Source organism: [Limnothrix rosea] IAM M-220, from assembly GCF_001904615.1.
GTDB lineage: Bacteria > Cyanobacteriota > Cyanobacteriia > Cyanobacteriales > MRBY01 > MRBY01.
The window spans coordinates 1-101,037 of sequence record NZ_MRBY01000011.1; the positions used below are offsets into that span (position 1 = coordinate 1).

Genomic DNA, 101,037 nt, shown 5'->3' on the forward strand with positions numbered 1-101,037 from the left:
TAGGGAGTTTATTTGTTTTTCTCCTCTCCTTCGCTATATTTATATCAGTCTTTTTTGTGACCGTAAAATTATTATGTCTGATTCTCTGTCTAAGGATTTAAGGGTTGCTGAATTGGAGTGTCGAATTGAGCATTTGCAGAGGGAGCAAGAAAATTTTAGACAGATTACAGATAGCATCAAAGAAGTATTTTTTTTGATAGATTCTGATACGGATAAAATCTTTTATGTTAGTCCGGCGTATGAAAAAGTTTGGGGAAGGAGCTGTGAAAGTTTATATTTGGAACCTCAATCGTGGTTGCTAGCTATACATCCTGATGATTGTTCCCGTGCGATGGGAACTTTAGAGACGCAGTTTAGAACTGGTGAAGAGTTTCAAGAAGAGTACAGGATTATTCGCCCTGATCAATCAATTTGTTGGGTTCGAGTGCAGGCTTTTCCTGTTAGAGATAATAACGATAAGGTATATCGTTTTGTTGGGATTGCAGAGGATATTACGCAAAGAAAAAAAACAGAAAAAAGTTTGCATAAAAGTGAGGAGCACTTTAAGTTGATTTTTGAGCAAGCTCCGATTGGTATCGCTGTCACTAATCTTAAGGGAGAATTTGAACAAGTTAATCCGGCTTTTTGTGAGATTTTGGAATATAAGTCATCTGAAATATTATCTAGTAGAATTTTTGATGTATTTCATGCTAATGACACTTCAGAAAGTGAGTTGCTTTTTGTGGAAAAGCTGTTTGAAAATAATGAATCGGAATTTCAAATTGAACTTCAATGTGAAACTAAAAATAATCGACAAATTGATGTCATTTTAAAAGCGGTTATTGTTTTTGATGAATTTGATGATCCGGTTAATTGTCAGTATCAACTTCTTGACATTACTGATCGAAAAAGTATGGAGAGACAGCTAATTCATGATGCTCTTCATGATCCGCTAACGCAGTTACCTAATCGTACTCTTTTTACTGATCGCTTGAAAGCGGCGATCGCCTGCAGTAAGAAATCACGGGATTATCAGTATGCTGTGCTTTTTCTTGATGTTGATAGATTTAAAATAATTAATGATAGTTTGGGTCATTTACTGGGTGATAAGTTGTTAATTGAGATTGCCCAAAGGTTACAAGAAGAGATAGGTGGAAAAAATACAATTGCTCGTTTTGGGGGGGATGAATTTACGGTTTTATTGGATAATATTTCTGATTTTAGTGTCGCGATTCAGGTTGCTAATAAGATACAACATAGACTCCGCGATTATTTTGATATTGATGGTAATCGTATATTTGTCAGTGCCAGTATTGGAATTACTTTATGTGATTATCAGAATGATAAGCCGGAAGATATTCTGCGGGATGCTGATGCCACTATGTATAAGGCGAAGGAGAAAGGACGAGCTTGTTATGAAGTTTTTGATAAGTCTTTGAGATTGGCTGCTTCAAATCGTCTTAAGTTGGAGACGGAACTGCGCTCTGGAATTTTTGAAAAACAATTTTGTCTGTTTTATCAACCGATTGTTAATTTGAGTGCTTCTAAGATTGAAGGTTTTGAAGCTTTATTGCGATGGAATCACCCCACGAAAGGTTTAATTGGTCCACATCTTTTGATTCCGGTTGCGGAGGAGACTGGTTTGATTTTGAGTTTAGGTGAAATGATTTTTGAGTTGGCGTTTAAGCAGTTAGCAAAATGGCAATGGCAAGGAAAGGATTTGACTGGTTTTAAGCTTAGTATTAATTTATCTGGTAAACAGTTGATGGCACCAGATCTAATTCCTATTATTAATCGTTTGTTGTCACGAATTAATGTTGATCCTCGGATGATTAAATTGGAAATTACTGAAAGTGTTCTTTTAGAAGAGGATTATGATGCGATTAGTGTTTTAAAGCATCTACGAAATTGTGGGTTTGGGATTAGTTTGGATGATTTTGGTACTGGTTATTCTTCTTTAAGTTATTTGCAACGGTTACCTATTGATACGCTGAAGATTGATCGGTCTTTTATTCAAAAAATTCAGAGGGATGAGGATAATAAAAATTTGGCCATTGTTCAGTCAATTATTACTTTGTCTCATGCGATTGGTTTGAGTGTGATTGCTGAGGGGGTAGAGACTAAGGAGCAGTTGGTGAAGTTGCAATCGCTGGGTTGTGAGTCTATTCAGGGTTATTTGTTCTCGCCTCCTGTGGATGAGGTTGCTGCATCTGATTTTTTAGGGAAACGTATAATCGATCTGTAGTTCTTGGGGCTACTCTGGCTAATGAATTTAGAGTCTAATATTTCTGGCGATTCTGCTTATTTTGAAAGGTTGCAGCGGTCTTGTGAATTACAGGATGGTCTAATGCTTACTTTTCTGTCGATGGTAACGAGGTCTTCGGGGAAGTTATTGTTGCGCTCGATGTTGCGTCAGACTTTAGAGGGGCTTGCGAAGTTGACGTTTGCTGAGGAGAGTAGTCTATTTTGGCTGGATGATCAGGGTTATGTGACGGAAAGTATTTTGGCGCGGGGTATTGCTATTCGGGAGCAGAAGGAAACGGTTGTTGGTCAGGTTTTAGAAGGTGGGTTGGCTGGTTGGGTTTATCGTCAGAGAAAAACTGGGGTTATTGAGAATACGGAAACGGATGAGCGTTGGCTTGAGTTGCCTTATCAACCTTATGTGGCGAAATCGATTCTTTGTGTGCCGATTATTCGGGGGACTCATTTGTTGGCGATCGCCACATTAATGCATTCGGAGATTGGTTTTTTTGATCTGGAGAAGGTTCAGTTGGTAGAGCTTTGCGCCGTGAAGTTGGGGATGGTTTTAGATCTGCTGCGTGTGCAGATTTCGTCAGCGCCGAAGGCAGTGCTTGATTCCAAGGCAACAAAGCTTGATATGGGTAGTCAGGAAGAGTTTAAAGGAATTAGTCAGTTTATTTTGTCGGAGGGGGGTAAGTTAATTTCGGCTGATCCGCGTTTGGCTGAGTTGTTTAATTATGAGCCGGACGAATTGGTTCAACTGGATTCATTTTTTAGTTTAGTGGCGGATACTCACCAAGATATTTTTGCGAAAAAGGTGGCGCAGTGTTTGGAAGGGGTGCAGTCTCAATTACTGGTGACATTTCGTGGGGTGACGAAAGAGGAGCGATCGTTAAAAGTTGAGTTTTATGGTTATCAAACTAGGTTGTTTGGCAAGGTTGTGATGGTATCGCGTGTCAGGGTGTTGTAAGTAGGGAACCGAGAATCATACCGGCTAATAAGATGAAGCCAATGGTGACATTTTGTTCGAACATTTGGCCGTATTTAAAGCGGGGTATATGGTTGCGTCGTAGTTGCCAGTATTGGTAAAACCAGAGGCCGACGGCGATCGCCCACGCAATTCCATAAATAGTCAGATTTAAATCTAAGTTGCGACCAAGAATGGCGAGACATATTGCTGTACCAGCAAAAAATAAACCCACTGCCTCAGGGGCAAATTTGCCAAAGAAAATGGCGCTGGAGTTGATGCCAATTTTGAGATCATCTTCTCGATCTGAGAGGGCGTAAATGGTGTCGAAGCCTAATGTCCAAAGTACTGTCGCGCCCCATAGTAACCACGTTGGCGTACTTAAATCTTTGGTAACCGCGCTCCAACTAATCAGTACTGCAAAACCCCAGGCGATCGCCAAAACCAATTGCGGCACAGGAAAAAAACGCTTAGCGAGGGGATAACAAACAATCACCGGAACAGCACCAACACAAAGCCAAAAACTTAAAGGATTTGTCCAAGGATTAAAATAAAAAGCCAAACCCGCCGCCGTCAGCATCGAAACAAAAGCCGTGGCAATCCCCACTTTGACCGTTAAAGCCTTAGCAGCAAGGGGGCGAACTTTCGTCCGTTCCACTTTGGGGTCAATATCACGATCCCACAAGTCATTAATCACGCAGCCCGCAGCACTGGTGGTGATGGCACCGAGAATAATCACGACAACAAGTAGGGGATCGGGTTGCGCATCGGCGGCTAAAAAAACAGCCCAGAGTGCCGGAATGATTAGAATAAGACGACCAGCAGGCTTATCCCACCGCAGCAGACGAATAATTTTTTGCCATGTCGGTTCTGTCGCCATAAAACTTAGCAGGAGAGATAGGTGAAAAGGGTCGAAAACATAGGTTAATCCCTAATAATAGAGATTAGCAACCTACTGTATGACAACCTATGGCGACTTCCACTTATCAACTCCGGGCAAATTCGCAGCAGTTTAAGAAATTTGCGCAGGGTGAGGACTGTACCTTGGCGGCAATTGATATTGGGACAAACTCGATTCATATGGTTATCGTCAAAATTCAGCCGAGCTTGCCTGCTTTTGAGATTATTGCCCGGGAAAAAGACATTGTACGGCTCGGTCACCGCGATCGCCATACAGGCAGATTAACCGATGAAGCAATGGAGCGTTCTTTAAAAGCCCTACGCCGTTGCCAAGCCCTGGCCAATAGTTTTCAGGTGGATTCATTAGTTGCTGTGGCTACCAGTGCCATGCGTGAAGCACCCAATGGTCGAGACTTTCTCCAGCGCATCAAAACAGAATTGAATTTAGATGTTGATTTAATTTCTGGTCAAGAAGAAGCTCGACGGATTTACCTTGGTGTCCTCTCCGCTGTTGATTTTAACCAGCAGCCCCATCTGCTTATTGACATCGGTGGTGGCTCTACGGAAATTAGTTTGGTGGAAACCCACGAAGCACGTTTTCTGAGTAGTACGAAAGTGGGGGCTGTCCGTTTAACCCAAGATTTTGTCTCTTCGGATCCCATTACAGACCGAGAATTTATTACTTTACAGGCCTATATTCGTGGCAGATTAGAGCGCCCCATTGAAGAATTACGGGAATATATTAAGCCGGGTGAAGCCGTCAAAATGATTGGTACTTCGGGCACAATTGAGACCCTAGCGGAAATGCTCGCAATGGCAGAACTTGGGTCAACGCCAAATCCATTGCATGGCTATTCCTTTACCTTGAAAAATTTGGATCGCCTCATTAAACAAATGCGGAAACTGGATTATGAGGAGCGGTCAGATTTGCCGGGCATGTCCGAAAAGCGTGCGGAAATTATTTTAGCTGGTGCGATTATCCTACGGGAGGCGATGGATTTGCTCGGTGTTTCAGAGATTATGCTTTGTGAGCGGGCGCTACGGGAAGGGGTTATCGTTGACTGGATGTTGTCCCATGGCTTTATTGAAAGTCGGTTGTCCTACCAAAGTTCGATTCGGGAACGGAGCATCATGGCGATCGCCAAAAAGTACCGTGTCAATATGGATTGTTGCCAGCGAACCGCAAAATTTTCGTTACAGATTTTTGATCAACTGCAAGGCGTTTTACACAATTGGGATACTGAAGCCCGGGAAATGCTGTGGGCTGCGGCTATCTTGCATAATTGTGGTCTGTACATCAGTCACTCCGCCCACCACAAACATTCTTACTATCTAATTCGACATGCTGAATTGCTGGGCTTTAACGAGACCCAAGTGGAAATTGTCGCCAATCTTGCCCGCTATCACCGTAAAAGTAAGCCTAAAAAGAAACATACAAATTATCAAAATCTTATTCACAAACGTCAACGGCAAATGGTGAGTGAGCTGAGTGCGATTATGCGTCTCGCGGTGGCATTAGATCGTCGGCAAATTGGGGCGATCGCCCATGTAGATTCCGTTTATGAGCCTGACCAAAAACATGTAACGTTAAAGTTAATCCCCACCCATAGTGATGACTCCTGTGAGCTGGAATTGTGGAGTTTACAGTACAAAAAAGCAATTTTTGAAGAAGAATTTGATGTGACCGTTAGTGCCACATTATTAATTTAAACCCACCATTTTCTACGGACTTTGTCATTAACCAAAAATAAATAAATATCAGGCGATCGCCATTTCGCTGGCGGCAAAGAACCCCTTGCTGTTAACCTTTAGGGAGATTTCGTCTGATTGAATACACTTTAAGAATAAAATTGTGGTTCTTAGTACTCCAGCATTAAATTTGAGCAACCAAGTATTTCCGACACAGCCCGCCGCTCAATGGCCCGGTTTGATTGAAGCCTATCGTCAATATCTGCCCGTTACCGAGAGCACACCAGTTGTGACGCTACTCGAAGGCAATACCCCCCTCATTCCCATTCCAAGTATTGCGGCGGAGATTGGGCGCGATGTTCAAGTTTATGCAAAATATGATGGTCTAAATCCGACCGGTAGCTTTAAAGACCGTGGCATGACCATGGCCATTACGAAAGCGAAGGAAGCTGGGGCGGAAGCGGTGATTTGCGCCAGTACGGGTAATACTTCCGCTGCTGCTGCTGCCTATGCTCGTCGTGCCGGATTGCGGGCTTTTGTCTTAATTCCCGATGGTTATGTTGCCCTAGGCAAATTAGCCCAAGCTCTTCTCTATGGCGCTGAGGTGATTGCCATTGAAGGGAATTTCGATGATGCCCTGACCATTGTGCGTCAAATGTCTGAAAATTACCCTGTGACCCTCGTAAATTCGGTTAATCCCTTCCGTTTACAGGGACAAAAAACAGCAGCTTTTGAAGTTGTCGATAATCTCGGTGATGCTCCTGATTGGCTCTGTATTCCGGTTGGTAACGCGGGGAATATCACTGCCTACTGGATGGGTTTTTGTGAATATCATGAGCTGAATAAAACAACAAAACTACCGAAGATGATGGGTTTCCAAGCATCTGGCGCTGCACCCTTTATCCAAGGTTCGCCTGTGAAGAATCCAGAAACCTTAGCGACAGCGATTCGTATTGGTAACCCGGTGAATTGGGATAAAGCTCAAGGGGTTCGGGCTGCCAGTCAAGGAGAATTTAACGCTGTAACGGACGAAGATATTGTCGAAGCTTACCGCAAGCTGGGGTCTAACGAAGGGATTTTTTGTGAGCCTGCGAGTGCGGCTTCTGTGGCTGGTTTGCTGAAGGTAAAGGATCAAGTGCCTGCTGGGGCAAAGGTTGTTTGTGTTTTGACGGGTAATGGTTTAAAGGATCCTGATTCGGCGATCGCCCATAGCCTTAGTAAAGGCAAAACAGGTATTCCTGCTGAGCTAGAAGCCGTTGCAAAATCCATGGGATTTTAATTCTTTTGCCTGCGGAAAATATTGATAAATCTCTCTCTGAAAATTTAACGTTGGAGGGGGATTTTCGTTATTATTGTGCCAACCTCTCTTTTCTTTGTTGTCCATGATGTACTGGTCTCGATTGTTGCGACGGTGTTCTGCTTTATCTTTGCTGGCGATCGCCACAGCGTTGCCCATTAATCCTGTACGGGCAGACTCAATCTTTGACCCCTACAAACAGACAATTCGCGAACAGATTCCCATTGGCTTGTCGTTACGCTTACCTGAGCAGATCTTGTTAAGCGCAGCCGAAGAACAAAGCATCGAAAATTTTACTGTGCGAGTCTTTGTCAGCCAAAATCCGAGCCGCCTCACCTTAAGTTTGCATTCCTGCACAGAAAGTAATCAACCCTGTTTGCTCGGTAGCTTTGTCACAGAAAACGCTAACAACCAAGCAGCACAGGCAGAACTAAACCGCCATCAAAACCAAGGTGCACGGCTGACCCTCAAAGATGGTCTTTTCGGTTATGTTGTCGATAGCGATCGCCCCCAAGCTGCTGACTCCTTTGCCACAATGATGTGGTCCCAAGACAACATGATCCATACCCTCAGTTTTCCCCAGAGTGAACGGCAAAACATGATGTATATGGCTGTATCCATGGCTAGATCCGACTCTATTTTCCGCCCATAAGCTAGAGCTTGTAATGCTTCACTTGACTGCCCTACACCTAGAGCAACTTCACCAGCACGCTTTAAAGTGTTATCCCGAAGAATGTTGTGGCTTATTATTAGGCAAGAGTTTAGGCGACTCAGCACAGGTGACTGAGATTTGGTTAACCCCAAATAGTTGGACTCCTGATTTTCTGGCATCCCCTCCCATAGAAAATAACCCTGACCCAGAAAATGTCGTCAGTGAAGCTTCTCGTCTAAATCATTTTGCGATCGCCCCCATAGAACTACTGCGAGCCCAAAAGTATGCTCGTTCTAAAGCATCAGATATCGTGGGCATTTACCATTCCCACCCCAATCATCCCGCCGTTCCCTCAGAATATGACCGCCGTATTGCTTGGTCTCAATATTCCTATCTCATCATGGCTGTGGTTGGCGATCAAATCACGAAAACCCGGAGCTGGAAATTGTCCGGCGATCGCCAGTTTCTTGAAGAGTTAGTGACGATTACCCATTAATCACCTATTTTTAAAACCAAATTTCTACAATAGAAAAAGCAATTCTAGTAATTCTTTTTAGGTTTGTCCTTCAGGTTGACGAGCATTTAGACTATGAGACCATCTCGGCTATTACGGCTTTTTATTCCATTAATCATCTTTTTTGGAAGCCGCATTGCACTAAATCAAAGTGAGCCATCCCAAACGCCCCAACAGCCCACACCACCGCCAGTCGTTTCCGCTCCCCAGCCCCCATCTCCCGTTGCCCGGGCTCCAAAACCTTCGACAGAGCAAATTGAAACAGAAATTCACGCACAAATTAATACCTACCGCCAAAGCCGTGGCTTAGAGCCCCTAACACTGGACTATCGTATTACCGAGGAGTCGCGAAAATTTAGTGCAAAAATGGCCTCTGGAGCCGCAGAATTTTCCCATGATGGATTTGATGAGCGGGCAGAAAATCTTGAAAAAAAAGCTTTAAAATACGCCACCGTGGGTGAAAATCTAGCACTGCTCCAAGGCTACGATGACCTCGCAACGACTGCCGTAGAAGGCTGGATTGACAGTCCCGGTCACCACGAAAATATTATTGGCGATTACGATTTGACCGGTATCGGCGTGGTTAAAAACGAAGAGGGTGTTTACTATTTCACACAGCTTTTCCTGAAGCGCCAGTGATTTTTGGGTAAATAAAACTACCTCTTTTCCCAAGTTTATATTTCCAAGTTTATAAATGTTGACTCCCCATTGTTTGGCGGCAGATAAGCAAGTTGAGTTTACGATTGTTGCTTTATTTCAACCCTGCCTAAAAAAGTCAGAAACTTGGTTGCAAAGTTTGTTGAGACAAGGTCATCGATGTAGAACCGAAGTGTTACTCGTCTTACCGCCCCTTGCTAATAGGGTGGACTATAAAAGATTGTGGCAACAGCTTTTGGAAGATTATCGAGAAGTGATTGTGCGATCGCCTTATTCTTTTGCTTACCAAAGAGCACCGGATCTGGATTATCCCATAGCCTTTAATCGAGCCTTGAATCAAGCTGTTTGTGTCGCTAATGGTGAATGGATTTATTTATCTCCCACCGATAATCAGCTAACAAAATCGGCTTTTTTCGAATTTACAGCAGTGCTGAAAGACTGTCCCGATGTGGCCTTGATTTCTGGGCGTTTTAATCGCTTAAAAGAGAATCAACAAGTATTAGAAAAATCGCCAATTTTAGAGCCGGAAGGAGTTGTTGCGAATACGTTTAAATATCATTTCCTCTATCAAAATCCTTTAAATTTTGGCTCAACAATCTTTCGAAAATATTTGTGGCAAAAAAGTGGCGGCATTAAACCTGAGTTAGCGCAATCTGCTTTGTGGGAGCTATTTCGACGACTATCCCATGGCTATTTTCGTTGGTACTATGTGCCACGTTGTATTTGTAATATTGACCTGAGTGAAGAGATTGGTCAGCTGTTTAACAATAAGGGGCAATTATCGCCTTCTTTTCTGCAAGTTATCGTCATAAAACATGCTTGTTATTCTTATCAAGAAATTCTCCGGGCACAGGAGGCGATCGCCCGCCAACTTTTTCAATATATTAATGATTGTTTTCAAGATGATCGCTATGCCCAAGGTTATCTAGTGATTGTTGAATTCTTGAAGTGTATTAATTTAGGTGATCGCCTCTGGCTAGAATATTTGCGTAAAATGGATCAAACACAAATCACCTACAAACAGGAAATATTTAATATTATTCAGCTCGTCAAACAACGATGTTTAGTCTAAAAATAAACTATTACTAAAAATAGAAAAAAATAAAATCCTACTCAAGAAACCGTTAAATCAATTTTGTCTGACGGTAAGGTGACTCCCGCTTCTGGCTCTGAAAATTCTGTTTTTACCGCCGATAACTCAAACCAAAAAGTCGTACCAATACCAACTTCGCTAATGAGGTGAATACGGCTGTTATGTTTATCAATAATATTTTTTACAATCGATAGACCTAAACCAGTTCCCTCAAGGGTATGAACGCGATTTTCAACCCTAAAGAAACGCTCAAAAATAGCCTCTTGGTCTTCTGGATCAATGCCAATGCCTGTATCAGAAATTTCAATTCTAATAGTTTCACTAGATGGTTCAAGGGTATAGGCATGGATAATCACTTTGCCCCCTGCCTTGGTGAATTTAAGGGAGTTACCGACTAAATTGGTGAGAACTTGCAACAGTAAATCGTAATGTCCTAAAACTTGGGGTAAATCAGGATCAACGTCATAGCTTAATTCGATTTCTTGATCCCGGGCGTTGAGTTGATAAGTACGCAAGGTTTGCTCAATCGGTTGCACAATATCAACGGCTTCTAAATTGTAAATACGGGAAGATTCGAGGCGAGATAAATCAAGGACATCATTGACTAAACGTGTGAGGCGATCCGTTTCGTGATTGGCTGTTTCTAGAAATTCTTGCTTTTCAGTTTCAGATAGGTCTTCGCCGTATTCGTGGAGGGTCTCAATGAAAGATTTGATATTAAATAAAGGGGTGCGTAGTTCGTGGGAGACGTTGCTAATGAACTGACTTTTGGCTTTGTTGAGTTCTGCTTCTTTGGTGATGTCTTGGACTGTCATGGCAATGCCTCGCACGTTGCCTTTTGTTTGGTCAATCACTTCGGTCAATAAAATCCGTACCGTTTTCGGATCAATGCCTGACCCTAAATCGTCGAGGGTTACTTTAAATTCGTTGCCTCGAATATTTTCGGAACCGTCTTGGGGAATGGCATGGTGCTCGATGGCGAAATCGGAATGGGGATCTTCCCCGGCGGCTAGTTGATAGAGGGGCTTGGTGATTTGAGTGGTAACGGATGCTGGCAAGTGGTGCAGGACAATCCCTTCGGCGATCGCCTGATCATCCCATTCGAAAATTCTTTTAGCAGTGGGGTTAACCAAAATAACCTTAAGACTCGTATCAAGGAGCACTGCACCGTCGGCGATCGTTGTGACGAGGGTTTCGAGCTTGGCTTTTTCTGACGTTAGTTCGTCAATATTCTGTTCTTGATAACTTTCGAGACGTTCTGCCATCTCGTTAAAATTCGTGATTAATTCACCTAATTCACCGCCGAAGGGAAGATCAATGCGCTGCTGAAAATTTCCCGTGGCAATATTTTTAACGCCGTCCAATAGCTCTTTAATCGGACGGGTAATGGTTAAAGCATTAAATACGCCTCCGAGGATGACCATCACCCAAATAAAGACAAAGACAGCAAGGGTGACATCGCGGGTGAGGTTTGAAGAGGCCACAACCGTGGCGTTTGGATTAATGCCGACCACCAAAATACCTAAGTACTCGTCATTTTGGTGCAGCGGTACAAAAACATCTGTAACTTCCCCATTGGGAGTCGTATGCTGTTTGGAGATTGGTCGATGGCTTGCCGGATCGTAACCTTCTGGCGGTGTGATACGGCGGGAAATGGTCAGGCTATTTTGAATTTCTGCCTCGGAATAGGGAATGCCATAGAAAATATCGCCATCGACATTGGCATAAATTAAGTAGCGGACACTTTCTGTGTTGTTATAAAACCGCCTTGTAAAGCCTGCTAGTTCGTTAACGTTCCCTGATGCGACTAGGGGTGAAACATTGGCTTCAAGGAGCAGCCCTAAATCACTCCCAAAACGAGTGTCATTAAGCTTGGCATCCTGCTGGATGGAGTTGACTGCCCAAAAGGTAAACCCGCTCATCAGCAGCGATACGGCAAGGGTTGCTGCCGCCATAAGTTTGGTCTGAAGGGTAAATTCTGACCACCAGCGGGAAATGATATCGCGGAGTTTGGTGATGAGGGTTAGCAAGGTACTTTTTAGAAAATGTTGTTATTTATATTAAATACAATGTAACGTTTTGTTGCAAACTATGCCTTTTTGAGGCGATGTCCGATATCCCGCCGATAGTATATACCGTCAAATTTGATGGATGGCATGGCATCGTAAACGTTGGCGATCGCCTCATCGAATGTTTTACCAAGGCAGGTGACACCAAGGACGCGTCCACCATTCGTTACAAGGGTTTCTCCTTCTAATTTTGTCCCAGCATGGAAGATTGTCGCCTTAAGACTTTCTGCTTCTTTTAAACCTGTGATGGCTTTGCCTTTGTCGTAGGGGCCAGGATAACCAGCCGAGGCCGCAACGACACAGACGGCACTACCGTCATACCACTGGAGCGGGGGCAGGTCATTGAGGGTTTGGTTGATACAAGCTAAGAGAACTTCATCGAGGGGGGTTTCAAGGAGGGGGAGGACAGCTTGGGTTTCTGGATCTCCAAAGCGACAGTTAAATTCGAGTACCTTGACAACCCCTTCAGGGCTAATCATTAAGCCCGCGTAAAGAATGCCGCGATAGTCAATGCTCCGGGCTTGGAGGGTTTTTAAGGTGGCCTCAAGTACTTCGGTTTGCACTTGTGCCATCACCTCAGGTGGTGCGAGGGGAGTCGGGGCGTAAACGCCCATGCCGCCAGTATTTTCGCCGGTATCTCCTTCGCCAATTTGTTTGTGGTCTTGGGAGGGTAGGAGAGGTCGGATGGTTTTGCCATCGCAGAGTGCTAGTACTGAAACTTCTTGGCCAAGGAGAAATTCTTCCACCACAAGGGTGTCATAGCCTTGTTCCCAAAGTTTATCGACGGCGGCGATCGCCTCCCCTAGACTGTCGGCTACGATCACCCCTTTACCGGCGGCAAGACTATCGGCCTTGACGACAATGGGAGCACCTTGTTTCTGGATATAATCTTTGGCTGCTTGGGGATCGGTGAATGTGCCCGATGCTGCGGTGGGAACACCTGCTTCATCCATCAGCGCCTTCGCCCAGGCCTTACTCGCTTCAATCATCGCCCCTGCTTTTTTCGGGCCAAAAACCGGAATCGAGCGCTCCGCGAGAAAATCAGCCAAGCCCATGGCGAGGGGAACCTCTGGCCCCACAACAACAAAATCAGCTTTGTGATCAGTACAGGCTTGCGCGATTCCGGTAAAATCATCGACGGCGATCGCCACATTTTGGCAATGCTTCAGCGTGGCAGTGCCGCCATTCCCCGGCGCACAAATAACCGTCTTTACGTTGGGTGACTGGAGAAGTTTCCAGGCGATCGCATGTTCTCTTCCACCACTACCTACCACTAATACATTCATTTTGAACCGATTACCTTTGTATCCAAAAATTGCCCAATCTATATTACCGAAGGACTTGCCTGATACCGTAGAATTACCATTGTAAGTAACGTAAAACGTGAATTTTAATTACAGTTCTTGACTTTGCTAAAAGCGACACATCATCCTTTTCGATGTTTTTTTGTATCGATAAAGCAACTTTTTGCATCAACTAGGTAGAGAGATTCCCGATGACCAAAGAAAATCAATGGAATTGTGGTGTTTTTTTTAGGCATCAAAACTGAGCCATGGACTGTTTCTGGCCTAGGAGCAAAGGCATAATTATTTTTCTGAGTCATCTCCTAGGATCGGGGTCGCAGTTTATGTCATGGTGATTCTTGGGAGCTTAACTTTTGCCCTGATATTTAACGAACTTGGCAAGATTTGAGAAGCGATCGCCGATCAAGACGGTAGCGAACTGCACCAATAGATTTATCCAAACAAAAATTATTTACAAGTTGAAATGTTTGATGATTCACGACTAGCTGCCGAAATTAGCCTAGATGACCTCATGGAAATCGTTAGCGACGATGTCGAAGTCCTAAAGGATGTCCTCAAGTCATTTCTGGAGGATGCTCCAAAACTACTTCAGGAGATGCAAAATGGTTTGCTGTCTCAAGATCTAGAGACAATTGAACGTAATGCCCATACACTCAAATCAAATAGTCGTCTTTTTCGGGCAAAAATCTTTGCTGAACAATGCCAAGCTTTGGAAGATAATGCGAGACAGTCGAATTGGTCATCTGTGACAGTTCAAGTGCCAAAACTTTGTCAAAATTTTCAAGTCATTGCACGGGTTCTGACGGCAAAATTAGAACAGCTGTAACTTTTGGGTTTACGGTGGCACATCATTCGGGCAATTTATAAATTGTTGTTGGGTATGGCTAAGTCACAAGGTTTGTTGCAAAAGCGATTTATTTCGGTCGGTCATCTTGGTTTGTGGTTTGTCTGTGGCCTAATGACACCCTATGTCAGTTTTGCCTATGAACCGCTGGGTCATCAGTCTGATTTGCAGCCGGAACGTCCCCCTGTTGATCTTGCAAAAGAACAGCTACGCATTGGCGATCGCCTATGGACTAGCGGAGATAAAGCAGCCGCCCGGCACTATTACCGCACAGCGAAACCCGCTTTTGATGAACAGACAACGGGAGAAATTCTTGAGCCCACCAGTGATGTAGCAGCCTTATCCCCCGGTGGACGGGTGTATTGGCGTAATGCCCAAGAAGGTTTAGAGCAAGGCCTAACACAAAAAACGCTCATTTCTTTAGACCTGCTAGTGGCCGAATCTCCCCATTTCATTCCCGGACGCATTGTTCAAATTCAACAACTGCTAGCAGCAGACAATGTCGAAGGGGCAACGGCAGCCCTCGGTAATGCATTAAGCGGCTATGGTCGTTCCACCGAGTTGATGACCTATGCCATTGAGTTTTATCACCAAACGGAACAATGGCTAGCGGCTTCCCTGGCGGCGCGTCAGTTTGCCCTGTTACATCCGGAACACCCCCAACAGGAAGAGTTTACGGCTCTCGCAGATGAGTATTGGGAAGAATATCAGTCAGATTTACGGGCAGAGATTCGCGGTAATACCTTTGCAAATTTCATTACTGGGGCGGTCGGTTTCGTCCTAACGGGGAGTCTTGTCGGCCCCATTACAGCCCTTGAGAGTTCTGTCCTGTTGCTCCAGGGGGAGGAAGCTGTTGGTAATCGGATTAGTGAAAATATTCAGGAGGTTGCGCCGATGCTTGAGGATGAGACGGTGCTAACCTATGTCCGAGAAATGGGCGATCGCCTCACGACTTTCGTGGGTCAAGATCGATTTAACTACGAATTTTATGTGATTCTCAATGAAGAACTTAACGCTTTTGCCCTACCCGGCGGCAAGATTTTCCTTTATGCTGGCGCGATCCTTGCGGCACGTTCCGAGGCTGAATTAGCAGGGTTATTGTCCCATGAGATCGCCCATGCGGCTTTATCCCATGGATTTCAGTTAGTCACAGAAGGTAATTTAACCGCAAATATTACAAGCACTTTACCCTTTGGGCGCATTGCTGGCAGCCTAATTGTTATGAACCATAGTCGCGAGATGGAGCGGCAAGCTGATGCCCTAGGCACACAAATTTTAGCCGCTAGTCCCTACGCTGCCGATGGTTTGTACAACTTAACGGTGACATTGGGTAATGACGAAGGGCGGGATGTGCCACCAACATGGCTATCCACTCATCCGGGCATTGAGGAGCGAGTCGAAAATATTAAAACTCAAATTGTGGGTCAAAATTATGACCGCTACACTTTTGAAGGAATCAGTCGCCATGAAGAAATTCAAGGAATTGTTCGGCAACTGATGGCGGCAGAGGAAACTAGACTCGCGGAAGACGCTACTGAACGGGAAAACGATTGATAATCACAATAATTTGACCGTGGGCGATCGCCGCGATATGTAGCCGAGACTTCCCAAAACTATCCCAACCAATAGGACTCAAACTTTATGGCCGACACAGCAATTATTCTGACCCAAAAAACAAACGATGCCAACGTCAATATCGACTTCACCTTAGCCTTGACTGCTGAGCAACGCGCCAAGCCGCGCCAACGTATCGAGTTAGCCGACGGTAAAGTGATCCATGTACAACTGTCTCGCAATGCCCATCTTCATGCCCAAGACTATTTGCAAACCGAAAAAAAAGACCTAACAGTTCAAGTGTTGGCTCAAGCCGAACCCGTGGTCACAGTCACATCAGGCGATCGCCTCGCCCTCCTCAAAGCCGCCTATCACCTCGGTAATCGCCATGTGCCCCTAGAGGTAAATCTTCACTACTTACGATTTGCGCCCGACCACGTCTTAGAAACGATGCTGCAAAACTTAGACGTTGAAATCAGCCACGAAGTCGTACCTTTTTTTCCAGAGCATGGCGCTTATGGCGGTCATCACCACTAAAGCCTTTTTTTCCGATAAAGCCAGATAACATAGCAGAAAGCAATTGATGCTGAGATTGTTTCCCCACCATGGGATCGCAAGTTTTATACTGATATATGGACTTGTTTTGAAGTAAGCCGAGCCAATGCCAACGGAAACAGAATTACCCCTCCCAGAAGATACAAAAAATCAATCCTCGGCAACAACGGCACAGACAATTGATGGTTTCATGCCAGTCCTTAAAAACCCTCGGTTTTTGGTGTTGTGGAGTGGTCAAATTTTTTCACAACTTGCCGATAAGATTTATCTCGTTTTAATGATCGCTTTGGTTGCCAGTAACTTTCAGGCAGTTGATCAAAGTATTAGCGGTTGGGTATCGGCGATTATGATCGCCTTTACCGTGCCGGCAATTTTATTCGGTTCCATTGCAGGTGTTTACGTAGATCGCTGGTCAAAGAAGCGAGTGTTGGTCATTTCAAATTTACTGCGGGGACTCTTTGTCCTGTGTGTGCCGCTATTTCTCTGGTTGGTAGAGGTGAAAAATGAAGTTTTTGGTCTACCCCTAGGCTTTTGGTTTTTATTGGGAATTACCTTTGTGGTGTCCACCCTTACTCAGTTTTTTGCGCCAGCGGAACAGGCTGTCTTACCACTGATTGTTAAAAATAAAAATTTATTGGCGGCAAATTCCCTCTACACCACCACCATGATGGTGTTGGTGATCGTTGGTTTTGCAGTGGGAGAACCGCTTTTGGGGCTGACCGATAAGTTGCTAATCGCCATTGGCTTAGATTGGTCGTTTGGCAAAGAATTATTGGTGGGGGGAGCCTACGGGATCGCTGGGCTCTTGCTTATTGCCCTCAAAACCGATGAAAAACTTGAAGATGTGCAGTTACAACAACCACATGTGTGGGCTGATATTAAAGAAGGTATTCGGTATCTCCAGAAAAATGAGCAGGTGCGTAATGCCCTGATTCAGCTCGTGATTTTGTTTAGTGTGTTTGCGGCGCTGGCTGTTTTAGCGGTGAGTCTTGCGGCTCAGATTCCGAGCTTAAAGGCAGAACAGTTTGGTTTTTTATTGGCTGCTGGTGGTGTGGGGATGGCGATTGGTGCTTTTTTCCTAGGCAACTGGGGTGAAAATTTGTCCTATCGACTGCTCAGTTTGTGGGGATCTTTCGGGATGGCGATCGCCCTGATTGCTCTCTCCTTTTCAACCTATAATCTCCCCTTGACATTGTTTAGCGTCGGCAGCTTAGGTATTTTTGCGGCTCTGATTGGTATTCCGATGCAGACCACTATTCAAGGGGAAACCCCCCCTGTAATGCGCGGTAAAGTATTCGGTTTGCAGAATAATGCTGTTAATATTGCTCTATCTCTGCCCCTCGCGCTTGCTGGTGTGGCAGAAACATTCTTTGGGTTGCAGCCTGTTTTACTCGGACTATCGGGGTTGGCGATCGCCGGCGGAATGATGAACTGGTATATTTCAGTCAAAACGTAAACAATCTCTGGATGCGTCTACATGCACATCGCTTGGCTTGGTAAAAAATCCCCCTTTTGTGGCAACGTCACCTATGGCAGAGAAATCACAAACCATCTCCTCGACCGGGGCTATCAAGTTAGTTTTTTGCATTTTGCCCAGCAGGAAGAATGTGATCAAAAATGGCGCGACTGTCCAGAAGTATTTTTACCATTCCTCTACAAATCCCAGATTTATACCATCCCAAGCCCTAAATCTAGCCATGTTTTAATGGGAGCGCTGCGGGAATTTCAGCCGGATTTGGTCCATGCCTCCTTGACTTTATCCCCCTTGGATTTTCGCTTACCAGATATTTGTCGCGAATTAAAAATTCCTTTAGTTGCCACATTTCACCCGCCCTTTGACAGCAAGCTCCGTAACCTAAAATCCAGCACCCAGTATCTAACCTACCAACTCTATGCCCCCTGCTTAGCAAATTACGATCAAGTCATCGTTTTTTCTGAAATCCAGAAGGATATGTTAGTTAAATTGGGAGTGCCTCCGGGAACTGTCAAAATAATTCCCAATGGCGTTGATCAAGTTAAATATTCTCCTGCCCATAGCTCTGTAGACCAAAACATTAGTGCTAAGCGGCTATTTGTTTACCAAGGGAGAATTGCGCCCGAAAAGAATGTTGAAGCCCTCCTAAAGGCATGGCGACTCGCCAAAATGGGTGACGATTGTAAGCTCCTCATTATCGGTGATGGCCCCTTAAAGTCCTCTTTAGAACTTCTGTATAACGAAGATTTAGGCATTGTTTGGCTCGGTTTTATTGGTGATGAAACACGACGAATCCAGATATTACAGTCCGCCGATGTGTTTGTTTTACCTTCCCTTGTGGAGGGCTTATCTTTGTCTCTACTAGAGGGGATGGCCTGCGGATTGGCTTGTGTTGCTACGGATGCCGGCGCTGATGGTGAGGTTTTAAATTATGGTGCTGGCATCGTTCTCGATACCCAGGGGGTAACAGGCCAACTTAAAACGTTATTACCTTTGCTACGGGATCAGCCGGAATTCGTAAAATTACTAGGCCGTAAGGCGAGGGAACGTGTGCTTGAACGATATACCTTGACCAATAATATTGCTCAACTGGAGGGACTCTACCGAGCCCTTTGTTCCCATGCTTCATTTGGGTTGCCGATTCAACCTAATTTACAGGCAAAAATGTCCTAGGACATTGCTATGTCATCACAGGGCGATCGCCACTTTTTCGGCAAATCATACATTAAAGCCAAAATAAGTTTAGGACGACAAAATTGAGAATTTGCGAAATTCTAGCGAAGTATAGTCGTGGTCAGCAAGATTGGTAGGGGTTTGAACCTTTCCATGACTGTTGCTTTGCCACGATTTCATTCCTATTAACTCGTTTTCACCGTTCCTGAAGTTGAACCAATAAACATGTTAAGCCCTTACAAAATAAGGCTTTAAAGCCGATCAAATGTCTTAAACTTATCGCCTTTGACTATAAACAAAACCGTTTGAAAAATTTCCGACTGTTGAACCCCAAGGTTTATGCACTAATCTTGCTCACCTTGGCTATAAAAAAGGGACTCAAACCCAATTGAATCCCCTAATCACTAATTTTTGACTTATCTAAGCCTAGAGAAATTACTCTTCTTCAGAAGTGGATTCCTCCTCGTCCTCAGCTTCAGGCTCTAGGGTACCAGCCGGAACAAACTCGATGTCAGATTGCTCTTGGAGCCAGTCGAGGGTTGCTTCCATAACAAGCTCTTCTGTAATGGCTTCCTTCAGGCGCTCTTCATCATATTCTTGTTCAAACTCAGCTTTCGCTTCCTCAAGACGAGTATTGAACTTTTCCTCGTCGGCTTCGATCTTTTCGACCTTCGCAATTTCTGTGAGGATTAAAGAATTACCGAGACGTTGCTCTGCTTCAGGGCGTGCATTTTCCCGTAGCTGCGGAATCATATCCTTTGTAAAAATACGATTAACGTCAATGCCCATGCGGCTAAATTCCATCATTTGCTGGGTTAATACAGCTGTGATTTCTTCATTGACGCTAACTTCGGGTAGATCTACCTCATTATTTTCACTGAGGAGCGTAAGCATTTGCTGGCGCACGCTATTTTTGGTTGTGATTTCCGCATTTTCTTTGAATTGCTCTTCGAGGCTGGCTTTCCAAGCATCGAGGGTTTCAAATTCTTCGTCTGTAATTTCAGAGGCGAACTCATCGTCTAATTCTGGGAGTTCCCGTTCTTTTAGCTCCTTGAGGGTGGCGGTAAAAGAAACTGCTTTGCCGGCCATTTCTTCATTGCCGTACTCTTCGGGGAAAGTAACAACAAATTTTTTGGTTTCTTCGGGCTTCATGCCAATGAAACCTTCGATAAAGCCGGGCACGAAACGACCCTCTTCCATTTCAATGGAAAAGTCTTCTGCTTGGGTTCCGGGGATAATGTCGCCTTCCTCTTCGCCAGCGTCGTTAACATAGCGGCCTTCGTAGTCGGCGATCGCCACATCTCCCATTTGTGCGCCACGGTCTTCTACAGGGACAAGAGTTGCTGCCTCAGTGCGCTTTTTCTCAATAAATTCTTCCAGCTGGGCAGGGTCATAATCCGTTTGCTCGGCTTTAAAGGACAAACCCTTATAGGTACCAAGGGTGACGCTAGCAGGAACGTCAACAGAAGCCTTAAAGGTGAAGGTGGAGCCGGGTGTGTAATTGGCGATGAGTTCTTCAAAAGAAGATGTCAGCTGGTAGTTTCCTAAAGCCTCAATTTTCTCTTGCTCAATTGCCGCCTTTAAACTCTCGTCAATGAGTTCTTCAAGCACCGTTGCTTTGATCCGACCCGAACCTAGACGTTGAATCAAAATTTGTTTGGGCACTTTTCCTTTACGGAAGCCCGGCAAATTTACGGTGCGGGCAAGCTTATTTACTGCGTTGTCATAAGCTTTCTGGGTTTTGTCAGCAGGGACTTCAATTTCTAACCCAATTTGACTGGCAGGAAGCTTTTCCTGAGTAACTTTCATCGATGTTTTAAGGCTCTAAATATATAAATTACAACTAGGTCAACTAGGCAAAAGGATGGCCAATCTCTCTTTATTGAGCAGGATTTGAACGCTCCGTGATATCCTAGTGGAGCAATCCGCATGTGCTATGTTTCCAAAGCAGTTTGGAACAGTTTTAAGCGTTTATCTGTCGGTTTGCCTTACTGATAATAGTATAGTTAGAGTCTTTGCGTATACCGTTTTGTCTTTGCTAAGCCGTTAGCCTGATTGAGTCCCAAATCGCGGCGATCGCCCCCTACGCAGCACTATGACAAGCAATTGAACATTTATATAAAGTTTTTTGTCCACCTACATTAAGTTCACATCTAATCGGAGGTTTCGTCGTTGTCAAAATCAGTAAATGTTGCCATTTTAGGGGCAACGGGGGCTGTCGGAGCTGAGCTGCTCCAGCTTCTTGAAGAACGTGATTTTCCAGTAAAGAATTTAAAATTACTTGCCTCGCCCCGTTCAGCTGGCAAAACCTTAAGGTTTAAGGGTGAAGATATTACGGTTGAGGTGGTTTCTGCTGAAGCTTTCCAAGGCGTTGATATTGTTTTGGCATCTGCGGGAGGGTCGACTTCTAAGGAATGGGCGGCGATCGCCGTTGCAGCTGGTGCTGTTGTTATCGACAATTCCAGTGCTTTTCGGATGGATCCCGAAGTGCCTTTGATTGTGCCAGAAATTAATCCAGAGGCAGCAAAAGACCACAAAGGTATCATTGCCAATCCCAACTGCACAACGATTTTGATGGGGGTCGCCATTTACCCATTACATAAGGTGCAGCCGATCAAGCGTATCGTTGTTTCCACATACCAATCCGCTAGTGGTGCTGGTGCTCGGGCGATGGCAGAGGTGAAGCAACAAACCGAAGCAATATTAGCTGGTGATGCGCCTAAAACTGAATCTTTCCCCTACCCCCTAGCATTCAATCTTTTCCCCCATAATTCTCCCCTCGACGATCAAGGTTATTGTCAAGAAGAGATGAAGATGGTGAACGAGACACGCAAGATTTTTGGAGAGCCCGACTTAAAGATTTCTGCAACTTGTGTGCGTGTTCCCGTACTACGGGCTCACTCAGAAGCGATTAATCTAGAGTTTGAAGCCAATTTTGAGCCTGCTGCTGCTAAAGAGGTTTTGGCGACAGCTCCCGGCGTGACAGTTGTGGAAGATTGGGAAAAGAATTATTTTCCAATGCCTATTGATGCGACGGGTAAAGATCCTGTACTTGTCGGTCGCATTCGTCGGGATATTTCTCAAGATCATGGCCTTGAATTATGGTTGTGTGGTGACCAAATTCGTAAAGGCGCAGCTCTTAATGCAGTGCAAATTGCTGAGTTGCTTTGTGAACAGGATCTTTTGCAATCGAACGCGGTTGCAACAGCGGTCTAAGTCCGTAAGATATTAGGTGTGTTGTGTCGATTCTTTTATGACAAATACAAGATTTGGTCGAGTAATCACCGCAATGGTGACACCCTTCACGGAAGAAGGTCAGGTAAATTATGCAATGGCAGAGAAACTTGCTGCTCATCTCATTGATCATGGGAGTGATGGTCTTGTCGTCTGCGGCACAACTGGTGAATCACCGACTTTGACTTGGGAAGAGGAACATGATCTGTTTCGGGCTGTTCAGAGTGCTGCTGCTGGTCGTGCGGTAGTGATTGCGGGGACTGGTTCTAACTCGACCAGTGAGGCGATCGCCGCCACAAAAAAGGCAGAAGCGCTAGGCTTAGATGGGTCATTACAGGTTGTTCCCTACTACAATAAGCCGCCCCAAGAAGGTCTTTATCACCACTATCGGGCGATCGCCGAAGCCTGCCCTGATATTCCATTGATGCTATATAACGTTCCTGGACGAACCAGCTGCAATCTTATTCCGGAAACAGTTGTTCGCCTAGCGGAAATTGACAACATCATTGCAATTAAAGAAGCCAGTGGTAACGTTGACCAAGCTGCCCAGATCCGCTGTGCCGTCGGTGACGACTTTGCCATCTATTCCGGTGACGATAGCCTAACAATGCCCCTAATGAGTGTGGGTGCTCAAGGCGTAGTTAGCGTTGCGAGTCACCTTGTGGGCGAACCCATGCAACAGATGATTCAAGCCTTTCTGGCCGGGAATAATCAAGAAGCGATTGACCTACACCTAAAGTTGTTCCCTTTATTTAAAGTCCTGTTTTGTGACACCAACCCATTACCTGTCAAAACAGCTTTAATTTTACAAGGCTGGAGTCTCGGTAGTTTTCGACCCCCTTTGTATCCCCTCGACCCCAACCGCACCAAGCAGCTAACCCAGGTGCTCAAAGATCTCACTTTGCTCTAGGCATTCACACCGATGTGAATCTAGACAAGTTTGACAACCAAATATTGCGATTTGACAGACCAGAGGGACACCCAGCTGGCTAGTCCCCCTTTTCGCATTACCCAGTTTTTTCCGTTTTTACTTCAACCTAGTTAGGAAATTTATGAATAATAACAAGCCCAAGCTCGTAGCCAAAAAAACAAATAATGCTTCCCAAATTAACAGCAGTGGCGAAGATTCCATTAAGATCATTCCCCTCGGTGGACTCCACGAAATTGGGAAAAATACTTGTATCTTCGAATATGACGACGAGATTGTCTTGCTTGATGCCGGACTTGCCTTTCCCACAGATGGAATGCATGGTGTAAATATCGTTTTGCCAGATACAACTTATCTTCGTGAAAATCGCCACAAGATTAAAGGCATGATCGTCACCCACGGTCATGAAGATCACATCGGTGGCATTGCCCATCACCTGAAGCAGTTTGATATTCCTGTGATTTATGGCCCTCGTTTAGCGATGTCTCTCCTCAGCGACAAGCTAGATGAAGCTGGGGTCAGCGATCGCACGAAGCTCAATAGTGTGATGCCCCGCGATATGGTGCGCATCGGTAAGAATTTTGTTGTGGAATATATTCGCAATACCCACTCCATTGCTGACAGTTTTACTGTGGCGATTCACACTCCTTTAGGTGTGATTATCCACACCGGTGACTTTAAAGTGGATTACACACCCGTCGATGGTGAGCATTTTGATTTTCAGCGTTTAGCTGAGCATGGCGAAAAAGGTGTGTTGTGTTTGTTGAGTGATTCGACAAATGCCGAGGTTCCCGGTCATACGCCTTCTGAAGCTTCTGTTAAACCGAATCTTGACCGTATTTTTGGTCAGGCCAAAGGTCGTCTACTCGTCACAACATTTGCTTCTTCGGTACACCGCGTCAATATTATTTTGCAACTGGCTGAAAAGCATAATCGCAAAGTGGCGATCGTTGGGCGCTCTATGCTGAACGTCATTTCCCACGCGCGAAACCTTGGCTATATCAAGTGTTTAGATAATCTATTTATTCCGCTACGCCAAGTTAAGAGTATGCGTGATGAAGATGTTCTAATTTTAAGTACTGGCTCTCAGGGTGAATCGTTGTCGGCAATGACTCGGATTTCCAAGGGTGAACATCGCCAAGTCAAAATTAAGGAAGGTGATACTGTCGTCTTCTCGGCAAACCCAATTCCCGGTAACACTATTGCTGTTGTGAATACCATTGACCGTCTGATGATGTTGGGCGCAAAGGTTGTGTATGGCAAGCGCGAAGGGATTCACGTCTCTGGTCACGGTTCTCAGGAAGAGCATAAGATGATGTTGGCATTGACGAAGCCAAAATTCTTTGTTCCATTCCACGGTGAACACCGTATGCTTGTTAAACATGCTCAGACAGCCCAATCAATGGGTGTGCCTGAAGAGAATATTGTCATTATCGACAATGGCGACATTGTAGAACTCACTGAAAATTCGATTGGTGTTGCGGGCAAGGTCGAATCTGGTATTGAATTGGTAGACCGTTCTGGCATCGTTCATGACAATGTTCTTCAAGATCGTCAACAACTCGCTGAGCAGGGTGTGATCACTGTTGCTGCGGCAATTACTAAGGATGGTACTTTGGTTGCGCCGCCTGAAATTCACATCCGTGGTGTTGTTACTTCTGCTAACAATAAGCTATTGCATCAACTCATTCAGAGAAATGTTGATAGTACAATTAGCGATCGCCTTGCGGAATATAAAGAAAATGGTAAGCGCTCTAAGGAAGAAATCGACTGGACAGATATTCGTATTGAAGTCGAGCAATCTCTGCAACGTCTTGCCCGCCGTGAACTGCAAAGCCAGCCACTGATTGTCTTTTTGATGCAGGTGAGCGAACAGGTTGGTACGCGGGCGCAGCGCCGTCGTCGCCGTCCTACTGCGGTTGCTGCTTCGTAGCACTCAGCTATTAAGCCGTCGGGTAAAACAACGTAAAAATTAGAAAGGAGGATGTAATATCCTCCTTTTTGCTGGGCGTTTATTGAGTTTTTATTAATTAACGTGAGTTTTGCTTAAGCATGCTCGGAAGTACGACGCGGTGAATGGGAGAGCGAGAGATCGGGAGATGTTTCTATGCAAACAATCCTACTAGCTTTCAAAAAATGCAAATTTTCGTTGCTTCCCCGTGTCTCTCCCTCTCCGTGTCTTTCCCTCTCCGCGTCTCTTTTTCTCTAGAGAATTTTGGCTACATTCTGATCCATAACTGACGTTAATTATGTTGGTTTTAGTTTTGGGCTGGCGTTGTGTCTGGTTCTACCCAAATGATACGTTTTTCTAGAATATCAACTTTTTCGCTGTGTTCGCGAATGAGGTCTGGGGATTCGTGGGCATCAAAATTTTGGCTGAAGTCTTCTCGTAGTTGATTGACTCGATATTCTGCTTCGGCGACTTCGGCGCGGATTTCACTAATTCTTTCTTGTTGGGAGAGGTGATGGGGTAAAAGATTGGCGATCGCCGTCACTGCAACACCAATGAGGACACAGTTAACCGTTGTTTGGAGACTCAGCTCAATGAGGACGGCACGGTTACGACGGGATTGTTGTACCTTGCGCTGCTGTCGCTGGCGCGTTTGGGAGGGGCGACGTACCTTACGACGAGGCTGAGGCGATAGCTGTGTTTGCCGTTGGGGTTGATAGGCGTGCATGAAAATTAGGGTTGATTATCAAAAGAAATTGGAAAAGTGAGTGAAATTTCCTGACTAGGACGGAGCGATAAAATTAATAGATTATTTTGTTGTTCTATTCCTGACAAAAGGCAGTTGACGGTGGTGCGTAGATCGAGATTTTAAGCTCAAGCTAACACGCAATTAGAGCTGACATTAGCAGAATCTTAGCATCCGACTCGAAAAATCACTGATCTTATTAATAAAATTCCCGCAAAATAGCCTAGGCTCTGCAATGGTACTCGCTAATCCAAGGGTTGACTTTGGAAAATTATGGAATAAGCATTAGTGGCATGTCATTAATAAGCTTCCGCATAACTATTGCCTGCATTAGCCAAGTTAAGGAATTTAGTGAGCTCTGGTTGGAAAATAAGTTTCACAGTCCCCGTCGGCCCGTTACGGTGCTTGGTGATAATCACCTCGGCAATATCGTGATCCGGTGAATCAGGATTGTAATAGCTGTCGCGATACAACATGATAATGAGGTCTGCGTCTTGCTCAATAGAGCCAGATTCCCTCAAGTCCGACATCATAGGACGTTTATTTGTGCGAGCTTCAACGCCACGACTAAGCTGGGATAATGCCAAAATTGGAACATTGAGTTCTCTGGCAAGACCTTTTAGGGCCCGTGTGATTTTTGAGATTTCTTGGACACGATTGTCGCCGCCGCCTTCCATAAGCTGGAGGTAGTCGAGCATAATTAAACCCAGTTTACCGCCCTGTTCCGCCTGTAGCTTCCTAGCTTGGGAGCGCATCTGTGCCACGGTTAAATTTGCGGTATCGTCAATGAATAGAGGGACGTTTGATAAGGATTCCACTGCATTAATTAATGGCTCCATGTCGGTTTGGGTAAGGCGGCCGGCACGTAAGCGGTTACTTTCAATTTGTGCTTCTCCTGCCAGTAGTCGTTGTACGAGCTGTTCCTTGGACATTTCTAGGCTAAAGATGGCGACGGGGAGCTTGTGGGTTGTGGCGACATTAACGGCGACATTGAGTGAAAAGCTTGTTTTTCCCATGGCTGGACGACCGGCAATAATCACGAGGTCAGAACGCTGGAAACCGCTGGTCATGGCATCAAGATCGTAAAAACCGCAGCTTAAGCCCGGCAGCGTAATTTCTTGGTGTAAATCCTCAATATTGTTAAAGGTTTCGACAATGGTTTCGGCGATCGGCGTTAAACCTTCTTGGGGGCGCTCTTGGGTGAGTTTGAAAATCTTTTGCTCGGATTCGTCGAGAACGTCTTCTAGGGGGGTGGTGGTGTCGTAGCCGAGATCAATAATTTCATTGCCTCCGCTAATGAGTTGGCGACGGATATATTTATCCATCACGAGCTGGGCATAACGGTCGATGTTTACGGCTGAGACTGTGCGGTCAACAAGACTTGCTAATTTTGCTGTGCCGCCTATTTTTTCAAATAGTTTTTGATCCTGTAGCCAGGAGGTAAGGCTGACTAAATCTGTCGGTTTACCTTGGGCATGGAGAATTAAGAGTCCTTTGTACAGATCGCGGTGGGCTTGGACGTAAAAGGCATTGGTGACTAGGATATCCACCACCCGTCCCATGGCTTCTGGATCTAACAAAATACCGCCCAGAATCGATTCTTCGGCATCAAGGTTTTGAGGTGGAATAGAACGGTTAGAAAATGTTGGCTTGTTATCTGCCATAGTCCAAGGGGTGGGGAATATCTTAGTTTAACTGTACTGTTCTCTTCTGTCCTGCGGTGGGGATTGGGAGAATTGCTGTGGCGTGGCAGGATAGGGCTAGTTTGTTGTCGGGAAGTTATGTTTAGCTATTTGAAAGGTCGGGCGATCGCCCTGCAAAAGAATTTACAGAATAGGACATTTTTAGTGCTGGAGGTGGGCGGTATTGGCTATGAAGTGCAAATTTCTAGTCGCTTTGCCCTTGAGATTAATCTCGCAGAAGAAAAGATATGTCAGGTGTTTATCCATTACCAACAGCGAGAAGATCAAGTCATTCTGTATGGTTTTGAGTCTTTTGCGGAACGGGATTTATTTCGACAGTTAATTGGTGTGAGCGGCATTGGGGCACAGTCGGCGATCGCCCTGCTGGATACCCTGACCTTACCGGAATTGGTGCAGGCAATTGTGAGCGAAAATCATAAACTTTTGGCTAAAGCGCCGGGTATCGGCAAAAAAACGGCAGAAAGATTAGCACTCGAACTTCGCACAAAATTAGCGCAATGGCGAGATCAAACAGGTTTGCCCCAAGCGGATGTAAACACGCCCCAGGCTGGAATCTATGAAGACCTCGAAATGACCCTTCTTGCCCTCGGTTATGATGACAGCGAAATTCGTCGCGCCATCGGAACTCTTTCTCAAGATTCTCTCTTGGCTCAAAACCCCAATGCTGATGAATGGATCCGACAGGCGATCGCCTTCCTCAGCCGTTAAAATTACGAGCCGTTTAAACAAAAAATCTTCTAGCAACTAAACCAGAAGATTTCCCAAAATATAAAAAACAAAATTTAGTTGATCGTGCGTACCTTGGGTTCACCGTCAATAATTTCGCCGACAAGAATGGTGTCCGCCACACCGACAAACAAACCATTCTCCAGAACACCGGGAATATTGTTGATTGCAATTTCTAAAGCAGCCGGATCTTTAATTGCTTCAAATTTGAGGTCAACAACTAAATTACCTTCGTCGGTGACGACAGGACCAGCTTTCTTCACGCCCATCCGCAACTCAGGCTTACCACCGAGCGCTTCTAGTTGACGCATGACAGGGGCGATCGCCATCGGAATCACTTCAACAGGCAACAAGAAAGTAGATCCCAAAACATCTACCATTTTGCCGCTATCGACGACCACAACAAATTTATTCGCGAGGGCATCCACAACCTTTTCGCGAGTGTGAGCCGCGCCGCCACCTTTGATCAAATTTTTGTTCGGGTCAACCTCATCCGCCCCGTCAATGGCGAGATCAATATGATCTACTGCATCAAGACTAGTGAGGGGAATACCGTACTGCTTCGATAAAACTTCAGCCTGAAAAGACGTGGGAATACCAACAATATTTTCAATCTCACCCGCTGCGAGGCGATCGCCAATAAATTGGATGGCATAAGCCGTTGTGGAACCCGTTCCTAGACCCACGATGGTATTAGACTCCACCATGGCAGCCGCTGCGCGACCGACCTCTTGTTTCATCACCTGAACCGCATCCATGATTTATTCCCTCCTTGCTACTATCAATCAAATAAAAATGGGTAAATACAGAAAATCCTGCCACAAAGAATGTAGCAGGAAAAATTCATCTAAAAAGCTTTAAACGTTTGTGGTTTGCTTTTGGAGCATATCCTTGAGCTTTTCGAGTTCGCTAGCCCAACGGGGGTCAGGCTGAGCAGAGTTAGAACCGCCACTGCTGTAAGTCATGGGCTTTTTGCCGCCACCACCACTACGCTTGCGCTTACCGCCTTTGCTGGGAGCTGCACTGGCGGTGCTGGGAGCATCTTCAGATTTGGAGCGGGGGAGTGCCTTTTCGATTTTGAGTTCGCTGTCCATGAAGGACTGACCATTGTACTTTTCGATAAAAGCATCTGCTTCTTCGTCAGTGGGAACAGTTACGAAGGCAAAGCCCCGGCACTTACCGGTTTTGCGATCTTTAATCACTTTGGTGCTAGCATTTTCGCCTGCGTCTGCGAAAAAGGTTGTGAGTGCGTCTTTTTCGACGACATCTTTGGGTAGGTTACCGACGTATAAACGAACAGACATAGAAAAACCTCCTAGGGGGTGGTGTGTTCAAGAAAAATCTGGGGTTTCGGTACATAGAAACGCTGAAAAGGGCGGTCAAAAGCTTGTTTGCTGCGATCGCCTTTGACTGTGCCTATAGTGTTTAACTGTAGAAATATTTGTCATTCAGTGTTGCTTATACCCTGAGTTGATTCAGAAGACTTACTACCTGGCTCTGCAAGCAACAGTTTCTTCCTTTTATCCATGCTGCGACACGGAAACTATGGTGCGGTAATGCTTATCGATAACATTACAAAATGTATCACACTACCGAGTGCAACATTATCAGCTAAAGGGATTAGAAATACAAGGGATTTAAGATTTTCTTTTGTTTATTTTTATGGATGTGCGCTAAACGGAGATGATTTGTGGAACGACTGCAATGGTCTTAAAAGCGACAATGGGTTTGTCTATAAGCCTTGTAAAACTGGGCTTTGGCAGAAAATCACAATCTGGAGATAAGTCAGGATCAGCTGAAAATAGATTATTTAAAACAACGGAGTGTGAAGGATCTATCAGAAAAGTCTATAGGATTTGATACAGTGGATTTCCAATTTTCCGTAAAGTGGAAGGTAATTTGTAGGAATTTGGGGAGTAAAGAGCAGAGCCATGGCAATGATTGTGCAGAAATACGGCGGAACTTCTGTCGGTTCAGTCGAACGAATTCAGGCGGTTGCTAAGCGCATTTATCAGCGGGCGCAGGCGGGTAATCGATTGGTCGTTGTGGTTTCTGCGATGGGGAAAACGACAGATACCTTGGTGCAGTTAGCGAATGAGATCAGTGCGAATCCGAGTCGCCGGGAAATGGATATGTTGCTTTCGACGGGGGAGCAGGTGTCGATTTCGCTCTTGAGTATGGCGTTACAGGAACTGGGTCAGCCTGCGGTGTCTTTAACGGGTGCTCAGGTGGGTATTGTGACTGAGGCAGAGCATAGTCGTGCTCGTATTCTTGAGATTAAAACGAATCGTCTCGAAAAGCATTTACGTCAAGGACAAGTAATTATTGTTGCTGGTTTTCAGGGGGTTAGTAATAGTACGGAGCTGGAAATTACGACCTTAGGGCGTGGTGGTTCGGATACGTCTGCGGTGGCGATCGCCGCGGCTTTAAAAGCGTCCTATTGCGAAATTTATACCGATGTGCCGGGGATTTTAACGACAGACCCGCGTATTGTGCCGGAAGCGCAATTGATGCCGGAGGTAACGTCTGATGAAATGCTGGAGTTGGCCAGTTTAGGGGCAAAGGTTTTACATCCCCGTGCGGTGGAAATTGCGAAAAATTATGGTGTTCCCCTTGTTGTGCGCTCAAGTTGGACTGAGGATCCGGGCACGAAAGTAACGTCGGCGGCGGTAGATGATCGCCCATTGGTGAATCTCGAAATTGCCAAGGCGGTTGATGGGGTGGAGTTTGATACGGATCAAGCCCGTATTGCCATGTTGCGTATCCCGGATCGTCCGGGTGTGGCGGCCAAGTTATTTGGTGAAATTGCCACTCATAATGTGGATGTGGATCTGATTATTCAATCGATTCACGACGGTAACAGCAACGATATTGCCTTTACGGTGACGGAAAAGGCGGCTAGCCAAGCCCAGTCTATTGCTGAGGCGATCGCCCCAACCCTATGTGAGGCGGATATTCAAAGCCTAGAAGATGTTTCTGTGATGACGGCTAACGACATTGCCAAAATTACAATTTCTGGGGCGGGTATGATCGGCCGTCCGGGGATTGCGGCAACCATGTTCCAGAGTTTGGCCGATGCGGGTATCAATATTGAAATGATTTCCACCTCTGAGGTGAAGGTGAGCTGCGTTATTCAGCAGACAGATTGTGATCGGGCGATCGCCACCCTGTGTGAAGTCTTTGACATTGCCTCATCCTCCATGGCCATGGCTCCAACCGCTTTAAACGCTGAACAACATCCACCTGTGCGGGGAGTGGCACTAGATCTCAAACAGGCTCAATTAGCCATTCGTCATGTGCCGGATGCGCCGGGGATGGCGGCTAAAATTTTTACCCTCCTCGCTCAGCAAAATATTAGTGTCGACATGATTATTCAGTCCCAACGCTGTCGTGTGAACAATGGCATTAACACTCGCGATATTGCCTGTACCGTTGCCCAGAGTGATGCTGAGGCCGCGCGTCTTGCCTTGAGCGGTATTGCTGAACAGCTTAATTTTGGGGAAATTGAAGTAAATCCGGCGATCGCCAAAGTGAGTATCGTTGGCTCTGGCATGATTGGTGCTCCCGGCATCGCAGCAAAATTTTTCCAAGCCCTTGCCGACGACCGAATCAATATCCAAATGATCACCACATCAGAAATCAAAATTAGTTGTGTTGTACCCGAAGAACAGGGAAAACAAGCCCTGAAATTAGTCCATGATGCGTTTAATTTAGCCGGTGCTGCCAAAGTTGAAGTGCCCGCCTAAACATCTTTAACGACCATCACTAGGACAACAAACATGATGGCGATCGCCGCCAAAATTATCAGTACATACCATTTGCTTCCCCAAAAAAGACAGCTGTGATTAGCCTAGCCAAACTTAGCACCTCAGGCCAAAATCTTGGGTGCTCAGCTTTGGCTAATTTAAAAGTTACCAAATATCAATAAATTCAATAAATATAAAAAGACCCACAAAATCTGTAGGTCTCTCAAAAAATCAAGTGCCGGGAGGCGGAATTGAACCGCCGACACGAGGATTTTCAGTCCTCTGCTCTACCAACTGAGCTATCCTGGCGTTTTGCGCACAAGTTCAAATATAGCAAAGCAAATATCGATTGGCAAGCCCTTTTTTTGATCTTTTTTTTCGATGCCCAATGGCACTATTGAGAATTTAATTGAGAACCCAATCACTACTGCTCAATGGCAATACGACCTTGGCGACCGAGACGAAAAACAAGGAAAGACAAAAGGTAAATAACATAAACGATCAAGCCCGTTGCCCCCAGAAAACCAAGGAAGCCGGGAGTCGAATTAGCATGCAACATCTGCTGATAACGACTAGGAGCTTCCAGCCAAACCTGACAATAGGCTCCTTGCCTTGTGGTCGCGGAAAAGGCACAAGTGATAAACGGTAAATTGACCAATGCTCCCAAGGCGCAGTAGACCGTCATTGCCCAACGCCAAGAGGTAAAAGCGAGCTTCAGCTTACTAGCTGGCTGGTCACGGATTTCTTCATTTAAATCAATCCAAAACCACAGGCTAATGGGGATGAGAATACGGGACAAAAGCCCTGTCAGATAACCGACCGACCAACTAGGAATCATCAAATACACTGTGATCATCAGTAAACTGGCAACTTTCCAGTAAATTCCGAGGAGGCGCTGCATGGATTCGACCTTGCTGACAAGGCTCCAAATCAAAAGCACGATGGGAATGATGACAGTGAAAATAACGGCAAGGCGATAATCCATCCAAGCCAACTGCCGAAATAAGGCTTCATCCATAGTTTTACAGGGTGTTGTAGGGTCGATTTTTAATTGTTTTAGTATACACAAACCAAAACAGCGGCACTCGCAAAAGTTACCACTGTTTAAAGGCTTGATCAGAAAATTCAAGTTATTAATGATTTAAGAACTTTATAATCTGATTAGTTAATGTGTCGTTGCTTTGGTACTGAATCGTAAAGGCCAAAGGGCGATCGCCTCAATACCAAATTGACATCCTCTCCCAGCCACCCTAGCGGGTATGCAGAGAGATTCCCTGGGTCGCCCCAAAGATTTCCTGTTTCACTGCCAGTTGGCCAGACACCGCTACCGATGCCCCCGCTACCTCGACTCCACAGGCATTTTCTATTTCCCGTTGCCCACGGGTACTCATGACTTGAGCAGCCGCCATATCACGAGGCTTAACTGACCCGCAGTTGGCTCTAGCTTGAATTCCCATGTCATATTAGGCCTGTCTACAGAATAAAAACATCGTGTAAACTGCTCACTGTGTTCACGCTTCGCTACACCACCAACCAAGCTTTCACCTATGGTCGAAGTACTGCGAAGTTCTTCTGATAAAATCAGTCTTCGTAAATACGGCACTCATCAGCATCTGGATTTGCATCACAGAACTTGTCGAGCTCACTCTTTTCTGGTTCCTGTTGGCGCTGGTGAGAAGCTTCTGCCTGAAGTTCTTCTACGGCATCCCAAGCTGCTGCACATTCAGCGGAGCTAGCATTAGTACTGCAAGCCTCACGTGCTGCATCGCGCTCTTTTTCAATTTTTTGTTGGATGTTAGTCATGAATCTTCTTTATTTATGTTTGCTATTTTAATTTAGTGCGTTTAGCTAGATACTGAGACCTTGTTTCGACTTTAATTACTTTAATGAATTATGAAAGAGAAACAACAGCATCAACTGAAGTGTAGGAGTAAGTCCATTTTGCCCTTAACATCTTGCAAATAGATCCATGTATCAGCAAGTCAGTAGAGCGTAAATTAACTTAGCTTTACTTTCCTACAAGTTCAATTGTACAGCAGGAATTCGGGAGTGATTGTTCCGTCGAGACTCGTGATCACCGTACCGAGAAAGACCTTGGAAATTTGGGCGAGAAATCCTGAAAACGAATATGTTTGAGTTTCGTATGATCTGGAGAATCTTGTAGTAGGATCTAGCTGCTCTGTTTGATGATTTCCCCGTACGCTATGAAGTTTGTTTGCAGCCAAAGCGATTTAAATAGTCAACTTTCTCTCGTGAGTCGGGCTGTTCCTTCACGTCCCACGCATCCAATTTTGGGGAATGTACTTTTAAAGGCGGATGTGGCTCACCATGAAATTCAGTTAACGGCTTTTGATTTGAGTTTGGGGATTCGTACTAGTTTTCCGGCTCAGGTGATTGAGGGGGGCACTTTAACGCTTCCTGCAAAATTGCTTAATGATATTGTGTCTCGTTTACCGGAGGGGGAGGTTTCCCTGAGTTGCCCCCAAGAGGCTTTAAGGGAAGGGGATGCCCTCGCAACTTTAACGGCTGCTGGGAGATTTCAAATTCGTGGCATGGGCGCGGAGGAATTTCCTGAGTTGCCGACTATTACGGAAGGGACAAAGTTGATGTTGCCGGCGATCGCCCTCAGTGAAGGTTTGCGGGGCGTTTTATTTGCTGCAAGTGCCGATGAAACAAAGCAAGTCTTAACGGGCGTACATTTGACCCACAAACAGGATTGTCTTGAATTTGCAGCCACTGACGGCCACCGTTTAGCTCTAGTAGAAACCAGTGACCAAGCGGAGCAAGAAGAAACAGAAGAAGGTAAATTACCTGCTCCAGAGCTAGAGGATTTTGCCCTAACCATTCCAGCGCGAGCACTGCGGGAACTTGAACGGATGCTCACGACTGCCAATGAATCTGATTTGGTGGCCTTACATTTAGACGAAGGTCAAGTAATTTTTGAGCTGAATGATCAGCGTTTAACAAGCCGTAAGCTAGAAGGGGCTTATCCGGCATACCATCAGCTCATTCCCCGTCAATTTAACCGTCAAGTCACTTTGGAGCGCCGTGGTTTGGTGAGTGCCATTGAGCGTGTTGCGGTGTTGGCTGATCAAAAAAATAATATTGTCAAATTTCGTCTAGATACTGAAAGCCAAAAGCTGCATTTATCTGTGGAAGCCCAAGATGTGGGTAGCGGTGATGTTGCCCTAAATGCTCAGGTGACTGGTGACAGCTTGGAAATTGCGTTTAATGTGAAATATTTGCTAGAGGGTCTTAAGGCCTTGCCTAGTAATGAAATTCAGATGCAACTGAACGAAAATAATCAGCCAGTCATTTTTACTCCCCTAGGGGCTATGCAGATGACTTATCTAATCATGCCTGTTCAAATTCGTAACTAACGTGAGTTTTGCTTAAGCATGCTCGGAAGTACGACGCGGTGAAGGGGAGAGCGAGAGATCGAGAGATGTTTCTATGCAAACAATCCTACTAGCTTTCAAAAAATGCAAATTTTCGTTGCTTCCCCGTGTCTCTCCGTGTCTCCTTTTCTCTAAAGAATTTTGGCTACATTCTTATCCATAACTGACGTTAACTCAGCTTTATTGATGTTGATCGTCGTTTTAAAAAGTGATGGGATCGCTCCAAAAACTTAAGTGCCTCTTTCAAAGGGGGGTTTAGGGGGAGTGAATATTTTGAACTCAAGGGAAAAGACCCTAAGCCGATGTTAATCAGGTTCTGGAAATGAAGCTGTTTCTAGGGGTTTATCTGAATTGTTTGGGTCGGCGGGAGCTGGTAATGGTGTTTGCTCTTGTTCTAGGTATTGATAAAATTGGCGACCAATTTGGTGAAGTAGTTCGCGGCCTTTTTCGGCATTGTAGGGGCGTTCTACGAAAATTGACGCAATGTAGCGTTTGCCGTTGGGCATGTCGACAATGCCTGCATCGCCAATAATAAAGCCAATATCTCCTGTCTTGTGGGCGATCGCCGCCCCTTGACCCAGGCTCTGGGGTAATAGTCGATTGTTGCTGGTTGCGCTCATGATTCGCATGAGGCGATCGCGGGAGCGAGTCGACAAAATATTGCCCTGATTAATTTTCGCTAAAAGAAAAGCCAGATCCCTTGCCGTGGTTTGATTTGTCCCTTCAAGATCCGGCAATAGCTCGTTAAGCTGCGTTTGCTTTAACCCCCAACGCTGAAACTTTAGATTGAGGGTCTCAAAACCGCCGAGCTGCTCAATAATCATATTGGTGGCCGTATTATCGCTGTTGATACTCATTTCAGAGGCCACAAACAAGGCAGAAAATTGTGTGCCATTGTCTTTATATTGCAGATTGCCGGAGCCGCCACCTTTGACATTTTCTGTAATCATCAGCTGTTCTTTGAGCTGAACTTCGCCTTGATCGACGGCTTCTAGAAACGCAACCAGCACTGGGATTTTAATCGTACTCGCGGCGGATACACTTCTTGAGGCAGCCACATCGAGATACTCTCCTGTATCTAAATCCACAAATAATAGTGTGGCATCTAACTCTGGATCGGCGGCGATCGCCGTTTGCACCGACTCCCGCATTGCAGTTAGGGGTGTCGTGAGGGGCAACGGATTTGGCGGCTCCTCGGATGCAAAGGATTCACTGCGCTGCTCCGTATCCTGCGTCACATTGATATAAGGGCGGGAATTTGAAATTGCTAATAATGTGCCAATAAACGCGCCGATACCAATACCGACAATGGCAAAGCGAATCGGGTACAAAATTGGTTTTGGCAGTTTGAGTCGTAGGCGACGAGCCTGACGGGAATTTTGTCCGCTCCTCGTAGTGGCAGGCCGCCTAGTTCTGCGGGTTGTTTTCTGAAGCTGGACTTTAGTGGCAGTTGACGCTGCTGTTTCTGCTTTTCTTGATTTTTTTCTGGGACGGAGATTATTGGTTTTCGGCGTAGCGCGACGACGGGAGGACAAAGATACAACTTTGCCGCCAGATTGGGGATTCTGGGACTGGGCAGAAATCTTTCTTTTTCGTTTAGAACGACGTGATTTCTCAGCCACTGGCTTCTCCTAATAATCTAAATCTGCAAAAAAACATTTTCTTATTATGCCTGATGTTTTGAGTATTAATGGCCACATTCGTGCCAAAGACACCGCTTCCACTCCCTCGGCTTGGGAGAAAAAGTCTTAAGAAAATCTTTAAAGCTCAATATAAACAGTCTTTTTTTTTTGAAAATCGTTGAATATAAAGGGGCTTTGCTAGTCGTTATCTTTCTTAAGATATAACAACAAAACTTACTGCCGGCTAATTTTCTTGCTCGCTTTATTGCCGAGTGTTGCAAAATCTCTGCATTGAAGGTTTGTCTTGATTGGTTGTTTTAATAAGCTGGTTTTGTGACCACCTGATGGGTTTTCCTTGCTATTTGGGCGTTTAGACAGTCTTTATTATCAGTTGCAGATGTCTGTTGTGCTGCTGATCGCGTCACGCACATTGTGAGATGGTGAAGTTCAATGAAAAATATAAATAAAATATTAAAGCGCCAGGCTGTTTGGTCAATCGCCCGAAATAGTTGTTAACAATGGTAAGAGTACTGAGTCTGTCATCCCTCTATGGACATAGCTGTTTGTTTTCTTTAGGGGGGATTTTAGGTGGCTATGAGGTTTGGTTTGTTTAGATCATTCCCATTCGGGGGGTTGCATTAGATGCAAAAAGTATTGTTATCGAATTTAGGGGATTGGCGATCGCCATTGCGCGAGAGTTTTTTTGCGCCTTTTAGTGCAGATGACCCGATGTCTGGTGGGCTGTTAGGTCTTCATGTTGTTGCAAATTTACTGACGGCGATCGCCTACTTTTCCATCCCGTTAATGCTCATTTATTTTGTCAGAAAGCGCCACGGTACCCCTTTCTCCCAAGTCTTCGTTTTATTTAGCGCCTTCATCATTGCCTGCGGTGTTGGGCATTTTCTTGATGTCCTGAAAATTTGGGCTCCCCTCTCTCAACTATCCGTCTTTGAACATGCCCTAACCGCCGCTGTTTCCTGCTACACAGCCATAGAACTATATTTTTTGTTGCCTCAGTTTTTAAGCCTAAAAACACCTCAAGAACTAGAGGAAGTCAACGAAAAATTGCAGCTAGAGATGCGTGAACGACAGAGCGCCGATAAAGTACTCAACGATATCGTTGAAGCCACAGCTCCTGTTACGGGTCAAGATTTTTTTCCTGCCCTTGTGGAAAAGTTGACCTTGGCTTTAAATGTCAAGCAAATCCAAATTGCTGAGATTCTGAACTCCCAAGACCCAGAGCTGTCAGAGACTCTGACCCTTGCTGCATGGTCTAACCCAGCCTTTGCCGAAGATGTGGCCACCATTAACGAAATAGACGATCCAGCCCAGCCCACAACCTCTTACTTGCGCGTACCAATCTTAGATCGCAACCAGCAAGCGATTGGCATATTAAGAGTGTTTCACTCTGAGCCGACGATTAATCGCGAACAGGCAACCAAAATTATCACCGTATTTGCGTCGCGTGCGGCTGCGGAAATTGAACGCAAGCGCGCCCTTGAAAAGCTCAACGAAGCTAACACCCAGTTGGCAAATCTCAATAGCCAACTTGAACAGAAAGTCACTGAACGCACAGAGACCCTAGAAACTGTCAATAGCTCACTCCAGGAGAAAATTAAACAAAGCCGCCTGACAGAACGGGCGTTAAGGGAAAGCGAAGATCGTTTTCGTAGTCTTTTGCTAAATATTCCGGGAGCTGTTTTTCGTTGTTTTCCTGACGAATACAGAACGATGGAATTTTTGAGTAACCGTATTGAAGACATTACTGGCTATGCTGCAACGGATTTTTTAAATAATCGTGTTCGCGCCTTTAATGAACTTGTTTATGCTGACGATTTACAGCAGCTTCAGGCCGTGGCGGCAAATCTTTCGGCAGCGAATGCGACTTACCAAGTTGAATATCGTTTGACTCGCTGTGATGGTCATCTAGCTTGGGTGTTTGAGCGAGGCACTGGGGTTTTTGATGCGAATGGTCAGATCCTCTACCTTGAGGGGGTCATGGTTGAAATTACCGAACGTAAGATTGCGCTTCAGTCTTTAGAGCAGGAACGCCGTCAACTGCGACAGCTGATTCAAAATATGCCTGTGGCAATGGCCATGTTTGATACTCAAATGCGCTACGTCGCATATAGTGATCAATGGTCGCAAGATTATGATCTTGGTGCGGCAGATCTGGTCGGGCGATCGCACTATGAGCTGTTTCCAGAGCTACCTGAGCAATATAAAAAAATTAACGAACGTGGTTTAGCGGGCGAGGTGATTAAATCTGACGAGGATATTTTCGTGCAGAGGGATGGGCAAGTTCGCTATCTCAAATGGGTATTACAGCCTTGGTATTACAGTCAGGATGAGGTTGGCGGTGTTGTTATTGTTTCTCAAGATATTAAGGATCTCGTCCTTGGCCGGGAAGCTGCCCTTGAAGCGTCGCGTCTGAAATCGAGTTTTTTGGCGAATATGAGCCATGAGATTCGGACACCAATGAATGGCATTTTAGGCATTGCCGAACTGCTAAAAAATACGAAGTTATCATCTCAGCAGCAAAATTTTGTACAAACGCTCAATAACAGTGCGCAACATTTGCTCTATTTGATTAATGATATTTTGGATTTCTCGAAGCTAGAAGCAGGGGAAATGCGGTTAGAGAAAACTGCTCTTGATATTGTGGATTGTGTGGAATCTGTGGCGGCATTGTTGGCTGTTCAAGCGCACAATAAGCGGGTAGAACTACTTACTTTTGTGGATCCACAATTGAATCAAATTTTGATTGGTGATCCGGTGAGGTTGCGGCAAATTTTGACCAATCTCGTGAATAATGCCATCAAGTTCACGCCGGAAGGCTCGGTTGTTGTGCGGGCCATTTTGGTTGATTTTGGACAAAGTCCAGAGGGTGAGTCTGAAGTTACGGTACGAATTGAAATTACGGATACGGGGATTGGGATCAAATCAGAGGATCGCCATAGATTGTTCCAGTCGTTTTCTCAGGTTGATCCTTCAACAACGCGTCAGTATGGTGGTACGGGTTTAGGGTTGGCGATCGCCAAGCAATTAGTGACGCTAATGGAAGGCGAAATTGGCATAGACAGCAATGCTGGTGAAGGCTCAACCTTCTGGTTTACAGCTGTATTTAAGGGTCTTGATGCCGTTTTAGGTCAGCCGGATTTAGAGCTTAGAGATATCCTCGTCATTGATGCCCTAGAGGTTTCGCGGGAGCTGATCGTGGAATACTTAACGGCTTACGACATGTCGGTGGATAGTTCCTCAGATTTGATTGAAGGGTTAGTTCAAATTGAACAACATCAAAATTATGATTTGGTGCTGTACTCATTACCAATTTTCTGCGGTCAACAGGAGCAAATTCGTACTGTTTTAAATCGCCTTAAGGATGTGCTCCCTCGAGAACAGCTCGTCGTGGTGATTTCCCAGGTCGATTATCCTAGCCTAAAAGATTGGCTACATAAGCAGAAAATTCGTCATTTGATCAAGCCTCTACAGCAGCAATCTCTCTGGCGTTTATTGCGCAATCTTGATCGAGCGGAAACGATTGCACCGGAGGAGAATAATCTTTCTCTGGCTTCCCAAAGATTTGTGCGGCGATCGCCGGAAATTAAAATCCTGTTAGCGGAGGATACTCCGGTTAACCAACTGGTGATTACCAATCAGTTAGAGATTTTAGGGTTTAAAAAAATTGATTGTGCCAGTAATGGTAAAGCCGTCCTGGAGATGTTGCAGGCGAAACCCTATGACTTGATTTTGATGGATTGTCGGATGCCAGAGCTAGATGGTTATGACACGACTGGAGCGATTCGCAAACAAGAAAAAGAAGGGGAGATGCCTGTTGTGATTGTGGCAATGACAGCCAATGCTTTAGAAGGTGAACGTGAAAAATGTTTATCGGTAGGGATGAATGATTATATTTCCAAGCCAACGACGATTGAGACTTTGCGAGTTGTCCTAGAGCGTGTTTTGGATAACTATTTTCCCGAGGACGAGGAATTGGCGATCGCCACGGAGTCAGACCAGCAAGACGAGGATGCCAACAAGTCGGACAAAAAAGACGTGGATCCTCAGCAACAAGCGGCCACGACCCAAAACTCTCCCATTGACTTTCAGCGATTAAAGCATTTTTACGGTGAAGATATTGCGTTCCATCGCGTGATGTTTAAACAGTTAATGTCGAGTTTACCTCAGTATCTGAGCGGTCTAGAGGTGGCCGTAGCGGAGGAAGATCTGGGGCAAATTTTGTATGAATCCCATCGTTTGCGGGGCTCCGTGACGACTGCCAGCATCAAAAATATTCCTGTACTGTGTAATGCCATTGACGATGCAGCCCATGACGAAGATATGGGGCGGATTAAAATCCTGCTCGCTGATCTAAAAGAAAAACTGAATAATGTCCTGCAATTTCTTGAGGATTATTTGACAGACGAGTAAACCATGAATGAAGTGCTTTTACTTCTGTCATTCTGTGAGTTTGTCTGGGTGGGCGATCGCCCATTCAACTTGCCGCAAAATGCCCCTGAGCATCGACGTTTCCGCTTGGGTAAGTGCATTACGGTTGTATAAACTCCGAAACTTATTCATACGAGCAGCGGCGGTATGTTCGTGCAAATAACCAATTTTTAGTAAAAGTCTTTCTAAATGCTGATAGTAACCCTCTAAATCCTTAAGATCTGCCAAATCTTGATGTGCTGGAGCATGCGATATTTCTGCCGTTGTACTGAGGCTCTTCAGCTCATAACAGCAAACGGCGATCGCTTGGGCGAGATTAAGAGAAGTATACTGATCACCCGTTGGGATACAAAGAAACCTCTGAGCATGATTGAGCTCCGTATTGGTGAGGCCATTATCTTCCCGACCAAAAATAACCGCACCCGGAGCATCATCTTCTAATAACCACGGCAAAACCTGCTTGGGAGCTTCCATCTGTGTCGGTAATTCCCTTGGCTCCCCCGTGGTGGCGATCGCCTTTTGACAACCCTCTAAAGCCTCCGGCAAAGTCTGAACGACCATCGCATTTTCCAAGATTTCCGGCGCACGGACAGCCATTAAACGAGCCTCCTCACCCAGATGATCACAACGGGGACTAACCAGCACCAACTGCGACAACCCCATATTTTTCATCACACGCGCCACAGAACCCACATTTAAAGCACCAGCAGGCTCCACCGCAACAATGCGAATATGCTCAAGACTTTTCAAAGGATGTTGACCTCAGCTACATACTTGCCGTTGTTAATTGTGCCGCCAAACGTTCTGTCTAGAGTAATTTATCAAACGGACTACTAAACTCTTGGATATAACCACAATAAATGCAGCGGTGATGTTTCCCCTCAATGCGCTGGAGCGGACGCTCACATTGCGGACAACCTTGAGCCTTCGGTTTTGTCGCTAATTTTTGACGAGACTTCACAATATCAAACTTTTTCTGTAAATCAGCCTCAGTCAGTGCTGTGGTCTCTTCCAACAGTTCCCACACCGAGCGACTGAGACAATAAAGCTCTGCATATTTTTCCGTCAGTTTTTCCAGCTTGTCCTGTACACTATCCTTTTCATCTCGACCAGCCGTACTGCCCGGCGATCGCCCCGGTTCCCCCAACTGCTGCGCCATCGCATAAACATCAATTTCATTGGGATTCTCAGACATAACTAGCAAAAAGTAGGGCGATCGCTATTTCTTACGGCAGATATCACTATTTATAATCACCACAAGATAATTTACAATCTGTAATGTTGCCATCGTGACCCGCAAGGATTTTAATATTCTTTGCTGCTGCCAAAGATACAGTTCAGGCAGAACACAATCGGCAGCTTATACAAAACAAAAGAGTGACACTTATAATACAAAGAAGTGTTTTAATTGCTACACTCAAACGCCTTCGGTCTGGAGATTTGCTCTAAAACAGGTCGCGAGTCGTTCAAATGTACATTAAATCAAACGTAAAAGTGATCACCCTAGTAAATCGTAGTACTTAAATTTTATAGAGCGAACATAAACCTATGAAAGACCTGACCAAATATCGTAATATCGGTATCTTCGCTCACGTCGATGCGGGTAAAACCACCACCACCGAGCGTATCCTGAAGTTAACCGGAAAAATCCACAAAATCGGAGAAACCCACGAAGGTTCCGCCACCACCGACTTCATGGACCAAGAGCAAGAACGCGGCATTACTATTCAATCCGCGGCAACCAGCTGCTTTTGGAAAGATCACCAACTCAACATCATCGATACTCCCGGTCACGTCGATTTCACCATCGAAGTTTATCGTTCGCTAAAAGTACTTGATGGCGGCGTGGGTGTCTTTTGCGGTTCCGGCGGCGTAGAGCCCCAATCCGAAACAAACTGGCGCTATGCTAACGATTCCAAAGTAGCCCGAATTATTTACGTTAATAAACTTGACCGTCTTGGTGCAGACTTTTATAAAGTTGTAGATCAAGTAGACAATATCCTTGATGCACGACCCCTCGTAATGGTGTTGCCTATCGGTCGTGAAGAAGAGTTTGTCGGCGTGGTTGATCTCCTCACCGAAAAAGCTTGGATTTGGGACGAATCTGGCGATCCCATGAACTATGAGATCACAGATGTGCCTGAAGACATGGCGGACAAGGTTGCTGAATACCGCGAAAAGCTCATTGAGACTGCGGTAGAGCAAGACGATAACCTCATGGAAAAATACCTTGAAGGCGAAGAAGTTTCCATTGACGAAATCAAAGAATGTATCCGTAAAGGAACGCGTAACCTCGATTTCTTCCCCACTTACTGCGGTTCTTCCTTTAAAAACAAAGGTGTACAGCTAGTCCTCGATGCAGTTGTTGATTATCTCCCGAACCCTAAGGAAGTCAATCCGCAGCCTGAGACTGACGAAGAAGGTAATGAAACTGGCAAATACGCAATTGTTGATCCTGAGAAGCCGCTTCGCGCTTTGGCATTCAAGATTATGGATGATCGCTTCGGTGCGTTGACCTTTACTCGGATCTACTCCGGTACCCTCAACAAAGGTGACACCATTCTCAATACAGCAACAGGTAAAACTGAGCGTATTGGCCGTATGGTCGAAATGCATGCTGATTCCCGTGAAGAAATTGACACCGCGCAAGCTGGTGACATCATCGCGATTGTGGGGATGAAAAATGTCCAAACGGGGCACACACTTTGTGATAAAGACAATCCGGCAACTCTTGAGGCGATGGTCTTCCCTGACCCTGTAATCTCTATCGCTATTTCTCCTAAGAATAAAGGTGGTAACGAGAAGATGGGTGTTGCCCTCGGTAAGATGATGAAAGAAGATCCTTCTTTCCAAGTTGAAACCGATTCTGATAGTGGCGAAACTATCATCAAGGGTATGGGTGAGTTGCACCTAGATATTAAGGTGGATATTCTTAAGCGCACCTATGGCGTTGAAGTTGAAGTGGGTAAGCCTCAGGTCGCATATCGCGAATCGATCACGAAGCAACTTTCTGATAGTTATACCCACAAGAAGCAGTCTGGTGGTTCTGGTCAATTCGGTAAGATCGACTACATTATTGAGCCGGGTGAACCGGGTTCTGGCTTCCAGTTTGAGTCTAAGGTGACTGGTGGTAATGTGCCTCGTGAATTTTGGCCTGCGGTTGAGAAAGGCTTTGCGCAATCTATCGAGAAGGGTGTTTTGGCTGGGTTCCCTTGTGTTGATCTAAAGGTCACATTGATGGATGGTTCTTTCCACCCTGTAGATTCTTCGGCGATCGCCTTCGAGATTGCAGCAAAGAGCGGATACCGTCAGTCTGTCCCTAAAGCTGCCCCTCAAATTCTTGAACCGATCATGAAGGTCGATGTGTTCACTCCCGACGATTATGTGGGTGATGTCATTGGTGACCTAAACCGTCGTCGTGGCATGATCCAAGGTCAAGATGCTGCATCTACCGGTGCTCGCATCAAAGCAGAAGTCCCCCTTAGCGAAATGTTTGGCTACATCGGTGACTTGCGTACAATGACCTCTGGTCGTGGTCAGTTCTCTATGGAATTTGATCATTACGCACCTTGTCCTAAGAATGTTGCGGAAGAAGTGATTAAAGAAGCGAAAGAGCGTGCTGAAGCTAAAGCTAAGTAAAACCATTATGGCGCTCTGATTACTGACTATTTTGTCACTGGGATTTTAAATAATAAAAAAGCCGATTAGTTTTATACTGATCGGTTTTTTCTTGAGTCACTATTAACGCAATAAATGTCTGAGATGTAATGAATCCTAATGGTCATATTTCAGTTTTAGAAATTGATCATGGTCAATATTTAACAGGATCAAATGCCATTTTATTTTACCTAAGTCAAGGTATAAAATTCTTGCCGGTTAATACTTGGCAGCAAGCTCAGATAATGCAATGGTTATTTTTTGAGCAATATAGTCATGAATCAAATATTGCGACATCGCGGTATTGGCTATCTATTTTAAAGGAATCAAAAAAGCAGAAAGATACCCTAGAGCAAAAGCAGAAAGCTGGTTACGCTGCGCTAGGGGTCACGGAAAAGCATCTTGCTCAGTATGATTTTTTTGTAGGTAATCAGTATTCGATCACAGATATTGCGCTCTATGCCTATACCTATGTCGCCCATGAGGGAAACTTTGATTTAGGCTCCTACTCTAATATTTGTATATGGTTAAAACAGGTGAGTGAACAACCGCGATACCTTAGAATATCGGCCTAAATTTGTCGCTAATAGTTTGATCTTTTAAGCACTAATTACGATGTTAATCATCGGGATAGACTTTTTCGTAAGCTGACATTTCATCTTCTGAAACGAGATGTTTGAGGGCATCTAGGCGGGAATTTAATAGGAGCTGAGTTACTTTTGCTGCATCGCCTTCTTTAATTTTAGCGTCGGCTAATTTGTCAAAGAGTTGGTGGTAAAACTTATCAAGTTCATGGTGTAAGTGAAAACGAATTTCAGAGGTGTCACGCATAAAATAGTTTATTTTAAAAATTAGTTACTCTTTTTAAATAACATGAACTTCTGTATTGGGTCTCAAAAAAGATACATATTTTCGAAATCACTGTACTTTAAAAATAACGAGATGGCGATCGCCGGATAATAAAGCATAAAAAAAGACGCTAACGCGCCGTCACTACAGAAAAATAAGCGGATTGTCTTAAGGAAATCAAATAAAATTATAGGGTATAAAACAAGGATAAACTCTGATTAGTTAGCTGCATAAATGCGTTTGAGGCTTTGCCCCTGACACCAATCGGTAAAGCCATTGACCGTAAAGGTGACGTATTCGACACCATAGGCTGTCCAATAATCCGTAACCACACCTTGCTTTTTTTCTGGGTCATCACGGCGCTGAACCGTAGAGCCAAGGGGGAAAAGTTGAGCAATCTCGCTATCTTTCCACTTTTTGAGCTTTAAAATATGTTGTTGCTTATCTTCCGTCAGGAGCTGCCACGCTTCAACCTTTAAATGTGCAAATGCAGCTGTTAGTCGTTCGATTTCTGACCAAGTTTCAGCTTGAGATAAATATTCTGCCAGTTGCTGTGCTGTATCTATTTGGAAATCTGGAACTAATTCGGTACTCATCACACAAACACCAAATATGGTGTTTTAAAACGCAGGATTGCTAGGGACACATACCAAATATAGGAAATAATTGAGGCGATCGCAAATCGCAAATCTCCCCATTAAAGATAGAATTACTCCCTCTAGGATTCGTTTTCTGGCAAAATCACTTCTAGTTGCCCAGATTACACGGCGATCGCCCTAACGAGACTGAAACGGATTCTGAACCATCGTTTTTGTCACCTGAGCCGCTTCCTGATCCAAAGCCTCAACTTCAGCGACCGCCAGCTTCCAGCCCAAAGCACCAGCATTTTCCTGCGCTTGCTTTAACGTTTTTGCACCAGGTATAGGCAAAGCCCCCTTACAAATGCACCAATTCAAAGCAACCTGGGGAATCGTTTTACGATGGAGCATCGCCAACTCCCGCAAACACCCCTGCAACCCTTGCATCCGAGGCAAAACTTGCTTAAAAACCCTGCGCCGCAATCCCTTTGGTAACGGCCGATCAAGACTATATTTTCCCGTCAGTAATCCCAGCGCCAATGGACTATAGGCAATTAACCGAATTCCCAACTCATCACACACATCTTTAACCGATAACCTTGTCACCGGATCAGTCGATAACAAAGAATATTGCACCTGAAGCGTAGCAATTGGCACTCCCCACCCTTGAAACCACGCATAAACCTTACGGAGACGTTGTCCACCAAAATTAGAAACGCCAACCCCTCGAACCTTTCCCGATTCATAAAGCTCCGCCAGCCCACGCAATAAAGATTTTTCTTGCCAAGGCGCATAATTCGCCGTTGACCAATGTAGCTGCACCAAATCCACAGGGCGTTGTAGCCGTTCAGAAGACGCTATATAGGCTCGCTTCATAGAATTAGCCGTTAATCGCCAAGGATAAGGAGCTAACTTTGTTGCCAAGACAATGTCATCCTTGCAAGCACCGCTATAGTCTCGGGAAAATTCACCCAAAAGACTTTCACTACGACCATTGAGACGACCTGTACCATAGGAATCACCAGTATCAAATAAAGTAATCCCTTGAGACACACAAAAATTGAAAACTTGCTGCAGTTCTGCATCCATCACCGGCGAATAGTCCCAGAGAAGTCGATTTCCCCAAGCCCAAGTTCCACAGCCCATCTGGGGCAATCTCAAATCTTCCATCATCACTTAAATAAACCTTAAAGCCAACACTCGCCTTCGAATAGCATCCCTCTCAAAACCAAGTTTTAGTTACGACTAAAAACCTACCAGCAAACAAGCAAAGCCACCCCAAAGTAAGCGAAAATACTTAACCAATCCAATCATGAGCTCCCAGTGATCTCCGTATCCCCTACCCAAAGCATATACGTAAAATCACCAAGAACCGACGCCATAGCCATCAACTTTTCAGCATATTCAAAAATTTCTTTAATTATCCCTAGAACTGATTTTGAATGGCGATCATCATCAGAAGTTTCTATTGAATTTTTGTGACTACAGCGTGATATGATTGCACGTGGTTTGATGGCACGTCCTTGATTTCAGGGAGTAAACGATAGCTTTTAAACTTGATCAATTATGTTGGTCTCCAATCATAACTAAGTGTGAATTCACCTAATTCTCCAGATACACCAATTGATTCAGATTTATCTGAAACAGGCGAATCTAGAAAATCGATGGAAGAGTACTACTTGCTCAAAAAATCGATACTAGTTTTAGCCGTATCTATGACGGGGATCATTTTTCCCGTTGTTTGGATCTCATTATCTTTCGATACCGCAGTAAGTTACCTACTTGGTGCCACAGTCGGAATAATTTATCTGAGAATGCTGGCGAAGGATGTAGAAAAGATTAATACTAATGAAACTCGGGGTGCTTCCGGACGCTTGGCAATATTTGCTGGAGTTATCGTGTTAGCCGCTCGCGTTGATAAGTTTTCGATTCTACCTGTTTTTCTTGGCTTTTTAACCTACAAGGTTGCCATTGTTTTCTATGTACTGTTCACCAGTGTAGTTCCAATGTTTAGCCAGAAAGCAAATAATTCACAGTAGTTAATTTTCTTGTTGAAGAACTGGGGAAAGATCATCGCATGCAGATGTTCGATAGTTTATTGTCACTTCAATTTTTTCCCCTCGCTGAACTAGAAGTCGGTAAGCACCTTTATTGGGAATTCGGCGGTCTTCGTGTCCATGGTCAGGTTTTTCTGACATCCTGGTTCGTTATCGCAATTCTCCTTGTTGCTTCTTTTCTCGCAAGTAAAAATGTTCAGCGTATTCCTAGCGGTCTTCAGAACCTAATGGAATATGTACTAGATTTCTTGCGTGACCTAGCGAAAAATCAAATTGGGGAAAAAGAGTATCGTCCTTGGGTTCCCTTTGTCGGTACTTTATTCTTATTCATTTTTGTGTCTAATTGGTCTGGCGCACTTCTCCCATGGAAACTTATTGGTCTTCCAGAAGGAGAACTTGCAGCACCAACTAATGACATCAATACAACAGTTGCCTTGGCACTGTTAACATCCCTTGCATATTTTTATGCTGGCTTCAAGAAGAAAGGATTAGGCTACGTCTCAAAGTATGTTCAACCTACTATTGTTTTGTTGCCCATCAATATTCTTGAAGATTTCACCAAGCCTTTATCCCTGAGTTTTCGTCTTTTCGGAAACATACTAGCTGACGAACTAGTAGTAGGAGTACTGGTATTATTGGTGCCTTTATTTATTCCTGTTCCTGTAATGGCTCTAGGCTTATTTACCAGTGCTATCCAAGCATTAGTATTTGCCACATTAGCGGCTGTATACATTGGTGAAGCTCTCGAAGATCACCACTAAACAACATATAAATTGATTAGGCGAAATGGTGTGAGACAAGTTAATCACTTACTTCTCTTTTGCTACTTCGCTTAACTTCATAGCCAAAAAATTACTGGTAATAGTATTTTTTAGGCATTTTCTGTTAACTTTTGTGTTGGGAATCGTCATCCCAAGTTCTTGTAAACTTTTTAAGTAAATCGGAAGAGAAAAAACATGGATTCTTTAACTGCTGCTGCTTCTGTAATCGCTGCTGCTCTAGCTGTTGGCCTAGCATCTATCGGCCCTGGTCTTGGTCAAGGTAACGCTTCCGGTCAAGCTGTTGCTGGTATTGCTCGTCAGCCTGAAGCTGAAGGTAAAATTCGCGGCACACTGCTTCTAACTTTGGCTTTTATGGAATCTCTTACCATTTATGGTCTCGTTGTTGCTCTAATTCTTCTTTTCGCAAATCCTTTTGCATAAATTTTGGTGAAGGCTCGGGCCATGTTCAATTGGCCTGAGTTTGCTTTGGTTTCCGAAGTTTAGGAGTAATTCTCTAAAATATACAAACCGATTCATAGACCCAAATACGGTGGGGTCAAGTAATAATGACGCACTGGACACTTTTTTTAGCAACAGAAGCAGTGGAAAAAACCGCAGAGGGTGGTCTTTTCGATTTTGATGCAACTCTGCCTTTGATGGCAATTCAAATTCTTGTATTGGCTGCTGTCCTGAATAAGCTCTTTTACAAGCCTATTGGTGAAGTAATTGATGAGCGTTCGGATTATATCCGAACAAATTTATTAGGAGCGAAAGAGCGCCAAGAAAAGGCAGAAAGCCTTGCTATTCAATATGAGCAAGAATTGCGTGATGTTCGTCGAGAGGCTCAAGAAGTGATCGCGGCGGCTCAGGCAGATGCTCAAAAAGTTGTAGCTAAGGAAATGAAGCTTGCTCAGGAGCAAGCTTTAGCTGAACGAGAAAAGGTTGCCTTAGAAATTGAAGCGCAGCGCAAGTCTGCATTTGAATCCTTAGAGCGAGATGTCGACGGGCTGACTAGTCAGATTGTTGAAAAGCTCATTGGAGCTGGATCTTAAGACTTTGCTTCGAGTAAGTTCATAGGTTTTTTTCGCTGCTGAGATGGAAGCCTGTTGAAATTTAGTTTCAATTGAGTGGTTATCCATCGCTTTTTAGATGTACACACCGTAAGCAAAATAACGCTGAGGTAGAGCGATATCATGGGATTTTTTTCCTATTTTGCCACCGCATCAGAGGGTGGTTTTCATTTAAACTTCGATATTTTTGAAGCGAATCTTGTCAATCTTGGGATTATCCTTGTGCTTCTTTTCGTTTACGGACGGAAGTTCATTAGCAATCTTTTAAATGAGCGTAAAGCAAAAATTGTTGCTGACTTAGAAGATGCAGAAACTCGCATGAATAGTGCGAAAGCTGCGTTGACTAAGGCGCAAAAGGATCTTGAGCAGGCTCAACAGCAGGCTCAGGTTATCCGTGAGGAAGCACAAGTTTCGGCTGAGAAAGCTAAGTCTAATGTTTTAGCTCAAGGACGTGAAGAAATTGAGAAACTTAAGGCTAATGCTGTTAAGGAGCTTGATAACGAGCAGGCAAAAGTAATTGCTGATCTGAAGCAGCGTATTGCACAGCTTGCTTTAGAAAGGGTTGAGAGTGAATTGCGAGATCGCCTTGATGATGCTTCCCAGTCGAAACTGATTGATCGTAGTATTGCTCAGCTAGGAGGTAACTCATGAAAGGAAGTGCAATGAGTGCTCAATTGGTCGAGCCTTATGCTGAGGCGTTAATGTCTCTGGCGAAGGATATAGGCAAAGTGGATGACTTTGCTGACTATTCCCGGTCTTTTCTCGCTGCATTTAAGGAATCAGAGGAATTCCGCTCTTTTATCGTTAATCCTCTGCTTGATGCCGAAGACCAAAAAGGTATTTTGGCGAGCATCTGCGGTAAAGATGTTGACGCTTATTTTTTAAATTTTCTATTCTTGTTGGTGGATCGCCGTCGCATTGCTTTTGCGGAGGCTCTTTTTGAGCGGTTTATCGCATTACAACGAGAGTTGAAAAATATTGTTTTAGCTAAAGTCACTTGTGCAACGGCTTTAAACCGTGAACAAGAGGATGCGATTGTCGATCAAGTTAAATCAATAACTGGTGCGAATAATGTAGAACTAGACATCACGACTGATGCCAGCTTGATTGGTGGCGTGATTATTAAAGTTGGTTCTCAGGTATTCGATGCCAGCCTGAAAGGGCAACTTCGACGGATTGGCATGGGTTTATTAAGTACAAATTAATATTTTCCATTGCTCCCTAGGTAGGGCGATTCTATGAAACTCCTTGAGTTTAAAGTGTCTCTATAGACTGTCCCTCAAATTAACCGTTATATAGCAGTATAGACATGATTAATATTAGACCCGACGAAATTAGTAGTATTATTCGTCAACAAATTGAGTCTTATGACCAAAAGGTTCAAGTCGATAATGTAGGAACCGTGCTTAAAGTCGGTGATGGCATCGCCCGTATCTACGGTCTTGAGCAAGCTATGTCAGGCGAACTTCTTGAGTTTGAAGATGGCACAGTTGGTATCGCCCTTAATCTTGAAGAGGATAATGTGGGTGCGGTATTGATGGGCGATGGCCGTGATATTCAGGAAGGTAGCAATGTTAAAGCTACTGGTCGTATTGCTGAAATCCCTGTTGGTGATGCCATTGTTGGTCGTGTTGTCGATGCCCTTGCTCGTCCGCTCGATGGTAAAGGTGACATTGCCGCAACTGATAATCGCTTGATTGAGTTCATGGCGCCTGGCATTATTGATCGCCGTTCTGTTCATGAACCAATGCAGACAGGTATTACTGCGATTGATGCGATGATTCCGGTTGGTCGTGGACAGCGTGAACTTATTATTGGTGACCGCCAAACTGGTAAGACTGCTGTTGCTGTTGACACTATCATTAACCAAGCTGATCAAGATGTGGTTTGTGTCTATGTTGCAGTTGGTCAAAAGGCTTCTACTGTTGCGCAGGTTGTTGCAACTCTTGAAGCTAAAGGTGCTCTTGACTACACTGTTGTGGTTGCGGCTAATGCTAATGATCCTGCCACTCTTCAATATCTCGCGCCTTATACTGGTGCGGCGATCGCCGAGTACTTTATGTACAAAGGCAAAGCAACACTTGTGGTTTACGATGACTTGACGAAGCAAGCACAGGCTTACCGTCAAATGTCTCTCTTGCTCCGTCGTCCACCCGGACGTGAAGCATATCCTGGTGATGTCTTCTATCTGCACTCTCGTCTTCTTGAGCGTGCTGCAAAGCTCAGCGATAAGCTCGGTGGTGGTAGTATGACGGCATTACCGATCATTGAGACCCAAGCGGGTGACGTATCGGCGTATATCCCGACAAACGTTATTTCGATTACTGACGGTCAAATCTTCTTGTCTTCTGACCTCTTTAATGCTGGTTTCCGTCCTGCAATTAACGCGGGTATTTCTGTTTCTCGTGTCGGTTCTGCGGCACAAACGAAAGCCATGAAGAAGGTTGCCGGTAAGTTGAAGCTTGAATTGGCTCAATTTGCTGAACTGGAAGCATTTGCACAGTTTGCCTCTGATCTTGATGCTGCGACTCAGAATCAGTTGGCTCGTGGTCAGCGCCTACGTCAAATTCTTAAGCAGCCTCAAAATTCTCCTCTCTCTGTTGCTGAGCAAGTTGCTATTGTTTATGCTGGCTTGAATGGTTACCTTGATGAGATTCCTGTTGATCAGGTGGTTGAATTCACTACTGGCCTACGTCAATATTTAGCGACGAGTAAAGCTAAGTATGGTGAAATTATTGCGGCTGAAGCGAAGCTCACTGATGAGGCAGAAACTCTCCTCAAAGAGGCGATCGCCGAGCAAAAGCAAGCTTTCTCTGTTTCTGCATAACTATTAATGGGTCACCTACCTTTGGCATAAATAAAGGTGGGTGACTTGGGGTCGAACTAAGGGATATTAACTATGCCAAACCTAAAGGGAATTCGTGACCGAATCCAATCGGTGAAAAACACCAAAAAAATTACCGAAGCGATGCGTCTGGTTGCGGCTGCAAAAGTCCGCCGGGCACAAGAGCAGGTAACCTCGACTCGTCCTTTTGCCAATACATTATTACAAGTTTTGTATGGTCTAAAGAGCCGTCTGCGTTTAGAAGAAGCAGATTTGCCTCTTTTAAAACAACGCGATGTTAAGTCTATTGGTTTACTTGTGATTACAGGCGATCGCGGACTATGTGGTGGTTATAACGCTAACATTATTCGTAAAGCAGAACAGCGCGCTAAAGAGCTAGAAAAACAAGGGATTAAATATACTTTTGTGCTCGTTGGTCGTAAGGCAGTTCAGTATTTCCAAAATCGAGATGTACCTATCAGTAAAACCTATGCTGGTTTAGAGCAGATTCCGTCTGCCTCTGAAGCTTCACAAATTGCTGACGAATTATTGTCTCTATTTTTGTCTGGTAGTGTCGATAAGATTGAATTGATCTACACACGATTTGTTTCGTTGATTACTTCTCAACCTGTTATTCAGACTTTGTTGCCTCTGATTCCAGAAGCTCTAACAAATACTGATGATGAGACATTTAATCTGGTTACCCGTGGTGGTAAATTTCAAGTTGAACGTTCCACCGTTCAGGCTGAGCTAAAGGAATTATCGAAGGACATGATCTTTGAGCAAGCTCCCCAAGATATCTTGAATGCTTTGTTGCCTTTGTATCTCAGTAATCAATTATTACGAGCTTTACAAGAAGGGGCTGCTAGTGAGCTAGCTGCTCGAATGACTGCCATGAATAATGCTAGTGAGAATGCTAGTGAGTTAATGAAAGATTTGACTCGTTCTTATAACAAGGCTCGTCAAGCGGCAATTACTCAAGAACTAGCTGAAGTTGTTGCAGGTGCTAATGCTTTGTAAGTTTTGAATGCCAAGTTTTATTAATTTTAAGGGAGTGGTTTCGGCCACTCTTTTTTTATGGAAAATAATTATTTTGTTGTGGCAGAAATAAAACAAGTTGAGAGCTTATTTAGCAAAATAAAATTTTAATTAAAGTCATTTACCTTGGCAAATCCCTCTGAAAACGTAACAATATATTATTGAACTATCAGCTTAGGGTTTTATTCGTGAGTCAAATTCGTACAGTTTCTGATGCCAAGCGGGATTTTTATCGTCAGCATAACCGCCCAATTAACTCGATTTTCCGTCGGGTGGTAGAAGAGCTTTTGGTGGAAATGCACTTAGTTTCGGTCAATGTTGATTTTCGTTATGACCCTTTTTTCGCCCTTGGGGTAGTAACGTCCTTTGAACGATTTATGCAAGGCTATCGCCCTGAGTCTGATAAGGCTTCTATTTTTAATGCGATGTGTCAGGCTGTTGGTGATGCGCCAGAAACCTATAAGAATGATGCTACTGCTCTGGTGGAGTTGGCAAAACGGTGTTCTGGTCAACAACTGATTGATTGTTTTAGCCGGGATAATCCTCCTGAGGGTGCTGGGGAGCTGTGGTCAAAGGTGGAGGCGATCGCCAAGAATGAGAAATTCAAATATAGTCGCTTGTTTGCGATTGGACTGTATACATTTTTAGGTGAGGCTGAGCCGGCTCTGATCGAAGATGCTGATAAGCGAGATGAGATGCTTTCCACACTAACCGAGGCGATGAATTTGCCCGGTGAAAAAATGAAAAAAGATCTTGATCTTTACCGTAGTAATCTTGAAAAAATGACGCAAGTTTTAGCTGTCATTGAGGATGCTTTAGTTGCTGAGCGTAAGCGTCGTGAAAAGGCGGAGGCAGAGGCCAATAAGCCAGCAGACAATGTTGAAGAAACCCAACCGAAAGCTGAGGTTACAGATTCTCCTGCGGAGTAAACTGCTGCGACTAGCCTAATCCTAATTTTAAAACTCTAAGCTCTTGAGATGCCTTGGGTTCTATTTTTTATTGTTTTCTTTGTGGGGCAATAGGTAGGACTCAAGGTTTAGTTTTTTCGGTGGCTTGGTTTCATTGATTAGCTGGGGCTCGTTATCGGTGGGTGTAAAGGTTTCACTCTCGGCTATAAAGATTTCGCCAAAGTTACTGCTCTCTACCTGCAAATTGTGAAATTCGAGTTGTCCCCCCACTTGAATTTTTGTGCCGGATGCTGGTGGTGAAGTTTCTGTAATGACCCAAATGCTGCCAGTGGAATCTGTGATTTTGTAGGCTCCTCCTCTAATGAAAGGGGCAATTTGAGCAACGGTGCCTTGAATTCTGATTTCTGTACCTTGTTCTAAATTTTTCAGGGAGGCGATCGCCGCTATGGAGGCATTACCGTTGCGGGCGACACGAAGCGGTGGCGGATCATCCTGTTGGGAAAAAGCGGTCCAGGGATTACAACTGACTAAACTTCCAGCAATTGAAAACGCGCATACCCAGCGACCTAAGTGACTAGCCATTGTGATTACAGATTTATAACGAGCAAAACAAGACATGAATCTCTAGTGTATCCGACGTACAGCTTTCTTTTTTGATAGCCGATCGCCGGAATTTTTGGGCAAACTGTTACCAATTAACAATTAGTTTAAATAAACATCTCTAATGTTTTTGTTTCGAGACCTCCTGACCAAGGGAGATGACGACAGTTGTTAGAATTAACTCCATTCTTTTGGTAGTAGGGCGGTCTATGGCTAGTAATCAAGGGGTTTGGATTTATGATACAACGCTACGAGATGGCTCCCAGCGCGAGGGTTTATCGTTATCCTTTGAAGATAAAATTCGTATTGCCCAAACCTTGGATGACATGGGTGTGCCTTTCATTGAGGGGGGCTGGCCGGGAGCAAATCCGAAGGATGTCCAGTTCTTTTGGCATTTGCGGGAAAATCCCCTGAAGCAGGCTCAGGTTGTGGCCTTTTGTTCGACTCGTCGTCCCCAGCTCGCGGCTCAGGATGACAAGCTTTTAAAAGCAATTTTGGCTGCTGAGACTTTGTGGGTGACAATTTTTGGGAAGTCTTGGGATCTACATGTCACGGAAGGTCTGCACACTAGCCTTGAAGAAAATTTAGCGATGATCGACGATAGTATCCGGTTTTTGAAAGGTCAAGGTCGTCGGGTAATTTATGATGCGGAACATTGGTTTGATGGTTACAAAAATAATCCTGAATATGCGCTGCAAACGTTAAAAACGGCGGCGATCGCCGGGGCTGAGTGGCTTGTTTTATGTGATACTAACGGCGGCACATTGCCCCATGAGGTGACCGCAATTATTGTAGAAATTCGTGAAAAATTACCGGATCTAGAAGTGCCCTTAGGGATTCACACCCACAATGATGCGGGCATGGCAGAGGCTAATGCGGTGGTGGCGGTGCAGGCTGGTGCGACGATGGTTCAGGGAACCATTAATGGCTATGGTGAACGGTGTGGTAATGCCAATCTCTGTACGCTCATCCCAACGTTACAGCTTAAGCTTAACTACCAATGTTTGGAGACCGCTGCCTTAGGGCGTTTAACTGCGACTAGCCGTTTAGTGAGTGAAATTGCGAATCTTGCGCCCAATGAACATGCGCCTTATGTGGGGCGATCGGCCTTTGCCCATAAGGGTGGCATCCATGTGTCGGCGGTGCAAAAAAATCCGTTGACCTATGAGCATATCCCACCGGAATCGATTGGTAATGAACGGCGGATTGTGATTTCGGATCAGTCGGGGCTGAGTAATATTTTGTCGAAGGCGCGGAGTTTTGGTATTGAGCTGGATAAGGATAATCCTGAATGTCGGGCAATTCTCCAGCAGCTTAAGGATTTGGAGCATGAAGGTTATCAATTTGAGGCGGCGGAGGCGAGTTTTAAGTTACTGATTCGGTCGGCTTTGGGGCAACGGCAGGAGTTCTTTTCTTTGCAGGGGTTCCATGTGAATTGTGATGTGGGGGATGGTGCGAGTCTGGCGATCGCCACCATTAAGTTGGAAGTTCACGGTAAAAAATTACTAGAGGCGGCGGAAGGGAATGGCCCTGTTGCGGCGTTGGATTCGGCTTTACGTAAGGCTTTAACGAAATTTTATCCGGCGATCGCCACCTTTAGTTTGACCGATTACAAAGTGCGGATTTTAGAGGGGGCGGCAGGCACTGAGGCGAAAACGCGGGTGTTGGTGGAGTCGAGCGATGGCCAAACCCGGTGGACAACGGTGGGGGTGTCAAAGAATATTTTAGAAGCATCCTATCGTGCTGTGGTGGAGGGCATCGAATATGGCTTGTTGATGCATTCGCCCTATCCGTCTGTGCCTTTACCTGTCCATTCGCTGTAGGCTAACCTCAGTTCGGGTTAAGGATTTCGCCTCAATGCTTCAGAGAAAAGGAGACACGGGGAATCAACTGCTACTCGCATTTTTTGATCTCTACAATTGTTTGCATGAAAAATCTCCCCATCACTCGCTCTCCCTTTCACCGCGTCGTCATTCTAGACCATTCCTAAACCGAACTTAGGTTAAGTTAGATCGAGCGGTGGCGGCGTAAAATAATGGCCATGACAATGGGTGCACCGAAAAGGGCTGTCACGGTATTGAGCGGTAACGTGAGTTGGCTACCGGGCAGCTGGGCGATGATGTCGGCGAGGAGGGCAAGGCTGGCTCCCATGAGGGCGATCGCCGGAATGAGCAGGCGATGATTAACGGTTTTGAGCAAATAGCGACAGAGGTGGGGAACCGCTAAGCCAATAAAGGAAATCGGGCCACAAAATGCCGTGACAGTCCCCGATAAAATAGCGGTACTAATGATAATTTGGCGACGGGTTTTTCTAATATTTAAACCCAAGCTTTGGGCATATTGTTTGCCTAATAAAAGGACATTTAAAGCCTTGGCTGAACAGTAGGCCATAATGCCACCCAAAAAAATCAAAATCGAAAAAATTGGTAACTGCTCCCGCTGAATTTGAGCGAAACTACCAAATGTCCAACTAAGATAAAGACGCATGGCTTCACTAGGGCTAAAATGCAGCAGCATTGTGACTAAAGAATTACTGACATAGCCTAACATTAATCCCAAAATTAATAGGGTGGCATGGTGGGGAACGCGGCGGGCGATCGCCAACACTAAACTCAATACGGCGATCGCACCCAAACTGGCGGCAAGGGCAATACTAAAACTACCCACGACACCGCCAACAAAACCACTGCCGAGAATGACAAGGGCAACGCCCAAACCTGCACCAGAGTTGATGCCCAGCACAAAGGGTCCCGCTAGGGGATTATTAAATAAAGTCTGCATTTGAATGCCGCCAATCCCTAAAGCAGCTCCAGCAAAAGTGGCGGCGATCGCCCGGGGAAATCGCAGTTGCCAGATGATTTGTTGCCAAACTTCCGTTGATTCAGTCGGTCGAAAAAAAATGATTTCCAACACATGATGCATCGGAATCGTGACAGAACCCAAACATAAACTGACGCTAAACAAACAAAACCATAGGCCTATTAATCCCCCTAAAATTCCCATATAGGAAGAAGATCGCCACTGTAATAAATTAACTAAAACTGTTAGCTGACGAACAAAAAAAGATTGTTGGAGCGGGACTTTCACAAAGATTAATCAAGTTGACGATAATAAAAAAGATCGTGGTCGGGTAATAATTCTGGATGGAAAATTTTAATCAGATCAGCAAGGATAATATCTGGATTTGTTGTGCCACTTTCCCAAAAATCATTGCCCCCTTCGGGATTGAGGCGGGCGTTGGCAATATAAACTTGCTTGGTTTGACTCGCCTTTAACAGGTCGTAGCGACGATCTTCCCTGAGTAAATCGGCTTTTGTGCGCCAGTCTTGGTTGGGATTTAGCCAAAAATCAGCGTCTTTTGCCTTTGCTAAAACGGCTTCGTAGTCGAGGGGTAAACTGAGGCGCGAATCGGAATCTTGCCAGAGATAATCTGCCCCGGCATCCCGGAAAAATTGTGCGACATAGCTTTTCCCGGCGGGCATATACCAAACGCCTTGAAAGGGGGAGCCACTAAATGCTGTCGGTAACTCTGTCAGTGTCGCCGTTTTATTGACTAGCTCTTGGTAACGTTGGGCGATCGCCGCAAATTCTTGATTTGCTTTGGCTTCTTGATTAAACAATAATGCCGTAAATTTGAGCCATTCCGCGCGACCGAGGGGCGTTGATTCGAGGTGGGCAGCATCAAGCACAATAGTTTGCTCAAGGGATTTTAGGGTTTCGAAACGGCTATTTTCACCGTCATCGAGGCGATAACTTAAGATGACATCGGGTTGTAGATTTAAGACTTTTTCCGCGTCAGGTTGTAAATCGCCCACTTCTTGGATTGCTCCTGCGACGATTTTCTCGCGGATTACTTCGCTGTAAATTAGACGGCGATCGCCCACTCCGACTAGGGCATGGAGTTGCCCCAGCTTTTCGATGTGGGGCAAATAGGTAGTGGACATAGCCAAAACCCGTTGGCTCGGAATTTCAACGATAGTTGCCTCAGGATAATGGGTCGGTGCAGGTGTGCCACATTGGACAAAAACATAGTTTAAATCGACAGCGGCTTCTTCCCAGGGCTGTTTGACTGTGACGAGCTTGTAGTTGGGATGATACTCGACAGTAAATCCTTGGGCATAATACGGCTCAACTTTTTCTGGAAAATAGTCAACAGTGGCATCGAACTCCTCAACGCAATGGTCATGGGCACTCAGGGTTGGTTTTTCTGTTGCTGACTGGCAAGCTGATAATAAAATGCCAAAACTAATAATAATTAAAGCCGTTTTAGAAGGCCAAAAATATTGTTGCTTTGGAATCAGTAATTGAGGCGATCGCCAACATTTTAAAAATGTAAAACTTAAAACCATTGAATGCGCTGTACCTCCGTCGTAACTGCTCCATTATCTTTAAGGTCAATTACTCTAAATCCCGGTTGTTGCCAAAGCTGAATTTCGCCTTCGATCTCCCTACAGTGGGCTGGAGTGACCTGTGTGCAGGTGGCAGGAGTCCCGAAAAAATAAATGCCATTTTGCCTCACCGTCAGCTGATGGTGGATATGTCCAAAACAAACAACTTTTACTTGGGGATATTGTCTGATTATCTCGTGAAAAGCTGACGAATTTAAAACAGACATTTGTTCTAGCCAATCAATGCCGGTATCGACGGGGTGGTGATGCAGGGCGATCGCCGTTGGTTTTCCCCTATGGGCGTTAAGTTTATCTACGAGCCAATCAAGTTCTGTTTTTGCCAAAGTCCCTTCACCATATTGAGCATTTTCTAGGCAAGAATTTAAGAGAATAAAACACCAATTTTTGTGCTGAAAACACTTTTGCGCATGAAGATATTGGCTGGATAATGCAGACTGCATCCGCTGAAAATTATCATGATTTCCCGGTAGCCAGTAAGCCGGAATTTTCGTCTGATCAATTAAATTTTTGAGGTGTTCATAGGCTGCTTTTTCACCATTGTGGGCTAAATCTCCAGTTAAAAGAATTAGTTCCGGTACTACTTTTTTTACTGTCTTTAAAACTTTTTCTAGTGAGTACCAAGTTTGGACACCTCTCATGGCATCTTCCTTATCAGCAAGGAGGTGAGTATCTGTGATTTGGGCAATTTTGACCATGTTATTTAACCCAGAGAAAATCAAGTGCCACTCACCATGCTAGCAAGTGACATTTTGACGATTTTTACTTAGCGAAACGTTGCATTAACGCCAATTTGGAAGCGACTGCCGACACCGGGAAAATCTCCAGAGAAACCAGAAAAAGTAATGTAGTCCTCTGCGAGGATATTTTCCCAACTAGCTGTGAGATTAACATTGTCAGTAATCGCGTAACGGGTACGAAGATCAACCGTTGTATAGGATTCTAGAGATGCTGTATTGGTGTTATTGGTTAGGCGATCGCCAACATGTTTGACAAAAAGTCCAGCATAAAAACCCTGTGGATTTTCATAGGCAATACCAATGTTAAAAAAATCAGTGCCCGCAAATCTCACTTCATTACCGATCACTGAAGCATTCGAATCCTCAAGAATCTTAGAGTTATTCATTGTGTAATTAGCAAACGCATACACCGAATTTGACAATTGGACAGTAAGTTCAGCTTCTAATCCTTGGTTACGGGCTTTACCTAAGTTAAAAGGTGTAAAGGTTGGGTCTAAAACAATGGCATCATCAATCGTGTTGTTAAAATACGTTAAACGGAGCAAAGCATTGCGACCAAACTTTTGATCAATACCAATATCAAAGCTATTGCCAATTTCAGGTTTTAAATTGGGGTTTGCACTGCCGGGAAAAAATAAATCGGTAGAAGTGGGGGTACGAAAGTTCCGTGCATAATTAGCTCGGATACTTGTGTTTTCTCCTGCTTGCCACAGTAGACCGGCACTTGGGGAGGTAAAGGATCCTTCAGCCAAGCTGTTGAAATCTTGTCTTAAACCAAGAGTTGTTGTGAGTTCTGGCGTTATTCCGGCAGTATAGTTGGCAAAAATTGCCCCTTGACTTAAGTTGCCGTCATATAAAGTCCCAAAGGCATTTTTCGCGACGATGTCTTCAGAACGGTAATCAAAGCCGTAGGTGATATTTTGATTTTTTGCAAATTGCCAATTGTGCTGAATTTGTCCCCCAAAAGATTCATTTTCAGTGATAAAGGTGAAGGGGAAAGGACCCGCTGGATTTTTATCTAGATTATCTGCAAAATCTGCAAAAATTCTCGTGATTAATGTGGAGTCATCACCATTTCCTAAGCGTGAGTCTAACTGGAGTGAAAGTAACCAATTTTCCACTTCAGCAAATTGCTCAAGGGCTGGGTTGGGAAAGCCTCCCGGCACACCAATATCTTTGTCTGTGTAAAGACCGTTAAAGCTGAGTTTATGGCGATCGCCGAGTAGACTTGTCGCTTGAAAATTGAGATTTTGAATCTCTGCTTGGGCATTTTCCCTAGTACCAGATAAACCCAAATTTTCTAATTTAAAATCAAAATCATTTTCTGCTGCAGTGCGATTATAAGCGAGACGAACTGTAGATTTTTCACCACCATAATTAACCGCAACTTCTTGGTTGTTGTAGCCTAGTGTGCCGATTTCACCGCCAATTGTTGCGCTCCATCCCCCATTCAATTCAGGCTGACGGGTGACAATATTAATAACACCACCGATTGCACTAGAACCGAATAAAGTCGAACTGCCGCCAGGCAGTAACTCGATGCGCTCAACGTTGCTAGTGGTTAAATTTGAAAGATCAAATGTCCCTACATTAAAAGTATTAATGGGACGACCATCAAGCAAGATCAGAGTTTGAGAATTTGAATTAGCGCCCCTGAGTATCTGGGCACTCTGTGCGCCAAGCTGAACTCCTGCGGTACTGTCAACAAAAACGCCGGGAAAATATTTCAAAGCTTCATTGACAGTGCGATAGCCTTGAGCTTCGATCTGTTCACGATTGATTACATATGCGGGGCGGCTAGAATCTTGGACGGTTCCTTCTTGACGGAAAGGTGCGTAAATGGGTTGGTTAAGAATTTCATCGATAATCGAAAACTCGAAATCGAAGTTCTCTGCTTCATTGATGGGAATAATCTGGACTCCTTCTGGGGTCTCATCAACTAGAATTTCTGGGGTTTCGGTCTGGGCGATCGCCGCGACATTACTTGCTACAAGAATAAGAGTCGCAAGGGGTAAAGATTTGATTTTCATTAATACAGAATAGAAGCTAAATATTGATTTTTGACTAGGGCATTCCGACTCACCTAAAACATCTTTTTCACCTAAGCTCTAAATAGAACAAAAGTAAAAAAAACGAGATGATAAAAGAAAAATAAAGATAAAATTCTAAATGTTTCTGGAATTAAAAACGACAGCAGAAACGCGATTCAGAATCATAAATTGTCAAAAAAAGTCGTACTTGCAATGGCATGCAATAAGAGTATTTCATCCGTACCTCGCAGATGGGAATAAATAATATGTATGGGTCTCTCGGCGGGCATCCTGACTTAGAAGCTAGCATCGCTAATCTTCCTTACAGTTGCGGGACAGTGACGGATTTGCACCGTGCTTTCCCCTTTACTTTTGCCGACTGATCCTCGACAAAACCGATGAAGCCATTATTATACAGTAGGCGATCGCCTTTTTTTGAAAATCCCAGTTTAAGAGAGATGTAGAAGCGAAATATTTTTTCTCTAAATAAATCGCCACCTTCATTAAATATAAAAAAACATCAGATCCTTTTATCGAAATCAATCATGCCAGATTGAAACCATTTGCTCTTTAGACTAGATACCAAACTATTATTAAAATTAGATTTTATCCCGTAGAAAATTCGGCACTTTTTTTCCCTCTAAAGGCCGACTAAACAAATAGCCCTGCGCCACATCACAACCTAATTGACGGAGCATCTGAACTTGTTCTACCGTTTCTACGCCTTCCGCAATAATGCCATGGCCTAGATTATGTCCCATATCAATCATTGACCTCAATAAAACTTGAGATTTGCGATCAATAGCCATGTCGTCAATAAAATATTTATCAAGCTTGAGATAGTCTACGGTGAGATGTTTTAAAGAGGCAAAGGATGAAAAACCCGTACCAAAGTCGTCAATGGCAATGGAAACACCTAAACTTTTTAGCTGCTGGAAAACTTCTAGGTTTTTAGGATTTGTTTGGACAACGCTTTCTGTCACTTCTAAATTTAAATGTTTGGCCTTTATTTTTGTCTCTTCTAAAAGATGTTGGATAAACGGTACAAAGTCATTATCGAGAAAATGCTCTGGCGATATATTGACAGACATCGGCGAAACAGCAAAACCTTTATGATGCCAGCTCGCTACTTGCTTACAAGCTGTTTTTAAAACCCATTCCGTTAGGGGTTTAATCATGCCAATCCTTTCTGCTGTGGGAATGAAATCTTGGGGGGGAATATTACCTAGTGTCGGGTGATGCCACCGCGCTAAGGCCTCAATACCGGCTATCTTTCCTGTTTTAAGGTGAATTTGAGGTTGGAAGACAAGATACAATTCTTTTTTTTCGATGGCTTGTCTTAAATACTGCTCAATCTGGAATCGATATTCGGCCTGTTTGGTGAGTTCTGGTTCGTAGAAAACATACTGGTTTTTGCCCTTTGCTTTTGCTGCATAGAGTGCGGTGTCTGCGGCTTTGAGGAGGGTGGCAAGGTCTGTGCCATCTTCCGGAAAATTAGCGATGCCGATGCTACAGGCTGGTGTGATGTATCTGCCGCATAGTTCAAGGGGGTAGGAAATTTGTTTTAGGCAACGCTGGGCGATCGCCGCCGCAGAGTATTCCTCCTTTTCCATGTCCCTAAGAACAATACAAAACTCATCACCACTGAGACGGGCGACAAAATCCAACTTGCTGCAAACCACCTGAAGACGTTTTGCGATTTCTTTTAGTAGTAAATCTCCCGCATCATGACCGAGGCTATCATTCACCCCTTTAAAATCATCTAAATCGATGTATAGCAAGCTAAAACGATGGTGATAACGTTTATACCCCTGAATTGAGGCTTCAACGGTTTGGTACAAATGGGCTCGACTGGCCAACCCAGTCAGGATGTCTGTGTATGCTAGTTGTCGGATACGTTTTTGGGCATGATCCCGCTCCATGACAATACTTGCCAATCGCGCCGCAGAAATTAAATCATTCAATTCTTCTTCATTGGGTAGAGCCGGGTGATTGTAATACATCCCAAAGGCTCCTAATACTTCACCTGAAGAACTTTTAATAGGTTCTGACCAGCAACACCGTAGGCCATGGGGCAGGGCTGCGGACTTTAGCTTTGCCCATTTTGGATCTGTCTCAATATTTTCCACCAGTACACGTTTCCCTGTATAGGTCGAAGTGCCACAGGAACCTACTTCTGGGCCATTTTCTAGTCCATGAACGGCCTCACAATATTCCTTCGGTAAGCTTGGTGCGCCACCATGTAGCAATCTGCCATTTTCTAGTTCGAGCATGGAGCATCTCAATCCTGCATGCTGCCCTTCATATAACAAGGCAATTTCGTCGTAGATTGCGGGTGCGGGTATACCTGTCGCAATCATCTTCAGGATTTCTGCATGTTTATCGTCAAAAAGATCTGCTTTTTTTCTTTCCGTAATATCAACGTGGGTGCCGACTAGGCGGATAGCTTGATTGTCTAAGTTGCGATGGACAAGGAATGCCCGAGAAAGGACATATACAATCTGGCCATCTTTGTGCTGCATCCGCATTTCTGCTTCAAAGGTATGGGCGGTGCCAGCAATATAGGCTCGTATTTGTTCTAGGACTGGGGCTTTATCCTCTGGGTGAACCAAATTTAACCAAGTTCTAAAGTGGTGTTCGAGTTCATGGGGCTCATAACCGAGCATGCTTTTCCAGCGCGGTGAATAGTACACTTCGTCTGTTTGTAAGTTCCAGTCCCACAGACCATCGTTTGCGCCACGCATGGCTAGGGCAAGACGCTCTTCACTTTTTTGCAGTTTTAGCTCTGATTGTTTACGGATGGTCACATTATGCCCGATGCCTAAGATCCCGAGTAAATTACCGGCTTCGTCGTATAAAGGGCTTTGGGTGACTTCAATGACTTCACAATGTCCGTCGTTAGCGAAAGTGGCTTGGTTTTCTATGACATAGACAATGGGGTCTAGGGCGATCGCCTCCTCGGCATTTACTTTTAATAAATCTGATAAGTTTGGCGCTTTTAAAGTGGTGTCCGACTGCCCTAAAATGTCAGACTCTGGAATACCAACAAAGTCGACAAAGCGTTGATTGCAGAGGAGATATAAACCATTGGAATCCTTCAGCCAAATTAAATCTGGGCTGTTTTGAATTATTTTGTGATACAAAGCATTTTTACTTTGTAATGTTTCAAGGAATTGTTTGGTGATGGCTGGATTGTTAAAATTTAGTATTTTGGTTAATATTTCCTGATTCGCATTTTCTAACATTTGAAAAGATGATGTTTTTGATGATTGGCGATTAGGGAAATGGGAAGTCATAGCTATTCAGAGTTGGAGCTTTATCGGCTATAGCCTGCCTAAGCTGAGCCTACGGACGCAAAGGGGGAACATCGGTTTGGGACTGATGCTTGTGTACTAGGAAGTTTATTGTGAGCCATTCGGGAGACTTTAGATTTGGAAAATTAATATTTTAAAATGCTTTGTACTTTTGAGTTTACTGCAATATATCAAGTCTCTTTCTGGAGTTTGATTAGTATTGCCAAAATCTTTATGAAGTCCCTAAAAAATCTGTTTTAAGTTTTCAAGACTCCATGGGATGGCTGATGTCAAAAGAGTATATGTATGCTTGTCTTTTTTTTATTTTGGATTTTCTGAACTTAGGAAATTGATGATATTGAGAAAGTTTTCTTGGGCAAAGTAATGGCTTCCTTGCTCTTGCTTCTATGTCAAGTCAATTTTTCTTTATTGGCTTTTCTGTCGGTGTAGGCGATCGCCGAAAGTAATAATGACTGTAAAAAATCTTGCTACTTTTACGTCTCAGCGGTCATGCTGTTGTAGCTTTGACATTATGAAAAGCATTCTTTAAGAAGTTGGCGACGAGACTCTATGAATATTAATCGCGGTGCGCTCCTCTGCTTAGGGTATGTACTGGGTTTATTTCTGACTTGTCTGTGGGGCGGTATCAATGCCAATCCAACTAGCTTGCAATGGGGTTTGGTCTTAGGGGCGATCGCCGTACTGACTGGCTGTGCAAGTTGGATTTTACCTAAGTACTTCTTTCAACTGCGATCGCCTTTTTTGTTAATAACAGGATTAATTGCCTTATTGGCTGTTGGTTATTTTCAGCTACGTACACCACGATTGTCGGCTGATCCTGTTTTTCAGCTCACTCAAACCGAACCTGCCCTCTTGAAATACCCCGTTGAAATATCGGGTACTGTGATTAGTCAACCCCGCCAAAAAAGTACTGATAAACAAAGTTTTTGGTTGTCTTTAGAAAAGATAAAAACGCAATTCGAGCAGTTCCCAACAAAAGGTAAATTATATGTCACTTTAAATGAAGTCGAAAAAACCATTAAGGTTGACAATAAAGTTTCTTTAAAAGGCCGCTTGTATCAGCCAAAGTCCGCTAAAAATCCTTGGTCATTTGATTTTTCAAAATATTTGCAAAAAAACAATACTTTCTTCGGCTTTACAGGGTGGGAAATGATGAGTTCCCAGTCCCCACAAATAGGATTCTCTAAAATTAGAGAAAGAATGATTAATGTTCACCAAAAATTTCTAAATCACGATCAAGGAGCATTACTAAGCTCGATGGTTTTGGGACGAAAGGCTGTAAATTTACCGGAGCCTATTTATGATCTTTGGGTAAAAGCGGGCTTAGCCTATACCATTGCCGCATCAGGATTTCACGTTTCCTTGTTATTAGGATGTACTCTCTGGCTGATCAAAAAAAAGCCGAAGAAAACACAATTTCTGGTTGGCATTAGTATTCTGTTTTTCTACATTTTATTAACTGGCTTTCAACCCTCTGTTCTGCGGGCTGCATTGATGGGCGTGGCGGGGCTACTCGCTTTAGTCTTAGATCGAGCAGTAAAGCCACTAAGTTTATTACTTTTAACCGCAACAATCTTACTCTTATTTAATCCTTTATGGATCTGGGATTTGGGTTTTCAACTCAGCTTTCTTGCGACATTTGGCTTGTTAACCACTTTAGAACCTATTCAGCAGAAATTAAGTTCTATTCCGAATGCGATGGCGACGGCGATCGCCATTCCGGTGGCGGCGAGTATTTGGACATTACCTTTAATCGCATTGCAGTTTAATGTCATTGCAACCTACAGTATTCCTCTGAGTATTTTGTTAGCTTTGCCCATCATGATTGTCAGTTTGGGAGGCATGATTAGTGGTGCAATTGGTTTATTTATCCCTTTTCTAGGTGCGGCGATCGCCTACATCGTTGGCTTCCTACTTCAAGGGATGGTAATTCTTGTCGAAAAAGTTGTTGAACTGCCAGCTAGCAACCTTTCTATTGCTTCTTTACATTGGTCACAACTAGCCATTATTTACGGTGTAATGCTAATAATTTGGTTGACACCTTGGGGGAAACGTCAGAGCAAAGTCCTAGGATTTGGTTTATTTATTTTATTTGTTGGATTTCTAACTTTCAAGCACTATAATACGACGAAAATCACAGTTTTTGCGACGAAGAACCAACCTATATTAGTAGCTCAAACCGCTGGCAAAAGCATTATTATTAATGCAGAAAAAAAAGACATCATTCAATTTTCTTTGACCTCTTATTTGAGACGAGCAGGTATCAATAAAATTAATGCTTTTGTTGAGTTAAATCCTGAGAATTTATCGACTTTCAAGCCAGAAGTCTTTCCTGATTTTGAAATCACTAAAATGTTTGTCCTTGCTAACCCTGAGGAATTGCCACAAAAGACACAAATCCTAAGTACCTTTGAGTTAAAAAGATTTAATAATTTGAGATTTCAGTTGCTACAAGAAACGCCATTATTGCTTGAGCTAAAATTAGACAATCAAGCCTTTTATATTCTGGGCGATCGCCAGACCGATGACCCACCACTAATCGATATATCAAAGGGCTATTTAATCACAAACCCCAAAAACATTGATCTCCAACTATGGGAAACCCTACGACCACAACAGGCGATCGCCATTGGCTCCCGCCGCGACCATTTCCTTGCCCCAAATCCCATCGTTTATTGGACAGAAGAAGATGGCGCAATTCAATGGACTCCCAAGCAAGGATTAATTTCTGTTGCACCAGAACGATCTAACCCCTAATCTCCAGCACTGTAGCCTTTAGAGGCCTTAGAAAATATGGTAAAATAATCACTTATCAAGTAAATAATTTCGAGCAAAAAAGAGTTGATTTTTGTCCTTCTTACTCTTTTTTTGTGGTTATTGACCCATTTCAACGTATCGGAGCCGAAAACCTATGACCTCCCCACAGGAGCGCATTATTCCTACTGACCTGAGCAATGAGATGTCTCGCTCATACCTCGAGTATGCAATGAGCGTGATCGTTGGTCGGGCCTTACCGGATGCGAGGGATGGTTTGAAGCCTGTTCACCGCCGCATTCTCTACGCGATGTATGAGTTGGGATTGACACCAGAACGTCCTTTCAGAAAATGTGCCCGTGTCGTCGGTGAAGTACTCGGTAAATATCACCCCCACGGCGATACAGCCGTTTACGATGCCTTGGTGCGCATGGCTCAGGACTTCTCCATGCGAGATCCGCTGATCAATGGCCACGGTAACTTTGGTTCCATTGACAATGATCCCCCAGCGGCCATGCGTTACACCGAGAGCCGCCTCCAGTCCCTGACGACCAATGCATTATTGCGGGATATCGAGTCTGAAACCGTTGATTTTGCGGATAACTTTGACGGTTCCCAGCAGGAGCCTGTGGTGCTTCCGGCTAGAATTCCCCAGCTCCTAGTGAATGGCTCCTCTGGTATTGCGGTGGGAATGGCAACGAATATTCCGCCCCATAACCTTGCCGAAGTGATTGATGCGACAACAGCTTTAATTCATAATCCTGAGATTACGATTCCGGAGCTGATGCAGTTTATTCCGGCTCCTGATTTTCCCACGGGTGCTCAGATTTTAGGTCGTTCTGGTATTAAAGATGCCTACATGACTGGGCGAGGATCCATCACGATGCGAGGTGTGGCAGAAGTTGAAACTCTGCGCCAAAACGGTCGTGAAAAGGAAGCAATTATTGTCACGGAGCTGCCCTATCAAACGAATAAAGCTGCTTTGATCGAACGCATTGCCGATATGGTCAATGAAAAGCGTCTCGATGGTATTTCTGATATTCGCGATGAGAGCGATCGCCAGGGGATGCGTATCGTGATTGAGCTGAAGCGAGATGCCTATGCCCAAGTTGTTTTAAATAATCTCTATAAGCACACACCATTACAAAACAACTTTGGTGCCAATATGTTGGCGCTGGTGAATGGCGAACCGCAATTACTTAATCTGAAGCAATTTTTGCAGGTCTTCCTCGATTTTCGTGTGGAGGTGATTACCCGCCGGACGCAATATGAGTTGCGTAAAGCCCAAGAGCGCGACCATATTTTGCAGGGATTGTTGATTGCTCTAGAAAATCTTGATGCAGTTATTGCCTTGATTCGTGGTGCTGCGGATTCAGTGACGGCGCGGACAGAATTGATGGAGGGCTATGAACTGAGTCAGCCCCAAGCTGATGCTATTTTACAAATGCAGCTGCGTCGTTTGACGGCTCTAGAGGCCGATAAAATTCAGGCTGAGCACGAAGATTTACTCACTAAAATTATTGATCTTCAGGATATTTTGGCGCGTCGCGAACGTATTGAGTCCATTATCGAAGATGAGCTCACTGAAATTAAAACCATCCACCAGAGCGATCGCCGGACAGAGATTGTCTTTGGTGGCGGCGACCTCGAAGATATCGACCTCATTGCCAACGAACGTTCTGCGATTTTACTGACCGAGCAGGGCTACATTAAGCGGATGCCAGTGGCGACCTTTGAGGCGCAAAACCGTGCCACGCGCGGTAAAGCAGCAGCCAAAATGAAAGAAGACGATGGCGTTGATCACTTTCTCACCTGTTGTGACCATGACCATGTGTTGTTCTTCACAGACCGGGGGGTTGTTTACTCGCTCCACGCCTACCAAATTCCCGAAAGTTCCCGCACTGCAAGGGGTTTGCCCGCCATTCAGCTATTGCCTATTCCAAAGGAAGAAAAAATCACCTCGATGATTCGGGTGAGCGAATTTACTGAAGACGAATATTTGGTGATGCTGACCCAAAATGGCTACATCAAAAAAACGGCGTTATCTGCCTTTGCCCGTATTCGTTCCAATGGTTTGATCGCGATTTCTTTAGAGGATGGCGACCAGTTAAATTGGGTACGTCTGGCTCGTCAAGAGGACAGCATTATCGTGGCTAGTAGTGAGGGTATGGCAATTCATTTCCAAGCTGATAGTAAACAGCTCCGTCCCCTTGGCCGTGCAACCCGTGGTGTGCGGGCGATGAAGCTTAAATCTGAGGAGGATCATCTCGTCAGTATGGATATTGTATCGGCGCAAATTACGGCGGCGATCGCCTCATCGGAGGAAGCAGAAGAGGACGATGACAATGAAAGCGAAGAAATCCTTGATGAAGTCGACCAGGGTCCTTGGATTATTGCGGTCACCAATAGAGGCTTCGGTAAGCGCGTTCAAGTTGGTCGTTTCCGCCTTCAAAACCGTGCAGGTGTTGGTTTACGAGCGATTAAATTCAAATCAAAAGGCGATCGCCTAGCCTCCCTACGCATCGTAAATTCCGGTGATGAACTAATGCTCGTGACTTCCCGCGGCATCATGATTCGTCAGGCTGTAGAGTCTATTTCTCTCCAGTCCCGTAATGCAACAGGTGTCAGAGTCCAGCGCCTTGATAAAGAAGATGCTATTGTGGCGGTTGCCCTTGTGCCCGAAGCGGCGGAAGAGGATCTAGAAGCCATTGATGCCAGTGTTGAGGCAGAAGCTGAGCAAACAGTTGACGATGGCAGCGCGTCCGAAGTTATTCAAGCTGCTGAAGAAGAATAAAAGCGCTATTCAGCTTTGATTTATTTGTCGTTTTAATATTTAGGCTTAATATTTAGGCGCGTTGCAAACTATGCTACGCGTCTTTTTGATGAGCAATAATAATTTTCCCTTAAAAACCTTAACCACTAAGCTGTCATGAATTATCAATTTCGGCGGCAAGAATACATCGAGAATCAATCAGACTAATATCTTTCTCTGTAAAAACTATACATTGTGTTTCTAGTCTTTGTAGAGCTGGTAATTTATTGGATGACTCTAAGGTGGCGATCGCCTGATTTGTTTCCGGTTGGAAATGATTTAACCAACCATTATTCTTAAGATAAGCAGCCTTAAAAACATCGTCACTTATGAGCCATAAATCTACACTTGATTGAGCAATAAAACTCTGTAACTCTTTTAGATCAGTTGTGAAATGGGCGGCGATCGTATCTTTCGCTCTCTGGCGAAAACGATTGTAATAGCCTGTGTGATAGGGAATACCATATTCTTCCCCGATAAAAACACTTCGATTCGTAAAACTTGGAATATTATTGACTTCACTAACCACCGAGACAATAACTGTATCTTTTGACGTTTTTTCTAAGAAACTATAGAGCTGACTATATTGACCATAATGATAGCCCGTTACTGGAAAATCCTGATCGATCACCGGTTCAACTAAAATCAGAAAACCCAAGATTAAAGAAACTAAAATTGGACTAACTTTAAAAAAAACAACCGATCTATTTTTGAGAATTAAAAAAAACTTTTGAATGACAATAACAAAGGTTACTCCTGAGAGAAGAGTAATGGCAAATCGTAAGGTATGGAGAGTATAACGGCTGGGAAGATAAAGTTTAAAAAGAAGTAAGTGAGCTAATATAAATAAAGTAAATCCAGAGATTATGAGCTGAAAAGTAATGGATAAGTTGTTAATTTCTTTTGACAACTTAAATTTATGTTTAAAAACTAAGACTATGGGCAATACAAGCGTTAGATAAGCAATATTTGGTATTAACGCTGAAGTGATGCGAATCCCTGTGCGACTACCATTAAAAACATAGTCCCATACAGTATGTTGAAAAAAACTTGTTCGCCCTCCTGCCTCAAATTCAGGCAGCTGTTGAGCTTGGGCTAATGTAATGACTGGCTCGAATTCAGAACTGCTCAAAGCGAGAGGTAATAAAACAAAAAAAGCAATAAATAAACCAATAATATTTAGTTGTAAGTCGGATTTGTCATGGTTGATTTTGATTCGTTTATTTTGAATTTGGAAACATCTCAGAGTTAGAACACCTGATGCTACGAGTACGAATGATGGATAAAATAATCCTAGTAAAATAATTCCCAACCAAGAAAACACAAAAGATTTTCGTATAACTCCCCATAGAAAAAGAATAAAAATGGGAATTAAAAAAGCCTTTGCTGTACCCGAGCTTAAACCATCTTGCATCCAGAGATTTTGATTGAGGGCAATGGATGAAAGAAAGCCTGCTAGGGGAATATTGAGGATTTCTAAGCAGAATAGATAAGCTGTAAAGCTGGTTAATATCCCTAAAAGTATTGGGATGTAGTGGGAGACTGTTATCGGGTTAAATGAAACTTTTGCTAATACCCAGTAGATAAACTTAACGCCTTGGGGAGAAATATTTTGGTAATAGTCTGCGATTAAATCATTAGGAAATAAGGCTGGATCAAGAAAACGCGCCATCCAGAAAATATGTTGCCTTGCATCGTCTTGAATCCAATATTCTGCTCCTGAAGCTTTGGCGATCGCCATACAAGGATAAAGAATACCAAAGAAAATCGCTGCGGCTAACCAATATAAGCTGCGCGGCTCGTACCAATTTTTAACTTGTGAAAAGAAAAAAGTATCTAAAGTTTTTGAATGATTCGAACTCATTTATACTTGGATGGTTATAGTAAAAAAATGAAAATATGTCGGTTCCACAGCAATCGCCCTCTCTAGATGTTTTAGGTGGTGTATCTATTGTTATTCCAGTGTTTAATGAAGAGGAGGCGATCGCCGCAACAATTGAGCAAATAAATGGTATTTTTGCTGATACCAGTCAAGTTTATGAACTGATCATTGTTAATGATGGCTCCACTGATAATACAGCTCACATTCTCAAAAAACAAACTAATATTTCTTTGTTTGAGCATCCCGTAAATCGTGGCTATGGTGCAGCTTTAAAAACTGGTATTGTTCATGCTAAATATGATTTGATTGTCATCACAGATGCGGACGGCACTTACCCAAATGAGCGACTACCTGATTTGATTGCCTTAGCTGAGCGTTTTGATATGGTTGTTGGCTCCCGCACTGGTGAAAATGTTACCTATTCTAATATTCGCAAAATCCCGAAATTCTTTTTAGTGGGTTTTGCCCAGTGGATCGCAAAACAAAAAATCCCTGATCTAAATAGTGGCATGCGGGTTTTTAAGAAAGAAATTGCCCAAGAATTTATCCACATTTTGCCTGATACTTTTAGTTTTACAACGACGATTACGTTGGCAATGTTAACGAATAATTATATTGTGCATTATGAACCCATTGATTATTTTCATCGGGTTGGAAATAGTAAAATCAAACCAATTCGTGATACTTTGCGGTTCTTTAAATTGATTTTTAGGACAGGGATTTATTTCGCGCCAATTCGCATTTTTGTGCCGATCGCCAGTTTGTTTTTTCTGGGGTTTCTAGTGTCTTTTTCTGTGGATTTATTTATTCGTCAAGACCTAACGGAGGCGACTTTAATTTTGTTTGTTGCTGCGACTCAAATCGGTATGTTTTCGCTTCTAGCGGATATGGTGGACAAGCGATTATCGTAAGATTTGTTATTTCTAAAAACAGAAAATAGTTATTTTCGCTGGGCTAAATGTTTCATGAATGCGTTACGCATTGTATCGACGGGAACGGACTGGGCTAACCATTTCTCTAGGGCGATCGCCCCCTGTTGGACGAGCATTTCTAATCCATCAAAAATCTCCGCGCCTTGGTCTTGGGCGAGCTTGAGAAATTGGGTGGGAGAAGGGGTATAAATCAAATCATAGGCAATACTATCGGTACTCAATGTCGCCATTAGTTCTGGTGTGACGGGTGATGCGTCAGTGTGGGGATGCATGCCGACGGGAGTGGAATTCACTAAAAATTTTGTATTGGGAATTAAGCGTTTTAGATCGCCCCAAAGATGGGTTTGTAGCTTATTTTCTAGGGGGGTTCCCTGCCAACTTTGAGTAAAATCTGCGAGCTTGTCTGGGTTGCGGCCTACCACATGGATTTGGGGACAACCGAGCTGATGGCAACCGACCACCACTGCCCTCGCTGCACCGCCATTGCCGAGGATAACTGGGGAAATCGTTGACCAGTCTTTGTCTAACTTTTTCAGTGGTGCAATGAAGCCTGCCACATCGGTATTTGTCCCTTGCCAGCCGGTTTCGGTTTGCCAGACTGTATTGATCGCGCCGACCATCTGGGCTTCTGGGGCGATCGCCTCTAGGTATTGCATAATCGCCTGTTTATGGGGGATGGTAATGCTAAATCCTTTGAGGTCAATGGCTTTAAAACCATCGAGGGCGGTTTTGAGATCGTCGGCAGCGATGGGGAAAGCCAGATAAACATAATCTGCACCCAGCTCGGCGATCGCCGCATTATGCATTAGGGGAGAAAAAGAATGTTTAACGGGGTTGCCGATCACACCCAATAGTTGTGTTGTCCCTAAGATTTGCATCGTTTGCTTGCCCTACCAAAATATGGATTTATCATACAAAGAAATCGCTACTATTCAGCCTAGGATCAGTCGGAATGCTAGGGGATTTGTTTATTGGGCAGGCGTTTACTTGTCATATGGCCTATACGATGTCTGCTAGTGCTCCGGTTCGGCGATCGCTTTGGGCAGATTACGAGTCGGAATAGTCCAGAACCGAAAACCTTGCCGATGGTGCGGGTGCGAACAAAAACGGGCGAGGATGATCCGGCAGGGGTGGCAAAGATGCGAGAAATGGTGTTAGTGAGGGCTTTTCCTGATGTGTCACCGGAGACGTGGGAGGCTGAGATTTCGACAGTTTTTGAAGATCCAGAAAGCTTAAATCATTTGTGTCGGGTGAGTGGTGGTCATGTGCGAAATTTGTTGCAACTATTGTCGGAATGGGTACTGAAGGATTGGCGCAAGGGCAAGCTCACCCACGAAACCCTTGAGCGGGAAATTCGGGGTCGGCGGAATAATATTTTGCTCGGACTGGATGATGGGGAATAGGAGATGTTGCGGCAGGTTTATCGCACGAAAAGTATCGGGGGCGATCGCCCAGTGGATTACTCAAGATAAATAGAACTGGTCAAACCCCTGACCCTCTTCGAGCACCTTCCCCAAGGAAAGATGAATAAACAAAATGAATGAGGTTGAAGTTGTTTTTGGGGCGATCGCCGCAGATGTGGCGAAACCTTTATGTCTAGAGAAAGGACTATGGCAAAATGGACGGGTTAAAGAAAACGTGAACGGGGTTGGGTATTGATTAATGTCTAAATTTATCTTTGTTACCGGTGGCGTCGTGTCCAGCATCGGCAAAGGAATCGTGGCAGCAAGTTTAGGGAGACTGCTCAAATCACGGGATTATTCAGTGTCAATCCTCAAGCTTGACCCATACATTAACGTCGATCCCGGGACGATGAGTCCCTTCCAGCATGGCGAGGTTTTTGTCACCGAAGATGGTGCAGAAACTGACCTCGACCTCGGTCACTACGAGCGCTTTACCGATACCTCCATGTCCCGCCTGAATAGCGTCACGACGGGTTCTATCTACCAAGCCGTGATCAACAAAGAACGTCGCGGTGATTACCAAGGGGGCACAGTGCAGGTGATTCCCCACATTACCAATGAGATTAAAGAGCGCATTTTTCGCGTTGCTGAGAATACAAACCCCGATTTTGTGATCACCGAAATTGGTGGCACAGTGGGTGACATCGAGTCCTTGCCCTTTTTAGAAGCGATCCGTCAGTTTCGCAAAGAAGCAGGGCGTGACAATGTCATCTATATGCATGTCACTTTGATTCCGTGGATTCCGGCAGCAGGGGAAACAAAAACGAAACCGACCCAACATTCCGTTAAGGAATTGCGTTCCATTGGTATCCAGCCCAATATTCTGGTTTGTCGCTGCGATCGCCCTCTTCCTGAAGGACAACGGGAAAAGATTTCCGAATTTTGTAACGTCCCCGAAGAGCAAGTCATTACCTCCCAAGATGCCAGCAGCATTTACGAAGTGCCCTTGATGTTAGAGCGGGAAGGTTTAGCCGAACAAAGCCTCAAACTTCTGAATATGGATCTACGCCAACCAAATTTAGAGCACTGGACAAGTTGGGTTGAGCGCATGAAACGTCCAACCCGTCATATGGATATTGCCATTGTCGGTAAATATGTTCAGCTGAATGATGCTTATCTTTCTGTCGTAGAATCCCTCGGTCACGCGGCGATCGCCAACGATATTGATATCAAACTCCATTGGGTGGATGCCGAAGATCTCGAACAGCATGGTGCGGAGAAATATCTCGCCGAAATGTCTGGCATCGTTGTCCCCGGCGGTTTTGGTTCCCGTGGTGTCGATGGTAAAGTCGCGGCGATCGCCTTTGCCCGCACCCGTAATATTCCCTTTTTAGGACTCTGTTTAGGGATGCAATCTTCCGTCATCGAATGGGCGCGCAATGTTGCCAAGCTCGAAGATGCCAATAGCGCTGAGTTTCAGCCCGAAGCAAAAAATCCCGTCATTAATATCTTGCCCGAGCAACAAGATGTGGTGGATCTCGGTGGCACAATGCGTCTGGGACTTTATCCTTGTCGCCTCACGCCGGACACAAAAACCCACCAACTTTATGGCAAAGAAGTGGTGTACGAGCGCCATCGCCATCGCTATGAATTCAATAACGCCTACCGTAGTCTTTTCCTTGAAACGGGCTACCAAATTAGCGGCACATCCCCCGACGGTCGCCTTGTGGAAATCATTGAATATTCCGATCACCCTTTCTTTATCGCGACCCAGTTTCACCCAGAGTTTCAGTCCCGTCCCAATAGTCCCCACCCGCTTTTTCTTGGGTTTATCAAAGCGGCGATGACCCACAAATCAGAAGATCTAACCGTCTCAAATATCGTTGAAGAGATGACCGCTACATTGTCCTAAAATCCCAAACACCTGTAAATTTTGTCGGCTAAACCCTTAAAAATAATGCCCCAACCACTACATCACATCGTTCTCTTTGAACTCGCCACCACAACGACCACTGTCGATACCCAAGCCATCATCGATGATGGCATCGAACTCCTCGGCAAAATCCCCGGTGTACTAAGCGTTGACCTTGGTTTAAAAGCCCGCGAAGATCGTGAGGTTCATATCAAAACCTATCAGCTGGGTCTGTACGTTCAATTGGAAAGTAACGAAGCCCTAGATGTGTATTCTCCCCATCCCAACCACCAGGAGTTTCTCGCTCGCCACAAAACCAAATGGACAAAGGTACAAGTGGTTGATTTTTATGGCCAATAATCTATGGCCAATAATCTATGGACAATAATTCACAATTTTTTGGTGAAGATATGCCCCGTTCAGCATGATGGATTTGGAAATACGTGGAGTAATTGATGGCGATTTGCCGCAAATTTTAGAGTTGGCGATCGCCGCCTTTGGCGAAGAAGGCTCAGAAATTACTGCATTAATTAACCTGAGTTTTGCTTAAGGGTACTCGGCAATACGACGCGGCGAATAAGAGAGCGAGAGATAGGGAGATGTTTTATCTAAACAATCCTAGGGGTCAAAAAACGCAAATTTTCGTTGGTTCTCCGTGTCTCTACCTCTCCTTGTCTTCCTTTCTTTAAAGAGATATCAGCTAAATTCTTATCCATAACTGACGTTAATTACTGCATTATTAGAGGATCCCACAGCTCAACCGTCGTTGTCTTTTGTCGCGGTAAAAAACGAAATTATTGTCGGACACATTTTGTTTACGAGCGTGCGTCTAGAACCGGAACCAAGTCACGCTGTTTCAGCCTCGATTCTTGCGCCTTTGGCAGTATTACCAGAGCACCAAAAACACGGTATTGGCAGTCAACTTATTCAAATAGGGTTGGAAAAATTACAGGGGGCAGGGACTCAACTGGCTTTTGTACTGGGTTATCCCAGCTACTACTCACGCCATGGCTTTACAACCGCTGGCATTCAGGGATTTGAAGCAACTTATCCCATTGCTCCTGAAAATTCCGCCGCTTGGATAGTACAAGAATTGCAGCCTAATGTGCTTGGATCAGTTAAAGGAAAAGTCATTTGTGCCGACACGCTCAATAACCCTAAATATTGGATTGAGTAGTCACTGAAAAATATGGTTCTAGAGCTGTTTAATGAAGTCGAGCAGGTGATGGGCGATCGCCAACTTTGGAGCCATGGGAATCGTTGCTTGTCGTCCTTCTTTATCGATAAATACCAGTTGATTATTGTTGCTCCCAAATCCTGAATCTGGTAAATCAATGGCATTGGCGGCGATCGCATCCAGATTTTTTCGCCGTAATTTTTCTAGAGCTGGCGCGGTAATATCCCCCGTTTGGGCAGCAAAACCAATGAGTTTTTGATCCGCTCGTTTTTGTTGACCGAGCTGCGCAGCAATATCTGGAATAGTTTCGAGCTCTAAGCTTTCAGGTAAATCTGCCTTTGCCAATTTAGCGTCATGGCGAATCCTAGACCGCACATCCCCCACTGCCGCGCACATAATAATCCAATCAAATTTTGCGGCCTGCTTTAGAAGTGATTGCTCCATTTCGGCCGAGCTAGTCACGGAAAATCGTTCTACCGCTGGTAAATTTTCGAGTAACTTAACCTCGATGGGAGCATGCACTAATGTGACGGTTGCACCGCGATAGACCGCTGCTTTGGCGATCGCCAGACCCATTTTTCCCGAAGATGGATTCCCGATAAACCGCACCGCATCAATATGTTCGCGAGTGCCGCCAGCACTAATTAATATTTTCCGTTCACTCAGATCCCGTCGGCCACGACTGTGGATCAAAGATTCCACCGCTTCAACAATTTCAATCGGCTCCGACATCCGGCCTTTGCCCCGGCGATCGCAGGCGAGAAGACCACTATTAGGCGAGAGGATATGATAACGTTCGTCCCGTTGCAACTTACGCCAATTTGACTGTACCGAAAGCTGTTGCCACATATCCGTATTCATGGCCGGAGCCCCCAACACAGGGCAAGTTGAGGCCAAAATAATATTAGCGAGGAGGGTATCCGCTAAACCCAAACTCACCTTCGCTAAAGTATTCGCCGTCAGAGGTGCCAATAAAATTAAATCAGCCCATTCTCCCAACTCAATATGAACCGGGCGGGGCTGATGACTATCCCAAAAATCTTCGTCGGTATAGGCTGCATGGCGACTGAGGGTCGCCACCGTTAGCGGCGTGATAAACCGCTGCGCCGAATCTGTCAGCACCACACGCACTTCCGCCCCCGCTTGAAATAAACGGGAGATCACTTCACATACTTTGTAGGCCGCAATGCCACCACTAATGCCGACGACGACTTTCTTGTCCCTGAGCATTTACGATTCGTCGTAAGCTTCAAAATCAAGTAGGTGAAGATAAGGCTCTACCAATTCTTGACGCTGAAAGGCGATCGCCCGTAGCAAATGCCAATCCTGTAGCGCTTCGAAAGGACTCGCATAATCATCGAGTTCTAGGCGAGTTGCCAAACTTGCGACATCAGCTTCACTCATGTGAGAAATTTCCTGAGGCGTTTTTGTTAAAACAGCCATAATTCAGACCTCCCCGATACTGCACGCTACTGAGTTGTACAATCCTATATTACCCTGTTCATTCCCAAAGAAAATCAGCCGTCATCGATCTTATTGTGTTCTTGATTTCGCCAAAATCTAAGCGTATCCTGATGGAGGAAATGTCGTAGCAGAGACTGCCCCTCGTGTTGATCGAACCAAGATTGTTACGGGCTGCCCAGCACATCTACTATAACTACGCAAATGTTCATCCCGTACGTGCTCAATATGTGACAGGTGTGGCGATCGACCGTGAAACGTACTCTGGATTTGTGAGTTTTCGACAGCAAGCCATTATTTTGCCCCGAGAGGTTTTTATTCGAACAGAAGATCTGATGTCCTATCAGTATCAGCAATTAACCTGACCTGAGATTCGCCTGAGCCGCGACGGTAATATGGCGAAGGGGAGGGGGGGCGACTGGGGAAATTTCGTCAGCTCATAGATTTTGGTGAGAAAAATGTCCCTGTGATTGTATTTTATTGTTTTTGGGAAGCTGCTTTGCTTGGGGGATTTGAGGTTTAATCTCTAACTAAAGTTGACATCAATCTAGAAAGAAATGGTTATTTGCCAAACATCACGAGACGGGGGGCTAGTACAAGTTGGTCAGCTTCTGTTTTACTGGGTTTAAACTCTCCAATACCCAGAAATTGCTCCGCTGTATCGTAAACGCCCAAGGCTTTACCGACGGCAACGGGGGGAGCGACCCAAGGAATCTTTTGTCCAAAACTCCAGGCGATCGCCTGATTTTCTTGTAAGACAAGATGATGTAGATGTTGCAAAAGCTGATTTGGTCTTTGGCAAATGAAGGTTTGCTTTTCTAATTGCGTTTCAATAGCTTCGATAGTGAGGCTGTGTTCTAGGCTAAATCCACCACTCGCTGTACGCACTAAACCAGCTAGGGTCGCCCCAGTACCTAGGGTTACACCGAGGTCGCGGGCGATCGCCCGGATGTAAGTCCCCTCACCGCAATGCACCTCTAGATCTAGCTCTGGAAAATCCCCCGATCGCCAACCTAAGATATTCAGCGCCAAGATTTCCACTTCTCGACTTGGTACTTCTACCTCAATGCCCTGCCTTGCCAACTCATAAAGGGGCTTGCCATCTTTTTTAATGGCACTAAAGGCCGGGGGAATCTGCGTGATTTTTCCCCTAAATTTAGGAAGTTGTGCCGTGACTTCCGCCAAAGTTAGATTTGGACAAGGTATTTCGGCGATCGCCGCCCCTTCTAGATCATCCGTTGCAGTTCTCACCCCAAATCGAATAACCGCTTTGTAAACCTTCGCCTTGGGTAAATATGGCAACAGCCTAGTGGCCTTGCCCACCGCTACAGGTAAAACCCCGGTCGCCATGGGATCCAAGGTGCCACCATGGCCAATTTTTTTGAGTCCGAGTAAGCGGCGTAGCTTAGCAATACAGTCGTGGGAGGTCCAACCCGCAGGCTTATTTAAATTAATAAAACCCCATCCCGCAAATTTCTGGCGATCGCCAACCATAAAATCAATATTCCTGACAAACAACGTCCGACAAGTCATCCCAGTCTAACTTGCCCGATTTATCCTACCGTCCAGACTCAAAATTGCCAAAGAACTTGACCGCTTTGCATGAGCCAAAAGTTCTTGGTATACTGAAATGTAACAAAATGTAAATAGTCATTTTCACAAATCACCGTTAGTTCCAATGTGAGAGGGAGCAATATCCATCGTGGTAGAGAGTAAGGCAAGAATCCTCGTAGTCGATGACGAAATCGCCGTACGTCGCATTTTAAATACCCGACTCTCCATGATCGGCTACGACATTATCACCGCCGCCGATGGCGACGAAGCCCTCGAAATTTTTTGGCGTGAGCGCCCCGATCTTGTCATCCTCGACGTAATGATGCCAAAGCGCGATGGCTATTATGTTTGCCAAGAAATACGCCGCGAATCCGACACACCGATTATCATGCTGACCGCCCTTGGGGATGTCGCAGATCGCATCACTGGGTTACGTTTTGGGGCCGATGACTATCTCGTGAAACCCTTTTCTCCCAAAGAACTTGAAGCAAGAATTCACTGTATTCTGCGTCGCACCAAGAAACAACAAGATGAAGTTGAAGAAGCTGGCGTTCTGCGCATCGCCAACCTTGTTATTGATACAAATCGCCGCAAAGTCCTACAAAATGGCAATGTATTGCGTCTAACTCACATCGAATTTGACCTCTTACATTTATTGGTGAATCAAGCCGGAAATCCCCTAAGTCGCACAGACATCTTGACTGCAATTTGGGGCTATGTGCCCCGTCGCCACAGTGACCTACGGGTAGTCGATGTCCATGTTTCTCGTCTGCGCTCAAAAATCGAAGAAGATCCCCGCCAGCCCGAATTTATTATTACTGAAAGAGGGACTGGTTATCTTTTCCGGAAGACAACAACTGCCACATCGCCTTCTTCTATTGCTGTATGAAAATAAAAGCTAAGGGCTTAAGTTTGGTCTTTTAAATAACGTCAGTTATGGATCAGAATGTAGCCAAAATTCTTTAGAGAAAAGGAGACACACGGGGAAGCCACGAAAATTTGCATTTTTTGAAAGCTAGTAACCTGAGTTCGGTTTAAGCATGGTCTGGAATGATGACGCGGCGAAAGGGAGAGCGAGGGATGGGGCGATTTTTCATTCAAACAATTCTAATGCGGGTGTCCGTTGATGTCCCGTGTCTCCCCCTCTCCGTGTCTCCCTATCCCAATGTCCCCATGTCTTCAAGGTATTCAGATAACTCCTTAACCCGAACTGACGTTAGTAGGATTGTTGGCATAGAAACATCTCCCGATCTCTCGCTCTCCCATTCACCGCGTCGTACTTCCGAGCATGCTTAAGCAAAACTCACGTTAAATAGCGTTTTTGGTGAGGCTATGCGGTGGGGCGGTCGCCGCCGTAAAAAAAGTGAGCTTGGAGCGATGTCTGTAAAATCTTAATGGTTTTGCCTATTGCCAAGCTGGCTCCGATCTCCACCCTTACCCCTTAGTATTTTGGGATGAACTTGTCGTACCCATTTTTCTCTACAGATTGAAACAGCTAGGGAAAATTCATCCCCTAGTTGTCTTAAGCAAATATTGAGATAACGGTACAATGACGACAAATATTCATCGCAAAAACCCTTAAGCCCATTTGTGGGCACTCTACTGTAATAACCCTATTTATCCGTATAAAGCGTCTATGGCACTCATTATCAGTACCGTCAACATGAAAGGAGGCGTTGGTAAAACAACTCTGACCGTTAATCTTGCCGCTTGTTTAGCTCGCCACCATAAAAAACGTGTACTCGTCGTTGACTTAGATTCTCAGATCAGTGCCACTTTGAGTTTAATGCCACCCCAAGATTTTGCCCGTATCCGTAAAGCAAGGCGCACGATTAGTTATCTCATCGAAACAACAATCAAACCAACCCTGAAGCAATCCCTCGATATTAACGACATCATTTGTCCCTTCATTGCCAATGTGCAAGGCCTAGATCTTTTGCCCGGTGATATTGAGCTATATGACGAATACCTTGTTTCAGAAATGCTCCATAAACGGGCAGTGAAAGACGAAGATACGAATTTTCAAGAAATTTGGAATAACTTCGAGCTCGTTCTCATCAAAAAAATCCTTGAACCTGTGATGGATAAATACGATTTCATCATTATGGACTGTGCGCCCGGCTATAACTTGGTAACCCGTAGTGGGTTGGCGGCTAGTGACTTCTATATCCTGCCAGCCCGTCCAGAACCCCTATCTGTTGTCGGTATTCAGCTACTGCAACGTCGGATTCGAGCCTTACGAGAAAGTCATCAGGACACAGACCCGAATAATGTTGATCCGATCAAATTGCACCTGTTAGGTATTGTATTTATTCTTTCTGGGGGAACGTTACTTAACCGTTACTACAACCAGGTCATGAAACGTGTGAGTGACGACTTTACTGCATCCCAAATCTTTAAAAACAAGATTCCCATGGATGTCAATGTCGCCAAAGCCCTTGATACCTTCCAGCCTGCCGTTATCTCTATGCCCAATACATCTGGTTCGAAGGCCTTTATGAAATTGGCGAGTGAATTTATTAACAAAATGAAGGAAGTGGGTGCAATCTCGGATAGAACTGCTGGCAGGGTAAATTTGGCTGATATTGAATAGTGTTGTTTTGCTATTTCTTGTTTTTCATTGGGCACAAATATCAATAATCTTTCTGAATTTAAGAAGAGGTAAAAATGACTGAAGCAACTTTACAGGCTAAGGTTGAAGTGATTAAGGGTAAGCGTGAGGCGCTAGTGAGGCTACTAGGTGATCCTAAGCTGGGTTCTTTACGTCTTGATGTCAATCAGGCGCTAGAGGAACTAGATGAGCTGATTGCGGAACTTGACAAGACTTTCTAGTTGTTCCTCGTTAGTTGTTAGTAAATATACTCTTAAGGGCGATGTCAACTGTTTGGCGATCGCCCTATTTTATTGAGTTAAATTATCTATTTTGACAAGTAAAATCAGCAAGACCTATGGTGTGATGTCATACCCATTATTGTGAAGCGTAAAAATACCCTGCTTATAAAAAACAGGGTAAAAAGGGTGAATTACATCTTATTTAAATTAAACTTTTGTAAGTCGAGTAACTAAAGTAGTGTAAGGTTTCTAGTTTTGAAAAAATAATTGCCTAGATTATTAGTATTTCTAGAGATGTTTATCAATCGCCGTTGCCAGTGTTGTTTTGGGGACAGCACCAACGACCATATCCATTTTCTTGCCGTCTTTGAAGATCATGAGAGTGGGAATACTGCGAATACCATACTCACTAGCAACGCTAGGATTCTCATCAGTATTGAGTTTGAACACTTTAATTTGCTCTTGGTACTGGTCAGCAATCTCCTCTACAACAGGAGCGACCATACGACAGGGACCACACCAAGGAGCCCAAAAATCGACTAGAACGGGGACTTCGCTTTCGAGAACTTCTTCTTGAAAGGTTGCGTCTGTGACTGGGGCAGTTTTTGACATGCCTCTAAATTCCTACCTAATACAAAATGTTGCTGAGAATACTAGTGGATTTTAGCATATGAGTTATCTCGGTTTACGGCTTCGACAAAAACGATAATAAACAATGATAACTTTTGTAATTGAAAGGCTTGATTCGAATAATTGAAATAGTGATGTTACGATACCCTTAAACGTTGCGGAATAAATCTATTTGATCATTCTATTTTCTTTTCAAAGTTAGCCGGATGTCGCAATTTATATCTTTTTTTGCCGCACAATGCTTTCGTTCGGTGTTCTCGCCCTAAGAAAAACGCCCGAATACTATGGCGATCCGGGCGAGATATGGTGTGAGGAGTGAACAAAAACTTTTGTTCTTTATCGAATAAGTTTTTGCCCACTCTCATTGTAAGGGAAAAAAAGAATCTTTGTTCAGGCGGTACAGCAGATCTGTGAGATTTCTTTAAGGGTTTGCATTCTTGAAGTGAGGTAAGTTTCTGCAATTTATTTTGTGGAGTGATATTGATGCGTATTTTGGTCTTGAGTTGGGAGTTTCCGCCACGGATTGTTGGTGGTATTGCCCGTCATGTTGGAGAATTGTATCCGGAAGTTGTGAAGTTAGGGTATGGTGTCGATTTAGTGACGATCCGCACTGATGATCTGCCGGCGCAAGAGGTGGTTGAGGGTATTAATGTTTATCGGGTGACGGTAGCTGAAAACGAACGGTTTTTTGATTGGGTTACTGCGATGAATGATGCGATGATTGTTTTTGGTCGTGGGTTTCTCGCGGGGCGAACTGATGTTTGTTTAATTCACGCCCATGATTGGTTAGTGGGTGATGCGGCGATCGCCCTGAAGCAAGAATTTCAATTGCCGTTAGTTGCAACGATCCATGCAACAGAATATGGACGACATAATGGCATTCACACTGAAACCCATGCGTATATTGCAGCGAAGGAGCAGGCTTTGGTCAATGAGGCTTGGCGCATCATTGTTTGTAGTCAATATATGCGTCACGAATTAGAGTGTGCTTTAAATGTTTCGTGGCAGAAAATGGATGTAATTTTCAATGGTATTCGCTCGGAAAAAAAACAACATTCGTCACAGTTTGATCGCCGGGCTTTTCGGCGGCGGTTTGCACCTGATGATCAAAAAATTGTTTATTATGTTGGACGCTTAACCTACGAAAAAGGGATTAGTGTGCTGATTGATGCTGCTCCTCGCGTTTTAGAGATGATGCAGGGAAAAGTGAAATTTGTAATTATTGGTGGCGGTCACCATGAGCACCTAAAACAACAGGCTTGGAATGTAGGGCTGTCGGAAGCCTGCGAATTTACGGGTTTTATGCCCGATGAAGATCTTGATCGCTTTCAGACGATCGCCGACTGTGCGGTATTTCCTAGTTTGTATGAGCCGTTTGGCATTGTTGTTTTAGAAAGTTTTGCGGCCAAGGTGCCAGTGGTTGTGTCTAATGCTGGGGGTTTATCGGAGGTTGTGACCCACGAAAAAACTGGGATTGTCACCTATGCTAATGTTGCTAGTTCTTTGGCTTGGGGCATTTTAGAGGTGCTGCAACATCCTGAATATGCGAAAACTCTTGTGGAAAACGCCTATGCGGATTTGCCAAAGCGTTTCAATTGGTCGGAGTTGGCAAAGCAAACGGTTGCTGTTTTTGAGCGGGTCGTTCGGGAGCGATCGCCGGAAATGGATGCGTAATTTAGCATGGTGGTGAACTAGCCTAAAAATAGTCGGTAGGCTGGATTTTTGTTTTCATCCCAGTAGCGATAGCCGAGTTGGTCTAAAAAGTTTTGCCATTGATCCATTTCGTGGGGCGGTACTTGAATGGCGATCGCAATCCGTCCATAATCAGAGCCGTTGTTGCGGTAATGGAAGCCGCTAATATTCCAGTCGGGGCTCATGGCTTCCACAAATTTCATTAATGCGCCGGGACATTCGGGAAACTCAAAGCGATATAGCAATTCATTTTCGGCTTTTTCGCTGCGTCCACCTACCATGTGCCTGAGGTGGAGTTTTGTGAGTTCGTCATCGGTCAGATCGAGGGTTTTAAAGCCATTGGCTTCAAAGGTTGCTGCTAAGGGTTTAATTTCGTGACGATTTTGGATTTGAATTCCGACAAAAATGTGGGCCTCGGCTGCGTCGGCAATGCGATAGTTGAATTCGGTCAAGTTGCGATCGCCCATACAGCGACAAAATTTTCGGAGGCTACCGGGTTGCTCTGGGATTGTCACGGCAAAAATGGCTTCGCGCCCTTCCCCTAATTCTGCCCGCTCAGCCACAAAGCGCAATCGATCAAAATTCATATTGGCACCGCAGGCAACGGCTACCAAATTTTTCCCTGCAATGCCTTCGCGCTCAACGTAGGCTTTCATTCCGGCGATCGCCAGCGCCCCCGCTGGTTCAAGAATAGAGCGCGTATCTTCAAAAACATCTTTAATGGCAGCACAGGTATCATCTGTGGAGACCAAAATCATTTCGTCAATATATTCCTGACAAAGACGAAAGGTTTCCTCACCGACGTAACGCACCGCTACACCATCAGCAAAAAGACCAACCTGCGATAGCTGCACCCGTTCGCCCTTTGCTAGGGACTGACTCATGGCATCCGCATCGATAGGCTCGACACCAATAATTTTGATGTCCGGACGCACCCGTTTCACGAACGCCGCGATCCCTGCAATTAAACCACCGCCGCCGATCGCCACAAAAATAGCGTGAATTGGCTGCTGACACTGGCGTAAAATTTCCATGCCAATGGTTCCTTGCCCGGCGATCACATGGGGGTCGTCAAAGGGATGAATAAAGGTGAGGTGCTGTTCGTCTGCCAGCTGGCGGGCATGGGCATAGGCATCGTCGTAGGCATTGCCATGGAGAATAACTTCGCCGCCCCTTGCTTTAACGGCATTGATTTTGACCTGAGGCGTAACGACGGGCATCACGATCACTGCCCTCGTCCCTAATCTTTTCGCGGCTAAGGCGACCCCTTGGGCATGGTTTCCCGCCGAAGCGGCAATAACGCCGCATTGTAATTGTGCTGGGGAAAGATTTGCCATTTTGTTATAGGCTCCCCGCAGCTTAAACGAAAAAACTGACTGTAAATCTTCGCGCTTCAGCAGCACATTATTATTTAAACGTGTGGAAAGGTTGGGCGCTTTTTCGAGGGGACTTTCCTTTGCAACGTCATAGACGCGGGCATTAAGAATTTCGATGAGATAATCGCAGGACATAAAGGCGATCGCCGACGGTAGTAAACGTTAGAAGCCTTTACTGTACCGTCATGTTGACCTCCTTTAAAAGGGCAATATTTAAAGTTTAATTTAGGGAAAAGGCGAGTTTCTTGAGAGGCGATCGCCAAGAGGTGCGCTCTTCTTCTGGGGGGGCGATCGCCATTTTGAGTGCCGTTTCGGTCGCCACAAGTCGCTTCTCCTGCACCGCCATAGAGCCATCCTTTAAAGCTTGCCGCCATTGCCTGCCCTGTTTCCAAGCCTGATATTTTCGTACCGTCCAGCGGGGATTACTAGGATAGCCCGCAAAACCAGACCGCAGTGCCGCATGGTTTTCGCGCGGAATAGCTGTTTCAATATAAACACCTTCAGCTAACTCAACAACTCTTGGAACAATACGATTTTTCATCATCGGACTTCCTCGCGCTTCTATAGGGTACAAAAAGGTACAAATCTGCTTGTCTAGGCTGCATTTGCCTAGGTTTAATCGGTGCAGAATAATAAGTCTCAACGAGAAACTGTGCAAACCGATAAAACTTAACGCTAAATCAAATTAAGGGTTCGTGTGGAAAGACCCTTGTTAATGCTGCCTTTTACAACATGAAGATGCAGCTTCCTGCACATAGTTTAAGCTTTTTAATGCTTTTTTACAAATTGACAAGATGAAAGTCTATCGTCAAAGTCCATCGGTTTAGGACGACAAAGTGGGGGATTGATGAAATTCTAGCGAGGTAAACGACACCTGTTGGAAAATCCCCGGCTTTTGAACCCCAAGGTGGGCTAATCTTATGGGTCTTGGCTACGGAAAATAAGTGGCGATCGCCCCATTGTCACAATGATTTTTTTTAATCGGAGTTTAGATGAAACAAGACCTTGAAATAACGATGTGGCAACGGAGAGAAGGGGATGGAGAAATTTCTTCAGCTCGCAAATTTTGGTAAGAACGACCCAAGTACAACGCCAATATTGATCCCTCTGTTTATCTCCTTTCCCTAGGGACTTTAGAGACCATTATGATTAAGCCGAACAGACGTTTTTAGCCCTTACAATTGATCCAGCGTCGATTTAAGTCTTATCAAAGTATCTTGCAATGTCCCTTCAAGGATTAAAGTTTTCGCTGCTGCAACACCCGCTTCTAGATCTTCAGCAATACCGCAGTGCCACAGATAAAATGCCCCATTCCAAACCGCTGTGTTAAACAGGTCATTTTTTTCGCCTTGCAATAATGCTGTTAAATTTTCGATATAACTTTCTGCTGATTCAAGGGGAACATCCTTGCCGCCTAGATTGTAGATATAGGGATCAGGCTTCAGGTATTTTACGCCACTGGCATCTGTGTTCTCATGGGTGGCAACAATCGTGACCTGGGAAATGCGCAGATCGCCGCTGCCCTCTAGGCCTTTAATTAAAGTGTATGGCGCTTGTTTTCTCTCGGTAAAAGTATCGCGAATAATGCTTTCTGTGGGGGGATGAACATAGCCTGCGATGGTGTGGCTATTGGTTCCAGAGTAGGGAGACCAAACGAGCTCTATGGTGGCAATGGGGGGACGTTTGCCGAGTTCTTCGCGATAGGTGTTTAGCGCTTTACTCTCTGGTAAAAAAGTTGGGGTATAGCATAATGCGAATTCTTCCGTTTCAAAAAATGCTTGATATTGGCGCACGTCTAATCGGTTAAATCTTAAACCTAGTGCTTGCCAGATTTCTATGAGAGGTAAGCCGTATTTTGTCGGTAGGCGATCGCCACCATGCATCACCACAGGTACACCAGAGGCCTTGAGCATGAGTGAAACAATGGGCGATATGGGCGCAGTGCGAGAACGACCGTCGTAGGGAATACCCAAAATATAAACGGTTTTATCGGGGCAAATGGGTTGTAATTTTTGGCTCCGAGAATCATAAAAATCAAGCATGCCGGCCAACTCAATACCCGTTGGTCGTTTAATGCGATGGGAAATCAAAAATGCACCAATTTGAGCAGGTGTGGCAGCCCCATCGACCATCATCTGTAATGCTGTTGTCGCCTCAGGTCGGGTTAGGCCTTTGCTTGTATGTTTACCACTACCAACTTTTCTTAAAAGTTTGCGAAATTCGCTGCTCATTTTCGTCAAATTATTGTTTCGATCAACAGATGGCTAGCTTAACTGATGTCAGCTCAAAAAACAGTAACCTTTGCACTAAGTCTTTGTTCTTGGCAGTTTGTTGAGGGCTGCTATGGCATGGAGTCTGACGGCGGAATCTGCGTCGTGACTGAGTTGTCGTAAAGTTTCTTGGGCAATGGGTTGTTTGAGTTGGCCGAGGGCATAGACAAAGGCTTGTCGCAAATCTTTTTTGGGTAATTGTGTTTGTTGTCGCCAAAAATCCAGAAGAAGTTTTGTGCCTTGTTCTTGGCGATCGCCGCTATCGATGCGGCCAATGACTTTAATAATTTCGAGGGTAAGGGGCTCCGATGCCTGCGGCAAAATATCGCCTAATGCTTGCAGGCTGGCGGCTTGATCAATCCACCCTAAAGCTTGGACAAGTTCTTTTTTTAGGGCGAGGGGAGTGGTGGTAGCTTGGATAACCGTGGCGATCGCCTCTACCGCATCAGCATTTTGGAGACGACTCAGGGCGAGGCCGGCCTGTTGGCAAACATCAAGGTTATGGTCGTAGAGCAGCGGCGAAACCCGTTGAAAAATAATGTCTTTATCCGCGTAGTTTGTCCAAAACCCCAAAGCGCGAATTGCCTCAATGCGGACTTTACTCGCTGGATCTTTGAGAGCTGCCAATAAAAAAGTGAAAATCCGTGGATGGCGGAAACTGCCTAGGGCTTCAATCGCTAATTCTCGAATCTCCGGATTGTCATCCTCTACAACACTGAGCAAAGGTTCCACAATATTGCTATAGCGAACCTTACACAAAGCTTTTACCGCCAATAGGCGAGTCTCCACTTCATGAAGGAGCGGCACAATATAATCTGTGGCTTGCTCTTCTAGCTGCACCAGCGCTCGCACAATTTCGTCCGCGAGAAACTCTTCTTGACAATTTTCGATCAGAACAAGCAATCGCGCGATAATGTCTGGTTGACGATATTGACCCAAAATACGAATGGCAAACCAGCGTAACTCTATATCTTGAGCTGGATTTTCGGCGATCGCCAGTAGTTGAGGCAAAATCGAGTCGCCAACCTTCCCTAAAACTTTAGTAATGCGCCAACGCTCATGGAAATCCCCTTCCATTAAAAGCTGTAGTCCCCATTCCGCTGCAAGGGGAATCTTGGCAATATTGGTCTCTGCGCAAAGATGTAAAAATTGATGAACTGTAGGCTGTTGTGTGGCGATCGCCGGGTCAGTTTCGACATAACCCATAAAAATTAAATTCCAGTTTTTAATGACAACACGATTTCAGCCCAACTTAACGGATACATTTAATAATTTCTGGTATACCGCAATACAGAGAACCATTAACAATGCAAAAAAAGCCTCCCAAAAAAGCAATAACTGCATGCCATACTTGCATTGTCTACTTGAAATCAATAAATGACAAAAAAAACACCCACTTTAGCAACATAAATAAAACCCCCACTAAACAGCCTTAACCACTGAGACGAAACCCATTTTCACAGCAATAAATCTTGAATTAAGTCAAATCTAAATTCTTCAGTCCAGCCCTTCAAAGTTGCCTTTAAATCCTTTGCCGCAGTTGGGAGTTCTTCCAATAGCAAAAAAATATTTTGATCATCACCAACAATGGCATTGTTTTTGAGATTTTCCCGCCATTGTTGTGAAGTAAGACTAATTTGTGCGTGGAGATTTGATTTATCGATGGTCGAGGAGCCATACCCCTTTGAGATGGGCAAATCACGTTGTAAGTCCTCATATAAATACTGTATATCAAGAAAACTTTTCATTAAATTTAAGACCTCATCTTCCTGAAAAGGCTTACGCACAAAACCATCACAGCCAGATGCTGCAATCCGTATTTCCTCTTCCTTTAAAATACTTGCTGTAATTGCCAAAATAATCGTTTTTTCTATTGAGCCATTTTCTGCACACTTTCTCATTTCCCGTCGACGAATTTCTCGAGTCATATCGTACCCATTAAGGATCGGCATACGTACATCTGTCCAAATTAAATGGGGTTGCCAGCTTTCCCAGAGGGCGATCGCCTCCTGACCATTTTCAGCCTCTTTTACTGTAAAACCAATATGAGTTAAAAGTTGCTCTAAAAGCTTACGATTAACCCAGTGATCATCCACAATTAATATCTTATAAACTGCTTGATTAGGAGCAAGAGCAATGACCCTTTGTTGTTTTTGTGGCAGCTGAATTAGTTCTTTTAAAACCGATTGAACCTTGATTGTGAACCGAACAGTCGTTCCTACTCCAACCCGTGAAGTAACGAATATATCTCCTCCCATCATCCGCACAAATTTACGGCTAATCGGTAACCCCAAACCAGTACCTTGATTAGATCGGACACCAGATTCCGTTTGAGTGAAACTTGTAAAAATCGTCTGTATTTCTGTCTCCTTAATCCCTTCCCCAGTATCTTGAACAACAAAAGACAAAACATATTGCTCCTCTTCCTTTTCAGCAACTTGAACCAATAACCTAACAAATCCAAACTCTGTAAACTTCAGTGAATTACTGAGTAAATTTAATAAAATCTGTCTAATCTTTTTCTCGTCACCCATAATATATTGGGGTACAGAGTCTTGGATGACAAATTCGAGATCTAAACCCTTTTCTGCTGCTTTAAGAATGAAAGTCTCTCCGATAACCCCCAGGGTCGCTCTCAAGTCGAAGCTATTAACATTAAGACTCATCTGCCCCGCTTCAATCTTGGCCATATCTAAGACATCATTAATGAGTCCTAAAAGATGTTCTCCACTACGATTAATAATACTTAGATAAGTATCTTGAGTTAAATTTAAATTAGGGTCTCGGTTCATTAGCTGAGAAAAACCTAAAATTGCATTTAAAGGTGTACGTAACTCATGACTCATATTGGCTAAAAATTGACTTTTCGCCCGATTCGCTGCATCTGCAATTTCCCGCGCTTTATCTAGTTGGATATTTTGAATTGCTAAGACTTGATTTTTTTTCTCTAGCTCAACAGTACGCTCCATCACTTGAACTTCTAGATCTTGGGTATAACTCTTGAGCTGCTGCCAAAATAAATAAATTGCTGCTGTGATTAAAGAGAGATATATGCCAGCAAATGGAGCGACAATTGGTAGCCAAATATTGTTAGAGAATAAATGATGATTTATTAGTATTAGAAAAGCACTGATCGGAAAAATTCCGGCAAACTCCCATCTTTTTTGACCCAGTAGAATGCCAAATAAAGAGCCAGTAGACACCCATAGAAAAATCCATAGCCACTCTACAAGTTCTGGCAAGGTTTTGATGAGAGCATTTCCTTCGAGGGCTGCCTCAATGATCTGACTGGTAATATGACCATGGATTTCGATGCCGTACATCGGGCTATCATAAGGAGTGTAAAAAAAATCATTAAGACTACTACTAAAGGCTCCAAAAATAACGATTTTATCTTTGAATAAATCTGAGGGAATATTATTTTCTAATAAATCTTGAATTGAGACTTGTTTGAACATGCATTTTTCTGCAATATTACAAGGTTCCCCTTGGTAGTTGATTAAGATCTGGTTCCCCCTAATCTGAGCTTTTGTATAGCCTCCTGAGTTCTTTTTTAGGCGATAAAAAATACTCTTGCCTAGTTGGTATGAAAATTGTTGATTTGAAATGGCTTTTGGCTTGATATCTTTATCGGCTAAATAATCTAAAGCTAGTCGTGCTGAGAGGCTAAGTTTACTTTTTTGATCGCGGCTATTGGGTGGCACAACGGCTAGAAAGGCTCGACGAACAACGAAGTCTTGGTCAAAAATCAAATTGGCGATCGCCACTTGATTATTTTGGGCAAGAAACTCTGGAGGTGCAACACTTTGAGCTATCACCTCATTTGGATCTGTCGAAAGTAAAACATTCTCTACTCCGATGAGATTTGGTGTTGTTTCAAACACTTTTTGTAGCTCACTATAGCCTTCAAAAACTGGAAAATCGCGGTAAATGTCTAAGGCAATTGAGTGAGGAGATTGTGCCTTGATTTTATTGAGAATTATTGCTAGATTTCGATCTGAAATAGGCCAGCCATTGAGATATTTTATGTCTGATTCTGTAACGCCGACCAACACAATATGAGGATTGATCTTTTTCGTTGATTTTGTTTTAGTGAGAAGATCATAGAAATCCAGTTCAGGAATTTCAAAAAGACCAATAAGACTTGTTACTATGCAGAGTATGGTGACCGTTAAACTATTTACTAGTCCAACCAACAATAGTAGTCTTGCCCGGTGCTTTTTTCCTTCGACATTCATTGTGTTGCTGAGAAAAGTATCGACAATTTTTTTGTATGATTAGGATGTGATTAGGCAAGTTCTGACAATCACCACTACAATTATCTTTAGGCTGCCGCGGCAAATATGTTTTTTGCTTTAGGTTTTTACTGAAAATTTAGACTGCGTGCTGTGGACTAGAGGTCATTCTCCATGTCAGCATATTTTTACGGGTTTAGATACATTCTGTGACAATTCCCGCAAATAGCCAATCAGCTTCTATACTTAATGAGGATTTAGGATTTTTAGCTGAGTTTGAATTTTAGAAATTTTTAACTGCACACTTCCGAATCTTTACACTCTTCATTCTCCGATTTGGAAGAATACTTAATAATTATGTCGATTTATATTGGAAACCTGTCTTATCAAGTTACTGAGGAAGATCTGAAAGAGACCTTTGCTGAGTACGGTAAAGTGAGTCGCGTGCAGATCCCTTCTGACCGTGAGACTGGTCGTCCCCGTGGTTTCGCTTTCGTTGAAATGTCTAAGGAAGACGAAGAAACTGCTGCTATTGAAGCGCTAGACGGCGCTGAATGGATGGGACGGGATTTAAAGGTCAATAAAGCGAAGCCCCGTGAAGATCGTAAGTCTTCTCGCGGTGGTGGCGGTGGCTACAACTCTCGTAATCGCTACTAAGTAATTAATTTTGTGTCCTGTTTTTTTGCAGGGCATTCTTTTTTGTATGACGGCAGGTATGGCTTATGGTCTACGTGCTGTTTTTTTATGGGTAAATGTACTGGCGTTTCGGTTTAAGGTTGGCTTGTTTTGAAGCTGAATTTTCTGTTTTTTGAGTCCGACGTAAAATTTATAGGAATTCTCGTAGAAATCAAACTGGATTTTTGGCTGTTTTTAAGCTTTGTGCTGATGTTTGTTTTTAGACTGAAGATGTCTAGAACAAGTTTGCGATTGAGCTAAACGGGGCAAAGTGATGAATGGACTTTTAAAAAATAAATGGGTTAAGTTTGGGGCGATCGCCCTAATCGTAGCGATAGCAGTAATTGCATTAAAGAAATTGGGTATTTTTACATTTATTAGTGGTTTGCTTGACCAAGCAATTCTTTGGGTTGATAACCTCGGTGCTTGGGGCATTGTTGCCTTTATCGGGATTTATGTTTTAGCGTCGGTACTTTTTGTTTCTGGTGCGGCATTGACCCTTGGTGCAGGAGCATTATTTGGGGTTGTCCAAGGCTCCATTTTGGTGTCGATCGCCTCGACTTTGGCAGCAACTTGTTCTTTTCTAATTGGGCGGTATCTGGCACGGGGCTGGGTTTCTAAACAAATTGATGGTCAACCAAAATTTAAAGCCGTTGATAAAGCCGTTGCCCAAGAAGGCTGGAAAATTGTTGGCTTAGTGAGGCTTTCGCCAATTTTTCCTTTTGTCTTTCTCAACTATGCCTTTGGCGTGACAAAGGTGTCATTGCGTGAGTATGTCATCGCGTCTTGGATTGGTATGATGCCCGGAACTGTGATGTATGTTTACTTTGGCTACATCGGTCGTGCTGCGGCAAATGCGGCAAGTGCTGATACGACTGGTGGGCAAGAAGCGTTACTGAAGACGGCCTTAACTGTTGTGGGATTGGTTGCGACGGTACTTGTCACCGTACTTATTACGAAGGCAGCTCAGAAGGCTCTTAATGCTCAAATTGAAGGGGACAGCCATGATGCGATTCCTCAAGGCTCTCAGGAAGTCTAATTTATTTAAAGCGGGCTTCTGGTGCCGACCTCGCATTGTGTTTGTTGTCTTGGCTTTCGGGGCGATCGCCGGACTTGTTTTTTACGGTCGACACTTTTTATTTGATCACGAAAAATTAGCAGGCGTTCTCCAACTGATGCCCTGTTGTGTAGTTGGCTTATTTCTCGGACTCTACATAGTGCTAACTATTTTTGGGATACCGGGCACTGTGCTGACGACGGCAGGCGGCATTATTTTTGGATTGTCTTGGGGGACATTTTGGTCAGTTTTGGGAGCGACTTTGGGGGCACTTGGGGCATTTTTAGCTGCACGTTACCTACTACGGGACTGGGCATTAAGCAAATTCCACCGCCATCATGTTTTAAAAAGAATTCGAGCTGCGGTACATCGCAATCCATTAACCCTCGTGTTGGCAATGCGCTTTGCACCCATTACGCCATTTAATCTCATTAATTTTTTATTCGGCCTTACCCCAATTCATTGGGTTCCCTATACCCTTGGAACATTCATTGGCATTATTCCGGGCACAATTTTATATACTTGGCTCGGCGTGAGTGGCAAAACTGCTTTTTCCGGTGGCGATCGCCTTCCGTTCATTTTTGCCCTCACAATTTTGTGTCTACTGAGTGTTATCCCGCCTTTATTTTTAGAGAAATGTCGTTCGACACGACCGTAAACTTGCCAGAGCACTGACATGATGATTTTTAAAGCCGTTAGAGGCTGTCGAAAGATCGGTACAATACGACAATCTCAACTCAATCATCAACCTAGAACTCACCATGACTGAATCGCCAGAAACCCAAGAATTTAAATATGGCGAGCGCGAAATCGAAGCTGGCAAACTTGTAACTTTTCCCAATCCTCGACCAGGGCGACGTTACACCATTAATATTTCTCTGCCCGAATATACCTGTAAATGCCCTTTTTCCGGCTACCCCGACTTCGCGACCATCTATGTGTCCTACGTCCCAGACCAAAAAGTCGTTGAGCTAAAAGCGATTAAACTCTACATAAACAGTTACCGCGATCGCTACATTTCCCACGAGGAAGGCGTAAACCAAATTCTTGACGATCTTGTGGCGGCTTGTGACCCCCTAGAAATGACGATTAAAGGTGACTACAAACCTCGCGGCAATGTCCATACTGTGGTTGAAGTGACCCACAAAAAATAATCACTAATTTTTTCTAATCCTTTTTCCCACCACGAAATAACCATGATTTTTGCTTGGCAATTCCAATCTCCCGGCCCAATTATTTTTGAAGTGGGAAATTTTGCGGTGCGTTGGTACGGCTTATTAATTGCTTCGGCAGTCATTATCGGCGTTAATCTTTCCCAATATTTAGCGAAGAAACGTGAGATGAACCCTGAATTCGTCGCTGACTACGCCATCTGGGGTGTTTTAGCCGCAATCCCTTGTGCTCGCATTTACTATGTCTTATTCCAGTGGCAGAGCTACTCTAGCCGCCCTCAGGACATTATTGCCATTTGGAAAGGGGGCATTGCCATCCACGGAGCGGTTTTAGGGGGAATTCTTGCAGGGTGGATTTTCTGTCGCTTGAGTAAATGTTCGTTTTGGCAATTAGCCGACGTGATCGCGCCGTCTCTCATCCTCGGTCAGGCGATCGGGCGGTGGGGAAATTTCTTTAACTCGGAAGCCTTTGGGAGACCCACGGATTTACCGTGGAAGCTCTATATTCCGCCCGCAAATCGACCCTACTCGCTAGCCAGTAATGAATATTTTCACCCGACTTTCCTCTATGAGTCTCTGTGGAATATCGGCGTTTTAGGGCTTTTACTTTATCTATTTTTCTGGGGCTTGAGACATGGCGATCGCCTCAAGGGCGGTACGATTTTCCTGACCTATTGGGTTGCCTACAGCGCCGGGCGAGTTTGGATCGAAGGTCTGCGGATGGATAGCCTGATGATCGGGGGATTGCGTATTGCACAGCTAGTCAGTCTCGGTGGTATTGCCCTCGGCGCATTGGGACTAATTTGGCTGTACGTTCTAAAAAAACGCTTACCAGATGTCCGTTCACCTAGGGAATTACGAGAAAATGAAAAAGCCTCAGAAACAAGTCTCTGAGGCCAAAACCAGGGTGCATCTACCAATTAATGACTACTGCTTTGTTTTGCTTAATCCGGACAGCTTTTAATTTTTTATGCCTTATCTCCAGAATCCTGAAGAGATCATTGGGGCGATCGCCCGTTTAAAGTTTGCGCCAATCCTATGGGTGGATACGGAGGTAGCAGATTACAAAACCAAGCAGCCTCGCTTGTCGTTAATCCAGATTTCGGCAAACTCCGCTGATTTAACGGGGGAACAGGTTTTAATTTTTGACGTGCTAGATAAACCTGATCTTATTGATCACTTTATTGATGAGATTATGGCGAATGAGGCGATCGCCAAAGTTTTTCATAACGCCGCTTTTGATAAAAAATTTTTAGGTGGCTCAAAGGCAAAAAACATCACTTGCACCCTTGAACTCGCCAAAAATATCCCATACTATTTAGCGCCAAAACCAGATAACAAACTAAAAACCCTTGCGGAAACGCTTTGTCATTTCCCGATAGTTAATAAAGACTTGCAGAGCAGCGATTGGGGATTACGACCTCTCAGCCAAGAACAGCTCGACTACGCCAAACTCGATCCGGTGTACACAGCTCAAGTTCATCATCGCCTGCTACAACTCCAGCAACAGTGCCAAATCGCGCCGGAAACTGAAAATATTGCCAATTTGACTCGTCGCTACCGCCAAATCGAACATGATTGGCAAATGCTTAATAGTGAAGTGGAACACCTCAAAACGCGTCTTAAAGCAGCAATGTCAGCCCAAAACGTCGACACAACTGTCGGTTTTAAATTAACTTTCAGTAGTCGTAAAGCTGAATATGTGAAGCTGGCAGATTTAGGACAGGCGATCGCCACCAAGCAATTCCAGAGTGATACTCCACTGAAACTTACCAAAGCATTACAAAAAGAATTTCAAGACTTGTTGGCTGATTTGCCTATCGAAGAAAAAATCAGCCAAACCGTTAGCCTCAAATCCATAGACCTCGACGATCCAGAAGTCCCTTTTTAAAGCTTCTAGACCATTCCTTCGCACAAAAAACAGGTAGGGTGTGTTCGCGAAGCGTAACGCACATTCAAACTAACCCTTACAAACAACAAATTATGGGCAAAAGTATTTTAGTAACTGGCGCAGTCCGCTCTGGTAAAAGCGAGTGGGCAGAACACCTTGCCCTCCAATCTGGAAAAGAAGTTACCTACATCGCCACCGCCCAAGAAAATCCCAATGACCCTGAATGGACAGCCCGCATCCAACACCACCGCGATCGCCGACCCGATTCATGGCACTTTATTGCAGAATCAAAAGACCTCCCAGGAGCCTTACAAACAATTTCCCCAGAAAGCTGTGCCTTAGTAGACTCACTCGGATTATGGGTTGCAGCCCATTTAGAGACCGATGCTGCCACGTGGTATCAAATAATGACTGAATTCTTAGATTTATTACCAGATCTACCACTTTTAACCATTCTTGTTGCCGAAGAAACCGGCTGGGGAGTCGTGCCCACCTCAGAATTAGGAAGACTATTCCGCGATCGCCTCGGCCGCCTCATTCGCCAAACCGGACTAACCACCGACGAAACCTATCTCCTAGCCGGCGGCCATGCCCTCAACCTAAAACAACTTGGTCAACCTCTTCCGCAGGCAAAATCCCCCCTTTTCTGACAGAGATGTATATTTTTGTGACAATTTGCCTGCGCGATATTAAGAAAAGTGTTTACACTCTTCTTACAAGAACCTTCAAAAGGCTACTTAGCCCCTGAAGATTGTGCTATTTTAAGAAACGTTAATTGTTTGAAAACGCCTGTTTTCAAACAATTAACGCGCTTACGCAAGCCCTCGAATCTCTCCCACCATAGGACTTATCCTATAAATCCCTATTGGCTTTTAAACATTGACAGAGAGATTCCATAACAAGGAAACTTACACGTAAGCAATTTTACGACACCCTTGTTCATCTATATAAACAAGAGGAATTTAACATTATGACTATTGCAGTCGGACGCGTATCCCAAGAGCGGGGATGGTTTGATGTCCTC

General features: G+C 44.5%; 87 protein-coding genes, 1 tRNA gene and 1 riboswitch. Of the genes, 53 read left to right on the forward strand and 35 right to left on the reverse strand.

What is annotated here, in order from left to right:
* Positions 1-2,224, forward strand: a 2,224-nt coding sequence (locus NIES208_RS06520) for a bifunctional diguanylate cyclase/phosphodiesterase (RefSeq protein WP_216349368.1), incomplete at its 5' end; no start/stop codon positions are given.
* Positions 2,225-2,245: 21 nt separating this feature from the next.
* Complete coding sequence (locus NIES208_RS06525; RefSeq protein WP_084176556.1) at positions 2,246-3,190, forward strand: GAF domain-containing protein; 945 nt, start codon at positions 2,246-2,248, stop codon at positions 3,188-3,190.
* Here NIES208_RS06525 and NIES208_RS06530 read toward each other — a convergent pair.
* Positions 3,177-4,067, reverse strand: a complete 891-nt coding sequence (locus tag NIES208_RS06530) for a 4-hydroxybenzoate solanesyltransferase (protein WP_075890957.1) — start codon at positions 4,065-4,067, stop codon at positions 3,177-3,179. The two genes, NIES208_RS06525 and NIES208_RS06530, sit on opposite strands and share 14 nt — an antisense overlap.
* Before the next feature lie 89 nt (positions 4,068-4,156).
* Between NIES208_RS06530 and NIES208_RS06535 the strand changes: the two genes are divergently transcribed.
* From NIES208_RS06535 to NIES208_RS06560, 6 genes are all read left to right on the forward strand, one after another.
* The gene (locus NIES208_RS06535; protein WP_075890959.1) at positions 4,157-5,797 is read left to right on the forward strand and encodes a Ppx/GppA phosphatase family protein; all 1,641 of its coding nucleotides are present in this window, start codon (positions 4,157-4,159) and stop codon (positions 5,795-5,797) included.
* 169 nt (positions 5,798-5,966) lie between these two features.
* Positions 5,967-7,055 (forward strand): threonine synthase, encoded by a 1,089-nt coding sequence (gene thrC, locus NIES208_RS06540; protein WP_171971733.1) that lies wholly within the window; start codon positions 5,967-5,969, stop codon positions 7,053-7,055.
* Between the two features lie 103 nt (positions 7,056-7,158).
* A complete protein-coding gene (locus tag NIES208_RS06545) occupies positions 7,159-7,725 on the forward strand; it encodes a hypothetical protein (protein WP_139325003.1) in 567 nt (188 codons plus the stop codon).
* 13 nt (positions 7,726-7,738) lie between these two features.
* Positions 7,739-8,221: a M67 family metallopeptidase gene (locus NIES208_RS06550; protein WP_075890965.1), complete on the forward strand. Its 483-nt coding sequence runs from the start codon at positions 7,739-7,741 to the stop codon at positions 8,219-8,221.
* Between the two features lie 93 nt (positions 8,222-8,314).
* Positions 8,315-8,878, forward strand: a complete 564-nt coding sequence (locus NIES208_RS06555; RefSeq protein WP_075890967.1) for a CAP domain-containing protein — start codon at positions 8,315-8,317, stop codon at positions 8,876-8,878.
* Positions 8,879-8,933: 55 nt separating this feature from the next.
* Positions 8,934-9,968: a glycosyltransferase family protein gene (locus NIES208_RS06560; protein ID WP_075890969.1), complete on the forward strand. Its 1,035-nt coding sequence runs from the start codon at positions 8,934-8,936 to the stop codon at positions 9,966-9,968.
* Between the two features lie 41 nt (positions 9,969-10,009).
* Here the strand turns inward: NIES208_RS06560 and nblS are convergent, their stop codons facing one another.
* Together nblS and purD are read right to left on the reverse strand one after the other, a co-directional pair.
* Positions 10,010-12,019: a two-component system sensor histidine kinase NblS gene (nblS, locus tag NIES208_RS06565; RefSeq protein WP_075890971.1), complete on the reverse strand. Its 2,010-nt coding sequence runs from the start codon at positions 12,017-12,019 to the stop codon at positions 10,010-10,012.
* A gap of 59 nt (positions 12,020-12,078) precedes the next feature.
* Positions 12,079-13,344: a phosphoribosylamine--glycine ligase gene (gene purD, locus NIES208_RS06570; protein ID WP_075890973.1), complete on the reverse strand. Its 1,266-nt coding sequence runs from the start codon at positions 13,342-13,344 to the stop codon at positions 12,079-12,081.
* A gap of 481 nt (positions 13,345-13,825) precedes the next feature.
* Between purD and NIES208_RS06575 the strand changes: the two genes are divergently transcribed.
* The 5 genes from NIES208_RS06575 to NIES208_RS06595 all read left to right on the forward strand — a co-directional run bounded on the left by NIES208_RS06575 (position 13,826) and on the right by NIES208_RS06595 (position 18,962).
* Positions 13,826-14,188 carry an Hpt domain-containing protein gene (locus NIES208_RS06575; protein ID WP_075890975.1) on the forward strand — a complete coding sequence of 121 codons (363 nt, stop codon included), beginning with the start codon at positions 13,826-13,828 and terminating at the stop codon, positions 14,186-14,188.
* Between the two features lie 54 nt (positions 14,189-14,242).
* Positions 14,243-15,760: a M48 family metallopeptidase gene (locus NIES208_RS06580; RefSeq protein WP_075891102.1), complete on the forward strand. Its 1,518-nt coding sequence runs from the start codon at positions 14,243-14,245 to the stop codon at positions 15,758-15,760.
* 87 nt (positions 15,761-15,847) lie between these two features.
* On the forward strand, positions 15,848-16,297 hold the full coding sequence (gene ureE, locus NIES208_RS06585) for an urease accessory protein UreE (protein ID WP_075890977.1): 450 nt from the start codon (positions 15,848-15,850) through the stop codon (positions 16,295-16,297).
* A gap of 208 nt (positions 16,298-16,505) precedes the next feature.
* A complete protein-coding gene (locus NIES208_RS06590; RefSeq protein ID WP_315861624.1) occupies positions 16,506-17,771 on the forward strand; it encodes an MFS transporter in 1,266 nt (421 codons plus the stop codon).
* 21 nt (positions 17,772-17,792) lie between these two features.
* A complete protein-coding gene (locus NIES208_RS06595; RefSeq protein ID WP_075890981.1) occupies positions 17,793-18,962 on the forward strand; it encodes a glycosyltransferase family 4 protein in 1,170 nt (389 codons plus the stop codon).
* A gap of 435 nt (positions 18,963-19,397) precedes the next feature.
* Here the strand turns inward: NIES208_RS06595 and tig are convergent, their stop codons facing one another.
* Positions 19,398-20,771: a trigger factor gene (gene tig / locus NIES208_RS06600; RefSeq protein ID WP_075890983.1), complete on the reverse strand. Its 1,374-nt coding sequence runs from the start codon at positions 20,769-20,771 to the stop codon at positions 19,398-19,400.
* Between the two features lie 363 nt (positions 20,772-21,134).
* On the opposite strand from tig, the gene NIES208_RS06605 reads away from it, so the two are divergent.
* The 3 genes from NIES208_RS06605 to NIES208_RS06615 all read left to right on the forward strand — a co-directional run bounded on the left by NIES208_RS06605 (position 21,135) and on the right by NIES208_RS06615 (position 25,057).
* Complete coding sequence (locus NIES208_RS06605; RefSeq protein ID WP_075890985.1) at positions 21,135-22,178, forward strand: aspartate-semialdehyde dehydrogenase; 1,044 nt, start codon at positions 21,135-21,137, stop codon at positions 22,176-22,178.
* 37 nt (positions 22,179-22,215) lie between these two features.
* A complete protein-coding gene (gene dapA / locus NIES208_RS06610) occupies positions 22,216-23,106 on the forward strand; it encodes a 4-hydroxy-tetrahydrodipicolinate synthase (RefSeq protein WP_075890987.1) in 891 nt (296 codons plus the stop codon).
* A 142-nt stretch (positions 23,107-23,248) separates the two neighbouring features.
* Positions 23,249-25,057 (forward strand): ribonuclease J, encoded by a 1,809-nt coding sequence (locus NIES208_RS06615; protein ID WP_225875261.1) that lies wholly within the window; start codon positions 23,249-23,251, stop codon positions 25,055-25,057.
* Positions 25,058-25,382: 325 nt separating this feature from the next.
* Here the strand turns inward: NIES208_RS06615 and NIES208_RS06620 are convergent, their stop codons facing one another.
* Both NIES208_RS06620 and dnaB read right to left on the reverse strand, forming a co-directional pair.
* Entirely contained in the window at positions 25,383-25,802 is a 420-nt protein-coding gene (locus tag NIES208_RS06620; protein ID WP_084176557.1) for a slr1601 family putative cell division protein, read from the reverse strand.
* 317 nt (positions 25,803-26,119) lie between these two features.
* The gene (gene dnaB / locus NIES208_RS06625) at positions 26,120-27,484 is read right to left on the reverse strand and encodes a replicative DNA helicase (RefSeq protein ID WP_075890989.1); all 1,365 of its coding nucleotides are present in this window, start codon (positions 27,482-27,484) and stop codon (positions 26,120-26,122) included.
* A 117-nt stretch (positions 27,485-27,601) separates the two neighbouring features.
* On the opposite strand from dnaB, the gene ruvA reads away from it, so the two are divergent.
* Positions 27,602-28,231 carry a Holliday junction branch migration protein RuvA gene (ruvA, locus tag NIES208_RS06630; RefSeq protein ID WP_075890991.1) on the forward strand — a complete coding sequence of 210 codons (630 nt, stop codon included), beginning with the start codon at positions 27,602-27,604 and terminating at the stop codon, positions 28,229-28,231.
* 74 nt (positions 28,232-28,305) lie between these two features.
* On the opposite strand, the gene rpiA is transcribed toward ruvA, so the two are convergent.
* Positions 28,306-29,007, reverse strand: coding sequence for a ribose-5-phosphate isomerase RpiA (rpiA, locus tag NIES208_RS06635; protein ID WP_075890993.1), 702 nt, complete (start codon positions 29,005-29,007; stop codon positions 28,306-28,308).
* A gap of 99 nt (positions 29,008-29,106) precedes the next feature.
* Positions 29,107-29,553 (reverse strand): RNA recognition motif domain-containing protein, encoded by a 447-nt coding sequence (locus NIES208_RS06640; protein WP_075890995.1) that lies wholly within the window; start codon positions 29,551-29,553, stop codon positions 29,107-29,109.
* A 627-nt stretch (positions 29,554-30,180) separates the two neighbouring features.
* Between NIES208_RS06640 and NIES208_RS06645 the strand changes: the two genes are divergently transcribed.
* Positions 30,181-31,995: an aspartate kinase gene (locus NIES208_RS06645; RefSeq protein WP_075890997.1), complete on the forward strand. Its 1,815-nt coding sequence runs from the start codon at positions 30,181-30,183 to the stop codon at positions 31,993-31,995.
* Positions 31,996-32,231: 236 nt separating this feature from the next.
* Here the strand turns inward: NIES208_RS06645 and NIES208_RS06650 are convergent.
* The 4 genes from NIES208_RS06650 to NIES208_RS06665 form a co-directional block, all read right to left on the reverse strand.
* A tRNA-Phe gene (locus tag NIES208_RS06650) sits at positions 32,232-32,304 on the reverse strand.
* A gap of 115 nt (positions 32,305-32,419) precedes the next feature.
* On the reverse strand, positions 32,420-33,013 hold the full coding sequence (locus tag NIES208_RS06655) for a DUF3177 family protein (protein ID WP_075890999.1): 594 nt from the start codon (positions 33,011-33,013) through the stop codon (positions 32,420-32,422).
* Between the two features lie 232 nt (positions 33,014-33,245).
* Positions 33,246-33,452, reverse strand: a complete 207-nt coding sequence (locus NIES208_RS06660) for a hypothetical protein (RefSeq protein WP_216349369.1) — start codon at positions 33,450-33,452, stop codon at positions 33,246-33,248.
* A gap of 124 nt (positions 33,453-33,576) precedes the next feature.
* Entirely contained in the window at positions 33,577-33,798 is a 222-nt protein-coding gene (locus NIES208_RS06665) for a Calvin cycle protein CP12 (protein WP_075891001.1), read from the reverse strand.
* 401 nt (positions 33,799-34,199) lie between these two features.
* On the opposite strand from NIES208_RS06665, the gene dnaN reads away from it, so the two are divergent.
* A complete protein-coding gene (dnaN, locus tag NIES208_RS06670) occupies positions 34,200-35,375 on the forward strand; it encodes a DNA polymerase III subunit beta (RefSeq protein ID WP_075891106.1) in 1,176 nt (391 codons plus the stop codon).
* A 323-nt stretch (positions 35,376-35,698) separates the two neighbouring features.
* On the opposite strand, the gene NIES208_RS06675 is transcribed toward dnaN, so the two are convergent.
* On the reverse strand, positions 35,699-37,015 hold the full coding sequence (locus tag NIES208_RS06675) for a serine hydrolase (protein ID WP_075891003.1): 1,317 nt from the start codon (positions 37,013-37,015) through the stop codon (positions 35,699-35,701).
* A 642-nt stretch (positions 37,016-37,657) separates the two neighbouring features.
* Between NIES208_RS06675 and NIES208_RS06680 the strand changes: the two genes are divergently transcribed.
* A complete protein-coding gene (locus tag NIES208_RS06680; RefSeq protein ID WP_075891004.1) occupies positions 37,658-41,446 on the forward strand; it encodes an ATP-binding protein in 3,789 nt (1,262 codons plus the stop codon).
* A 27-nt stretch (positions 41,447-41,473) separates the two neighbouring features.
* Here the strand turns inward: NIES208_RS06680 and NIES208_RS06685 are convergent, their stop codons facing one another.
* Both NIES208_RS06685 and NIES208_RS06690 read right to left on the reverse strand, forming a co-directional pair.
* Positions 41,474-42,214: an RNA methyltransferase gene (locus NIES208_RS06685; protein ID WP_075891006.1), complete on the reverse strand. Its 741-nt coding sequence runs from the start codon at positions 42,212-42,214 to the stop codon at positions 41,474-41,476.
* A 58-nt stretch (positions 42,215-42,272) separates the two neighbouring features.
* Complete coding sequence (locus tag NIES208_RS06690) at positions 42,273-42,659, reverse strand: hypothetical protein (RefSeq protein WP_075891008.1); 387 nt, start codon at positions 42,657-42,659, stop codon at positions 42,273-42,275.
* A gap of 353 nt (positions 42,660-43,012) precedes the next feature.
* Between NIES208_RS06690 and fusA the strand changes: the two genes are divergently transcribed.
* Complete coding sequence (fusA, locus tag NIES208_RS06695; RefSeq protein ID WP_075891010.1) at positions 43,013-45,103, forward strand: elongation factor G; 2,091 nt, start codon at positions 43,013-43,015, stop codon at positions 45,101-45,103.
* Positions 45,104-45,231: 128 nt separating this feature from the next.
* Positions 45,232-45,696 carry a glutathione S-transferase family protein gene (locus tag NIES208_RS06700; protein ID WP_084176558.1) on the forward strand — a complete coding sequence of 155 codons (465 nt, stop codon included), beginning with the start codon at positions 45,232-45,234 and terminating at the stop codon, positions 45,694-45,696.
* Positions 45,697-45,739: 43 nt separating this feature from the next.
* Here the strand turns inward: NIES208_RS06700 and NIES208_RS06705 are convergent, their stop codons facing one another.
* From NIES208_RS06705 to NIES208_RS06715, 3 genes are all read right to left on the reverse strand, one after another.
* Complete coding sequence (locus NIES208_RS06705) at positions 45,740-45,952, reverse strand: hypothetical protein (protein WP_075891012.1); 213 nt, start codon at positions 45,950-45,952, stop codon at positions 45,740-45,742.
* A 236-nt stretch (positions 45,953-46,188) separates the two neighbouring features.
* Entirely contained in the window at positions 46,189-46,566 is a 378-nt protein-coding gene (locus tag NIES208_RS06710; protein WP_075891108.1) for a hypothetical protein, read from the reverse strand.
* A 180-nt stretch (positions 46,567-46,746) separates the two neighbouring features.
* The gene (locus tag NIES208_RS06715) at positions 46,747-47,721 is read right to left on the reverse strand and encodes an aldo/keto reductase (RefSeq protein WP_075891014.1); all 975 of its coding nucleotides are present in this window, start codon (positions 47,719-47,721) and stop codon (positions 46,747-46,749) included.
* A 419-nt stretch (positions 47,722-48,140) separates the two neighbouring features.
* Between NIES208_RS06715 and NIES208_RS06720 the strand changes: the two genes are divergently transcribed.
* The 9 genes from NIES208_RS06720 to psb29 all read left to right on the forward strand — a co-directional run bounded on the left by NIES208_RS06720 (position 48,141) and on the right by psb29 (position 55,227).
* Complete coding sequence (locus NIES208_RS06720) at positions 48,141-48,587, forward strand: ATP synthase subunit I (protein WP_225875262.1); 447 nt, start codon at positions 48,141-48,143, stop codon at positions 48,585-48,587.
* Positions 48,588-48,631: 44 nt separating this feature from the next.
* Positions 48,632-49,366, forward strand: coding sequence for a F0F1 ATP synthase subunit A (gene atpB, locus NIES208_RS06725; protein WP_216349370.1), 735 nt, complete (start codon positions 48,632-48,634; stop codon positions 49,364-49,366).
* Between the two features lie 195 nt (positions 49,367-49,561).
* Positions 49,562-49,807 (forward strand): ATP synthase F0 subunit C, encoded by a 246-nt coding sequence (gene atpE / locus NIES208_RS06730; protein WP_075891020.1) that lies wholly within the window; start codon positions 49,562-49,564, stop codon positions 49,805-49,807.
* A 125-nt stretch (positions 49,808-49,932) separates the two neighbouring features.
* The gene (locus tag NIES208_RS06735) at positions 49,933-50,418 is read left to right on the forward strand and encodes a F0F1 ATP synthase subunit B' (protein WP_075891022.1); all 486 of its coding nucleotides are present in this window, start codon (positions 49,933-49,935) and stop codon (positions 50,416-50,418) included.
* Positions 50,419-50,559: 141 nt separating this feature from the next.
* The gene (locus NIES208_RS06740) at positions 50,560-51,087 is read left to right on the forward strand and encodes a F0F1 ATP synthase subunit B (RefSeq protein ID WP_075891024.1); all 528 of its coding nucleotides are present in this window, start codon (positions 50,560-50,562) and stop codon (positions 51,085-51,087) included.
* Positions 51,084-51,641: an ATP synthase F1 subunit delta gene (atpH, locus tag NIES208_RS06745; protein WP_075891026.1), complete on the forward strand. Its 558-nt coding sequence runs from the start codon at positions 51,084-51,086 to the stop codon at positions 51,639-51,641. The genes NIES208_RS06740 and atpH overlap by 4 nt, the downstream gene beginning before the upstream one ends.
* 104 nt (positions 51,642-51,745) lie before the next feature.
* On the forward strand, positions 51,746-53,263 hold the full coding sequence (atpA, locus tag NIES208_RS06750) for a F0F1 ATP synthase subunit alpha (protein ID WP_075891028.1): 1,518 nt from the start codon (positions 51,746-51,748) through the stop codon (positions 53,261-53,263).
* Positions 53,264-53,335: 72 nt separating this feature from the next.
* A complete protein-coding gene (locus NIES208_RS06755; RefSeq protein WP_075891030.1) occupies positions 53,336-54,280 on the forward strand; it encodes a F0F1 ATP synthase subunit gamma in 945 nt (314 codons plus the stop codon).
* 206 nt (positions 54,281-54,486) lie between these two features.
* A complete protein-coding gene (gene psb29 / locus NIES208_RS06760; protein ID WP_075891110.1) occupies positions 54,487-55,227 on the forward strand; it encodes a photosystem II biogenesis protein Psp29 in 741 nt (246 codons plus the stop codon).
* Positions 55,228-55,287: 60 nt separating this feature from the next.
* On the opposite strand, the gene NIES208_RS06765 is transcribed toward psb29, so the two are convergent.
* Positions 55,288-55,788 carry a hypothetical protein gene (locus NIES208_RS06765; RefSeq protein WP_139325005.1) on the reverse strand — a complete coding sequence of 167 codons (501 nt, stop codon included), beginning with the start codon at positions 55,786-55,788 and terminating at the stop codon, positions 55,288-55,290.
* 227 nt (positions 55,789-56,015) lie between these two features.
* On the opposite strand from NIES208_RS06765, the gene cimA reads away from it, so the two are divergent.
* Positions 56,016-57,629: a citramalate synthase gene (cimA, locus tag NIES208_RS06770; RefSeq protein WP_075891034.1), complete on the forward strand. Its 1,614-nt coding sequence runs from the start codon at positions 56,016-56,018 to the stop codon at positions 57,627-57,629.
* Positions 57,630-57,813: 184 nt separating this feature from the next.
* Here cimA and NIES208_RS06775 read toward each other — a convergent pair whose 3' ends face one another.
* From NIES208_RS06775 to NIES208_RS06795, 5 genes are all read right to left on the reverse strand, one after another.
* On the reverse strand, positions 57,814-58,893 hold the full coding sequence (locus tag NIES208_RS06775; RefSeq protein WP_075891036.1) for an iron ABC transporter permease: 1,080 nt from the start codon (positions 58,891-58,893) through the stop codon (positions 57,814-57,816).
* 5 nt (positions 58,894-58,898) lie between these two features.
* Positions 58,899-60,155, reverse strand: coding sequence for an ABC transporter substrate-binding protein (locus NIES208_RS06780; RefSeq protein ID WP_075891038.1), 1,257 nt, complete (start codon positions 60,153-60,155; stop codon positions 58,899-58,901).
* On the reverse strand, positions 60,146-60,910 hold the full coding sequence (locus NIES208_RS06785) for a metallophosphoesterase (protein WP_075891040.1): 765 nt from the start codon (positions 60,908-60,910) through the stop codon (positions 60,146-60,148). Before NIES208_RS06785 ends, NIES208_RS06780 begins: the two co-directional genes overlap by 10 nt.
* Before the next feature lie 68 nt (positions 60,911-60,978).
* Positions 60,979-62,982 (reverse strand): TonB-dependent receptor, encoded by a 2,004-nt coding sequence (locus NIES208_RS06790; protein WP_075891042.1) that lies wholly within the window; start codon positions 62,980-62,982, stop codon positions 60,979-60,981.
* Between the two features lie 264 nt (positions 62,983-63,246).
* Positions 63,247-63,397, reverse strand: a riboswitch (cobalamin riboswitch).
* Between the two features lie 184 nt (positions 63,398-63,581).
* Positions 63,582-66,278 (reverse strand): bifunctional diguanylate cyclase/phosphodiesterase, encoded by a 2,697-nt coding sequence (locus NIES208_RS06795; RefSeq protein WP_225875264.1) that lies wholly within the window; start codon positions 66,276-66,278, stop codon positions 63,582-63,584.
* Positions 66,279-66,845: 567 nt separating this feature from the next.
* Here NIES208_RS06795 and NIES208_RS06800 point away from each other — a divergent pair.
* Positions 66,846-69,053: a ComEC/Rec2 family competence protein gene (locus tag NIES208_RS06800; protein ID WP_075891046.1), complete on the forward strand. Its 2,208-nt coding sequence runs from the start codon at positions 66,846-66,848 to the stop codon at positions 69,051-69,053.
* Between the two features lie 154 nt (positions 69,054-69,207).
* Positions 69,208-71,844 carry a DNA topoisomerase (ATP-hydrolyzing) subunit A gene (gene gyrA, locus NIES208_RS06805; protein WP_075891048.1) on the forward strand — a complete coding sequence of 879 codons (2,637 nt, stop codon included), beginning with the start codon at positions 69,208-69,210 and terminating at the stop codon, positions 71,842-71,844.
* A 133-nt stretch (positions 71,845-71,977) separates the two neighbouring features.
* Here gyrA and NIES208_RS06810 read toward each other — a convergent pair whose 3' ends face one another.
* Positions 71,978-73,726: a hypothetical protein gene (locus tag NIES208_RS06810; protein WP_075891050.1), complete on the reverse strand. Its 1,749-nt coding sequence runs from the start codon at positions 73,724-73,726 to the stop codon at positions 71,978-71,980.
* A 35-nt stretch (positions 73,727-73,761) separates the two neighbouring features.
* On the opposite strand from NIES208_RS06810, the gene NIES208_RS06815 reads away from it, so the two are divergent.
* Positions 73,762-74,655 carry a glycosyltransferase family 2 protein gene (locus NIES208_RS06815; protein ID WP_075891052.1) on the forward strand — a complete coding sequence of 298 codons (894 nt, stop codon included), beginning with the start codon at positions 73,762-73,764 and terminating at the stop codon, positions 74,653-74,655.
* 29 nt (positions 74,656-74,684) lie between these two features.
* Here the strand turns inward: NIES208_RS06815 and NIES208_RS06820 are convergent, their stop codons facing one another.
* A complete protein-coding gene (locus NIES208_RS06820) occupies positions 74,685-75,554 on the reverse strand; it encodes a shikimate dehydrogenase (RefSeq protein ID WP_075891054.1) in 870 nt (289 codons plus the stop codon).
* A gap of 138 nt (positions 75,555-75,692) precedes the next feature.
* Between NIES208_RS06820 and NIES208_RS06825 the strand changes: the two genes are divergently transcribed.
* From NIES208_RS06825 to NIES208_RS06840, 6 genes are all read left to right on the forward strand, one after another.
* Positions 75,693-76,079: a hypothetical protein gene (locus tag NIES208_RS06825; RefSeq protein ID WP_075891056.1), complete on the forward strand. Its 387-nt coding sequence runs from the start codon at positions 75,693-75,695 to the stop codon at positions 76,077-76,079.
* Between the two features lie 133 nt (positions 76,080-76,212).
* On the forward strand, positions 76,213-76,335 hold the full coding sequence (locus tag NIES208_RS19625) for a hypothetical protein (RefSeq protein WP_282956338.1): 123 nt from the start codon (positions 76,213-76,215) through the stop codon (positions 76,333-76,335).
* Positions 76,336-76,338: 3 nt separating this feature from the next.
* Positions 76,339-77,991 (forward strand): CTP synthase, encoded by a 1,653-nt coding sequence (locus NIES208_RS06830; protein ID WP_075891058.1) that lies wholly within the window; start codon positions 76,339-76,341, stop codon positions 77,989-77,991.
* A gap of 45 nt (positions 77,992-78,036) precedes the next feature.
* Positions 78,037-78,351, forward strand: coding sequence for a Dabb family protein (locus NIES208_RS06835; protein WP_075891060.1), 315 nt, complete (start codon positions 78,037-78,039; stop codon positions 78,349-78,351).
* Positions 78,352-78,415: 64 nt separating this feature from the next.
* Positions 78,416-78,541: a hypothetical protein gene (locus tag NIES208_RS19630; protein WP_282956339.1), complete on the forward strand. Its 126-nt coding sequence runs from the start codon at positions 78,416-78,418 to the stop codon at positions 78,539-78,541.
* 177 nt (positions 78,542-78,718) lie between these two features.
* Positions 78,719-79,168 carry a GNAT family N-acetyltransferase gene (locus NIES208_RS06840; RefSeq protein WP_225875266.1) on the forward strand — a complete coding sequence of 150 codons (450 nt, stop codon included), beginning with the start codon at positions 78,719-78,721 and terminating at the stop codon, positions 79,166-79,168.
* Positions 79,169-79,186: 18 nt separating this feature from the next.
* Here the strand turns inward: NIES208_RS06840 and coaBC are convergent, their stop codons facing one another.
* Positions 79,187-80,398: a bifunctional phosphopantothenoylcysteine decarboxylase/phosphopantothenate--cysteine ligase CoaBC gene (coaBC, locus tag NIES208_RS06845; RefSeq protein WP_075891062.1), complete on the reverse strand. Its 1,212-nt coding sequence runs from the start codon at positions 80,396-80,398 to the stop codon at positions 79,187-79,189.
* Entirely contained in the window at positions 80,399-80,611 is a 213-nt protein-coding gene (gene isiD, locus NIES208_RS06850; protein ID WP_075891064.1) for a protein IsiD, read from the reverse strand. It lies immediately after the preceding gene.
* Positions 80,612-80,775: 164 nt separating this feature from the next.
* Here isiD and NIES208_RS06855 point away from each other — a divergent pair, with 164 nt between their 5' ends.
* Positions 80,776-80,994 carry a hypothetical protein gene (locus NIES208_RS06855; RefSeq protein ID WP_084176560.1) on the forward strand — a complete coding sequence of 73 codons (219 nt, stop codon included), beginning with the start codon at positions 80,776-80,778 and terminating at the stop codon, positions 80,992-80,994.
* Positions 80,995-81,190: 196 nt separating this feature from the next.
* Here NIES208_RS06855 and truB read toward each other — a convergent pair whose 3' ends face one another.
* The gene (truB, locus tag NIES208_RS06860) at positions 81,191-82,123 is read right to left on the reverse strand and encodes a tRNA pseudouridine(55) synthase TruB (RefSeq protein WP_075891068.1); all 933 of its coding nucleotides are present in this window, start codon (positions 82,121-82,123) and stop codon (positions 81,191-81,193) included.
* A gap of 208 nt (positions 82,124-82,331) precedes the next feature.
* Between truB and rpaB the strand changes: the two genes are divergently transcribed.
* The 3 genes from rpaB (at position 82,332) to NIES208_RS18905 (ending at position 85,015) form a co-directional block, all read left to right on the forward strand.
* Positions 82,332-83,072: a response regulator transcription factor RpaB gene (gene rpaB, locus NIES208_RS06865; RefSeq protein WP_084176561.1), complete on the forward strand. Its 741-nt coding sequence runs from the start codon at positions 82,332-82,334 to the stop codon at positions 83,070-83,072.
* 747 nt (positions 83,073-83,819) lie between these two features.
* Complete coding sequence (locus tag NIES208_RS06870; RefSeq protein WP_075891072.1) at positions 83,820-84,776, forward strand: ParA family protein; 957 nt, start codon at positions 83,820-83,822, stop codon at positions 84,774-84,776.
* 74 nt (positions 84,777-84,850) lie between these two features.
* Positions 84,851-85,015, forward strand: a complete 165-nt coding sequence (locus NIES208_RS18905; RefSeq protein WP_171971732.1) for a hypothetical protein — start codon at positions 84,851-84,853, stop codon at positions 85,013-85,015.
* A gap of 288 nt (positions 85,016-85,303) precedes the next feature.
* On the opposite strand, the gene trxA is transcribed toward NIES208_RS18905, so the two are convergent.
* Positions 85,304-85,627, reverse strand: coding sequence for a thioredoxin (gene trxA, locus NIES208_RS06875; RefSeq protein ID WP_075891074.1), 324 nt, complete (start codon positions 85,625-85,627; stop codon positions 85,304-85,306).
* Positions 85,628-86,128: 501 nt separating this feature from the next.
* Here trxA and NIES208_RS06880 point away from each other — a divergent pair.
* Positions 86,129-87,319, forward strand: a complete 1,191-nt coding sequence (locus NIES208_RS06880) for a glycosyltransferase family 4 protein (RefSeq protein WP_075891076.1) — start codon at positions 86,129-86,131, stop codon at positions 87,317-87,319.
* A 17-nt stretch (positions 87,320-87,336) separates the two neighbouring features.
* On the opposite strand, the gene ilvA is transcribed toward NIES208_RS06880, so the two are convergent.
* From ilvA to NIES208_RS06905, 5 genes are all read right to left on the reverse strand, one after another.
* Positions 87,337-88,848 carry a threonine ammonia-lyase, biosynthetic gene (gene ilvA, locus NIES208_RS06885; RefSeq protein ID WP_075891078.1) on the reverse strand — a complete coding sequence of 504 codons (1,512 nt, stop codon included), beginning with the start codon at positions 88,846-88,848 and terminating at the stop codon, positions 87,337-87,339.
* Positions 88,849-88,933: 85 nt separating this feature from the next.
* Positions 88,934-89,257 (reverse strand): hypothetical protein, encoded by a 324-nt coding sequence (locus NIES208_RS06890; RefSeq protein ID WP_225875265.1) that lies wholly within the window; start codon positions 89,255-89,257, stop codon positions 88,934-88,936.
* 631 nt (positions 89,258-89,888) lie between these two features.
* Positions 89,889-90,944 (reverse strand): anthranilate phosphoribosyltransferase family protein, encoded by a 1,056-nt coding sequence (locus tag NIES208_RS06895; RefSeq protein ID WP_075891082.1) that lies wholly within the window; start codon positions 90,942-90,944, stop codon positions 89,889-89,891.
* Positions 90,945-91,019: 75 nt separating this feature from the next.
* Positions 91,020-92,189, reverse strand: coding sequence for a HEAT repeat domain-containing protein (locus tag NIES208_RS06900; RefSeq protein WP_075891084.1), 1,170 nt, complete (start codon positions 92,187-92,189; stop codon positions 91,020-91,022).
* A gap of 251 nt (positions 92,190-92,440) precedes the next feature.
* Complete coding sequence (locus NIES208_RS06905; protein ID WP_075891086.1) at positions 92,441-95,221, reverse strand: CHASE2 domain-containing protein; 2,781 nt, start codon at positions 95,219-95,221, stop codon at positions 92,441-92,443.
* 354 nt (positions 95,222-95,575) lie between these two features.
* On the opposite strand from NIES208_RS06905, the gene NIES208_RS06910 reads away from it, so the two are divergent.
* The 7 genes from NIES208_RS06910 to cobU all read left to right on the forward strand — a co-directional run bounded on the left by NIES208_RS06910 (position 95,576) and on the right by cobU (position 100,663).
* Positions 95,576-95,875: an RNA recognition motif domain-containing protein gene (locus NIES208_RS06910; protein WP_075891088.1), complete on the forward strand. Its 300-nt coding sequence runs from the start codon at positions 95,576-95,578 to the stop codon at positions 95,873-95,875.
* A 292-nt stretch (positions 95,876-96,167) separates the two neighbouring features.
* On the forward strand, positions 96,168-96,932 hold the full coding sequence (locus NIES208_RS06915) for a TVP38/TMEM64 family protein (protein WP_075891090.1): 765 nt from the start codon (positions 96,168-96,170) through the stop codon (positions 96,930-96,932).
* Positions 96,898-97,608: a TVP38/TMEM64 family protein gene (locus tag NIES208_RS06920; RefSeq protein ID WP_216349371.1), complete on the forward strand. Its 711-nt coding sequence runs from the start codon at positions 96,898-96,900 to the stop codon at positions 97,606-97,608. The genes NIES208_RS06915 and NIES208_RS06920 overlap by 35 nt, the downstream gene beginning before the upstream one ends.
* Positions 97,609-97,711: 103 nt before the next feature.
* Positions 97,712-98,104 carry a preQ(1) synthase gene (gene queF / locus NIES208_RS06925; protein WP_075891092.1) on the forward strand — a complete coding sequence of 131 codons (393 nt, stop codon included), beginning with the start codon at positions 97,712-97,714 and terminating at the stop codon, positions 98,102-98,104.
* 42 nt (positions 98,105-98,146) lie between these two features.
* Positions 98,147-99,016, forward strand: coding sequence for a prolipoprotein diacylglyceryl transferase (gene lgt, locus NIES208_RS06930; protein ID WP_075891094.1), 870 nt, complete (start codon positions 98,147-98,149; stop codon positions 99,014-99,016).
* Between the two features lie 76 nt (positions 99,017-99,092).
* Positions 99,093-100,013, forward strand: coding sequence for a ribonuclease D (locus NIES208_RS06935; protein ID WP_075891096.1), 921 nt, complete (start codon positions 99,093-99,095; stop codon positions 100,011-100,013).
* 92 nt (positions 100,014-100,105) lie between these two features.
* On the forward strand, positions 100,106-100,663 hold the full coding sequence (cobU, locus tag NIES208_RS06940) for a bifunctional adenosylcobinamide kinase/adenosylcobinamide-phosphate guanylyltransferase (RefSeq protein WP_075891098.1): 558 nt from the start codon (positions 100,106-100,108) through the stop codon (positions 100,661-100,663).
* Positions 100,664-101,037: the final 374 nt, after the last annotated feature.

What these genes read in the sequence shown, in the direction of transcription:
- NIES208_RS06525 (WP_084176556.1), top strand. Translation starts at nt 2,246, where the DNA reads ATGAATTTAGAGTCTAATATTTCTGGCGATTCTGCTTATTTTGAAAGG.
- NIES208_RS06530 (WP_075890957.1), bottom strand. Translation starts at nt 4,067, where the DNA reads ATGGCGACAGAACCGACATGGCAAAAAATTATTCGTCTGCTGCGGTGG.
- NIES208_RS06535 (WP_075890959.1), top strand. Translation starts at nt 4,157, where the DNA reads ATGGCGACTTCCACTTATCAACTCCGGGCAAATTCGCAGCAGTTTAAG.
- NIES208_RS06545 (WP_139325003.1), top strand. Translation starts at nt 7,159, where the DNA reads ATGATGTACTGGTCTCGATTGTTGCGACGGTGTTCTGCTTTATCTTTG.
- NIES208_RS06550 (WP_075890965.1), top strand. Translation starts at nt 7,739, where the DNA reads ATGCTTCACTTGACTGCCCTACACCTAGAGCAACTTCACCAGCACGCT.
- NIES208_RS06555 (WP_075890967.1), top strand. Translation starts at nt 8,315, where the DNA reads ATGAGACCATCTCGGCTATTACGGCTTTTTATTCCATTAATCATCTTT.
- NIES208_RS06560 (WP_075890969.1), top strand. Translation starts at nt 8,934, where the DNA reads ATGTTGACTCCCCATTGTTTGGCGGCAGATAAGCAAGTTGAGTTTACG.
- purD (WP_075890973.1), bottom strand. Translation starts at nt 13,344, where the DNA reads ATGAATGTATTAGTGGTAGGTAGTGGTGGAAGAGAACATGCGATCGCC.
- NIES208_RS06575 (WP_075890975.1), top strand. Translation starts at nt 13,826, where the DNA reads ATGTTTGATGATTCACGACTAGCTGCCGAAATTAGCCTAGATGACCTC.
- NIES208_RS06580 (WP_075891102.1), top strand. Translation starts at nt 14,243, where the DNA reads ATGGCTAAGTCACAAGGTTTGTTGCAAAAGCGATTTATTTCGGTCGGT.
- ureE (WP_075890977.1), top strand. Translation starts at nt 15,848, where the DNA reads ATGGCCGACACAGCAATTATTCTGACCCAAAAAACAAACGATGCCAAC.
- NIES208_RS06590 (WP_315861624.1), top strand. Translation starts at nt 16,506, where the DNA reads ATGCCAGTCCTTAAAAACCCTCGGTTTTTGGTGTTGTGGAGTGGTCAA.
- NIES208_RS06595 (WP_075890981.1), top strand. Translation starts at nt 17,793, where the DNA reads ATGCACATCGCTTGGCTTGGTAAAAAATCCCCCTTTTGTGGCAACGTC.
- tig (WP_075890983.1), bottom strand. Translation starts at nt 20,771, where the DNA reads ATGAAAGTTACTCAGGAAAAGCTTCCTGCCAGTCAAATTGGGTTAGAA.
- dapA (WP_075890987.1), top strand. Translation starts at nt 22,216, where the DNA reads ATGACAAATACAAGATTTGGTCGAGTAATCACCGCAATGGTGACACCC.
- NIES208_RS06615 (WP_225875261.1), top strand. Translation starts at nt 23,249, where the DNA reads ATGAATAATAACAAGCCCAAGCTCGTAGCCAAAAAAACAAATAATGCT.
- NIES208_RS06620 (WP_084176557.1), bottom strand. Translation starts at nt 25,802, where the DNA reads ATGCACGCCTATCAACCCCAACGGCAAACACAGCTATCGCCTCAGCCT.
- dnaB (WP_075890989.1), bottom strand. Translation starts at nt 27,484, where the DNA reads ATGGCAGATAACAAGCCAACATTTTCTAACCGTTCTATTCCACCTCAA.
- ruvA (WP_075890991.1), top strand. Translation starts at nt 27,602, where the DNA reads ATGTTTAGCTATTTGAAAGGTCGGGCGATCGCCCTGCAAAAGAATTTA.
- rpiA (WP_075890993.1), bottom strand. Translation starts at nt 29,007, where the DNA reads ATGGATGCGGTTCAGGTGATGAAACAAGAGGTCGGTCGCGCAGCGGCT.
- NIES208_RS06640 (WP_075890995.1), bottom strand. Translation starts at nt 29,553, where the DNA reads ATGTCTGTTCGTTTATACGTCGGTAACCTACCCAAAGATGTCGTCGAA.
- NIES208_RS06645 (WP_075890997.1), top strand. Translation starts at nt 30,181, where the DNA reads ATGGCAATGATTGTGCAGAAATACGGCGGAACTTCTGTCGGTTCAGTC.
- NIES208_RS06655 (WP_075890999.1), bottom strand. Translation starts at nt 33,013, where the DNA reads ATGGATGAAGCCTTATTTCGGCAGTTGGCTTGGATGGATTATCGCCTT.
- NIES208_RS06660 (WP_216349369.1), bottom strand. Translation starts at nt 33,452, where the DNA reads ATGGGAATTCAAGCTAGAGCCAACTGCGGGTCAGTTAAGCCTCGTGAT.
- NIES208_RS06665 (WP_075891001.1), bottom strand. Translation starts at nt 33,798, where the DNA reads ATGACTAACATCCAACAAAAAATTGAAAAAGAGCGCGATGCAGCACGT.
- dnaN (WP_075891106.1), top strand. Translation starts at nt 34,200, where the DNA reads ATGAAGTTTGTTTGCAGCCAAAGCGATTTAAATAGTCAACTTTCTCTC.
- NIES208_RS06680 (WP_075891004.1), top strand. Translation starts at nt 37,658, where the DNA reads ATGCAAAAAGTATTGTTATCGAATTTAGGGGATTGGCGATCGCCATTG.
- NIES208_RS06690 (WP_075891008.1), bottom strand. Translation starts at nt 42,659, where the DNA reads ATGTCTGAGAATCCCAATGAAATTGATGTTTATGCGATGGCGCAGCAG.
- fusA (WP_075891010.1), top strand. Translation starts at nt 43,013, where the DNA reads ATGAAAGACCTGACCAAATATCGTAATATCGGTATCTTCGCTCACGTC.
- NIES208_RS06700 (WP_084176558.1), top strand. Translation starts at nt 45,232, where the DNA reads ATGAATCCTAATGGTCATATTTCAGTTTTAGAAATTGATCATGGTCAA.
- NIES208_RS06705 (WP_075891012.1), bottom strand. Translation starts at nt 45,952, where the DNA reads ATGCGTGACACCTCTGAAATTCGTTTTCACTTACACCATGAACTTGAT.
- NIES208_RS06710 (WP_075891108.1), bottom strand. Translation starts at nt 46,566, where the DNA reads ATGAGTACCGAATTAGTTCCAGATTTCCAAATAGATACAGCACAGCAA.
- NIES208_RS06715 (WP_075891014.1), bottom strand. Translation starts at nt 47,721, where the DNA reads ATGATGGAAGATTTGAGATTGCCCCAGATGGGCTGTGGAACTTGGGCT.
- atpB (WP_216349370.1), top strand. Translation starts at nt 48,632, where the DNA reads ATGTTCGATAGTTTATTGTCACTTCAATTTTTTCCCCTCGCTGAACTA.
- atpE (WP_075891020.1), top strand. Translation starts at nt 49,562, where the DNA reads ATGGATTCTTTAACTGCTGCTGCTTCTGTAATCGCTGCTGCTCTAGCT.
- NIES208_RS06735 (WP_075891022.1), top strand. Translation starts at nt 49,933, where the DNA reads ATGACGCACTGGACACTTTTTTTAGCAACAGAAGCAGTGGAAAAAACC.
- NIES208_RS06740 (WP_075891024.1), top strand. Translation starts at nt 50,560, where the DNA reads ATGGGATTTTTTTCCTATTTTGCCACCGCATCAGAGGGTGGTTTTCAT.
- atpH (WP_075891026.1), top strand. Translation starts at nt 51,084, where the DNA reads ATGAAAGGAAGTGCAATGAGTGCTCAATTGGTCGAGCCTTATGCTGAG.
- atpA (WP_075891028.1), top strand. Translation starts at nt 51,746, where the DNA reads ATGATTAATATTAGACCCGACGAAATTAGTAGTATTATTCGTCAACAA.
- NIES208_RS06755 (WP_075891030.1), top strand. Translation starts at nt 53,336, where the DNA reads ATGCCAAACCTAAAGGGAATTCGTGACCGAATCCAATCGGTGAAAAAC.
- NIES208_RS06765 (WP_139325005.1), bottom strand. Translation starts at nt 55,788, where the DNA reads ATGGCTAGTCACTTAGGTCGCTGGGTATGCGCGTTTTCAATTGCTGGA.
- cimA (WP_075891034.1), top strand. Translation starts at nt 56,016, where the DNA reads ATGGCTAGTAATCAAGGGGTTTGGATTTATGATACAACGCTACGAGAT.
- NIES208_RS06780 (WP_075891038.1), bottom strand. Translation starts at nt 60,155, where the DNA reads ATGGTTTTAAGTTTTACATTTTTAAAATGTTGGCGATCGCCTCAATTA.
- NIES208_RS06785 (WP_075891040.1), bottom strand. Translation starts at nt 60,910, where the DNA reads ATGGTCAAAATTGCCCAAATCACAGATACTCACCTCCTTGCTGATAAG.
- NIES208_RS06790 (WP_075891042.1), bottom strand. Translation starts at nt 62,982, where the DNA reads ATGAAAATCAAATCTTTACCCCTTGCGACTCTTATTCTTGTAGCAAGT.
- NIES208_RS06795 (WP_225875264.1), bottom strand. Translation starts at nt 66,278, where the DNA reads ATGACTTCCCATTTCCCTAATCGCCAATCATCAAAAACATCATCTTTT.
- NIES208_RS06800 (WP_075891046.1), top strand. Translation starts at nt 66,846, where the DNA reads ATGAATATTAATCGCGGTGCGCTCCTCTGCTTAGGGTATGTACTGGGT.
- gyrA (WP_075891048.1), top strand. Translation starts at nt 69,208, where the DNA reads ATGACCTCCCCACAGGAGCGCATTATTCCTACTGACCTGAGCAATGAG.
- NIES208_RS06810 (WP_075891050.1), bottom strand. Translation starts at nt 73,726, where the DNA reads ATGAGTTCGAATCATTCAAAAACTTTAGATACTTTTTTCTTTTCACAA.
- NIES208_RS06815 (WP_075891052.1), top strand. Translation starts at nt 73,762, where the DNA reads ATGTCGGTTCCACAGCAATCGCCCTCTCTAGATGTTTTAGGTGGTGTA.
- NIES208_RS06820 (WP_075891054.1), bottom strand. Translation starts at nt 75,554, where the DNA reads ATGCAAATCTTAGGGACAACACAACTATTGGGTGTGATCGGCAACCCC.
- NIES208_RS19625 (WP_282956338.1), top strand. Translation starts at nt 76,213, where the DNA reads ATGAATGAGGTTGAAGTTGTTTTTGGGGCGATCGCCGCAGATGTGGCG.
- NIES208_RS06830 (WP_075891058.1), top strand. Translation starts at nt 76,339, where the DNA reads ATGTCTAAATTTATCTTTGTTACCGGTGGCGTCGTGTCCAGCATCGGC.
- NIES208_RS06835 (WP_075891060.1), top strand. Translation starts at nt 78,037, where the DNA reads ATGCCCCAACCACTACATCACATCGTTCTCTTTGAACTCGCCACCACA.
- NIES208_RS19630 (WP_282956339.1), top strand. Translation starts at nt 78,416, where the DNA reads ATGATGGATTTGGAAATACGTGGAGTAATTGATGGCGATTTGCCGCAA.
- coaBC (WP_075891062.1), bottom strand. Translation starts at nt 80,398, where the DNA reads ATGCTCAGGGACAAGAAAGTCGTCGTCGGCATTAGTGGTGGCATTGCG.
- isiD (WP_075891064.1), bottom strand. Translation starts at nt 80,611, where the DNA reads ATGGCTGTTTTAACAAAAACGCCTCAGGAAATTTCTCACATGAGTGAA.
- truB (WP_075891068.1), bottom strand. Translation starts at nt 82,123, where the DNA reads ATGGTTGGCGATCGCCAGAAATTTGCGGGATGGGGTTTTATTAATTTA.
- NIES208_RS06870 (WP_075891072.1), top strand. Translation starts at nt 83,820, where the DNA reads ATGGCACTCATTATCAGTACCGTCAACATGAAAGGAGGCGTTGGTAAA.
- NIES208_RS18905 (WP_171971732.1), top strand. Translation starts at nt 84,851, where the DNA reads ATGACTGAAGCAACTTTACAGGCTAAGGTTGAAGTGATTAAGGGTAAG.
- trxA (WP_075891074.1), bottom strand. Translation starts at nt 85,627, where the DNA reads ATGTCAAAAACTGCCCCAGTCACAGACGCAACCTTTCAAGAAGAAGTT.
- NIES208_RS06880 (WP_075891076.1), top strand. Translation starts at nt 86,129, where the DNA reads ATGCGTATTTTGGTCTTGAGTTGGGAGTTTCCGCCACGGATTGTTGGT.
- ilvA (WP_075891078.1), bottom strand. Translation starts at nt 88,848, where the DNA reads ATGTCCTGCGATTATCTCATCGAAATTCTTAATGCCCGCGTCTATGAC.
- NIES208_RS06890 (WP_225875265.1), bottom strand. Translation starts at nt 89,257, where the DNA reads ATGATGAAAAATCGTATTGTTCCAAGAGTTGTTGAGTTAGCTGAAGGT.
- NIES208_RS06895 (WP_075891082.1), bottom strand. Translation starts at nt 90,944, where the DNA reads ATGAGCAGCGAATTTCGCAAACTTTTAAGAAAAGTTGGTAGTGGTAAA.
- NIES208_RS06900 (WP_075891084.1), bottom strand. Translation starts at nt 92,189, where the DNA reads ATGGGTTATGTCGAAACTGACCCGGCGATCGCCACACAACAGCCTACA.
- NIES208_RS06905 (WP_075891086.1), bottom strand. Translation starts at nt 95,221, where the DNA reads ATGAATGTCGAAGGAAAAAAGCACCGGGCAAGACTACTATTGTTGGTT.
- NIES208_RS06910 (WP_075891088.1), top strand. Translation starts at nt 95,576, where the DNA reads ATGTCGATTTATATTGGAAACCTGTCTTATCAAGTTACTGAGGAAGAT.
- NIES208_RS06915 (WP_075891090.1), top strand. Translation starts at nt 96,168, where the DNA reads ATGAATGGACTTTTAAAAAATAAATGGGTTAAGTTTGGGGCGATCGCC.
- NIES208_RS06920 (WP_216349371.1), top strand. Translation starts at nt 96,898, where the DNA reads ATGATGCGATTCCTCAAGGCTCTCAGGAAGTCTAATTTATTTAAAGCG.
- queF (WP_075891092.1), top strand. Translation starts at nt 97,712, where the DNA reads ATGACTGAATCGCCAGAAACCCAAGAATTTAAATATGGCGAGCGCGAA.
- lgt (WP_075891094.1), top strand. Translation starts at nt 98,147, where the DNA reads ATGATTTTTGCTTGGCAATTCCAATCTCCCGGCCCAATTATTTTTGAA.
- NIES208_RS06935 (WP_075891096.1), top strand. Translation starts at nt 99,093, where the DNA reads ATGCCTTATCTCCAGAATCCTGAAGAGATCATTGGGGCGATCGCCCGT.
- cobU (WP_075891098.1), top strand. Translation starts at nt 100,106, where the DNA reads ATGGGCAAAAGTATTTTAGTAACTGGCGCAGTCCGCTCTGGTAAAAGC.